General features: G+C 71.2%; 81 protein-coding genes and 10 pseudogenes (1 of these 91 cut by a window edge). 45 read left to right on the top strand and 46 right to left on the bottom strand.

All coding sequences use genetic code 11. The features are described from left to right. From brxD to ACGF8A_RS05070, 3 genes are all read left to right on the top strand, one after another. Window positions 1–575: the 3' end of a BREX system ATP-binding protein BrxD gene (brxD, locus tag ACGF8A_RS05060; protein WP_393104516.1), read on the top strand. Its footprint begins 757 nt before the window's first position; the window shows 575 of its 1,332 coding nt (coding positions 758–1,332); its start codon lies off the left edge, out of view; its stop codon occupies window positions 573–575. Continuing rightward, window positions 572–2,701 (top strand): DEAD/DEAH box helicase, encoded by a 2,130-nt coding sequence (locus ACGF8A_RS05065; RefSeq protein WP_393104322.1) that lies wholly within the window; start codon window positions 572–574, stop codon window positions 2,699–2,701. The genes brxD and ACGF8A_RS05065 overlap by 4 nt, the downstream gene beginning before the upstream one ends. A gap of 499 nt (window positions 2,702–3,200) precedes the next feature. Beyond that, on the top strand, window positions 3,201–4,106 hold the full coding sequence (locus tag ACGF8A_RS05070) for an esterase/lipase family protein (protein WP_393104324.1): 906 nt from the start codon (window positions 3,201–3,203) through the stop codon (window positions 4,104–4,106). A gap of 40 nt (window positions 4,107–4,146) precedes the next feature. Here the strand turns inward: ACGF8A_RS05070 and ACGF8A_RS05075 are convergent, their stop codons facing one another. The 4 genes from ACGF8A_RS05075 to ACGF8A_RS05090 all read right to left on the bottom strand — a co-directional run bounded on the left by ACGF8A_RS05075 (window position 4,147) and on the right by ACGF8A_RS05090 (window position 9,520). Then, window positions 4,147–5,364: a hypothetical protein gene (locus ACGF8A_RS05075; protein ID WP_393104326.1), complete on the bottom strand. Its 1,218-nt coding sequence runs from the start codon at window positions 5,362–5,364 to the stop codon at window positions 4,147–4,149. Further along, the gene (locus ACGF8A_RS05080; protein ID WP_393104328.1) at window positions 5,361–6,920 is read right to left on the bottom strand and encodes a hypothetical protein; all 1,560 of its coding nucleotides are present in this window, start codon (window positions 6,918–6,920) and stop codon (window positions 5,361–5,363) included. The genes ACGF8A_RS05075 and ACGF8A_RS05080 overlap by 4 nt, the downstream gene beginning before the upstream one ends. A 114-nt stretch (window positions 6,921–7,034) precedes the next feature. Further along, complete coding sequence (locus tag ACGF8A_RS05085; RefSeq protein ID WP_393104330.1) at window positions 7,035–9,113, bottom strand: NB-ARC domain-containing protein; 2,079 nt, start codon at window positions 9,111–9,113, stop codon at window positions 7,035–7,037. A gap of 80 nt (window positions 9,114–9,193) precedes the next feature. After that, window positions 9,194–9,520, bottom strand: coding sequence for a hypothetical protein (locus ACGF8A_RS05090; protein ID WP_393104332.1), 327 nt, complete (start codon window positions 9,518–9,520; stop codon window positions 9,194–9,196). A 419-nt stretch (window positions 9,521–9,939) separates the two neighbouring features. On the opposite strand from ACGF8A_RS05090, the gene ACGF8A_RS05095 reads away from it, so the two are divergent. Then, window positions 9,940–10,179: a hypothetical protein gene (locus ACGF8A_RS05095; protein ID WP_393104334.1), complete on the top strand. Its 240-nt coding sequence runs from the start codon at window positions 9,940–9,942 to the stop codon at window positions 10,177–10,179. A gap of 35 nt (window positions 10,180–10,214) precedes the next feature. Further along, a complete protein-coding gene (locus tag ACGF8A_RS05100; protein WP_393104336.1) occupies window positions 10,215–10,562 on the top strand; it encodes a hypothetical protein in 348 nt (115 codons plus the stop codon). Between the two features lie 195 nt (window positions 10,563–10,757). Here ACGF8A_RS05100 and ACGF8A_RS05105 read toward each other — a convergent pair whose 3' ends face one another. The 3 genes and pseudogenes from ACGF8A_RS05105 to ACGF8A_RS05115 all read right to left on the bottom strand — a co-directional run bounded on the left by ACGF8A_RS05105 (window position 10,758) and on the right by ACGF8A_RS05115 (window position 12,481). Beyond that, window positions 10,758–11,210, bottom strand: coding sequence for an Asp23/Gls24 family envelope stress response protein (locus ACGF8A_RS05105; RefSeq protein ID WP_393104338.1), 453 nt, complete (start codon window positions 11,208–11,210; stop codon window positions 10,758–10,760). Window positions 11,211–11,417: 207 nt separating this feature from the next. Next, a pseudogene (locus ACGF8A_RS05110) lies at window positions 11,418–11,885 on the bottom strand (YceI family protein); the annotation flags it as partial. Window positions 11,886–11,932: 47 nt separating this feature from the next. Beyond that, complete coding sequence (locus ACGF8A_RS05115) at window positions 11,933–12,481, bottom strand: DoxX family protein (protein ID WP_393104340.1); 549 nt, start codon at window positions 12,479–12,481, stop codon at window positions 11,933–11,935. Between the two features lie 117 nt (window positions 12,482–12,598). Between ACGF8A_RS05115 and ACGF8A_RS05120 the strand changes: the two genes are divergently transcribed. Further along, complete coding sequence (locus ACGF8A_RS05120; RefSeq protein ID WP_393104342.1) at window positions 12,599–12,925, top strand: nuclear transport factor 2 family protein; 327 nt, start codon at window positions 12,599–12,601, stop codon at window positions 12,923–12,925. Between the two features lie 287 nt (window positions 12,926–13,212). Here the strand turns inward: ACGF8A_RS05120 and ACGF8A_RS05125 are convergent, their stop codons facing one another. Further along, entirely contained in the window at window positions 13,213–13,986 is a 774-nt protein-coding gene (locus tag ACGF8A_RS05125; protein WP_393104344.1) for an SDR family oxidoreductase, read from the bottom strand. Between the two features lie 94 nt (window positions 13,987–14,080). On the opposite strand from ACGF8A_RS05125, the pseudogene ACGF8A_RS05130 reads away from it, so the two are divergent. Continuing rightward, a pseudogene (locus ACGF8A_RS05130) lies at window positions 14,081–14,317 on the top strand (alkaline phosphatase); the annotation flags it as partial. On the opposite strand, the gene ACGF8A_RS05135 reads toward ACGF8A_RS05130, so the two are convergent. Continuing rightward, on the bottom strand, window positions 14,304–15,341 hold the full coding sequence (locus tag ACGF8A_RS05135) for a Gfo/Idh/MocA family protein (protein ID WP_393104346.1): 1,038 nt from the start codon (window positions 15,339–15,341) through the stop codon (window positions 14,304–14,306). The pseudogene ACGF8A_RS05130 and the gene ACGF8A_RS05135 overlap by 14 nt on opposite strands. A 106-nt stretch (window positions 15,342–15,447) precedes the next feature. On the opposite strand from ACGF8A_RS05135, the gene ACGF8A_RS05140 reads away from it, so the two are divergent. The 3 genes from ACGF8A_RS05140 (at window position 15,448) to ACGF8A_RS05150 (ending at window position 18,993) form a co-directional block, all read left to right on the top strand. Continuing rightward, window positions 15,448–16,743: a multidrug effflux MFS transporter gene (locus tag ACGF8A_RS05140; protein WP_393104348.1), complete on the top strand. Its 1,296-nt coding sequence runs from the start codon at window positions 15,448–15,450 to the stop codon at window positions 16,741–16,743. Then, a complete protein-coding gene (locus tag ACGF8A_RS05145) occupies window positions 16,692–17,870 on the top strand; it encodes a serine hydrolase domain-containing protein (RefSeq protein ID WP_393104350.1) in 1,179 nt (392 codons plus the stop codon). Before ACGF8A_RS05140 ends, ACGF8A_RS05145 begins: the two co-directional genes overlap by 52 nt. Before the next feature lie 130 nt (window positions 17,871–18,000). Then, complete coding sequence (locus tag ACGF8A_RS05150) at window positions 18,001–18,993, top strand: small ribosomal subunit Rsm22 family protein (protein ID WP_393104352.1); 993 nt, start codon at window positions 18,001–18,003, stop codon at window positions 18,991–18,993. A gap of 15 nt (window positions 18,994–19,008) precedes the next feature. On the opposite strand, the gene ACGF8A_RS05155 is transcribed toward ACGF8A_RS05150, so the two are convergent. Beyond that, window positions 19,009–19,179: a DUF6243 family protein gene (locus ACGF8A_RS05155; RefSeq protein WP_393104354.1), complete on the bottom strand. Its 171-nt coding sequence runs from the start codon at window positions 19,177–19,179 to the stop codon at window positions 19,009–19,011. A 125-nt stretch (window positions 19,180–19,304) separates the two neighbouring features. On the opposite strand from ACGF8A_RS05155, the gene ACGF8A_RS05160 reads away from it, so the two are divergent. Together ACGF8A_RS05160 and ACGF8A_RS05165 are read left to right on the top strand one after the other, a co-directional pair. Further along, window positions 19,305–19,949 carry a TetR/AcrR family transcriptional regulator gene (locus ACGF8A_RS05160; RefSeq protein ID WP_393104356.1) on the top strand — a complete coding sequence of 215 codons (645 nt, stop codon included), beginning with the start codon at window positions 19,305–19,307 and terminating at the stop codon, window positions 19,947–19,949. Between the two features lie 150 nt (window positions 19,950–20,099). Next, window positions 20,100–20,834 (top strand): bifunctional DNA primase/polymerase, encoded by a 735-nt coding sequence (locus ACGF8A_RS05165; RefSeq protein WP_393104359.1) that lies wholly within the window; start codon window positions 20,100–20,102, stop codon window positions 20,832–20,834. A 245-nt stretch (window positions 20,835–21,079) separates the two neighbouring features. Here ACGF8A_RS05165 and ACGF8A_RS05170 read toward each other — a convergent pair whose 3' ends face one another. Both ACGF8A_RS05170 and ACGF8A_RS05175 read right to left on the bottom strand, forming a co-directional pair. Further along, complete coding sequence (locus ACGF8A_RS05170) at window positions 21,080–22,087, bottom strand: hypothetical protein (protein WP_393104361.1); 1,008 nt, start codon at window positions 22,085–22,087, stop codon at window positions 21,080–21,082. A gap of 101 nt (window positions 22,088–22,188) precedes the next feature. Next, a pseudogene (locus ACGF8A_RS05175) lies at window positions 22,189–22,413 on the bottom strand (hemin ABC transporter ATP-binding protein); the annotation flags it as partial. A gap of 117 nt (window positions 22,414–22,530) precedes the next feature. On the opposite strand from ACGF8A_RS05175, the pseudogene ACGF8A_RS05180 reads away from it, so the two are divergent. Then, a pseudogene (locus tag ACGF8A_RS05180) lies at window positions 22,531–22,824 on the top strand (PhzF family phenazine biosynthesis protein); the annotation flags it as partial. 97 nt (window positions 22,825–22,921) lie between these two features. After that, window positions 22,922–23,125: a hypothetical protein gene (locus tag ACGF8A_RS05185; RefSeq protein ID WP_393104363.1), complete on the top strand. Its 204-nt coding sequence runs from the start codon at window positions 22,922–22,924 to the stop codon at window positions 23,123–23,125. Window positions 23,126–23,299: 174 nt separating this feature from the next. Here the strand turns inward: ACGF8A_RS05185 and ACGF8A_RS05190 are convergent, their stop codons facing one another. Next, entirely contained in the window at window positions 23,300–23,947 is a 648-nt protein-coding gene (locus tag ACGF8A_RS05190) for a heme oxygenase (biliverdin-producing) (protein ID WP_393104365.1), read from the bottom strand. A 152-nt stretch (window positions 23,948–24,099) separates the two neighbouring features. Beyond that, window positions 24,100–24,957: a type I methionyl aminopeptidase gene (gene map, locus ACGF8A_RS05195; protein ID WP_393104367.1), complete on the bottom strand. Its 858-nt coding sequence runs from the start codon at window positions 24,955–24,957 to the stop codon at window positions 24,100–24,102. Between the two features lie 59 nt (window positions 24,958–25,016). Here map and ACGF8A_RS05200 point away from each other — a divergent pair, with 59 nt between their 5' ends. Then, complete coding sequence (locus ACGF8A_RS05200; protein ID WP_393104369.1) at window positions 25,017–25,250, top strand: hypothetical protein; 234 nt, start codon at window positions 25,017–25,019, stop codon at window positions 25,248–25,250. Here ACGF8A_RS05200 and ACGF8A_RS05205 read toward each other — a convergent pair whose 3' ends face one another. Both ACGF8A_RS05205 and ACGF8A_RS05210 read right to left on the bottom strand, forming a co-directional pair. After that, on the bottom strand, window positions 25,251–26,558 hold the full coding sequence (locus ACGF8A_RS05205) for an MFS transporter (protein WP_393104372.1): 1,308 nt from the start codon (window positions 26,556–26,558) through the stop codon (window positions 25,251–25,253). Window positions 26,559–27,089: 531 nt separating this feature from the next. Then, complete coding sequence (locus ACGF8A_RS05210; protein WP_393104374.1) at window positions 27,090–27,692, bottom strand: hypothetical protein; 603 nt, start codon at window positions 27,690–27,692, stop codon at window positions 27,090–27,092. Between the two features lie 225 nt (window positions 27,693–27,917). Here ACGF8A_RS05210 and ACGF8A_RS05215 point away from each other — a divergent pair, with 225 nt between their 5' ends. The 3 genes from ACGF8A_RS05215 (at window position 27,918) to ACGF8A_RS05225 (ending at window position 30,012) form a co-directional block, all read left to right on the top strand. Next, window positions 27,918–28,991 carry an exo-alpha-sialidase gene (locus tag ACGF8A_RS05215; protein ID WP_393104376.1) on the top strand — a complete coding sequence of 358 codons (1,074 nt, stop codon included), beginning with the start codon at window positions 27,918–27,920 and terminating at the stop codon, window positions 28,989–28,991. A 37-nt stretch (window positions 28,992–29,028) separates the two neighbouring features. Then, complete coding sequence (gene npdG / locus ACGF8A_RS05220; protein ID WP_393104378.1) at window positions 29,029–29,751, top strand: NADPH-dependent F420 reductase; 723 nt, start codon at window positions 29,029–29,031, stop codon at window positions 29,749–29,751. A 72-nt stretch (window positions 29,752–29,823) separates the two neighbouring features. After that, window positions 29,824–30,012, top strand: a complete 189-nt coding sequence (locus ACGF8A_RS05225; protein ID WP_393104380.1) for a hypothetical protein — start codon at window positions 29,824–29,826, stop codon at window positions 30,010–30,012. Here ACGF8A_RS05225 and ACGF8A_RS05230 read toward each other — a convergent pair. Next, window positions 30,002–30,802: a site-2 protease family protein gene (locus ACGF8A_RS05230; protein ID WP_393104382.1), complete on the bottom strand. Its 801-nt coding sequence runs from the start codon at window positions 30,800–30,802 to the stop codon at window positions 30,002–30,004. The two genes, ACGF8A_RS05225 and ACGF8A_RS05230, sit on opposite strands and share 11 nt — an antisense overlap. A 165-nt stretch (window positions 30,803–30,967) precedes the next feature. Between ACGF8A_RS05230 and ACGF8A_RS05235 the strand changes: the two genes are divergently transcribed. Next, entirely contained in the window at window positions 30,968–34,372 is a 3,405-nt protein-coding gene (locus ACGF8A_RS05235; protein ID WP_393104384.1) for a BTAD domain-containing putative transcriptional regulator, read from the top strand. Between the two features lie 6 nt (window positions 34,373–34,378). Here ACGF8A_RS05235 and ACGF8A_RS05240 read toward each other — a convergent pair whose 3' ends face one another. The 3 genes from ACGF8A_RS05240 to ACGF8A_RS05250 form a co-directional block, all read right to left on the bottom strand. Further along, window positions 34,379–35,233: an ABC transporter permease gene (locus tag ACGF8A_RS05240; RefSeq protein WP_393104386.1), complete on the bottom strand. Its 855-nt coding sequence runs from the start codon at window positions 35,231–35,233 to the stop codon at window positions 34,379–34,381. Then, entirely contained in the window at window positions 35,230–36,246 is a 1,017-nt protein-coding gene (locus ACGF8A_RS05245; protein WP_393104388.1) for an ATP-binding cassette domain-containing protein, read from the bottom strand. The genes ACGF8A_RS05240 and ACGF8A_RS05245 overlap by 4 nt, the downstream gene beginning before the upstream one ends. Before the next feature lie 115 nt (window positions 36,247–36,361). Next, window positions 36,362–37,723, bottom strand: a complete 1,362-nt coding sequence (locus ACGF8A_RS05250) for a glutamine synthetase family protein (RefSeq protein WP_393104390.1) — start codon at window positions 37,721–37,723, stop codon at window positions 36,362–36,364. Between the two features lie 295 nt (window positions 37,724–38,018). Here ACGF8A_RS05250 and ACGF8A_RS05255 point away from each other — a divergent pair, with 295 nt between their 5' ends. The 3 genes from ACGF8A_RS05255 (at window position 38,019) to ACGF8A_RS05265 (ending at window position 41,224) form a co-directional block, all read left to right on the top strand. Next, a complete protein-coding gene (locus ACGF8A_RS05255; protein WP_393104392.1) occupies window positions 38,019–38,684 on the top strand; it encodes a DUF3105 domain-containing protein in 666 nt (221 codons plus the stop codon). Window positions 38,685–38,739: 55 nt separating this feature from the next. Continuing rightward, window positions 38,740–39,366 (top strand): DUF305 domain-containing protein, encoded by a 627-nt coding sequence (locus tag ACGF8A_RS05260; RefSeq protein ID WP_393104394.1) that lies wholly within the window; start codon window positions 38,740–38,742, stop codon window positions 39,364–39,366. 109 nt (window positions 39,367–39,475) lie between these two features. Continuing rightward, a complete protein-coding gene (locus tag ACGF8A_RS05265; RefSeq protein WP_393104396.1) occupies window positions 39,476–41,224 on the top strand; it encodes an NAD+ synthase in 1,749 nt (582 codons plus the stop codon). Between the two features lie 181 nt (window positions 41,225–41,405). Here the strand turns inward: ACGF8A_RS05265 and ACGF8A_RS05270 are convergent. The 4 genes and pseudogenes from ACGF8A_RS05270 to ACGF8A_RS05285 all read right to left on the bottom strand — a co-directional run. Next, a pseudogene (locus ACGF8A_RS05270) lies at window positions 41,406–41,792 on the bottom strand (MFS transporter); the annotation flags it as partial. Window positions 41,793–42,218: 426 nt separating this feature from the next. Then, window positions 42,219–43,271 carry an endonuclease/exonuclease/phosphatase family protein gene (locus tag ACGF8A_RS05275; protein ID WP_393104398.1) on the bottom strand — a complete coding sequence of 351 codons (1,053 nt, stop codon included), beginning with the start codon at window positions 43,269–43,271 and terminating at the stop codon, window positions 42,219–42,221. Between the two features lie 186 nt (window positions 43,272–43,457). Beyond that, window positions 43,458–43,992: pseudogene (locus ACGF8A_RS05280) on the bottom strand (TetR/AcrR family transcriptional regulator). Then, window positions 43,981–44,854, bottom strand: a pseudogene (locus ACGF8A_RS05285) (MFS transporter); the annotation flags it as partial. The pseudogenes ACGF8A_RS05280 and ACGF8A_RS05285, both read right to left, overlap by 12 nt. 206 nt (window positions 44,855–45,060) lie before the next feature. Here ACGF8A_RS05285 and panB point away from each other — a divergent pair. Next, the gene (panB, locus tag ACGF8A_RS05290) at window positions 45,061–45,936 is read left to right on the top strand and encodes a 3-methyl-2-oxobutanoate hydroxymethyltransferase (protein WP_393104400.1); all 876 of its coding nucleotides are present in this window, start codon (window positions 45,061–45,063) and stop codon (window positions 45,934–45,936) included. Between the two features lie 76 nt (window positions 45,937–46,012). Here panB and ACGF8A_RS05295 read toward each other — a convergent pair whose 3' ends face one another. Next, entirely contained in the window at window positions 46,013–46,462 is a 450-nt protein-coding gene (locus ACGF8A_RS05295) for a VOC family protein (protein WP_393104402.1), read from the bottom strand. Then, complete coding sequence (locus tag ACGF8A_RS05300) at window positions 46,462–46,986, bottom strand: pyridoxamine 5'-phosphate oxidase family protein (RefSeq protein WP_393104404.1); 525 nt, start codon at window positions 46,984–46,986, stop codon at window positions 46,462–46,464. The genes ACGF8A_RS05295 and ACGF8A_RS05300 overlap by 1 nt, the downstream gene beginning before the upstream one ends. Before the next feature lie 130 nt (window positions 46,987–47,116). Between ACGF8A_RS05300 and ACGF8A_RS05305 the strand changes: the two genes are divergently transcribed. After that, window positions 47,117–50,110: a bifunctional [glutamine synthetase] adenylyltransferase/[glutamine synthetase]-adenylyl-L-tyrosine phosphorylase gene (locus ACGF8A_RS05305; protein WP_393104406.1), complete on the top strand. Its 2,994-nt coding sequence runs from the start codon at window positions 47,117–47,119 to the stop codon at window positions 50,108–50,110. A 50-nt stretch (window positions 50,111–50,160) separates the two neighbouring features. Here ACGF8A_RS05305 and ACGF8A_RS05310 read toward each other — a convergent pair whose 3' ends face one another. After that, on the bottom strand, window positions 50,161–51,012 hold the full coding sequence (locus ACGF8A_RS05310) for a phosphatase PAP2 family protein (RefSeq protein ID WP_393104408.1): 852 nt from the start codon (window positions 51,010–51,012) through the stop codon (window positions 50,161–50,163). A gap of 130 nt (window positions 51,013–51,142) precedes the next feature. Beyond that, window positions 51,143–52,177, bottom strand: coding sequence for a LacI family DNA-binding transcriptional regulator (locus tag ACGF8A_RS05315; protein ID WP_393104410.1), 1,035 nt, complete (start codon window positions 52,175–52,177; stop codon window positions 51,143–51,145). Window positions 52,178–52,557: 380 nt separating this feature from the next. On the opposite strand from ACGF8A_RS05315, the gene ACGF8A_RS05320 reads away from it, so the two are divergent. The 9 genes and pseudogenes from ACGF8A_RS05320 to ACGF8A_RS05360 all read left to right on the top strand — a co-directional run bounded on the left by ACGF8A_RS05320 (window position 52,558) and on the right by ACGF8A_RS05360 (window position 65,947). Beyond that, a complete protein-coding gene (locus ACGF8A_RS05320) occupies window positions 52,558–53,826 on the top strand; it encodes an extracellular solute-binding protein (protein WP_393104412.1) in 1,269 nt (422 codons plus the stop codon). A gap of 109 nt (window positions 53,827–53,935) precedes the next feature. Then, a complete protein-coding gene (locus ACGF8A_RS05325) occupies window positions 53,936–54,886 on the top strand; it encodes a carbohydrate ABC transporter permease (RefSeq protein ID WP_393104414.1) in 951 nt (316 codons plus the stop codon). Window positions 54,887–54,899: 13 nt separating this feature from the next. Then, the gene (locus ACGF8A_RS05330; RefSeq protein WP_393104417.1) at window positions 54,900–55,808 is read left to right on the top strand and encodes a sugar ABC transporter permease; all 909 of its coding nucleotides are present in this window, start codon (window positions 54,900–54,902) and stop codon (window positions 55,806–55,808) included. A 162-nt stretch (window positions 55,809–55,970) separates the two neighbouring features. Continuing rightward, a complete protein-coding gene (locus tag ACGF8A_RS05335) occupies window positions 55,971–57,650 on the top strand; it encodes a glycoside hydrolase family 13 protein (RefSeq protein ID WP_393104419.1) in 1,680 nt (559 codons plus the stop codon). A 137-nt stretch (window positions 57,651–57,787) separates the two neighbouring features. Beyond that, on the top strand, window positions 57,788–59,173 hold the full coding sequence (locus tag ACGF8A_RS05340) for an alpha-amylase family protein (protein WP_393104421.1): 1,386 nt from the start codon (window positions 57,788–57,790) through the stop codon (window positions 59,171–59,173). 130 nt (window positions 59,174–59,303) lie between these two features. Next, window positions 59,304–59,582, top strand: coding sequence for a polyprenyl synthetase (locus ACGF8A_RS05345; protein ID WP_393104423.1), 279 nt, complete (start codon window positions 59,304–59,306; stop codon window positions 59,580–59,582). Further along, window positions 59,572–59,970, top strand: a pseudogene (locus ACGF8A_RS05350) (polyprenyl synthetase family protein); the annotation flags it as partial. The gene ACGF8A_RS05345 and the pseudogene ACGF8A_RS05350, both read left to right, overlap by 11 nt. 162 nt (window positions 59,971–60,132) lie before the next feature. Then, window positions 60,133–65,532: a pullulanase-type alpha-1,6-glucosidase gene (gene pulA, locus ACGF8A_RS05355; protein ID WP_393104426.1), complete on the top strand. Its 5,400-nt coding sequence runs from the start codon at window positions 60,133–60,135 to the stop codon at window positions 65,530–65,532. Window positions 65,533–65,590: 58 nt separating this feature from the next. Beyond that, entirely contained in the window at window positions 65,591–65,947 is a 357-nt protein-coding gene (locus ACGF8A_RS05360) for a 5-carboxymethyl-2-hydroxymuconate Delta-isomerase (RefSeq protein ID WP_393104429.1), read from the top strand. A gap of 17 nt (window positions 65,948–65,964) precedes the next feature. Here the strand turns inward: ACGF8A_RS05360 and ACGF8A_RS05365 are convergent, their stop codons facing one another. The 3 genes and pseudogenes from ACGF8A_RS05365 to ACGF8A_RS05375 form a co-directional block, all read right to left on the bottom strand. After that, window positions 65,965–66,654: a TetR/AcrR family transcriptional regulator gene (locus ACGF8A_RS05365; RefSeq protein WP_393104431.1), complete on the bottom strand. Its 690-nt coding sequence runs from the start codon at window positions 66,652–66,654 to the stop codon at window positions 65,965–65,967. A 67-nt stretch (window positions 66,655–66,721) separates the two neighbouring features. Further along, window positions 66,722–66,847 (bottom strand): annotated as a pseudogene (locus ACGF8A_RS05370) (oxidoreductase); the annotation flags it as partial. A gap of 42 nt (window positions 66,848–66,889) precedes the next feature. Then, window positions 66,890–68,809, bottom strand: a complete 1,920-nt coding sequence (locus ACGF8A_RS05375) for a hypothetical protein (RefSeq protein WP_393104433.1) — start codon at window positions 68,807–68,809, stop codon at window positions 66,890–66,892. Window positions 68,810–68,983: 174 nt separating this feature from the next. Between ACGF8A_RS05375 and ACGF8A_RS05380 the strand changes: the two genes are divergently transcribed. Further along, a complete protein-coding gene (locus ACGF8A_RS05380) occupies window positions 68,984–69,475 on the top strand; it encodes a hypothetical protein (protein WP_393104435.1) in 492 nt (163 codons plus the stop codon). A 90-nt stretch (window positions 69,476–69,565) separates the two neighbouring features. On the opposite strand, the gene ACGF8A_RS05385 is transcribed toward ACGF8A_RS05380, so the two are convergent. From ACGF8A_RS05385 to ACGF8A_RS05410, 6 genes and pseudogenes are all read right to left on the bottom strand, one after another. Continuing rightward, window positions 69,566–71,155, bottom strand: coding sequence for a DUF1996 domain-containing protein (locus tag ACGF8A_RS05385; protein ID WP_393104438.1), 1,590 nt, complete (start codon window positions 71,153–71,155; stop codon window positions 69,566–69,568). A gap of 308 nt (window positions 71,156–71,463) precedes the next feature. Continuing rightward, window positions 71,464–72,522 (bottom strand): SDR family oxidoreductase, encoded by a 1,059-nt coding sequence (locus ACGF8A_RS05390; protein ID WP_393104440.1) that lies wholly within the window; start codon window positions 72,520–72,522, stop codon window positions 71,464–71,466. A gap of 76 nt (window positions 72,523–72,598) precedes the next feature. Next, a pseudogene (locus tag ACGF8A_RS05395) lies at window positions 72,599–73,141 on the bottom strand (winged helix-turn-helix domain-containing protein). A gap of 371 nt (window positions 73,142–73,512) precedes the next feature. Further along, window positions 73,513–74,544, bottom strand: coding sequence for a glutamine synthetase (glnII, locus tag ACGF8A_RS05400; protein WP_393104442.1), 1,032 nt, complete (start codon window positions 74,542–74,544; stop codon window positions 73,513–73,515). A 427-nt stretch (window positions 74,545–74,971) separates the two neighbouring features. Next, window positions 74,972–75,661 carry a hypothetical protein gene (locus tag ACGF8A_RS05405; protein ID WP_393104444.1) on the bottom strand — a complete coding sequence of 230 codons (690 nt, stop codon included), beginning with the start codon at window positions 75,659–75,661 and terminating at the stop codon, window positions 74,972–74,974. Window positions 75,662–75,787: 126 nt separating this feature from the next. Next, window positions 75,788–76,147 carry an arsenate reductase family protein gene (locus ACGF8A_RS05410; RefSeq protein WP_393104447.1) on the bottom strand — a complete coding sequence of 120 codons (360 nt, stop codon included), beginning with the start codon at window positions 76,145–76,147 and terminating at the stop codon, window positions 75,788–75,790. A 177-nt stretch (window positions 76,148–76,324) separates the two neighbouring features. On the opposite strand from ACGF8A_RS05410, the gene ACGF8A_RS05415 reads away from it, so the two are divergent. Next, window positions 76,325–76,639 carry a hypothetical protein gene (locus ACGF8A_RS05415; RefSeq protein WP_393104450.1) on the top strand — a complete coding sequence of 105 codons (315 nt, stop codon included), beginning with the start codon at window positions 76,325–76,327 and terminating at the stop codon, window positions 76,637–76,639. Beyond that, window positions 76,636–76,899, top strand: coding sequence for a hypothetical protein (locus ACGF8A_RS05420; RefSeq protein WP_393104452.1), 264 nt, complete (start codon window positions 76,636–76,638; stop codon window positions 76,897–76,899). Before ACGF8A_RS05415 ends, ACGF8A_RS05420 begins: the two co-directional genes overlap by 4 nt. 16 nt (window positions 76,900–76,915) lie before the next feature. On the opposite strand, the gene ACGF8A_RS05425 is transcribed toward ACGF8A_RS05420, so the two are convergent. The 3 genes from ACGF8A_RS05425 to ACGF8A_RS05435 all read right to left on the bottom strand — a co-directional run bounded on the left by ACGF8A_RS05425 (window position 76,916) and on the right by ACGF8A_RS05435 (window position 79,021). Further along, a complete protein-coding gene (locus ACGF8A_RS05425; protein WP_393104455.1) occupies window positions 76,916–77,500 on the bottom strand; it encodes a hypothetical protein in 585 nt (194 codons plus the stop codon). Window positions 77,501–77,502: 2 nt separating this feature from the next. Next, window positions 77,503–78,420 carry a zinc metalloprotease HtpX gene (gene htpX, locus ACGF8A_RS05430; RefSeq protein WP_393104458.1) on the bottom strand — a complete coding sequence of 306 codons (918 nt, stop codon included), beginning with the start codon at window positions 78,418–78,420 and terminating at the stop codon, window positions 77,503–77,505. A 343-nt stretch (window positions 78,421–78,763) separates the two neighbouring features. After that, window positions 78,764–79,021, bottom strand: coding sequence for a hypothetical protein (locus ACGF8A_RS05435; RefSeq protein WP_393104460.1), 258 nt, complete (start codon window positions 79,019–79,021; stop codon window positions 78,764–78,766). A 359-nt stretch (window positions 79,022–79,380) separates the two neighbouring features. Here ACGF8A_RS05435 and ACGF8A_RS05440 point away from each other — a divergent pair, with 359 nt between their 5' ends. Beyond that, the gene (locus ACGF8A_RS05440) at window positions 79,381–79,659 is read left to right on the top strand and encodes a hypothetical protein (RefSeq protein WP_393104463.1); all 279 of its coding nucleotides are present in this window, start codon (window positions 79,381–79,383) and stop codon (window positions 79,657–79,659) included. A 146-nt stretch (window positions 79,660–79,805) separates the two neighbouring features. On the opposite strand, the gene glnA is transcribed toward ACGF8A_RS05440, so the two are convergent. Continuing rightward, the gene (gene glnA, locus ACGF8A_RS05445) at window positions 79,806–81,215 is read right to left on the bottom strand and encodes a type I glutamate--ammonia ligase (RefSeq protein ID WP_393104466.1); all 1,410 of its coding nucleotides are present in this window, start codon (window positions 81,213–81,215) and stop codon (window positions 79,806–79,808) included. Window positions 81,216–81,423: 208 nt separating this feature from the next. On the opposite strand from glnA, the gene ACGF8A_RS05450 reads away from it, so the two are divergent. After that, window positions 81,424–81,891, top strand: coding sequence for an RDD family protein (locus ACGF8A_RS05450; protein WP_393104469.1), 468 nt, complete (start codon window positions 81,424–81,426; stop codon window positions 81,889–81,891). Between the two features lie 957 nt (window positions 81,892–82,848). On the opposite strand, the gene ACGF8A_RS05455 is transcribed toward ACGF8A_RS05450, so the two are convergent. Further along, a complete protein-coding gene (locus ACGF8A_RS05455; RefSeq protein WP_393104471.1) occupies window positions 82,849–84,495 on the bottom strand; it encodes an FAD-dependent oxidoreductase in 1,647 nt (548 codons plus the stop codon). 202 nt (window positions 84,496–84,697) lie between these two features. On the opposite strand from ACGF8A_RS05455, the gene ACGF8A_RS05460 reads away from it, so the two are divergent. The 7 genes from ACGF8A_RS05460 to ACGF8A_RS05490 are packed head-to-tail and all read left to right on the top strand — an operon-like array spanning window position 84,698 to window position 89,925. Beyond that, window positions 84,698–85,783, top strand: coding sequence for a TcmI family type II polyketide cyclase (locus ACGF8A_RS05460; protein ID WP_393104474.1), 1,086 nt, complete (start codon window positions 84,698–84,700; stop codon window positions 85,781–85,783). Between the two features lie 35 nt (window positions 85,784–85,818). Next, on the top strand, window positions 85,819–86,283 hold the full coding sequence (locus ACGF8A_RS05465; protein ID WP_393104477.1) for a cupin domain-containing protein: 465 nt from the start codon (window positions 85,819–85,821) through the stop codon (window positions 86,281–86,283). Then, window positions 86,280–87,539: a beta-ketoacyl-[acyl-carrier-protein] synthase family protein gene (locus ACGF8A_RS05470; protein ID WP_393104479.1), complete on the top strand. Its 1,260-nt coding sequence runs from the start codon at window positions 86,280–86,282 to the stop codon at window positions 87,537–87,539. The genes ACGF8A_RS05465 and ACGF8A_RS05470 overlap by 4 nt, the downstream gene beginning before the upstream one ends. 7 nt (window positions 87,540–87,546) lie before the next feature. Continuing rightward, window positions 87,547–88,788, top strand: coding sequence for a ketosynthase chain-length factor (locus ACGF8A_RS05475; protein WP_393104481.1), 1,242 nt, complete (start codon window positions 87,547–87,549; stop codon window positions 88,786–88,788). A gap of 44 nt (window positions 88,789–88,832) precedes the next feature. Next, window positions 88,833–89,090, top strand: a complete 258-nt coding sequence (locus ACGF8A_RS05480) for an acyl carrier protein (RefSeq protein WP_393104483.1) — start codon at window positions 88,833–88,835, stop codon at window positions 89,088–89,090. A gap of 1 nt (window position 89,091) precedes the next feature. Continuing rightward, on the top strand, window positions 89,092–89,571 hold the full coding sequence (locus ACGF8A_RS05485) for an SRPBCC family protein (RefSeq protein ID WP_393104485.1): 480 nt from the start codon (window positions 89,092–89,094) through the stop codon (window positions 89,569–89,571). Window positions 89,572–89,592: 21 nt separating this feature from the next. Continuing rightward, window positions 89,593–89,925: a TcmI family type II polyketide cyclase gene (locus tag ACGF8A_RS05490; RefSeq protein ID WP_393104487.1), complete on the top strand. Its 333-nt coding sequence runs from the start codon at window positions 89,593–89,595 to the stop codon at window positions 89,923–89,925. A gap of 79 nt (window positions 89,926–90,004) precedes the next feature. Here the strand turns inward: ACGF8A_RS05490 and ACGF8A_RS05495 are convergent, their stop codons facing one another. From ACGF8A_RS05495 to ACGF8A_RS05510, 4 genes are all read right to left on the bottom strand, one after another. After that, entirely contained in the window at window positions 90,005–91,051 is a 1,047-nt protein-coding gene (locus ACGF8A_RS05495; RefSeq protein WP_393104489.1) for a methyltransferase, read from the bottom strand. A 43-nt stretch (window positions 91,052–91,094) separates the two neighbouring features. Further along, window positions 91,095–92,165: a nitrous oxide reductase family maturation protein NosD gene (locus tag ACGF8A_RS05500; RefSeq protein WP_393104491.1), complete on the bottom strand. Its 1,071-nt coding sequence runs from the start codon at window positions 92,163–92,165 to the stop codon at window positions 91,095–91,097. Window positions 92,166–92,310: 145 nt separating this feature from the next. Next, the gene (locus ACGF8A_RS05505; RefSeq protein ID WP_393104493.1) at window positions 92,311–93,012 is read right to left on the bottom strand and encodes a DUF4191 domain-containing protein; all 702 of its coding nucleotides are present in this window, start codon (window positions 93,010–93,012) and stop codon (window positions 92,311–92,313) included. 49 nt (window positions 93,013–93,061) lie between these two features. After that, entirely contained in the window at window positions 93,062–93,262 is a 201-nt protein-coding gene (locus ACGF8A_RS05510) for a hypothetical protein (RefSeq protein ID WP_393104495.1), read from the bottom strand. Window positions 93,263–93,624 lie beyond the last annotated feature (362 nt).

Raw genomic sequence — 93,624 nt, forward strand, 5'->3', positions numbered from 1 at the left:
TCCAGCGGGTACGTGGTGATGTGCGGGAGAAGGGCCTCAACGCTCTGCGGCAACTTCTCGACGAGATCGACGCGGGGCGCTTTCCCGGGCTGTTTCTCGTCATCACCGGGACTCCGGCATTCTTCGACGGTCAGCAGGGAGTGCAGCGGCTTCCTCCGCTCGCGCAGCGGCTGGCGACCGACTTCAGCACCGACCCGCGCTTCGACTCTCCGCGAGCGGTCCAACTGCGGCTCGCGGGCTTCGACCTGGAGCGGCTCGGCGAGTTGGGCAGGCGGGTACGCGACCTGTACGCGGGTGCCGCCCGGTATCCGCAGCGAGTCGAGCAGCAGGTGGACGACGCTTATCTCATGGAACTCGCCACTGCCGTCACCGGCGGACTCGGGGGCAAGGTCGGGGTGGCGCCCCGCGTCTTCCTGCGCAAGCTCGTCGCGGATGTGCTCGACCGGGTGGACGAGTTCGAGGACTTCGATCCGCGCAGGCACTACGCGCTCACCATCGCGGACGGCGAGCTGACCGAAGTGGAACGCAACGCGGCGGCCGCACGCGCGGACGACATCGACCTGGAGATGCCGTGAGCGGCATCGACGATCTTGAACCCGCGCTGGTCCACCACATCGTCAACACGCTCGGCTGGCCCGGACTGCGCCCTCTGCAGGAGGAGGCCATCGGACCGCTGCTCGCGGGCGACGACGCGATCCTTCTGGCACCCACCGCCGGAGGCAAGACGGAGGCCGCTTCGTTTCCGCTGCTGTCGAAGATGGTGCAGCGGAAGTGGTCGGGGACGTCCGTCCTCTACGTGTGTCCGCTCAAGGCGCTGCTGAACAACCTGCTGCCCCGGCTGGAGACGTACAGCTCGTGGCTCGGACGCACGGCCGCTCTGTGGCACGGGGACGTCACCTCCGGCGCGCGGAAGCGGATCCTGGCCGCGCGGCCCGACATCCTGCTCACCACGCCGGAGTCGCTGGAGGCGATGCTGGTGAGCGCGAATGTCGATCACACGTCCTTCTTCTCCGGACTGCGCACCGTGGTCGTCGACGAGGTGCACGCCTTCGCCGGGGACGACCGGGGCTGGCATCTGCTCGCGGTCCTGGAGCGGCTGCAGCGCGTCGTCGGGCGCCCCGTCCAGCGCGTCGGGCTTTCCGCCACGGTCGGCAACCCTGAGGAGCTGTTGCTGTGGCTGCAGGGATCCGGAGCGGGGAAGCAGCCGTCCGTCGTGGTGGCACCGCATCTGGCCGACCCGCAGCCGGAGGCACAGGGAGCGGTGCCGCCGGGGGCGGCGGACATCCAGCTCGACTATGTGGGTTCCGTCGACAACGCCGCCACCGTGATCGCGGCCCTGCACCGCGGCGAGAAACGGCTCGTCTTCTGCGAGTCCCGTCGGCTCGTCGAGGAGCTGGGCGAGAAGCTGCGAGCCAAGGGCGTGACGACCTTCCTCTCCCACGCCTCCCTTTCGGTCGACGAACGCCGTCGCGCGGAACAGGCATTCGCCGAGGCCCGCGACTGTGTCATCGTCTCCACGAGCACCCTCGAACTCGGCATCGACGTCGGGGATCTGGACCGGGTCATCCAGATCGACGCTCCGCTCACCGTCGCCTCCTTCCTGCAACGACTCGGCCGCACCGGACGCAGGCCCGGGACATCACGCAACTGCCTGTTCCTCGCGCTGGACCGCGATGGACTCCTCGGCGCCGCGGCCCTTCTCCTGCAGTGGTCGCGCGGCTGGGTGGAGCCTGTCGTCGCCCCGCCGGAGCCGCGGCACATCGTGGCCCAACAACTTCTCGCGCTGTGCCTGCAGGAACCGCAGGTAGGGGACCGCCTCTGGCAGGAGTGGTGGAACGGCCTCGGCCCGTTCGGCCAGAACGCCGAGCCGATCGTCCGGCACCTGGTCGACCACGGCTACCTGAACCAGGACGGCGGACTCCTGTTCATCGGCCCCGAGGCGGAACGGCGCTTCGGGCACCGGCACTTCATGAGCCTCACGGCGGTCTTCACCGCGCCTCCCCAGTTCACCGTGCTGCAAGGCCGCCGGGAGATCGGCAGGACCGATCCGAGCCTGCTCACCGAACGGATCGACGGGCCACGGCGGTTGCTCCTGGCCGGACGGAGCTGGCAGGTCACGTACATCGACTGGAAGCGCAAACGGTGCTTCGTCGAACCCGTCGACGGCGGCGGCAGAGCAAAGTGGAGCGGTGCCGGGCTCGACTTCGGCATCTCCTTCGAACTCACCCGCGCGGTACGAGAAGCGCTCCTCGGGGCGAACCCGCCGGTGGACCTCACGGCGCGAGCGGAGAAGTACCTGACCGAAGCGCGGGAGCACTTCACGGAAGAGGTGCATCCCGGAGGCACGGTGATCACCCGCGGTTCCGGAGGACGCGTGAGGTGGTGGACATGGGCCGGCCATCGGGCGAACGCCACACTCGCGGCGACGCTCGCTGAGGTCGCCGTACCCGCCCAGCAGATCAACGACTGCTGGATCCGGCTGCGTGAGGACCTCAGCCCTGACGCCTGGAAACAGGTTTCGGTCGCAGCCTCGGACCATCCGTGCCTGCCGGAGGTCGACGAGCGGGCGGTCAAAGGACTGAAGTTCGCGGATGCACTGCCGCCCAGGCTCGCCGAATCGACGCTGGCAAGGCGGCTGGCGGACCTGGAGTCGGTAGCGCGAGTGCTGTCCGAACCCGTGCGGTTCGTTGCACGGCCATGATGAGTACTTGGGCCAAGCCGGGAGTTGCGTCAGTCTTCGGGCAAACACGCTTTGGCACCTCGGCCGTTGAACAGGAGCCGCCCTTGCCATCCGCAGCGAATCCTCTGCGAACCACTCGTCCGCGAAGCCGGTCCTCGCCGTCCGCCGTACGACGACGATCAGACATTTGACCACAGCCATGAGGCGTTCCCTGTGCGCCACTGCCAGGAGCCCCTCGCGCTCCGCGTCGGCCCCGTACGTAGATGGCACCCCGCGCGGCTCGGTCTCGCGAGGCCGGGACACGTCGGCCGTCGAAATCCGATTCGGCAGGCGTAGTGACGCCACCGACCGCAGCACCTCGCGGACGATCGCCGACCCTTTGAGCCCGCCGAGGTCACCCTCAAGCCGTCCGACGAGCCGACCACCGTCCCGTCCGAGCCTGGCACCACGGCCCGCCTTCGCCCGTGCCGGCCGCAACCGGTGCGGCATCCCCGGGATGCCAGAGCGTGGAGTAGATATCGTGTATACCCATCAACACCGAGCGAAAGGTGCAACGTTGAGCGACGGTCGGCTTGGTGTGGTGATGATCCACGGGATCAGGTCCGGGCCCAAGGTGTGGCGACCCCTCGAGCAGCTCATTGCGAACGACGAGGAACTGGGCTTCGTTGAAACGCTGCAGTTCCAGTACGCAACCGGAGTGAAGCGACTCCATCCCCTGCGCGTCTTTCCGTCGATCGATACCGTCGCCGACAGCCTCAAGGAGTTCCTGGCCACGGAGGCTGGTGACTTCGAGAGGCTGATGCTCGTGACCCATAGCCAGGGCGGCCTGGTGGGTCAGCGGCATCTGGCTCGCATGCTGGCCGACGGAGCGGGCCAGGAACTCGTCCGCATCAAAAGGGTGGTGATGCTGGCCTGCCCCAACAATGGTTCAGAGTTGTTGCTGTCGCTGCGCCGCAACATACTGGGCCTGGGCCATCCTCAGGAGAAGGACTTGCGGCCGCTCAACCGCGAGGTATCCGCGACGCTGCGCACGATCCTGCGTGATGTCGTGCACGCCACTGCTGTCAGCGACCGTACGTGCCCGATCGACTTCCGCGTCTACGCCGGGGAGAGTGACCGTGTCGTTCCGGCCGCGTCCGCGCAGTCAGTATTCCCCGACACCGCCGCCCTGCCCGGTGACCATTCCACGATCCTCAAAGCGGACTCGGCCGACCATCGCACCTTCACCACCCTGCGCCGTCTCATCCTCACCCTCCCCGAAGGTGAAGATGACCGGCTACCGTCCGCGGCACAAGCGGTGCCGCCGAATCCGCGAGGCTCAGTGACCAACATCATCAGTGGCGGCACGGCCCACGGCCCCGTCATCCAGGGCGGCACGGTAGAGGTCTCCTTCCCCCATCCGCCTGCAGACGAGAACGGGCCCTGATCAACGACGGGGCAGGGCCCGGGTCGGGTCGGACATGTTCTTATGAAAGACGGTCGAAGTAATAGGGGAGCCATTCTTCGAGGAATTCTGAGAAGGGCACGGCGGCGGGACACACACGCCGGCTGAAGCCGGACAGCACCACCATGCCAGGGGGAAGAGTGTCTGTTCGGTTGAAGAGCGCGATCGTTATCTCGTAGATGTGGCGTCGTCTCGCTGCGATGACTCCGGCCTGGATGGAGTCTGAGTCCAGGTCGGCGGCCCGAGCTTCTCGGCGCAGGAGTTCGCCGGCGATGGCAGGTACGACGTTGTTGCAGAGAACCGTGATCAGCTTGGGGTTTGGGCGCAAGTCGATCCGTTCCGCTGAGCTGTAACGAAAGCGGTCGACGAAGGCTTCGGTGAACGGCAGCAGGACTCGCGGTGTCCCGGACCCCGCCACGAGCCTGGCCAGTGGCTCCGCAGAGGAGGCGGTGAGGTGCAGTTGGACCGCCAGCAGAGCTGATTGCAGTCGGGGCATGGCTGCCAGCTTCGCGGCCAGGCGGTATTCACGGTCCGTGAACGGGAGTCGGCCGAGCATGTACGACGTTGCCATCTCTCGAGCCTCGACCTCCGTGAGCAGTACCGGTGGACCATGGCCTGGCGAGCCGTGTGGCGTGTACTTGGGACCGTTCCTCGACGGGTCCCCTCTTGCGGTAGAGCGGTAGAACTCGCGCAGTACGCGGGACGCAGGCAGTACGGAGTCCGGCGGTGCCTGGCACGCGAGGACAAGGCGGGGCCAGTCCCGCGCCAGCATGCGCATGCTCTTCCGGCAGGCCGCTGCCGGATCGGCGTCGGTCGCTGCGGCAAGCCGGTCGATGCTACGTAGCAAGTAGTCCGCTGGTGTGGATCGGGCCACGGTCCGTCGTGCCCGTCCGCGTGCAGCTTCGCCGCTTCGTCCGGCGTCGAGTGTGAAGTACTCGTTGAGGGATGCGTGGTCGGCCGCCCCGAAGTGGACAGCGACGTCTCGCGTTCGCGTGGCCTGAGCCCAGTACCTACTGCGCACTGCACTGAGGCGGTGCTCTGCCTGTTCGGCCGCAGAGATGGCGGGCGATGCCGAAGGTGCCAGCCCTTCGCTCATGAGCGACCGCACGAACTGGTCATTTGCGCGGATCTGATGCGGGGGAGGGCTTCGAAACCACAGTTCCGATGACATTTTCGTCGTTTGGATCTGTTCATTGACCGACTGCAGGTAGACGTCGAGTTTGTGGCGGTCCGGTGTCATGATTGCGTGTCCACAGTGTCGTTCACCAGGGCCGCGTACCCATGAAGCAGCCGTTTTGAGATGTGGTGGCCTTCCTCTCCCAGGCTGAACCGTCTTGAGCTCAGAGCGGAGGCGAGGAGAGCGAACGCCGTCGCTGTGGTCAGTGAGTCCCTGTCTCCCTCCTCCAGCCAACTCGCTGTGACGGTGAGGTCCCGGATGAAAGACGGCAAGGAACGAACAGCCCACGCGTCGGTCGGTCCCCGCACGGCACCGGCTTCGGCTGCCAGTGGTGACTGGGACAGCAGTTGGCCGAGGTTCAGTAGGAGGCCCCGGAGGGCGGTGGCGGAACAGTGGGCGGCTTTCTGTCCGGCCTGGCTGAGTGCATGCGGGGATCTCATGCACTCTGCCTCGATGATCTCGTGGATGTCCTCGGCGGACATTTCCCGAAGCCAGATCCGCGCGCGCTTGCGCCGTGTCTCCCTCATATCGGCGAAGAAGGGCATATTGAGGGGGCCTTGCAGGTCGTACTGGAGTCTCTCAACGAGTCGGCCGACGAGAGACGCACGGACAGCAGTGTTCTGGGACATTTGCCGTGTGCGTAGGTTGTTGAGTGTGACCCCAGCGCATTGACGTGAGTACCACTGGGTGAAGGCTCTTCCAGTGAGCGCGTGCCGCCGTGGGTCCACCATGAGATCCGGCCTTGCGGAGATTCGATCCAAGGCTGCTTCGATGGCGGGTTTTTCATGGCGCACGGCGGAAAGGAACTGCTCTTGTGATCCGCCGGCAATGAGGAATCGCTTCAGAGGCGTGTGGCCGGGCTCCTTGGAGCCCAGCTGTTCCTCGCTGTCATCAGTGCGGTGGAAGGACGCCATGACAGCGCTACGGGCCGCTCCGATCGAGGTGCGGTACCGATGGTGGACCAGTCTGCTCGCCGCGAAGATCGTATGACACGGCGCGTCCAGATCGGTCAAGTGGACCACGAGCGGGTCAGGTGTTTGAAGGAAGTCCGCCTGTGCCGCCAGCACTTCATTGACTCGGCTCTCGAATGGAAAGATGCAGGCGTCTTCGTCGCTCCAGACGCTGCCGTCCGCTTCCACGAAGCACTGTCTGAAGAGGCGGTTCGTGCGGGGCAGATAGGTCAGTCCCTGGCCCGAGGGGCCCTTCGTGCTGCCCAGACTCCAGGTGACAACTACTTTGTACTCGTCTATGAAAGGACTGTTGTCCAGGTGCAGGGTGTTGTCCCGGGCGACGACGTCGACGGGATAGGTGTCCTTGGCCCGCATGTCGATGATCTTTATCGGGCCGCCCAGTGCATGGGCGATGAGGACGGCGAAAAGCGGGTGCGCGACGGCGTCCCACAAGCCGGCGTTTGTCAGCAGCGGTGTCGACGAGGCGATGTTCAGGTAGCTGTGCAGCGTGCCGCGGCTGCCGCCTGCCTGTATCTCGGCGTCGTAGGTTTGCCGGAAGTCGTCGAACTGGACTGCCGAGAGTATTCCGGTCGTGCTGACGGCTCCCTCGTCAGTGAGCGCTCGGCTCAGGGGGCCGAGCGCTTGTGTCCCGATGAGATTGTCCAGCATGGCGCGGAAGCGGGCGTCCTCTGTCCGGCGCGAGAGCTGACGGTAGGAGGACGGGCTGGCCAGTTGATCGGAGGGGACGAGGGGTGTGTGACGCAGAGCCATGTGGTTGCCGTTTCACCTGGGCTCGTCTGTGCTGACGAAGCGGTCGAGATCCCTCAGGACGCGATGGACCTCGGCCACCGCGTTGTCATTCCCGACTTGGGTGTAGGCATATTCGAGCTGTCGCAGAATCGCTCGAACGGAACGAGAGTTGCCGAGTGCTTCTTCGGCTCGCCATGCACGTTCCAACCAAGTGCAGCCTTTCTCCAGGTCTCCGGATTTGACTCCGACTGTTCCCAGGACTCGCAGGGCGAGCGCGCGGCCGTACGCGTTCGCCCTTTCCTCACAGATCGCCAGGCTGCGCAGGCCCAGGTCTTCGGCCCAGGTGTAGCGTCCCAGCTCGATGAGGGCGCGTGCGGCGTCGTACAAGCCTCGTGCTTCACGCACAGCGTTATTGTTGCGCCGCGATTCTCTGGCGGCACGCAGCCCCCAGCGCAGGGCTTGGGCATAGGAGCCGGAGCGGAGTGAGAGTTCCGCCATGGCGTGCTGGGTGGAGGCTGTCTGGCTGCTGTCTCCGCGGGCACTTTCAATACTGAGGGCCGCCAGGAGCTGTTCCTTTGCGAAGCTGAGCCGGCCGGCGTCGGCGAGCGCCCTTCCCAGGCCGCGCCGGCAGTGAGCCTCCATCGGGTGGTCGCCGGCCAGGGCTGCTTGGAGAGCGCGTTCTTGAACCTCGAGGGTCTTGGGAATGTCCTGTCGCCAGTAGAGGTAGGTGTTGACGCACCAGGCGAAGCGGGTGACGAACTCGTAGTCGTGGGTGTCCGACGCCTCGTCCATCAGGCGGACCATGGACGGCGTGATGGCACTGAACCAGGTGAGTGCCTCGGGAACGGTGAATCGGACCTCGCCGGCGATCCGTTGGGCGTCCTCTCCCAGTGTGATCGCAGACCGGTTGGGGTCGATCGCTTGGTCGGCTGCGAAGCTGAGCGCAAGGTAGGTGATGCGGATTCGACGGGCGATGTCGATCTGCTGTTCCGCATTCAGTACTTGGGTGCGCGTCTCTGACAAGTACGCCCGGATGATGTCGTGCATACGGTAGTGTCCTCGGCTGATCTCGTCTATCAGGGAGGCGAGACTCAGCGCGCGCAGGGTCCGGTCGCATCTGGATTCGTCCTGGTCGAGTACGAGCCGCAACACGGCGCTGGAGAGCTCGGTATTGGGCAGCATCGATGCCGCGTACAGGACGTACTTGGTTTCAGGGTCGAGGTCTTCGACGGACCAGGAGACAACTCTTCCGACCTCTATTCCGAGATCGGCGTCGTCGAGGAACCGTAGGGGCGTGTCTCCGGACTGAATTCCCGCGAGTGCGTCCTGGAGGTCCCAGGTGGTGTGGACAGCCAGTTTGGCGGCGACGATGGCAAGCGCCAGAGGGTGTCCCTCCAGCAGTTCGACGATGCGGGTCGCGCTGTGGTTGTCCTTGCCGACGCGGACGAAGCCCACGCGTTCCGCAAGCAGTTCAATGCCTTCTTCGATACTGAGCAGAGGCAATTTGAGGACCTGAGCCTGGTGTCGAATGATCAATTCTGGGACAGCGCGTCGACTTGTGACGATCAGGCTGGAGCCCACGCCGGGTACCAACTCTCTGACATCGTCGTAGGTCGACACGTTGTCAATGATCACCAGGCACCTTTTTCCCGCTGTCGCCGAGAGAAACGCGTTGCCCCATCCTGTGTCGTCATGTAGATCAGAGCGGCTTACACCAAGTGCGGCCAGGAAGGTGCGTAGGGCGTCACGGGGTTCCACCCTCGGTGCATTCGAATATGCTTGCATGTCGACGAAGAACTGTCCGTCGGGGTAATTTTCCAGCCGTGATCCAGACCAGGCGAGCGCCAAGGTGGTCTTGCCTGCTCCAGCCAGACCCCACAGCACACAGCACCGTGAGCCTGAAGATCCCATGGCGTCGTCCATGGCTTTCAGGAGGTGCGACCGACCGATGACCCGGCCCACGCCGCCGGGCAGCATGTGGGGCACTTCCGCGCGATTCATCGAAGGTGACCGCTGGACGTATATCGGCCCCGACGACCCAACCTGCAGCAGTTGATTCGCCGACAGGCGTTCCGCAATATTACGCGGGACGCCTTCCTGCTCGGGATTCACTGAGCCTTTCCTCCAGTCCTTGTCCACCGGCGCGGAAGGGGGCTGCCCCAAGCGTTTCATGTCCCCGGTGCGTCATGCAGTCACATCGAGACGTTACCGATGTTCTGGGCCTGAATGAGCTTCTGCACATTGCTGGATGTTACGGAGTTGTTGGCGCCGGCGGACATCGAAAACCTGTGCAGATGGTCCCGAAACGTCGGATCCTGACTCGCGTGCGTGAACAGCAGAGCCTGAAGTTCACGCCTGTCGTCTGCGGAGAGAGTTCCGCGTTCCGCCCGGTTCAGGAATTCCGGCTCCTGTGGAGGGGTCTGAATCCCGGAAAGGTGGCGGCGGATGAGGTCGATGATCGCAGCGCCAGATCCTTCGGATATCCTGGCGAGCGCAGCAGTCACAATGGCCTCTGTCACGCGTCACTCTCCCTGATTGTTTGGCAGGGCCGGAAAGGCCAGGGTGGGCCGGCATGCTCGACGGACGTCACCGAGGTGCGCGGACGTAACGATAGAAGAGGATCTTCAGGTGGCGCTCGGGCAAGGACACAGGTATAGGTAACGGTACCCTCTGCCCTGGAGGTTGGAAGCACAACTTGCGAGAAGAAACCATTCTCCTTACGGCCGTCCAGGCGGAGTCAGCGCACTTTCAGGTTCCGGGTACTACGCGCCTGGCCGGCGGGCAGGGATCCGTGTGTCATGGCCGTGTGTCATGGCAGGGGGAGCGGTACAGCGTGGCCGCCGCGGGGCAGGCAGGTGGGCGGGCGTCACCGGCCCCTGTCCGCAGGGCCGCCCCCGTTCCCAGGCCCCGCTACCCCGGAACGGGGTAGTCGGAGCGTATGAGTGATGCCGGGGTTTCCGGGCGGCTTCGGCGGACCGCCGCCGACGTGTTCGGCTGGCGGGAGCTGCGGCCGGGGCAGTCGGACGCGATGGAAGCGGTCATGGCGGGGCAGGACACGCTGGAGGTCATGCCCACCGGCGGGGCGCGCGGAGAGTGCGGACTGATCGGCCGGGGGGCGGCGAACCCGGCGTTCGGCGGGCGGGAGCGCGGGAAGACGAAGGAGGGAGACGCGGGGTGAGGTGCCCGGTGCCGCCGACGAGCGAGGAGGACGCGATGGGGCAGGTGACCGGAACGACGCGGCCGGAGCAGCGGATCGGCATCCGCACGTACGGCGAGGTCGACTCGGTGCTCAGCGGGCTGGTGGCCCGGCACGGGGGCAGCGCGCAGTTCTCCGCGGGGGAGGCGGTGGCCCTGGAGTGGGCGCTGGGACGTACCGACCGCTCGCCGATCACCGGCGTGGGCGCCCGCGACATACCGGACCTGCAACTGCTGACGGCGGAGGTCGACGCCACCGTCGTACGGCTGGAGGACCCCACTGCGCCGGCGGGCAACCGCGACTACTTCCGGGGTGTGTACGACGCCCTCGCCTGGATCTGCGGTCTACGGGGCCGGCCCGTGTGAGGGTTCTGCGGTTCGCGGGGCGGGCCTGTGTGCCGGGTCTGCGGTTCGCGGGGCGGGCCTGTGTGCCGGGTCTGCGGTTCGCGGGGCGGGCCTGTGTGCCGGGTCTGGGGTCTGCGTTGCCGGGCCGGGGCAGGGGTATGCCGGGGCGGCCCGGGTGCGTGCCGGTGCTCTGAGCCGGTGCGCCGGCGCGGGCGGCTACTGCACCCGCCCCGCCGCGGGCTGCTCTTCCTCGTCGTCGGGGAGATGGACGTCGTCGACCGCGATGTTGACCTCGACGACCTCCAGGCCGGTCATCCGCTCGATCGACGTGATGACGTTCTCCCGGACGTCGGCGGCGACGTCGGTGATGGCCAGCCCGTACTCGACGACGAGGTCGAGGTCGACGGCGCTCTGCCGTTCCCCGACCTCCACCTTGACGCCTCGTGTGACGCCGCGCCCACGCCCGGGAACCCGTTCGCTCACCGCGCCCATGGTGCGGGCGAGGCCGCCGCCCAGGGCGTGCACGCCGGGTACCTCACGCGCGGCCATCCCGGCGATCTTCGCCACGACGTCGTCCGCGATGGTGGTCCTGCCCCGGGCCCCGGGCTCCGTCTCGCCGCCGCGCTTGCCCTCGCCCGCGCGTGCCGCCGTACCGGTCGTCTCCGTCATGTCCAACCCGCCTCCTCGGCGTGCGCGGGGACCCGCCGTACGGGAGGCCGCCGCGACGCTCACGACTCCTTTCCAGGGTGCCCCGGGGCCACCGGGCCCGCCACCGCTGGCCGGGGCCGCGCGTCGTACGGCAGAGGGAACCACCGGGCGGGGTGGGCGCCGGCGTCCCCGCGAGGAACCACCGGGCGGGCGGCGGCCTCCGGCCGGTCAACCGCCCACACACCGTGGGGCGTTCCGGTCGGCGCGTGCACACGTGGCCTCCAGCGTGAGGTCCAGGACCCGCCCGGCCAGCAGCCGGGATCCGGTGACACCGGACTCGGTGCGGTCGACCGAGGGGGTGGCGCGCACGGTGAACGCGTCGCCGGGAAGCTCGGAGCGCACGACCGTCGGCCGCAGCGGGCCGGTCACCGCGCGGACGGTGAGCCGCCCGGAGATGACGGTGGGGCTCACGTGCTCGGAGACGAACGTGATCAGGGGGTTGCGTCCGGCATGGGGGAACCGCTCCGACCGCACGGCGGCGTCCCGGACCGTGTCGCCGGTGCGGAAGCCGGCCGCGTCGATCTCGGCGCGCACGCTCGACTCGGCGCGCACGCTCGACTCGGCGAGCGGTTCGGCGACGTCGGACGTGCCGGCGCGGATGGCGAAGGTGCCGCGTACCGGCGCGAGGTTGAAGAGATGCCTGGTGCTGTGGCCGCCCGGTTGTGCCTCCGGGCTCTCCGGGGCTACTCCTCGAACAGCGGTTCCTGACCGTCCAGTTGCGCCTCCTGCCGGACCCGCTTGTTCCGGGTGCCCACCACCACCGCCGTGCCGGCCGCCACCACGCCGAGGGCCGCGGGGACCATCCAGCCGCGGTTCAGGCGGTCGCCGAGCACATGGTCGAGGGAGAGGCGGCCGGGGCCGGCGAGGGCGAGGCTCGTCGCGGCCAGGCCGAGGGCGGCGGGGTGTTCGTAGCCGCCCTCCTGGTTGAAGAAGCCGTTCGGGGCGTGCACCGCGCAGGCGCCAGCCATCCCGCCGGCCGCCGCGGCGCCCGCCGCCGGGGTGGCCAGCCCCAGCGCCAGCAGGGTGCCGCCACCCCACTCCGCCAGCCCCGACATGGTGGCGCTCAGTTTGCCGGGCCGGTACCCGACGGACTCCATGAACTGGCCGGTGCCCTCGAGCCCGGCCCCGCCGAACCAGCCGAAGAGCTTCTGCGCGCCGTGTGCGGCCAGCACCCCGCCGGTGCCCAGCCGGAGCAGGAGCAGACCCAGATCACTTCGTTCGTAGCACGTCACGATGTCTCCCGGTGCAGAAGTGGACTCCACCTCAGCGTCGCAGCCCGCCACCCACCCGGCCCTCCCTGGCAGCCGTTCGGGTGGCGGGGTGCCGGGGGCGGTGTGAGGGTGGCGTGCATGACGATTCAGACGGCCAAACTGAGCGATCCGGCGGTCCGCGCCTTCGTCGCCGCTGTCAACTCCCATGACCGCGAGGGCTTCATGACCCTCCTCGCACCCGGCGCCACCATGGCCGACGACGGCACGGACCGTGACCTCGCCGAGTGGGTCGAGCGGGAGATCTTCTCCTCCAACGGCCACATGGAGGTCGACAACGAGTCCAACGGCGGCCGTTCCCTCATCGCCCGCTACCGCAACGACACCTGGGGCGAGATGCGCACGCGGTGGACCTTCAGCGTCGGCGACGACGGCAGGATCACCCGCTTCGAGACCGGACAGGCCTGAGCGACCCGGGGACGGGGCGGCCGGGCGGCGCCGTGCACGCGGCAGCCGTTCCTCGCCGGCCGGTCCGTACCCCGCGGTCCCGCGCGAGGTCCCCCCTCCGGTCGACGTGGAACGGCTGCCGCCCTCCCCCTGGGTGTGGCTGAAGGGAGCCGGCTGCTCCAAGTGTGAAGCCCTTGTGCGGAGTTCCTGTGGAGGAGAGTCGAGCATAGGCTCCCCACCGGCGGCTATGGGGCGGACGGTCATACTCCGCTTGTGCAGGTTGACCGTTCACCTTTCCTCCCCGGCGTTCAGCCGCGCCCGACGTACGGCATCGTCGTCGCCAGTACCGTCGCGAACTGCACGTTCGCCTCGAGCGGCAGCTCCGCCATGTGCCGCACCGTGCGCGCCACGTCGGTGACGTCCATCACCGGCTCCGGCACCACCTCGCCGTTCGCCTGCAGGGCGCCGCTCTTCATGGCCTTCGTCATGTCGGTCGCCGCGTTGCCGATGTCGATCTGCCCGACCGCGATCCGGTACGGCCGCCCGTCCAGGGACAGCGCCTTGGTCAGGCCGGTCAGGGCGTGCTTGGTGGCGGTGTAGGCGGCGGAGTGCGGGCGCGGCGCGTGCGCCGAGATCGAGCCGTTGTTGATGATCCGGCCGCCCTGCGGGTCCTGCTCCTTCATCTGCCGGTACGCCGCGCGGGCGCACAGGAACGCCCCGTTGAGGTTGGTGTCCACCACGTGCCGCCAGGCGTCGTAGGCCAGTTCCTCGACCGGCACCCCGCCGGGCCCGAAGGTCCCCGCGTTGTTGAACAGCAGGTCCACCCGCCCGAACCGCTCGACGGCCGCCGAGAACAGCGCGTTCACGTCCTGCTCCCGCGACACGTCCGTGGGCACGGCCACCCAGGAGCCTTCGGGCACCAGGGCTCCCGTCTCCCGGAGCGTCTCCTCCCGGCGGCCGGCCAGCGCGACCGACCAGCCGGCGCGCAGCAGTTCCTCCGTGACCGCGCGGCCGACCCCGGAGCCCGCACCGGTCACGACCGCGATCCTCGACCGCCGTTCGGCGGTTTGCTTGGCACTCATAGCCCTGAAGGGTAGGAGACGGTCCGCCATCCGGAACTCATGAGTCCGCCATGCGGGTGTTGTGTACGCGCCAAGCCGTCGTCGTCCCGGACCGATCGCCAGCGGCCGCGACGGCGCCGACAAGCCGGCCAACTGGGACGCGTACATGACCGCCAACCCGCACATGAGGTTCTACAACGGGCGGCGCGGCTGCGTGACGGGTCGCGCTGGGCCGGGAGCAGGCCCGGGCCGACTTCCGGACCGTGCCGTACGTGACCACCCCCGGGCGCCGGTCACGACGGCCGCGTCCTTCGTGTCCGAGGTGGGGGAGCAGGGGCTCAGGCCCGTGTGAGTTCCGCCGTGGGGTCCGCCTCGGGGGCCTCGCCCGGGTAGCGGACGCCGACGCGGTCCCGGATCGCGTCGAGCGTCCGCATCACGGCGAGGGTGCCGTCGAGCGGGACGAGCGGCGACTCCGTCTCACCGGCGCGCAGGGCACGCATCACCTCGCGGGCCTCGTGCTTGAGGCTGTCGTGCGCGGCGCCGGAGGCCGGGTCGTGGGCGAACTCCTCGGGGTCCCGGCCGTCGCGGTGCAGGACGAAACGCTCGGGGTTGAAGAAGCCGTACGGGATGTCGATCCGGCCGCGGCTGCCGGCGACCGACGCCGCCACGGGCGTACCGCCGACGATGGAGCAGTGCACCGACGCCAGAGCGCCGCTCTCCCAGGAGAGCAGCGCTCCCGTCTGGAGATCGACGCCCTCGTCGGAGAGCACCGCTCTCGCCACGATGTCCGACGGCTCCCCGAGCAGCAGATGCGCGAACGACACCGGATACACACCGAGGTCCAGCAACGCACCCCCGCCCTGCCGCGGGTCCCGCAGCCGGTGCGCGGTTGGGAAGGGCCCGGACAGCCCGAAATCCGCCTGCACACTGCGGACCTCACCGATCGCCCCGTCGTCCACCAGCGCCTTCAGCCGCAGCATCAGCGGACTGCAGTACATCCACATCGCCTCCATCAGGAAGCGGCCCCGCTCGCGCGCCAGCGCGACCAGCTCCTGCGCCTGACGCACGTTCAGCGTGAACGGCTTCTCCAGCAGCACGTTCCGGCCCGCCGCCAGACACAGGCCGGCCGCCGTCCGGTGCGCCACGTGCGGAGTGGCGACGTACACCACGTCCACATCCTCGTCCTGCGCCAGCGCCTCCCAGTCCCCGTACGCCCGGGGAATCCCGAACCGTTCCGCGAACGCCTTCGCCGACGCCGAGGTCCGCGACGCCACCGCCACCACCTCGGCGTCCGGCAGGTCCACCAGATCGGCCGTGAAGGCCGCCGCGATCCCGCCCGTCGCCAGAATCCCCCACCGCACGCCGTCCGCGCCCATTCCCGCCCCGCCCTCGTTCGCTCTCGTTCGTTCTCGTTCGATGTCAGCAGGCACCGTGTTCGAACTGAGAGCATAGGGACCGGACTGCTCGAAGAGGGAGGGGCACATGCCCGAAGGGGCACCGATACCGGACCTGGCACAGGCGGCCGCGGCGGACACGCGGCCGCCCGTCCGTGCGCTGCGCCGCACCGGTCTGCTCGTCACACTCGTCCTCGGCGGCCTGACAGCCACCCCGCCGCTGGCCATGGACATGTACCTCCCGGCGCTGCCCGACGTCACCCGGGCGCTGCACGCGCCCGCCGCGACCGTGCAGCTGACGCTCACCGCCTGCCTGGCCGGCATGGCCTTCGGGCAGCTGGTCGTCGGCCCGATGAGCGACCGCTGGGGCCGCCGCCGTCCACTGCTCGCCGGACTGGCCGTGTACGTCGTCGCCACCGTGCTGTGCGCGCTCGCGCCCACCGTCGAGACACTCGTCGCCTTCCGGCTGGCGCAGGGGCTCGCGGGCGCGGCGGGGATCGTGATCGCCCGGGCGGTCGTCCGTGATCTGTACGACGGCATCGCGATGGCCCGGTTCTTCTCCACCCTGATGCTGGTCTCCGGTGCCGCGCCGGTCGTGGCGCCGCTGATCGGCGGGCAGATGCTGCGGGTGACGGACTGGCGGGGGGTGTTCGTGCTGCTCGCGGCGCTCGGGGTGGTGCTCGCGGCGGTCGTGTGGTTCCGGCTGCCGGAGACCCTGCCGGCCGGTCAGCGGCACGGCGGCGGCATCGGCGAGACCCTGCACGCCATGCGCCGCCTCCTCGCCGACCTGCCCTTCACCGGCTTCGTGCTCGCCGGAGGCTTCGCCTTCGCCGCGCTGTTCGCGTACATCTCGGCCTCGCCCTTCGTCGTCCAGGAGATCTACGGCGCCTCCCCGCAGACGTTCAGCCTGCTGTTCGGCCTGAACTCCGTGGGGCTGGTCGTCGCCGGGCAGATCAACGGCAGGGTGCTGGTCGGCCGGGTCCGTCTGGACAAGGTCCTCGCCGTCGGTCTCGGCATCGTCGTGCTGGCCGCGACCGCGCTGCTGCTGATGTCGCTGGGAGCCTTCGGCGAGGTGGGGCTCGCGCCGGTGGCCGGCGCGCTGTTCGTGCTGATGAGCGCGATGGGCATCACCCTGCCCAACACCCAGGCGCTGGCCCTGATGCGGGTACGGCACGCGGCCGGGTCCGCGTCCGCGCTGCTCGGTACGTCGTCCTTCCTGATCGGCGCGATCGCCTCCCCGCTCGTCGGGGTCGCCGGTGAGCACACCGCCGTCCCGATGGCCGTCGTCCAACTGGCCGCCGCGCTGGTGGCGGTCGGCTGCTTCGTGGGAATGTGCCGTCCCTGGAACACCCGCGCGACCGAGAGCCTGGGGGAGGAGAGCTGAGCGCACCCAGACTGCGCACCGGCGCCCCGGAACGGGCCGGCCTCGACCCCGGCGAACTCCGTGCCCTGGTCCGCGAGGTCCGGCAGCTGACGACCGGGGAACGCCCGTGGGCGCCGGGCGTGGTGGTGGCCGCCGGGCGGGGTCCGGTGCTCGCGGTGCAGGAGGCGGCGGGCCACGCGGTGCGGTACGCGGCGTACGACCCGGAGGCGGACGCGGGCGTGGAACTGCCGCCCTCCGCGCGCGTGCCGGTGACCGTCGACACCGTCTTCGACCTGGCCTCGCTCACCAAGCTCTTCACGGCCGTCGCAGCGGTGCAGCAGATCGAACGCGGCACGCTGGGCATCGACGGGCAGGTCGGCGCGTACCTCCCCGAGTTCCGGGCCGCCGCCAGGTACGGCATCACGGTCCGCGCCCTGCTCACCCACACGTCGGGCCTGCGCCCCGAACTGCCGCTGTACGACTGCGCGACGGACGCGGAACGCCTGGCCCGGCTGCGCGCGGAGGCCCCGTCCGGCCCGCCGGGCGGGTACCGCTACTCCGACCTGAACCTGCTCCTGCTGCAGCACGTCCTCGAACGTGTCACCGGCCGTCCCCTGGACGTACTGATCCGCGACGGCGTCACCCGGCCCCTGGGGATGACGTCGACCCGCTTCGGCCCGTGCCCGGACGCGGCCGCTACGGAGGACCAGCGCCGCCCGTGGGCGAAGGCGGACCGGGGGATGCTGCGGGGCGAGGTCCACGACGAGAACGCGTGGGCGCTGGGCGGGGTCGCCGGTCACGCGGGTCTGTTCTCGACCGCCCGGGACCTGGCGGTGTTCTGCCGGGCGCTGCTGGCGGGCGGCTCGTACGGGCCGGCGCGCATCCTGGGCCCGGACTTCGTCGACCTGATGCTGACGCCGCCCGGGCTGGGGTTCGCGCTGGACCAGTCGTGGTTCATGGGGGAGCTGGCGGGCAGGGGAGCGGCCGGCCACACCGGCTTCACGGGCACGTCCCTGGTCGTGGACCGGGCGACGGACACCTTCCTGGTCCTGCTGGCCAACACGGTCCACCCGCGACGCCGGCCGCCCGACAGCAGGCCGCGGGCCCGGGCGGGGTCGCGGATGGCACGGGCGGTACGGGGGGTATGAGCGGGGCGGCGACGTGAGCGGTGAGAGGGGGGGGAAGCGGCGCCTGGGCGGCTTGAGGGAGGGACAGCGGCGCGTGGGCGGCTTGAGAGAGGGGGGTAAGGGCGCCCCGGCGAGCTGAGAGAATCGCACGGTGAACGTCCCCCTGCCCGCCTCCGAAACGCTCCGCGCCGCCCTCGCCGGCCTCCTCGACGGGCTGCCGCCCAGACAGGCCGCGCAGGCCGTGGAGCGGCTGATCGCGAGCTATCGGGGGACCACCCCGACCGACGCGCCGATCCTGCGGGACCGGGCGGACGTGGCCGCGTACGCGGCCTACCGGATGCCGGCCACCTTCGAGGCGGTGTCGGCGGCGCTGGGCGCGCTCGCCGACGCCACGCCGGACTGGGTGCCCGGCGGGCACGTGGACGTCGGCGGCGGCACAGGGGCGGCCACCTGGGCGGTCACCGCCACCTGGGAGGGCACGCGCCCGGTCACCGTGCTCGACTGGGCCGAGCCCGCGCTGGCGCTGGGCCGGGAGATCGCGGCGGCCAACCCGGCCTTGCGCGACGCCCGCTGGCAGCGCTCCCGTATCGGAGCGGCGCTCACCGTGGAGAGCACCGATCTCGTCACCGTCTCCTACGTGCTGAACGAGCTCACCGCCCCCGACCGCACCGCCCTCGTCGACGCCGCCGCCACCGCCGCCCAGGCCGTCGTGATCGTCGAACCGGGCACCCCCGACGGCTACGCCCGTGTCATCGAGGCCCGGGACCGTCTGATCGGCGCCGGCTTCCACATCGCCGCGCCCTGCCCGCACAGCGCCGCCTGCCCCATCGCCCCGGGCACGGACTGGTGCCACTTCTCGGCCCGGGTCAGCCGTTCCTCCCTGCACCGGCAGGTCAAGGGTGGCTCCCTGCCCTACGAGGACGAGAAGTTCAGCTACGTCGCCGCGACCCGCTTCCGCCCCGCGCCTGCCCCTTCCCGTGTCGTGCGGAAGCCGCAGACCCGCAAGGGCCAGGTGCTGCTGGACCTGTGCGAGGGCTTCGAGGCGACCGGGCCGGCGCTGCGCCGCACGACGGTCACCAAGCGGCACGGGGACCTCTACAAGGCCGCCCGTGACGCCGGCTGGGGCGACCCCTGGCCGCCGTGACGCCGCGCTGATCCCCTACCGTCCCGCGCTCTTCTCCTGGAACTTGCGCAGCAGCTCCCGTTTCTGGTCCTGGGCGCCCGGGCCGCCGACGCGGCCGCCCTGGTTGCCGCCGCGCAGTGCCTTGCGGCCGAGCTTCTGGCGCGTGCCGCCGACTCCCAGCATGTTTCCGGCTCCGCCTCGGGTCATGCCCGCCTCCCCTGTCCGTGGCTGTCATGCCTGCTCGCCAAGTGCAACGATACGTAGCGTCTCGCTGCTGACCCGGTCAGGGTGCGGCGAGACGCTCCGTCTTGTCAAGCTGGTAGATTCGCCGCATGGTGAAGAAGCCCGCTCCCGACTCCGCCCGCCGCAGTGAGAAGTCACGCCGCGCGATCTACGACGCGGCCCTCGCCCTCGTCGCGGAGGCCGGCTACCCGAAGACCACGATCGAGGGCATCGCCGCCCGCGCCGGCGTGGGCAAGCAGACGATCTACCGGTGGTGGTCGTCCAAGGCGGACGTACTCCTGGAGGCCTTCCTCGACCTCGGCGCGCAGGCGGCGGAGCAGGCCGCCGAACAGGCGGGCGGGCCGGGCGGGCGACCGGACGACGAGTACACCATCCCGGACACCGGCGACCTCGCCGCCGACCTCAAGTACGTCCTGCGTGCCACCGTCGACGAACTCCTCGACCCCAAGTTCGAAGCCCCGTCCCGCGCTCTGGCCGCCGAGGGCGTCGTCAACGAGCAGCTCGGCCGGGAGTTCGTCGCCAAGCTCCTCGAACCGCAGCTCCAGTTGTACGTGCGGCGGCTGCGCGCGGCGCAGGCCGCCGGGCAGGTCAGCTCCGGCGTCGACCCGCGAATCGCCCTGGAACTCTTCGTCTCCCCGCTGGCGCAGCGCTGGTTGCAGCGCACGGGTCCGATCTCCTACGAGTACACCGACACCCTCGTCGACTACGCGCTGTACGGCCTCGCACCCCGGTAACGGCAGGTGATCCACCGTGGCTTTGCGTGATTCCCGGTGTGGAGTATGTCTCCTCCCCCCGGCTCCGGTTGGGGACTGCGGCACCTTGGGGCGCAGGATGGTGGGACCATGGGGCATGGTGACCGTTCAACAGGCGAGGCGAGGGGATAGATGAGCGCGGAGTTCGGCGGCCGCTCCGGCCGGCAGGGCAAACTCTCCCAGTGGCTGCGCGGACGCCGCCCGAAGGACGCCGCCGACGAGGGCGGCCGTGAGGCCCAGCTGCTGGCCACCGCCGAGGCGGGGCTGCCCTTGGCGCCCGCCGCGTATCCGGCACCCGGCTACCGCTGTTCCTGCGACCGCGTCGGCTGTCCGACCCCCGCCCGGCACCCGGTGTCGTTCGCCTGGCAGACGCAGTCCACCACCGACCGCGCCCAGATCGAGCGCTGGGCCCGCCACCAGCCGCAGGCCAACTTCATCACCGCCACCGGCATGACGCACGACGTCCTCGACGTGCCGCTGGAGGCCGGCCGCGAGGCCCTGGACCGGCTGCTCGCCTCCGGCGTCGCGGTCGGCCCGGTCGCCACCAGCGACGACGGGCGCATGCTGTTCTTCACCCTCACCCGCGGCACGCCCGAGGAGGAGGACGAGTGGTGGCCGTGCGAACTGGACTGCCACCCCGAGACGATGGACGAGCATCCCGGCCTGCGCTGGCACTGCCGCGGCTCCTACGTACTCGTCCCCCCGGCCCGGCTCCCCGGCGACGACCAGTCCGTGCGCTGGCTGCGCGGCCCCGAGCATCCGCTGCCCGAGCCGCTGACCCTGCTGGAGGCGCTCACGGACGCCTGCGCCCGGCACGCGGGCACGGAACCCGACCACGCGAACACGGCCTGGCCCCTGCGCCACTGAGCGCCGCCGGCCTACGCGGCTGGGTGACCCCTGGCTCGCACGCCATCGAAGCCCCCCCACGCCCACACCACCGAACCCCCGACGCTCACGCCACCGAACCCCGACGCACACGCCACCGAACCCCGGCTCGCACGCCACCGAACCCCGACGCACACACAACCCAGCACCCGCTGTTCGGGCCACTCGACGCCCGGTGTCCGCAACCGCGCGGCGCGGCCCACGTGGGCGAGGCCTGCCGGCCGGGGCTACTCGCCCTTCGCCGACGTCAGGCCCTGGATGCGGCCCAGCACGGTGACCTCGTCCTTGGTGGTGCCGGATCCCTTTCTCGGGTCCAGTGCCACCTGGTTGGAGACGAACTCCATCGTCAGCGACTGCTTGACCTCGCCGGTCGTCAGCGCCTCCACGTCCTCGCCGGGCGACGGAACCGACGTGCCCGCCGCGGCGGTCTGCTTCTCGTAGTGGTGCGTGGTGAAGAACACCAGCGCCCCACCGTCCGCGGTGCGCAGCGCGACCGGGGCGTAGTCGCCCTCGGTCAGCGGCGCGTCGAGGTACTGGGTGACCAGACCCGGCCGCTCCCCGTTCTTCTCCCGCTCCTGGCGCCACCCGCTGGTGTGCGAGCCCGAGGCGAAGCCGTCCCCGCCGTCCTGGAGGTAGGTGACGTACTTCTCGCTCAACTCGGCCGGCGGCACCGCGAATTCGGCGGAGCCGACGGGCAGGGCCTCCGCCCAGCCGTCCTTGTCCTTCCTGAACTCCGGCACCTTCCCGGGCGCCACGAGGGTCAGGTAGGACACCTCCCACTCGTCGTCCAGCCCGTCCCGGGTGAACACCATCAGCCAGCGCGCGTCGCCGCCCCGGTTCGCCCTGGCGTCCGCGAGGAACCAGCGGGGCCAGCCCGCCTTCTTCGGGATCGTGTACGCGACGTCGCTGAACTCCAGCGGGGAGTGGTTCGGGTTGCCGCCCGGGTTGATGACGTGGCCCGCCTTCAGCCGCGCCTCGTCGATGGCGGCCAGCGGCCCGGTGACATGGTCGGCGTCGAGCGAACTGTCGTACGACTTGTCCGCCTTGTTGTACGCGCTCGTGAAGTCCTGGAGCGCCTTGACCGCCTCGTCCTGGGTCGCGCCCGGCAGCACCTCCCGCTCCCCGTGCACCACCACGCACCCGCTCGCCGTCAACGACAAAGCGGTCACCGAAGCGGCCATGAGCACACTCCGGTCCAGCCTGCGAAGCCTTCGAGGGCCGCGATCCCTGCTCATCGGGTCCTTTCACCGTCCCCTTCCCGGAGGCGAACCCTACCGGGGCGCCCCGGCGCGCGGGCGGCCGGACCGGGTACAGCGGCCACACCGTGACCTGGACCTCACAGGTCCCGGCGCGGAGCCACCGGAACCGCTCCGGTGCGGGGGCGCGGGAGCACCTCGACGGGCTGGTCGTGGACCCCGGAGAGCAGCCGCTCGCCGAACACCTCCGCCGGTGGCCAGTCGGCCGCGACCCGGCCCGCGTGCGGCACGGCGACGCGGTGCGCGTGTGCGGCGGCGAGCCCCAGGTCGTGCAGCACGACCACGACGGCGTCCCCGGCGCGCGCCGACGCCCAGATGCCGGGCCGGCCGGTCGCCGAGGGGCCGCGACCGGCTCCGAGGTCCCCCGGGCGCGCTGGGAGCGGCGGCCGCCGGGACCGTCGCGGCGGGGGCGGGCGTGGCGCCGGCGGTACGCCACCGCCGCCGAGGTCGACGACCTGCCCGTACCGCCGCCGGGGGAGTGGATCTACGCCTGGGCGTGGGAGGACGAGGCCGCGGGGCGCGTTCGGGCCCGGGGCTTCCCCGGCCGGGGCGACGGCGTCGACGAGGACGAGGCGACCGGTGCCGCCGCCCTGCTGCTCACGGCCCGGCTGGGCCGGGCCCTGAACATCGCGCAGGGCGGCGGCTCGCAGATCCTGACGGCGCCTCAGCCTCAGGGGTGGGTGGAGGTCGGGGGCAGGGTCCTGCTGGAGCGCTGACCGGCGGTGGAGCGCCCGTACGGGTGGAACAGCGTGTGCGTGCCGTGGTGAACGGGGACCGATGGGCGTGACCACTCAGCATCGCGAGAGGAGCCCCATGCGCATCCGATCTGCCCTGGCCGCGACCGTCCTGGCCGCCGCCCTGACCGCCACCGGCGCCGCGACGGCCACCGCCCTCGACCACCGGGCCGCGTCCGACGACGCCGTTCCGTGCAGCCCGTACGAGGGCTCCATCGAAGCGGAGACCGCCGAGCTCGAGTGGTCGGGCGCGGTCTGCCACACCGGAGTCTTCGACTTCTGAATCGGAACACGCCGGGCACCGGCGCCCGGGCCGGCCACCGGTCCCCCTCTCGCCCGGCGTGAGGGGGACCCGCGGCGTTGGTGCGGCCCCTCTCACGCCGTGAGGGGGACCCGCGGCGTTGGTGCGGCCCCTCTCACGCCGTGAGGGGGACCCGCGGCGTTGGTGCGGCCCCTCTCACGCCGTGAGCGGGAACTCCTCGCCCAGGGCCCGGAACACGGCGGTGTTCAGCGCGAACGCCTTCTTGCACTCCGTCACGATCCGCTGCTGCTCCAGCTCGTCCGCGTCGATCGCGTCCAGCAGTTCCCGGTAACCGCGCTTGAACGCCGCCGGGTTGCCGATCTCCTCGAAGACGTAGAACCGGACGCCGTCGCCCTTCTTCGCGAACCCCCACGTCCGCTCGGCCTTGTCGCGGATGATCTGACCGCCGGACAGGTCGCCGAGATACCGGGTGTAGTGGTGGGCCACATAGCCCGTCGGCCACTCGCGTGCGCACCACGCGACCCGGTCCGCGTACGTCCGGGTCGCGGGCAGCGCGGTGAGGGTCGCCCGCCAGTGGGGGCCCCGCAGGTGTGCGAGGTCCCGCTCCAGTGCGGGCAGCCGGAACAGCCGCGGCTGGATGAAGGGGCCCGCCACCGGGTTCGGGGCCAGCCGGTCCGCGCCGGCCTCCAGGGCCTCGTACACGAACCACAGTTGCTCGGTGTAGCGCGCGTACGCGTCCACCCCCAGCCGGCCGCCCAGCAGATCGCTCATGAACGTCGAGGTCTCCGCCTCCACGTGCTGTTCGTGGGAAGCGGTGCGGATGAGGGTCGAGAAGGAGTCCATGAGGCCAGTTTCTGTGGTTAGGCTTACCTAAGTCAACAGTTTTCCGACAGCCTGTCGGTAACTTTGTACCCCTCCTTCGCGTCCCCCGCACCCGGCCGCACAGGAAAAGGCCCGCCCTCGAAAGGAGGGCGGGCCCGCGTCGGACCGGGGACCTACGGCAGCGTGAGGATCTCCGCGCCGGTGTCCGTCACGACCAGCGTGTGCTCGAACTGAGCCGTCCGCCTGCGGTCCTTGGTGACGACCGTCCAGCCGTCGTCCCACATGTCGTACTCGTGCGTCCCGAGCGTGAGCATCGGCTCGATGGTGAAGGTCATGCCCGGCTGCATCACGGTGGTCGCGTGCGGGGCGTCGTAGTGCGGGACGATCAGGCCCGAGTGGAACGACGTGCTGATGCCGTGCCCGGTGAAGTCACGGACCACGCCGTAGCCGAAGCGCTTGGCGTACGACTCGATGACCCGCCCGATGACGTTGATCTGCCGGCCCGGCCGGACCGCCTTGATCGCCCGGTTCAGCGACTCCCGCGTGCGCTCGACCAGCAGCCGGCTCTCCTCGTCCACCTCGCCGACCAGGTAGGTGGCGTTGTTGTCGCCGTGCACCCCGCCGATGTAGGCGGTCACGTCGAGGTTGACGATGTCGCCGTCCCGCAGGACCGTCGAGTCGGGGATGCCGTGGCAGATCACCTCGTTGACGGAGGCGCACAGGGACTTCGGAAAGCCCCGGTAGCCGAGCGTGGAAGGGTAGGCGCCGTGGTCGCAGAGGAACTCGTGGGCGACCCGGTCCAGCTCGTCCGTCGTCACACCCGGCGCGATCGCCTTCGCCGCCTCGGCCATCGCCTGCGCGGCGATCCGCCCCGCGCTCCGCATCGCCTCGACGGTCTCGGGCGTCTGCACCTCCGGCCCCGTGTACGGCGCGGGCGCGGGCCTGCCGACGTACTCGGGCCGGCGGATGTTTCCGGGCACGGAACGGGTGGGAGACAGCTCCCCTGGTACGAGCAGCGACTGGCCAGACATGCCAGCGAGTCTAACCAGCGGGCATACGAGACCATGTCCCCTGGCGAAAGGAGCCGGTCATGGCCCTGTTCAAGAAGCGCACCGTCGGCAAAGCGGGCGAGTGGTACTACTGCCTGGAACACAAGAAGGTCGAGGAGGGGCCGGAGTGCCCCAACAAGGACCGCTTCGGCCCGTACTCCAGCCGCGAGGAGGCCACCCGCGCGATGGAGACCGCCCGCGAGCGGAACCTCGAATGGGAGAACGACCCGCGCTGGCACGACACCGTCGGGCGGGGGGAGCGCGACGAGGACTGATCAGGCCGCCGTCGACGCGGCCGCGCGCTGGGCGCGCAGCCGCGTCGCGTGCTCGTTCGTCCGTACGTCGTACGTCATCAGCTTCGGCAGGCACAGCGCCAGCAGCCCCACCGCGCCCGCGCACAGCAGCCCGCCGGACCAGATCGACGCCCGCACCCCGGCCCACGCGGCCATGCCGCCCGCGCGGACCTGGCCGAGCTGCGGACCCACCGAGTACGACAGCAGCTCGATCCCGGCCAGCCGGCCGCGCAGTTCGTCGGGGATCGTCTGGTTCCACATCGCCGCCCGGAAGATGCCGCTGACCATGTCGAAGGCACCGCCGAGCGCCAGGCACAGCAGCACCAGCCACACGTTGCCGGCGATGCCCGCCGCGGCCATGGCCACACCCCAGCCGGCCGCCGCCAGCACCACCATCCGCCCGTGCCGGTGCACCCGCGACGTCCAGCCGCTGGTCAGGCTCACCAGCAGGGCCCCCGCGGGAATCGCCGCGTACATCAGCCCCAGCGACCACGCCGCGTGCAACTCGTCCGCGAGGAACGGCAGCACGGCGAGCGGCATCGCCAGGAACATCGCCGCGAGGTCGACGGTGTAGGTACCCAGCAGCTCCTTGCGGCTCCACGCGTACCGGGCGCCCTCCGCGATCGCCGTCCAGGAAGGCTTCGCCGCCTCGTGGGACGCGGGGGAGGCGGCGAGGCCGGCCGCAAGCGCCACGGAGACGGCGAAGGTGGCCAGGTCCAGCGCGTAGGCCCAGCCCAGCCCGGCGTACGCCACCACGACACCCGCCAGCGCCGGGCCCGCGATGCCGCCGACCTGCCAGCGCAGCGCGTTCAGCGACGCGGCGGCCGGCAGGTGCTCATGGGCCACGATCCGGGGCGTCAGCGCGTCCAGCGCGGGCCGCTGGACCGAGATCAGCGCGGAGGACAGGGCGGCGACCACGTAGAGCGGCCAGATCGCGGGGTCCGGAAGCAGCGCGTTCACCAGCAGCGCCGCGCAGAGCACGCCGAGCCCGGCCTCCGTCCACAGGATCAGCCTGCGCTTGTCCCAGGCGTCGGCGAGCGCCCCGCCGTACAGCCCGAACACGACGAGCGGGACCAGCTCCACGGCCCCGATCGCGCCCACGGCGACGGCCGACCCGGTGAGCTCCTTGATCTGCACCGGCAGCGCGACGAAGGTCAGAAAACTCCCGAAGTTGGTGATCAGGCCCGCGATCCACAGCCTGCGGAAGTCGGCGGACGTCCGCCAGGGAGCGAGGTCGGGGAGGAGGGCGCGCAGGCCGGTGGGGGGCCGGGGCGGGACTTCGTCGTTCACGAGAGGCCATGTTCGGACCGGGTGGGGGCCCGGGGCAATCGCTTTTCCGCAGGCCCGCCGCCGCGGCCTACGGGGGCGGTCCGGGGGGTCCGTGGTGGGGCGTGACCCGGGGGGGGCGGGGCGTGGTCAGGGGGCGGTCCGGGGGGTCTGTGGTGGGGCGTGGTCAAGGGGTGGGTTGGTGAAGGCCGTGCCGGGGCCGGTGAGCCGGTCGCCGTCGGGGGTGGGCGGGTCCGGCTGCGCGCGTGTGCCGGTGGTGGTCCGGGGCGGTCCGGGGGGTCTGTGGTGGGGTGGGTCGGTGAAGGGCGTGCCGGGGCCGGTGAGCCGGTCGCCGTCGGGGGTGGGCGGGTCCGGGTACGCGTGTGTGCCGGTGGTGGTCCGGGGCGTGGGTGGTGGGCGTGGTCAGGGGGCGGTCCGGGGCGTCGGTGGTGGGGGCGGTCGTCAGGGGGTGGGGCGGCGGAGCCGTGTCGGGGCCGGCGAGCCGGGCGCGCCTTCCAGGGCGGCCCCTCCCACGTGCCCGGTGGCGGGCCCGGGTCACCAGCGGGGCGGCGGCGGGGACGTCAGTGTGTCGGCCAGGCGGGACAGGCGGTCCCGCAGGCGGCGCCGGCCCCGGGCCGTGGGCAGCGCGGTCTCGCCCGCCGCAGCACTCACCAGGTGCTGCACGGTGTCCAGGTCCAGCTCCGACTCCGCGCCGACGGCCAGCACGTCGTGCGCCATCGTCGCGAGGTCCCCTTCGGCGGTGCCCAGCGCCAGCACCGTCGCCCCGGCCCGCCGCGCGTCGTGCACCCGCTCCAGCAGCGTCTTCCCGGGTCCCTGCGGCGACACCACCAGCAGCGTCTCGCCCCGCCGGGCCGCCTCGATCCGGCCGAGCCCGACCGCCAGGTGCGCCGGATCCGAGGGGCGCGCGTCATGGCGTACCAGCGTCGGCGCCAGCTCCGGCGTACCGGACCAGGCCGCCTCGTCCACGAGGTGCGCCGCCAGATGCCACGGCTCGTACTCCCGGGTGCCGACCAGCAGCAACCCGCCGCCGTGCGAGACCACGGACCCCCGCAGCACCCCGGCGAACCGCCGCGTGGCCCCCAACCACTCGGTTCCGGCGAGCACTTCGCGCAGCAGCGCGACCCGTACGGCGTCCATGCCACCGCATCCTGCCGTAACCGGCCACTCTTGGCCCCGAGTTCACCGCGAATTCGCCCACACCGGGCACGGGGCCGCATGACCGCCGTCCAGCGGAGATCACCGGCGGGCGGACGGGGAAGCAGTAGGGCGAAGCACACCGGCGAGCCACGCCGGCGCCCCGCACCGGTGAAACGCACCGGCCGGGCAGGGCCAAAGCGAGGCTAAGCAGAAGGAGAGCCGTCCATGTCCGCAGCCACCGTCCCCTTCCGGGCCGGCCATGAGGGATACGCCAGTTACCGGATCCCGGCCGTCGTCCGCACGCACGAGGGCACGCTCCTCGCCTTCTGCGAGGGCAGGGCCGACTCCGCGAAGGACTGGGGTCACATCGACATCGTGCTGAAGCGCTCCACGGACGGCGGCCGCACCTGGGGCCCGCTCCAGGTCGCCGCCGCCAACGGCACCGACCTCGCGGGGAACCCGGCCCCCGTCGTCCTCGACACCGGCCGCGTCCTCCTCGTCCACGTCCGCTCCGCCGCGTCCGCCTCCGAACACCGCATCCTGCGCGGCGAGGTGAGCGAGGCCGACGGCAGGAGGGTCTGGGTGCAGCACAGCGACGACGACGGGCAGAGCTGGTCCGCGCCCCGTGAGATCACCGGGCAGGTCAAGCACCCCGGCTGGCGCTGGTACGCCACCACCCCCGGCCACGGCCTGCAGCTCCGCACCGGCCGGGTCGTCGTCCCCGGCAACCACACCCTCCCGCCCACCGGCACCGACGTCGGTGACGAGGCGAAGTACAACAGCGGCCACTGCCTGCTCAGCGACGACCGCGGCGAGAGCTGGTACCTGGGCTACCTGGAGCAGGACACCAGCGGCTACATCAACGCCAACGAGACCACCGCCGCCGAACTCCCCGACGGCCGCGTCTACTTCAACACCCGCAACGACTCCCCCTCCCCCGGCAACCGGGCCGACGCCCACTCCGGGGACGGCGGGAAGACCCTTCAGCAGTCCTTCCGGCCGCAGGCGGGCCTCGCCGGCCCCGTCTGCCAGGGCAGTCTCCTGCACCTCGGCGAGCCCGACGTGCTGCTGTTCTCCGGCCCCGCCTTCCCCGGCGGTCGCGGCCTGATGACCGTCCGTGCCTCCACCGACCACGGCACCACCTGGCGTGAAGCCCATACGGCCGACGGGCTCCCCGCCGCCTACTCGGACCTCGTCCGCGTCGACGACGACACGATCGGACTCCTGCACGAAACAGGGGACTTCGGGCCGTACGAGCGGATCGCCTTCCGCCGGCTGCCGGTGACGCGCCTCACCTGAGCCCGCCGGGCGGCGGGGCGGACGTAGAGTCAGGCCCATGACCTCTACGGACAGTGCCGCTGCTGAGAAGCAGCCCGCGAAGGCCCCCGCCAAGGACCCCTGGGACCTGCCCGACGTCTCCGGGCTGGTCGTCGGTGTGCTCGGCGGGACCGGGCCGCAGGGCAAGGGCCTCGCCTACCGGCTCGCCCGGGCCGGCCAGCAGGTGATCATCGGCTCACGCGCCGCCGAGCGCGCCCAGGCCGCCGCCGGGGAACTGGGCCACGGCGTCGAGGGCGCCGACAACGCCGAGTGCGCCCGGCGCAGCGACGTCGTGATCGTCGCGGTGCCGTGGGAGGGCCACGGCAAGACGCTTCAGGCGCTGCGCGAGGAACTGGCGGGCAAGCTGGTCGTCGACTGCGTCAACCCGCTCGGCTTCGACAAGAAGGGCGCCTACGCGCTGAAGCCGGAGGAGGGCAGCGCCGCCGAGCAGGCCGCCGCCCTGCTGCCGGACTCCCGGGTCGCCGCCGCCTTCCACCACCTGTCGGCCGTACTGCTCCAGGACCCGGAGATCGCGGAGATCGACACCGACGTCATGGTCCTCGGCGAGGAGCGGGCGGACGTGGAGATCGTGCAGGCGCTGGCCGGCCGGATCCCCGGCATGCGCGGCATCTTCGCCGGACGGCTGCGCAACGCCCACCAGGTCGAGTCCCTGGTCGCCAACCTGATCTCCGTGAACCGCCGCTACAAGGCGCACGCGGGCCTGCGCGTCACCGACGTCTGACCCGATGGGGGACACTGGTGGTCAGCACCACCCAGCCATCCCAGCAGTGTCCCCCGACAGGAGCCGACCACCATGCCCCGCCTGGCCCTCTACGCCCTCGTCGTCTGCGTCCTCGCGGTCGCCGCCGCCGTCCTGTCCGTCGTCCGGGGCAGTTGGCTGGGCGTCGTCTGGGTGCTGCTGGCGGGACTGTCGTCGAACATGGCCTGGTACTACCTGAAGCGCGGCCGTGCCGCGCGGCACGGCGACTCGGTCACGGGCTGACCGCGCAGTACTCGTTCGTCCCGAGCCAGAACCGGTACAGCTCGTACCCGCAGTAGGTCTCCGGCTCGTCGACGCCGAGGCCGTGCAGCACGGCGTCGACGACGTCGAAGAACGCGCCGTTCAGCGCCGGGATCCACAGCAGCGCGAAGACGAACAGCAGCCCGAAGGGCGCGAACGGCTCCACCTGCCGGCGGACGCCGTACGACAGCCAGGGCTCGACCACGCCGTAGCCGTCCAGGCCCGGCACCGGCAGGAAGTTCAGGATCGCCGCCGTCACCTGGAGCAGCGCGAGGAACGCCAGCGCGTACCGGAAGTCCCGCGGCACCCCGTCCAGCGCGTCCAGCCAGAACGGCGCCGTGCACACGATCGCGAAGAGCACGTTCGTCAGCGGGCCGGCCGCCGAGACCAGACTGTGCTTCCAGCGCCCCCGGATTCGGCCCCGCTCGATGAACACCGCGCCGCCCGGCAGCCCGATCCCGCCCATGATCACGAACAGCACGGGCAGCACGATGCTCAGCAGCGCGTGCGTGTACTTCAGCGGGTTGAGCGTGAGGTACCCCTTCGCGCCCACCGAGATGTCCCCGCCGTGCAGCGCGGTCCGGGCGTGCGCGTACTCGTGCAGGCACAGCGAGACGATCCACGCGCCGGTCACGAACAGGAACACGGCCACACCGGGCTGGGCCGCGAACCCGGTCCACGTGGCCCACCCGGTCACCGCCGTGACGGCCAGTATCCCGAGGAAGACGGGACTGATCCGCCGGTCGGCGCGACGGGAGGCGGCGGTCGTCATGAAAAGGCTCCTGAAGGCGTGTCGGGGCGGTGCGGGGTCGACCGTACCGGTGGCGCCGGGGGAACGTCAGCGGGCGGTGGGAGGTTCCCGCGCGGCTCCCGGCCGCCGGGCGCGCGGTCATGCCCGCCTAAACCTGGAGGCGGTGCTGTGGCCGGAGCGGTGACAATGGGTTCCGTGCGCTATCGCATCCTCGGCACCACACAGGCGGTTCGCCCCGACGGTTCGGTCCTCCCGATCGGCGGGGCGCGTTTGCGCGCGCTGCTCACCGTGCTGGCGCTCAGGGCCGGGCGGGCCGTGCCCGCGGGGCTGCTGGTGGACGAGGTGTGGGACGGGGACCCGCCCGCCGACGCGGCCGGGGCCCTCCAGGCGCTGGTCGGACGGCTGCGGCGGGTGCTGGGGCCGGAGGCCATCGCCTCGGCCGAGGGCGGGTACCGGCTGGCAGCCGCACCCGACGACGTCGACCTGCACCGGTTCGAGCGGCTCGCCGACGAGGGCGCGCGGGCGCTGGCCGACGGCGACCCCGGCAAGGCCGCCGCCCTCCTCGACGACGCCCTCGCCCTGTGGCACGGCCCCGCCCTCGCCGACCTCCCGGACCGTGCCGTCGAGGCGGCCCGCTGCGCCGCCCGCCGGCTGGACGCCCGCCGCGCCCGGCTCGCCACCGCCCTCGCCCTCGGCCATGCCGAGCAGGCGCTGCCCGAGCTGACCGCGTTGTGCGGGAGCCATCCTCTCGACGAGCCCCTCCAGGCCCTGCGCCTGCGCGCCCTGCGCGACGCCGGCCGCACGGCGCAGGCGCTGGCCGCCTACGAGGACGTACGACGGCTGCTCGCCGAGCGGCTGGGCGCCGACCCGGGACCCGCACTGCGCGCCCTGCACGCGGAGCTGCTGAGCCAGGGCGGACCGCCCGCCGGCCGGGCCGCCGCGGCCCGGGAGCCCGGCGCCGGCGCCTCCCCGCCGGCGCCCGCCACCGGCGGGGAGGCGCCGGCCCGCGTCCCCGCGTCCGGCACGGCGGCGGCGGACGACCCCGCGGTCCGCGGACCCGCAGGGCCCCGCGATCGCGCCGCGGCCCCGGGCAACCTGCGCGCCCGCCTCACCTCCTTCGTCGGACGGGCCGTCGACATCGAGGCCATCCGCGGCGACCTCGCCACTGCCCGGCTCGTCACGCTGCTCGGGCCCGGCGGGGCGGGCAAGACCCGGCTGTCGCAGGAGGCCGCCGAGAACGTACGGGACGCGGCCCCCGACGGTGTGTGGCTGGCTGAGCTGGCGCCGGTCGACGACCCCGCCGCCGTCCCCGAGGCGGTGCTCACCGCGATCGGCGCCCGGGAGACCGTGCTGCACGGCGCCGGCGCCGAGGAACTGCGCGCCGCCGTCGCCGACCGGCACGACGACCCCGTCGCCCGCCTCGTCGAGCACTGCGCCCGGCGCCGGATGCTGCTCGTCCTCGACAACTGCGAGCACGTCGTGGAGGCCGCCGCCCGCCTGGCGGAGGAGCTGCTGGCGCGGTGCCCGTACCTCACCGTCCTCGCGACCAGCAGGGAACCCCTCGGGGTGCCGGGGGAGGTGCTGCGGCCCGTGGAGCCGCTGCCGCAGCCCTACGCCCTGCGGCTGCTCGCCGACCGCGGCGCCGCCGCCCGGCCCGGGTTCCGCGTCGACGACGACCCCGAGGCCTGCGCCGAGATCTGCCGGCGCCTGGACGGTCTGCCCCTGGGCATCGAGCTCGCCGCCGCCCGGCTGCGGATGCTGACGCCCCGCCAGATCGCCGACCGGCTCGACGACCGCTTCCGCCTCCTCACCTCCGGCAGCCGGACCGTGCTGCCCCGCCAGCAGACCCTGCGCGCCGTCGTCGACTGGTCCTGGGACCTGCTGGACGAGGGTGAACGGGACGTGCTGCGGCGCCTGTCCGTCTTCGCCGGCGGCTGCGACCTCGCCGCCGCCGAGGCCGTCTGCGGACCCGCGGCCCTGGACGCCCTCGGTTCCCTTGTCGACAAGTCGCTGGTCGTGGCCACCCCGTCCACCGACGGCGAGATGCGCTACCGGCTCCTGGAGACCGTCGCCGAGTACGCGGGCGAACGGCTCGACGAAGCCGGGGACCGCGCCGGGAGCGCCCGCGCCCATCTGACCCACTACCGCGAACTCGCGCGCACCACGGACCCGCTGCTGCGCGGCTCCGGCCAGCTCGCGGCCGTCGAACGGCTGGAGCTCGAGTACGAGAACCTGCGCATCGCCCTGCGGCACGCCGTCGCCGAACGCGACGAGCAGGAGGCCCTGTGCCTGGTGCTGTCGCTGGTCTGGTACTGGCAGATGCGCGACCTGCGCATCGAGGCCCGCAACTGGTCCCGCGGGGTCATGGACCTCGGCCCCGACCCCTTCCGTGAGCCGGTCCGCAAGGCCGCCCCCGTGTGGCAGCGCTGCACCGCCGAACCGCCCCCCATGCGCGGCGAGGTCCTGGCGGAGGCCCGGCGCGGGGTCCACCTCGCGCATCTCGCCTGCATGGACACCGAGCTGGACGCCTGGCAGACGCCCGAGGCCCAGCGCAAGCTGCGGGCCATCGCCGACGCCTACGAGCCCGGCCTGCCGCAGGCCTGCCGCAGCCCCGGCATGATGTCGTTCTACGCCGTGATGCTCACCGGCGGCATGGACCGGCTGGCCGGACTGCTGGACGCCGCCGTCGACACCTGCCGCGCGACCCCCGGCTACGACTGGGAGCTGGCCGCCAGCCTCCAGATCCGCGCCAACATCCTCGCCAACCGGCCAGACCGGGCGGCCGACGCCGGCCGGGACGCCGACGAGTCACTGGCGATCTACGACCGTCTCGGCGACGCCTGGGGCAGCGCGGAGGCGCTGGCCGCGCGGGCCGAGTCGCTGGAGCGCAAAGGGCGCCACCTGGAGGCCGCCGCCGACTACGAGGCCGCGATGGAACACGCCCAGCGGCTCGGCGCCCGCGCCCAGCACGCCATCCTCACCGCCCGGCTGGGCAGCGCGCTTCTGGAGGCCGGTCGGGCCGAGCGGGGCGAGCGGCTGCTGCGCGAGGTGCTCGCGGCCACCGAGGGCGGGCACAACGAGGCGATGCCCTTCGCCCGGCTCGTCCTCGCCGGGTGGCTCGGCATCACCGGCAGGACCGCCGAGGCGCGCGAGCAACTGCGGTTGGTGCGCGAGGAGTTCGTCATCGCCCACTTCGTCGTCTTCGACGCCTTCATCCTCGGCCAGGAGGCGTGGGTGGACGCGGCCGAGGGCCACTACGAGGCGGCCAGGGAGAAGATCCGGCGCGGCCTCGCGCAGGCCGACGACCCGCTGTCGAAGGCGATGGCCCCGCAGCTGTTCTCCGGATACCTCGTCATCGCCGCGCTGGCGCTCGCCCACTGCGACGGCGGCCGCGCCGCCCGGGACGCCGCCCGCTGCCTGGGCGCGGCCGACGCGCTGCTGCCCGCCGGACATGTGAGCTCCTCGCTGGAGCGCAGGTCACGGGAGTGCGCCACGGCCGCCGTCCGGGCCGCGCTGCCCGCCGCCGAGTACGCGGCGGCGTACGCCGAAGGCGGCGGCCTCACCGGGAAGGAGGCCGCCGCCCTGGTGTGACCCCGGTCAGCTCTTGGTCTTGAACTTGTGGATCGCGACCGGCGCCATCACCGCGGTGATCGCCGCCGACCAGGCCAGGGTCACCCACAGGTCGTGCGCGACCGGGCCGCCCACCATCAGGCCGCGGGCCGCGTCCGCGAGCGTGGACAGCGGGTTGTAGTCGGTGAACGCCTGGAGCCAGCCCGGCATCGACGCCGTCGGCGCGAAGATCGACGAGCCGAACTGGAGCGGGAACAGCACCAGGAAGCCCATCGCCTGCACGGACTGCGCGTTCTTCAGGACCACGCCCAGGGTGAGGAACACCCACATGATCGACGAGGCGAACACGGTGGAGAGCCCGACGGCCGCGAACACGCCGAGCCAGTCGGTGATGTCGAAGCCGACCAGAACGGCGACGATCATCAGCACGGTCGTCGCGAACAGCATCCGGACCAGCTCGACCGAGATCTTCGCGAACAGCACCGACCCGCGCCCGATCGGCAGGGACCGGAAACGGTCCATGACGCCGGAGTTGAAGTCCTGGCTGAATCCGGTCCCGACGCCCTGGGAGAGGGTCATGCTCATCATCGCGATCATGCCGGGGATCACGTACTGCACGTAACCGTCCTGCCCGCCGCCCAGGGCCTGCCCGATCGAGCCGCCGAAGACGTACACGAACAGCAGGGTGAAGACGACCGGCATCAGCAGCGCGTCGAACATCGACTCGGGGTCCTGCCGGATCCACAGCAGATTGCGGCGGACCAGCGCCCCGGTGTGACGCAGATGCCCGCGCAGCGTGATCCGCGCGTCGGCCTGGAGGCCGGCGACGGCGGTGCTTGCGGTGCTCGCGGTGGTGTCGGTGGCGGCTGTGGCGGCGCTCATGCGGCGACCTCCTCGCGGTCGTCGGTCGGCACGGGCTCCTGCGGGGCACTGGCGCGGTGGCCGGTGAGGGACAGGAAAACCTCGTCGAGGCTGGGCAGTTCGGTACTGATGCCGGCGAGCGTGATGCCGCGCGCCGTGACGGCGCCGACCACCGCGGTCAGCTGCTCGTCGCTCAGGACCGGCACCAGCACGGTGCCGCCCTCGGTGTCCACGGTGGTCGTGGCGAGCCCGGTGATGCCCAGCTCGTCCAGGGCGTGGGCCAGCGGCCGCAGGTGCGCCGGATCGGCCGGCCGCACCCGCAGGGTGCGCCCGCCGACCCTGGCCTTCAGCTCCTCGATACCGCCGTTGGCGATGACCTTGCCCCGGTCGACGACGGTCAGCTCGGAGGCCAGCTGCTCGGCCTCCTCCATGTACTGGGTGGTCAGCAGGACGGTGACCCCGTCCCCGACCATGGCCTTCACCTCGTCCCACACCTCGTTGCGGGTGCGCGGGTCGAGGCCGGTGGTGGGCTCGTCGAGGAAGAGCACGGCCGGCCGGCCGATCATCGAGGCGGCCAGGTCGAGCCGCCGCCGCATGCCCCCGGAGTACGTCGAAGCGGGCCGCTTGGCCGCGTCGGTCAGCGAGAACCGCTCCAGCAGCTCGTCGGCGCGGACACGGGCCTCCTTGCGGGGCAGGTCCAGCAGCCGTCCGATCATGTACAGGTTCTCCCAGCCGGGGAGCTTCTCGTCGACCGAGGCGTACTGACCGGTGAGTCCGATCACCCGGCGCAGCTGCCGGGGCTGCCGTACGACGTCGTATCCGGCGACGGTCGCCTGGCCGGAGTCCGGAGCCAGCAGTGTGGACAGGATCCGCACGAGGGTCGTCTTACCGGCCCCGTTCGGCCCCAGCACCCCCATCACGGTGCCCTCACGCACCTGCAGGTCGACACCGTCCAGCGCCCTGGTCTCGCCGTAGTGCTTGACCAGCCCCTGCACGGTGACGGCCGCGCTGGGCTTCTCGTCGATTCGTGTCATGCCGAGGACGGTTCCAGCCCGCACCGACAAAAGCCCGACAGACGACCGACAGCAGGCCGACGAACGGCCGACGCGCACCCGGACGCGGCCCGGAAGCCGCCGTCCGGGGCCCGCCCTACAGCACCGGCAGGTTCTTCCGCAGCTCGAACGCGGTCACCTCGGACCGGTACTCGTACCACTCCTGCCGCTTGTTGCGCAGGAAGAAGTCGAACACGTGCTCGCCCAAGGTCTCGGCCACCAGGTCGCTGCGCTCCATGAGGGACAGCGCCTCGCCCAGGTTCTGCGGCAGCGGCTCGATGCCCATCGCCCGCCGCTCCGCGTCCGACAGCGCCCAGACGTCGTCCTCGGCGCCCGGCGGCAGCTCGTACCCCTCCTCGATGCCCTTCAGGCCCGCGGCCAGCAGCAAGGCGTAGGAGAGGTAAGGATTCGCCCCGGAGTCCAGCGACCGGACCTCGACCCGTGCGGAGCCCGTCTTGCCCGGCTTGTACATCGGGACGCGGACCAGCGCGGAGCGGTTGTTGTGCCCCCAGCAGATGTACGACGGCGCCTCGCCGCCCGCGCCGGCCGTGCGCTCCGAGCCGCCCCAGATGCGCTTGTACGAGTTCACCCACTGGTTGGTGACCGCCGAGATCTCGCCCGCGTGCCTCAGCAGCCCGGCGATGAAGGACCGGCCGACCTTCGACAGCTGGAACTCGGCACCCGACTCGTAGAACGCGTTCCGGTCGCCCTCGAACAGCGACAGGTGCGTGTGCATGCCCGAGCCGGGGTGCTCGGAGAACGGCTTCGGCATGAACGTCGCCTGGAGGTTCTGCTCCAGCGCCACCTGCTTCATGACCAGGCGGAACGTCATGACGTTGTCCGCGGTGGACAGCGCGTCGGCGTACCGCAGGTCGATCTCCTGCTGGCCGGGGGCGCCCTCGTGGTGGGAGAACTCGACCGAGATGCCCATCGACTCCAGCATGGTGATCGCCTGGCGGCGGAAGTCCATGCCGACGTTGGTCGGCGTGTGGTCGAAATAGCCGGAGTTGTCGGCGGGGACGGGCACCGTGCCGTCGACGGGCTTGTTCTTCAGCAGGAAGAACTCGATCTCGGGGTGGGTGTAGAAGGTGAAGCCCTGGTCGGAGGCGCGGGCGAGGGCGCGCTTGAGGACATAGCGCGGGTCGGCGAAGGAGGGGGAGCCGTCCGGCATCAGGATGTCGCAGAACATACGGGCCGTGCCCGGTGTCTCCGCGCGCCACGGCAGGACCTGGAAGGTGGACGGGTCCGGCTTGGCGATCATGTCGGACTCGTAGACCCGGGCGAAGCCCTCGATCGCGGAGCCGTCGAAGCCGATGCCCTCGTCGAAGGCCTGCTCCAGCTCGGCCGGGGCCACGGCCACGGACTTCAGGAAGCCCAGCACGTCCGTGAACCACAGGCGTACGAACCGGATGTCGCGCTCCTCCAAGGTCCGGAGCACGAACTCCTGCTGCTTGTCCATCTTCCGATTCCCCATCCTTGCTGGTCAGCCGCCCGTCTCCCGCGCACGGGACGCAGGGCACCTGAGCATCCCACCACAACCGCGTTTCGTGCGCGTTGCGCACCTTGATCACCGGGCCGATCCCCGCCCTGAACGCCTCGGACACGGCAGGTGTACGGCCTCTGAGCCCATCTTGCCTGCTCGGCCGGGCATCCGTAACGCCCTGCCATTTCTGTGCCCTCCCTACGAGATCACCGGCCCCGCCCACTACGATCGGCGCACCGTCCGTCCTCCGCTTCCCAGAAGGGCCGGCCCCATGGGTTCCGCCAAGAACAAGAGCAGTGCGGCGCGCACGGCGCGCATAGAGGAGATGCGGCGCGCGGAGCGTGCCCGCGACCGCCGCAACCGCGTCCTCACCGTCGCGGTCGGTGTCGTGGTCGTCGCCGGTCTCGTCGTCGGTGGTGTGGTGCTGCTCCGGTCGCAGTCCGAGGACTCCGGCTCCGCCGCGAGCGACTCCAGGAACCCGGGCAAGTTCGTCGCCGGCGCGGACGGGGTGCGGACGTGGCAGGGCGAGCTGGCCCGGAACCACGTCACCAAGAGCGTGAGCTACCCGGTGGAGCCGCCGGTCGGGGGCGACCACAACCAGGTGTGGATGAACTGCAACGGCGACGTCTACGCCGAGGAGATCCCCGACGAGAACGCCGTGCACTCCCTGGAGCACGGCGCCGTCTGGGTGACGTACACGAGCAAGGCGGACAAGGCCGACGTGGACGCCCTGGCGGCGAAGGTGAAGAAGACGCCGTACACGCTGATGAGCCCGGTCGAGGACCAGAAGGACCCCATCATGCTGTCGGCATGGGGCCACCAGCGCACGGTGACCGGCGCGGACGACGCCGGCGTCGACAAGTTCTTCCAGACCTACGTCCAGGGCAAGCAGACCCCCGAGCCGGGCGCCGCCTGCACGGGCGGACTCGCGAAGTGACGGCGCCAGTCACGAGCCGCAGGACCAGCCGTAGAGGCACTACGAGGCGGGAACCGTGAGGCACGCGCAGGCCGGACGGATCGCGGGGGCCGCGGCGGCGCTGCTCGTCGCGGTCGGCGGGATCACCTACGCGGTCGCCCAGGACGGAGCCTTCGGGTCCGGGGTGCCCACGGCCGGCTCCGCGGACGCCGGCTTCGCGCGTGACATGGCGGTGCACCACCAGCAGGCCGTGGAGATGTCGTACATCGTGCGGGACCGCACCGAGGACGAGGAGGTGCGGCGGCTCGCGTACGACATCGCGCAGACGCAGGCCAACCAGCGCGGCATGCTGCTGGGCTGGCTGGATTTGTGGGAGCTGCCGAAGGTGTCGCCGGACCCGATGGACTGGATGGGCATGGGCGCCATGCCCCCCGGCGAGGACGGCGCGCTGATGCCGGGGATGGCGACCGACGCGGAGATGGAGCGGCTCGGCCGGCTGAACGGCAGGCAGGCGGAGGTCTTCTACCTCCAGCTCATGACGGACCATCACAAGGGCGGTGTCCACATGGCCGAGGGCTGTGCGGACAGGTGCTCGGTGGACGTGGAGAAGCGGCTCGCCCAGGGCATGGTCGAGGGGCAGCACTCGGAGATCCGGCTGATGGCCGACATGCTGAGGGAACGGGGCGCGGCGGCCAGGCGGTAGCCGGGGGCCGTCCGGGGCCGCCGGGGCCCGAGGCGGTACGGCGTCGCGTGGGGCGGCCCACACCCCCGCGACCCCCCATCGCGTCGCTCTGACGATTACACTGGGCCCCGTGCCTCAACTACGTCTCGCCCTGAACCAGATCGACTCGCGCGTCGGCGACCTCGCCGGGAACTCCGAGACGATCCTCACCCGGACCCGGCACTGCGCCGAGCGCGGAGCGCATCTCGTGGCGTTCCCGGAGATGGCGCTGACCGGATACCCCGTCGAGGACCTGGCCCTGCGTTCCTCCTTCGTCGAGGCCTCCCGCGCGGCCCTGCGCTCGCTCGCCGCGCGGCTGGCCGAGGACGGTCTCGGACAGCTGCCCGTGATCGTCGGCTACCTCGACCGCAGCGAGACCGCCCAGCCGAGATACGGCCAGCCGGCCGGCGCCCCGCAGAACGCGGCGGCGGTGCTGTACGGCGGCGAGGTGGCCCTCGCCTTCGCCAAGCACCACCTGCCCAACTACGGCGTCTTCGACGAGTTCCGCTACTTCGTGCCCGGCGACACCATGCCGGTCGTGCGGGTGCACGGCGTCGACGTGGCGCTGGCCATCTGCGAGGACCTCTGGCAGGACGGCGGCCGGGTGCCGGCGGCGCGGTCGGCCAAGGCGGGGCTGCTGCTGTCGGTCAACGCCTCGCCGTACGAGCGCGACAAGGACGACACCCGGCTGGAGCTGGTCCGCAAGCGCGCCCAGGAGGCCGGCTGCACCACCGCCTACCTCGCCATGATCGGCGGCCAGGACGAGCTGGTGTTCGACGGCGACTCGATCGTGGTCGACGGGGACGGGGAGGTCGTGGCCCGGGCGCCGCAGTTCGCGCAGGAGTGCCTGGTCCTCGACCTCGACCTGCCCGCGGCCCTCCCGGACGCTCCGACGGGCGTGGTGGACGACGGGCTGCGCATCGACCGGCTGGTGCTCTCCGAGGACCCGCTGCCGGCGTACGAGCCGGAGCTGACGGGCGGGTACGCCGAGCGTCTGGACGACGACGAGGAGGTGTACTCGGCGCTGGTCACGGGCCTGCGGGCGTACGTGCGCAAGAACGGCTTCCGGTCCGTGCTCATCGGACTGTCCGGCGGCATCGACTCCGCCCTGGTGGCGGCGATCGCCTGCGACGCGGTGGGCCCGGAGAACGTGTACGGGGTGTCCATGCCGTCGAAGTACTCCTCCGAGCACTCCAAGGATGACGCGGCGGAACTGGCGCGGCGTACGGGGCTGAACTTCCGCACCGTCGCGATCGAGCCGATGTTCGACGCCTACATGGGGTCGCTGGGGCTGACCGGACTGGCCGAGGAGAACCTCCAGTCCCGGCTGCGCGGCACGCTCCTGATGGCCGTCTCCAACCAGGAGGGGCACATCGTGCTGGCACCCGGCAACAAGTCCGAGCTGGCGGTGGGGTATTCGACGCTGTACGGCGACTCGGTGGGCGCGTACGGGCCGATCAAGGACGTGTACAAGACGTCGGTCTTCCGGCTGGCCAGGTGGCGCAACCGGGCGGCGGAGGAGCGGGGCGAGACGCCGCCGATCCCGGAGAACTCGATCAGCAAGCCGCCGAGCGCGGAGCTGCGGCCGGGACAGGTCGACACGGACTCCCTGCCGGACTATCCCGTCCTGGACGCGATCCTGGAGCGGTACGTGGACCGGGACGAGGGGGCGGACGTGATCGTGGCCGCCGGGTTCGATCCGGAGCTGGTGACGAAGACGCTGCGGATGGTGGACACCGCCGAGTACAAGCGGCGGCAGTACCCGCCGGGTACGAAGATCTCGCCCAAGGGCTTCGGGAAGGACCGGCGGCTGCCGATCACGAACGGGTGGCGCGAGTAGGCGCGCGGCGGGGCGGTCGGTGTCGGCGGTCGGTGTGCTGCGCCGGATCGCCGTGGGGTCTGAGGTTGTGGGCGCGGGTGCGGCCCGGTGGTGGCTGGTCGCGCAGTTCCCCGCGCCCCTTCAGGCGTTGCCGGCCGGCCCGGTCCTTGACCGCCGACCCGCCCGGGTCGGCGGTCGGCGGTCAGCGGTGCAGGGGTTCCGTGGTCCCGGGCACGTGGGAGGCCACCAGGCGTTCGCGGGTCGGGGCGGTGCCGCGGCGGTCCACGGCGTACGCCGCCGCCGCGACCGCGAGGCCCAGTACCGCGAGCGCCGCGCCGGCCGTCGCCGGAGACGTCGTGCCGAAGCCCGCCGCCAGGGCGAGGCCGCCGATCCAGGCGCCGCCGGCGTTGGCCAGGTTGAATGCGGCCTGGTTGGCGGAGGACGCCAGGGACGGGGCCGCCGACGCCTTCTTTATGACCATCAGCTGCAGCGGCGAGCCGGTGACGAAGGCCGCCGTGCCGAGCAGGGCCACGCCGAGGGCGGCGCTCCACGGCGCCGACATGAGCGCCGGGAACAGCGCCGGCACCGCGAAGAGGGGCGGTGCGCCGGGACATCCGGGCCGTGACCGCGGCGAGCAGCCGATGACGACGCAACGTGCAGGTCGTCCGCGACGTCGGGCAGGAGCCCCATCATCACCGACGGCGTCTGCGTCGATCACCGAGCAGGAGCAGACGGAGGCGCCCGGACAAGCGGGCTCCTTGCCCTTGCAGCGGTAGTAGCGGGCGGTCTTGCTCTTCCGGGTCACCCATGTGGCGGCATGATGCCGCCCGGTCGTCCGGCCTCGGGGCGAAAAGAGTGTCCAACACCCACGCGAGTGCGGCCGGGTTGGGCCTGTCGCTCACGGTCCATGTGATCTCGACCCGGGGCGCCGGGTCGTCCTTGAAGTGCTCTCTGAGCCATGCGCCGGCCGCGTCGGCCGGTGACCTCGCGCACAGCGTGAGCCCGCCCACACCGGTCAGGAGCCGGAGGAATCCATCCGCACCCGCGCCGCGACCGGCAGATGGTCGCTGCCCGTCTCCGGCAGGGTCCACGAACTCATCGGCTCGACGCCCTTGACCATGATCTGGTCGATCCGGGCCATCGGGAACGACGCCGGCCAGCTGAAACCGAAGCCGCTGCCCGCCGCGCCCTGGGTGGAGCGCATCTGGGCGGTCACGGCGTTGAGCGCGCGGTCGTTCATGGTGCCGTTGAGGTCGCCCAGCAGCACGACCCGGCTCACCCGCTCGTCGGCGATGGCCTCGCCGAGCGCGTCGGCGCTGGTGTCGCGCTGCCGGGCCGTGAAACCGGCCTCCAGCTTGACCCGCACCGAGGGCAGATGGGCGACGTAGACGGCCAGTTGCCCGCCGGGCGCGGACACCGTCGCGCGCATGGCGCGGGTCCAGCCGAGCTTGATGTCGACGGGCCGGACGTCACTGAGCGGGTACTTGCTCCAGACCCCCACCGTGCCCTGCACCGAGTGGTACCTGTACGTCGGCGCCATGGCCGCCTCGTACGTCGGTACGGCAGCCGCGGTCAGCTCCTCGAGCGCCACCACGTCCGCGCCGGACGCGGCGACGTCCCGGGCGGTGCCGGACGGGTCGGCGTTGTCGGCGTTGACGTTGTGCGTGGCGACGGTGAGGTCGCCGCCGCTGCCGGCCTTGTCGGTGAGCAGCCCGCCGAAGAGGTTGAGCCAGACGACCGCCGGGAGCAGTACCGTGATCAGCGCGACGGCGGACCTGCGGACCAGGGCCAGCGCGAGCAGCACCGGGACGGCCAGGCCGAGCCAGGGCAGGAACGTCTCTGTGAGACTGCCGAGGTTGCCCACGCTGTTCGGGATGTGCGCGTGGACCACCATCACGCCGGCGAGCAGCACCGCGAGCACGGCCACGACCAGGCCGCGCCGCCAGATGTGGGGGTCGCCGCGCCGGCCGCCGGCCACACGGGCCGCCACGCGCCGGAGCCGAGTTCCGGGGTGCTCGGGTTCCGGGCCACCGCCCGCCGTCTCCGTCACGTACGCCTGCTGCGCCATACCGTCGCCTCGCTACCTGCCGTGCACACCGTCGTCCCCCGCGCATACGACCCTAGGGGATGTCCGGCTCCGATCCTGCCGTCACATGACGGCCGTACAGGCACTTAGGACGAACAAGTCCGCGCCGGGGGTTCCGCTTTCGGGGGCCTGGAGCGGCGTCTGTGACGAAACGCGCACATTCTCGGGTTACCCCGTGGGTGAGCTGACGGGCCGTAGTCCTTCGAGCACGGTGTCGACGAGCTGTTCCGCGAGGCCTTCGGGGAGTTCGGCGTCGGGGTGCAGCAGCGCGCGGACGAGCATGGGTCCGACGACGATGCCGTGGACGAGTTCCAGGTCGACGTCGGCGCGGAGTTCGCCGCCCTGCTGCCCCGGCGCAGGACGTCCAGGCCGAGGCGGCGGCGGGGTGCGATGACGGCGGTGTGGTACGCGGCCCAGACGCGGGACTCGTCTTCATCTGCGCGTACGCGTTGTGGAGGATCGCCGAGGTGCGATTGGCCGGACCGCGCCGGCGCAGGGCTTCGAGGAGGACCACGAGGTCGTCGCGCAGGGAGGTGCCGGGCAGTTCGGGGTCGGGGGGTTCGGCGGAGCGTACGACGTCGACGAAGAGCTCCTCCTTGCCGCGCCAGCGCCGGTAGATGGTGGCCTTGCCCGCGCCGGCGGTACGGGCGATGCGCTCGACGGACAGCTCGGCCAGGGGGGCGCCGTCCTCGGTCGTCGTCACCTTGTCGCCGGAGCGGTCGACGAGGAGCCGGGCGCGCGGGGCGAAGATTATCTCGATGGAGGGGTGGTCGCTGCGCTTCTCGAAGATCACGAACGCCGTCAGCGCCGCGAGCCCCGCCCCGATGGCCGCCAGCACCGCCGGGTCCGTGAAGTCGGCGAGCCGGCCGCCCTCGATGATGCCGTAGACCAGCAGGACCAGGCCGACGACGGACAGGATCACGCCGACAGGGTCGATCCGGCCGGGGCTGGGGTCGCGGGAGTCGGGACGAGCCACAGCATCAGGCCGACGGCGAGGATCACGATCGGCACGTTGACCAGGAAGACCGAGCCCCACCAGAAGTGGTCGAGCAGCAGCCCGCCGGTGACCGGGCCGATGGCTATGGCGAGGCCGACGCCGCCCGCCCAGACGCCGATCGCCTTGGGCCGCTCGTCCCGCTCGAAGACGTTCATGAGGACGGCGAGCGTGGCCGGCATGACGAAGGCAGCGCCGAGGCCCATCACCGCGCGGAAGGCGACGAGTTCCCCCGGTGAACCGGAGAAGGCGGCGAGCGCGGAGCCGATGCCGAACATCACGAGCCCGCCGAGCGGCACCTTCTTGCGGCCCAGCCGGTCACCGAGCAGGCCGGCGCTGAACAGCAGGCCGGCGAAGACGAGGGTGCAGGCGTTGATCGCCCACTCCAGTTCGCTCCGGGTGGCGCCCAGGCCGGTCGGCGCGGGAGTGGAGATCGTCTTGACGGCGACGCTGAGGATCGAGTTGTCGAGCACACGATCAGCAGCCTCAGCATGAGCACGCCGAGTATGGCCCAGCGGCGCCGGTGCACCGCTTCCGGGACGCGGGTGCCGGAGTCGGCGGGAGTGGTCATGTCCGCGAGCCTAGGGACATACGATACGAGACGGTACCGTATCGGAAAGTCCTTACCTGCCGCCGGGGCACTTCTCACGTGCCCGCGTGCCCCCGGGTGCGCCACGTGACGAGGCCCCCCTAGCCGTGCCTGGCACGAGGTGCCACCATGGAAGCGGTCCGGGGACGCCGTCAGGGCGCCTCGAGATGACGTAAGGAGCCGTTGCAATGACGCAGCTTTCGGCTGCCCAGACTGCGCCGCAGAAGTCCTCCGACGGCAGCAGGGCGCTGTACGGGGGCAAGGGCACCCGCCGTATCACGGTTCGTGACATCACCTCCGCCAAGGAGCGCGGCGAGAAGTGGCCCATGCTCACCGCGTACGACGCGATGACCGCGTCCGTGTTCGACGAGGCGGGCATCCCGGTGATCCTCGTCGGCGACTCGGCGGGCAACTGCCACCTCGGGTACGAGACCACTGTGCCGGTCACCCTCGACGAGATGACCATGCTGTCCGCGGCGGTCGTACGGGGCACCAGCCGCTCCCTGATCGTCGGCGACCTGCCGTTCGGGTCCTACCAGGAGGGGCCGGTGCAGGCGCTGCGCTCGGCGACCCGGCTGGTGAAGGAGGCCGGTGTGCAGGCCGTGAAGCTGGAGGGCGGTGAACGGTCGCACGAGCAGATCCGGCTGCTGGTCGAGTCCGGCATCCCGGTCATGGCCCACATCGGGCTCACCCCCCAGTCCGTCAACGCCATGGGCTACCGGGTGCAGGGGCGCGGCGAGGAGGCGGCGCAGCAGTTGCTGCGGGACGCCAAGGCCGTGCAGGACGCCGGGGCGTTCGCGGTGGTGCTGGAGCTGGTACCGGCGGAGCTCGCGGCCGAGGTGACGCGCACGCTGCACATCCCGACGGTCGGGATCGGCGCGGGCGCCCAGACCGACGCGCAGGTGCTGGTGTGGACCGACATGCTCGGGCTGACCCCCGGACGGGTGCCGAAGTTCGTGAAGCAGTACGCCGACCTGCGCGAGGTCATGGGGGGCGCGGCGAAGGCGTTCGCCGAGGACGTCGTCGGCGGGACGTTCCCCCAGGAGGAGCACTCCGTCCACTGAGCCGTCGCCGCACCACGGGCAGCCCGCCGATCACCCCCCGTCGGCGGGCTGCCGTCGTCCGTGCCGGGCCCGGGCGTTACCGCTGCCGGCCCGCCAGGTCCCGCAGCACCTGGTGCAAGGGGTCCGTGGCGCGCCGGCGGTACTCCTGGACGGACCAGCCGTTGCCGTCGGGGTCCTTGAAGTACATGAAGGTGGCGCCGTCGTCGGGGGCGTACTGGACGGGCTCGGAGACCTCAAGGCCCCGCTCGACCAGTTCCGCGCGGGCCGCCTTGATGTCGGCGACGCAGAGCTGCAGGCCCTGGTAGGAGCCGGGCTCGGGTTTCGTCTCGCCCTGGGCCATGTCCCAGATGCTGTCGCCCAGGGCGATCGAGCAGCCGGATCCCGGGGGAGTGAGCTGGACGATCCGCATGCCCGGCATGACCTCCTGGTCGATGTCGACGTGGAAGCCGACCTTGTCCCGGTAGAAGTCGCGGGCCCGGTCGATGTCGCTCACCGGCAGCGGAATCACTTCGAGAGTGAAGTCCATCAATGCTCCTCCAGGTCGAAACGCCAACGCGTCTGGCTGAACGGCTCCCCCTTACCGAAGCCGAAAACGGTGCGCGGCGCCACCGAAAAGACATAAGCGGGCCCCGCCCCGTGGTGGAAGCATCCGTCCCGTACCGCGAAGCGCCAGAACTCGCCGTACTTCGCCTCCCAGGCCGCCGCCAGTTCGCGCAGCCGGCCGTCGTCGGTCACCCGGGCCGCCTCGCCCTCCACGACCAGGTCGTAGCCCTTGTCCCAGGTGCTGGTGCCGGTGGTCAGGACCACGTGCGCGTTCCGGGCGAGGTTGCGGGCCTTGCGCTCCTGCGGGCCGGTGCAGAAGTGCAGCGCCCCGGCCGACCAGACCGCGGGCAGCGGCGTCACATGCGGCCGTCCGTCCGGACGTACCGTCGAGATCCAGAACAGCTCGGCCGTCTCGAGCAGCGCCTCGGCCTCGGGCCAGGGCGTCGCGGTGGCCGTCTCGTCGCTGTAGCGCGCGTCCAGCCGGGTCTGGGGTCGCTTGCCGGTCATGAGCTGCCTCCTGCCACGGTCTGCGTCGAAGGTGCAGACCCCGCTCGACGCCGGAACTCATCGGCGCCCCGCACCGGCGGGCCGGTTAGGCTCGGCTCGTACCACGCTGATCCGGACGGGAGGGCGCAGGATGACGCCGGGGCGCAGAAGCAGTACCTTCACGCGGCTGCTGCGGCACGGCTTCACCGACCCGTCCGGCGCCGAGCACCTGCTGGAGAGCACCGGGCTCGGCGCCGTCCGTGACGATCCCGTGCTGCTGGACGCGCTGGGCGCCACCGCCGACCCCGACCTCGCGCTGCACGGCCTGGTACGACTGCTGGAGGCGCAGCCCGACGCCACCGCGCGCCGCGAACTGCTCGACACCCTCACGGCCTCCAAGCCCCTGCGCGACCGGCTCCTCGGAGTGCTCGGCGCCTCCGACGCCCTCGCCGACCACCTGGCGCGGCACTCGGGCGACTGGCAGGCGCTGGTCACGTACGAGCCGCGGGACCTGCACCGGGGGGTCGCGGAGTTCGAGCGGGGGCTGGCCGAGGCGGCCGACCCGGTCGCGCTGCGCGTCGCCTACCGGCGCTGTCTGCTGTCCATCGCCGCCCGTGACGTGTGCGGCACGATCGACGTCGAGGAGAGCGCGGCCGAGCTCGCGGACCTGGCCACCGCGACCCTGCGCCGCGCCCTCGCCCTGGCGTCGCAAGCCGCGCCCGCGGACGCCGCGGTGAGCCGGCTCGCGGTGATCGCGATGGGCAAGTGCGGTGGTCACGAGCTCAATTACGTCTCCGACGTGGACGTGATCTTCGTCGGGGAGGCCGCCGAGGGCGCCGACGAGGGCAAGGCCCTGCAGGCCGCCACCCGGCTCGCCTCGCACATGATGCGGATCTGCTCGGAGACGACCGTCGAGGGCTCCATCTGGCCGGTGGACGCCAACCTCCGCCCGGAGGGCAGAAACGGCCCGCTGGTGCGCACGCTCAGCAGCCACCTCGCCTACTACCAGCGCTGGGCCAAGACCTGGGAGTTCCAGGCCCTGCTCAAGGCCCGGCCGGTCGCCGGCGACCTCGAGCTCGGCGCGCAGTACGTCGCCGCCGTGGGCCCCCTGGTGTGGCAGGCCGCCGAACGCGAGAACTTCGTCGCCGATGTGCAGAAGATGCGGCGCCGGGTGGTCGAGAACATCCCCGTCGCCGAGATCGAGCGCGAGCTCAAGCTCGGGCCGGGCGGTCTGCGTGACGTCGAGTTCGCCGTGCAGCTGCTGCAGTTGGTGCACGGACGGGCGGACGCCTCGCTGCACAGCGGTTCCACCCTGAAGGCCCTGCGGGCGCTGGCCGCGGGTGGCTACGTGGGCCGCGCCGACGCCACGCAGCTGGAGGACGCCTACCGCTTCCTGCGCTCCATGGAACACCGCATCCAGCTCTCCCGGCTGCGCCGCACCCACCTCGTCCCCGAGGCCGAGGCCGACCAGCGGCGCCTGGGCCGCTCGCTGGGCCTGCGCGCCGATCCGGTCGCCGAGCTGAACCGCGAGTGGAAGCGGCACGCCACCGTCGTACGCCGCCTGCACGAGAAGCTCTTCTACCGGCCACTGCTCGACGCGGTCGCCCAACTCGCCCCCGGTGAGGCGCGGCTGAGTCCCGAGGCGGCACGCGAGCGGTTCGTCGCACTCGGGTACGCCGACCCCGCCGCGGCGCTGCGGCATCTGGAGGCGCTGGCGTCCGGCGTCAGCCGCAAGGCGGCGATCCAGCGGACCCTGCTGCCGGTGCTGCTCGGCTGGTTCGCGGACTCCGCCGACCCGGACGCCGGACTGCTCAACTTCCGCAACGTGTCCGACGCGTTGGGCAAGACGCCGTGGTATCTGCGCCTGCTGCGCGACGAGGGCGCGGCGGCGGAGAACCTCGCCCGCGTGCTGTCCGCCGGGCGGCTCGCCCCCGACCTGCTGATGCGCGCCCCCGAGGCGGTGGCGCTGCTGGGCGACGGGGACGGCGGGGGACTTGAGCCACGCCCGCGGGCCCAGCTGGAGCAGGAGATCCTCGCGGCGGTCGGCCGGGCCGACGGCGGCGAGCAGGCGGTCGCCGCGGCCCGTGGCGTTCGCCGGCGTGAGCTGTTCCGTACGGCCGCCGCGGACATCGTCGGCTCCTACGGCACCGAGGCCCAGCCCGCCGAGGCGGACCAGGGCGAGCTGGTCGACCTCGTCGGCGGCGCCGTGTCCGACCTGACGGCGGCGACCCTGGCGGGGACGCTGCGGGCGGTGGTGCGGGACGGCTGGGGGGACACCCTGCCGACCCGGTTCACCGTGATCGGGATGGGCCGGTTCGGCGGGCACGAGCTGGGCTACGGCTCCGACGCGGACGTGCTGTTCGTGCACGAGCCGCGAGAGGGCGCCGACGAGCGGGAGGCGTCCGACGCGGCGAACCGGGTCGTGTCCGAGATGCGCCGGCTGCTGCAGCTGCCGAGCGCCGATCCGCCGCTGCTGATCGACGCCGACCTGCGGCCGGAGGGCAAGACGGGACCGCTGGTGCGCACCCTGAAGTCGTACGAGGCCTACTACCGCCGCTGGTCGCTGGTCTGGGAATCGCAGGCCCTGCTCCGCGCCGAGCCGGTCGCCGGCGACGAGGACCTGGGCCGCCGCTACGTCGAGCTGATCGACCCGCTGCGCTACCCGGAGCACGGGCTCGCGGACGAGGCCGTGCGGGAGATCCGGCGGCTGAAGGCCCGTATGGAGTCGGAGCGGCTGCCCCGGGGCGCCGACCCCAAGCTGCACACCAAGATCGGACCGGGCGGGCTGTCCGACGTGGAGTGGACCGTGCAGCTGCTGCAACTGCGGCACGGGTACGAGCTGCCGGGGCTGCGCACCACCCGGACCCGCGAGGCCCTGGCGGCGGCGCGGGAGGCCGGGCTGATCTCCCCCGAGGACGCCGGGACCCTGGACGAGGCGTGGGTGCTCGCCACGCGCGTGCGCAACGCCGTGATGCTGGTGCGCGGACGTGCCGGGGACACCTTCCCCTCGCATGCGCGGGAGCTCGCGGCGGTGGGGCGCTACCTGGGGTACGGGCCGGGCCACGTGGGCGACATGCTCGACGCGTACCGGCGCACGGCACGGCGGGCCCGGACAGTGGTGGACTCGCTGTTCTACGAGGGATAGGCAGGGCCCGGTCGCCGGGCGGGCCCCCGCACCCACGGGCCTGAAGAACCCTAGGCCTGCTTCGGCACCAGCGGCCTGCCCTGCGGGACCACCCGGGGCAGGGCGTGCGGCAGCGCGCCGTACCACGCGCGTGCCACGCCGTAGCCGAAGGCGAGGCAGAGCATGCCGCCCAGGGCGTCCAGCCAGAAGTGGTTGGCGGTGGCCACGATGACCACGAGCGTGAGCGTCGGGTAGAGCAGGCCCAGCATCCGGGCCCACGGCACCGTCGCCAGTGCGAAGATCGTCAGCCCGCACCACAGGGACCAGCCGATGTGCATGGACGGCATCGCGGCGTACTGGTTGGACATGCTCTTCAGGTCGCCGGAAGCCATCGAACCCCACGTCTGGTGCACCATGACCGTGTCGACGAAGTGTCCGCCGTTCATCAGCCGGGGCGGGGCGAGCGGATACAGGTAGTAACCGACGAGCGCCACGCCCGTCGTCGCGAACAGCACCATGCGGGTCGCCGCGTAGCGGCCGGGATGACCACGGTAGAGCCATACGAGGACACCGAGCGTGACCACGAAGTGCAGTGTCGCGTAGTAGTAGTTCATGCCGACGATGAGCCAAGTCACCGAGTTCGCGGCATGGTTGACGGACTGCTCGACGGCGATGCCCAGGACCTGCTCGGCCTTCCAGATCCAGTCCGCGTTGCGCAGCGCCTCGGCCTTCTGCTCCGGAACCGCGTTGCGGATCAAGGAGTAGGTCCAGTAACTCACCGCGATCAACAGGATCTCGAACCACAGCCGAGGCCGGCGCGGAGTCCGCAGCCGGCGCAGGAAACCCGCCCCCATGTCGTCCGCGACGGGGTACGGAACGGCCTCTGCCCGGCCCTCCGGTGTCGTCACGGTCGTCTCACCCATGGGCACAGAGTCTGCCAGAAAAGCGAACGCGGTCCGATCATCCCCAGGTGGGGTTCAGCACGTACGTTCTACGACTCAGCCAGGCGCCCGCCTCGTCCCCGCGTATCAGGTGGGGCGGCGGCCGTCCGCCTCAGGGACGATTCCGGTCACCGGGGGCGGAAGCGGTGGAACCGCGCACCACCAGCTCGGGCATGAACACGAACTCGCTGTGCGGCGCCGGCGTCCCGCCGACCTCCTCGAGCAGCGTACGCACCGCCGCCTGGCCCATCGCCGGGACCGGCTTGCGGACGGTGGTCAGGGGTGGGTCGGTGAAGGCGATCAGCGGGGAGTCGTCGAAGCCCACGACCGAGATGTCCGTCGGGACCTGAAGGCCCTGCTGCCGGGCCGCCCGTATGGCGCCGAGGGCCATCATGTCGCTGGCGCACACCACCGCCGTGCAGTCCCGGGCGATGAGGGCCGTGGCGGCGGCCTGGCCGCCCTCCAGGGTGTACAGCGAGTGCTGCACGAGCTCCGCCTCGACGGTCTCCGGGTTCAGGCCCAGCTGGTCCTGCACGGCACGGACGAACCCCTCGATCTTGCGCTGCACCGGGACGAACCGTTTCGGGCCCAGGGCCAGGCCGATCCGGGTGTGGCCGAGGGAGGCGAGATGGGTGACCGCCAGCGTCATCGCCGCCCGGTCGTCGGGCGAGATGAAGGGCGCCTGCACCTTCGGGGAGAACCCGTCCACCAGCACGAAGGGCACGCCCTGGGCGCGCAGCTGCTCGTAGCGCTGCATGTCGGCGGTGGTGTCGGCGTGCAGTCCGGAGACGTAGATGATGCCGGCCACGCCGCGGTCGACCAGCATCTCGGTCAGCTCGTCCTCGGTGGAGCCGCCGGGGGTCTGGGTGGCCAGCACCGGTGTGTAGCCCTGCCGGGTCAGTGCCTGGCCGATGACCTGCGCCAGGGCCGGGAATATCGGGTTCTCCAGCTCCGGCGTGATCAGGCCGACCAGGCCCGCGCTGCGCTGGCGCAGCCGCACCGGGCGCTCGTAGCCGAGCACGTCGAGCGCGGCCAGCACGGACTGGCGGGTGGTGGAGGCGACGCCGGGCTTCCCGTTGAGGACGCGGCTGACGGTCGCTTCGCTCACCCCCGCCTGAGCAGCGATGTCGGCAAGCCGTGTGGTCACGGCACTGGACTGTACCGGCCGTATGTCGCCTTGCACACCAATCGGACGCCGGGTACGGGCGGTTGACCGGCGCGCTGCGGGTTGCTGCGGCATGGCGTCCCTTCGTGACGTGGATGGCAAGAGCTTGCAGAGTCTTGCACAACACGGTCCGTGCCCGCTCAACCCCGTAGAACAACGGTTTCACAGCGGTCGACGAGAGGTCACGCGCGGATAACTTCGGTGATGCCTTGCACTTTTTTGCTGCAAGGTCTTTCGCAACGCTTACATCGCTGTTACGTTCACGGTCGCCCGGCGGCGGCAACGGCGCAGTCGGTAAGTCGACAGGGGCGGTAGACGGGACCTTCCCCTGCAACACGGGCTTTCACCCTCAAGGAGAACTCATGCGGCGTGGCATAGCGGCCACCGCGCTGGTGGCGTCCCTCGCCCTCGCGGCGACGGCCTGCGGCGGAGACGACAGCGGCGACTCGGCCGACGGCCCGGTCACCCTCACCTGGTGGGACACCTCCAACGCGACCAACGAGGCGCCGACGTACCAGGCCTTGGTCAAGGAGTTCGAGGCCGCCAACAAGGACATCAAGGTCAAGTACGTCAACGTCCCCTTCGACCAGGCGCAGAACAAGTTCGACACGGCGGCCGGCTCCAAGGGCGCCCCGGACATCCTGCGCTCCGAGGTCGGCTGGACGCCCGCCTTCGCGAAGAAGGGCTACTTCCTGCCGCTGGACGGCACCGAGGCCCTCGCCGACCAGGACAAGTTCCAGTCCAGCCTGATCGAGCAGGCCAAGTACGAGGGCAAGACCTACGGCGTGCCCTTCACCACCGACACGCTCGCGCTGGTCTACAACAAGGAGCTCTTCGCCGAGGCCGGCGTCGAGGCCCCCAAGACCTGGGACGACCTGAAGAAGGCCGCGGCCACCATCAAGACCAAGACCGGGGTGGACGGCTACTGGGGCTCCACCCAGGCCTACTACGCCCAGTCCTTCCTCTACGGCGAGGGCACCGACACCGTCGACGCCGAGGCCAAGAAGATCACGGTGAAGTCGCCCGAGGCCAGGAAGGCCTACGCGACCTGGCAGAGCCTGTTCGAGGGCAAGGGCCTGCACAAGGCCGACACCACCGCCGACGCCTACGCCCACATCCAGGACGCGTTCGTCAACGGCAAGGTCGCCGCGATCATCCAGGGCCCCTGGGAGATCACCAACTTCTACAAGGGCTCCGCGTTCAAGGACAAGGAGAACCTGGGCATCGCCTCCGTCCCGGCCGGCTCCACCGGCAAGGCGGGCGCCCCGACCGGCGGCCACAACCTCTCCGTGTACGCCGGCTCCGACGAGGCCCACCAGAAGGCCGCGCTGAAGTTCGTCAACTTCATGACCTCGGCGAAGGCCCAGGAGACCATCGCCCTGAAGAACAACACGCTGCCCACCCGCGACGACGCCTACACCGCCGAGGTCAAGGCCGACCCGGGCATCGCCGGCTACCAGGGCGTCCTCGCCGCGGCCCAGCCGCGCCCCGCGCTGCCGGAGTACAGCTCGCTGTGGGGGCCGCTCGACGACGAGCTGCTCGCCGTCGCCGGCGGCAAGAAGTCCCTGGACGAGGGGTTGAGCAGCGCCGAGACCTCCATCGCCAAGCTGGTGCCGGACTTCAGCAAGTGACCGCCGGGTGGCCGCCGGGTCCGCCGTCCCTGGGGGGGACGGACCCGGCGGCCACCGGCCTGTGCGTCATGCCCCTCGATCCGCAGACCCACACGAAGGTTGTCGAACCATGACAGTCGCCGTCCAGCGCCTGAGGCGCAGCTACCAGCGGTACTGGTACGCCTACGCGATGATCACCCCCGTGGTCGTCGTGCTCGGCGTCCTGGTGCTGTATCCGCTCGCGTACGGGTTCTACCTGACGCTCACGGACGCCAACAGCCTCAACACGGCGCGCACGATCGGCGTCAACGAGATCGCGGCCACCTACAAGTTCATCGGTTTCGACAACTACGCCGACATCCTGTGGGGAGAAACCGCGTACGACCGCTTCTGGTCGCACTTCATCTGGACGATCGTGTGGACGGCCGCCTGTGTCGGCCTGCACTACTCCATCGGACTGGGTCTTGCCCTGCTGCTCAACCAGAAGCTGCGCGGGCGCACCTTCTACCGGCTGATCCTGGTCCTGCCGTGGGCCGTGCCCACGTTCGTCACCGTCTTCGGCTGGCGTTTCATGCTCGCCGACGGCGGCGTCATCAACTCGGCGCTGGAATTCCTGCACCTGCCGACGCCGCTGTGGCTGGAGGACACCTTCTGGCAGCGGTTCGCCGCGATCATGGTCAACACCTGGTGCGGTGTGCCGTTCATGATGGTCTCGCTGCTCGGCGGACTCCAGTCGATCGACCGCACGCTGTACGAGGCGGCCGAGATGGACGGCGCGAACGCCTGGCAGCGCTTCCGGTACGTCACCCTGCCCGGCCTCAGGTCGGTCAGCTCCACCGTCGTCCTGCTCGGCGTGATCTGGACCTTCAACCAGTTCGCGGTGATCTTCCTGCTGTTCGGCACCACTGCGCCGGATGCCCAGATTCTCGTCACCTGGGCGTACTACCTCGGCTTCGGTCAGCAGCCGCGCGACTTCGCACAGTCCGCCGCCTACGGCATCCTGCTGCTGGCCATCCTGATCGTCTTCACCTCCGTCTACCGCCGCTGGCTGAACCGCAATGACCAGCAGCTCGCGATCTGAGGCAGGAGTCCCCATGAGCACCACGACCGTCCAGAAGTCCGCCACCGCGGACCAGGCCCCCGCCTCCGCCCCGCGGCGCGCCACGCGCCGGCGCGGCGGGCGCGGCCTCGCCGGGACCCTCGCCTCGCACGGCATCCTGACCGTCGCAAGCCTGATCGCGCTCTTCCCGATCGCCTGGCTGGTCTTCCTGTCCCTCGGTCCGGACAAGGACGACTATCTGCACCCCGGGCGCATCTGGGGGAAGATGACGTTCGAGAACTACTCGTACGTCCTGACCGAGACGAACTTCTTCGACTGGCTGAAGAGTTCGCTGGTCGTCTCCCTGGGCACCACGTTCATCGGCGTGATCATCGCCGCCACCACGGGCTACGCGGTGTCCCGGATGCGCTTCCCGGGCTACCGGAAGTTCATGTGGGTGCTGCTGGTGACCCAGATGTTCCCGATCGCCGTGCTGATCGTGCCGATGTACCAGATCCTGTCGGAGCTCCAGCTCATCGACACCTACCTCGGTCTGATCCTCGTCTACTGCTCCACCGCCGTGCCGTACTGCGCCTGGCTGCTCAAGGGGTACTTCGACACCATCCCCTTCGAGATCGACGAGGCGGGACGCGTCGACGGGCTGTCGCCGTTCGGCACCTTCCTGCGGCTGATCCTGCCGCTGGCCCGGCCGGGCCTGGCGGTGGCGGCGTTCTACAGCTTCATCACCGCCTTCGGCGAGGTCGCCTTCGCCACCACGTTCCTGCTGGACGACGAGAAGTACACGTTCGCCGTCGGCCTGCAGAGCTTCGTGAGCGAGCACGACGCCCAGCGGAACCTGATGGCCGCCACCGCGGTGCTCATCGCGATACCGGTGTCCGCGTTCTTCTACCTCGTGCAGAAGAACCTGGTGACCGGACTCACCGCCGGTGGCACCAAGGGCTGACGCCCCTCACCCGAGACCCCCGCGCCCGGTTCGGTGCGGGTGGCGGCCGCGGTGCCTCTCCGACCCCGCCGGCACCGCGGCCGCCTCGTCACCCCGGCCCACCCCGCCCTCCGCCGTACCCACGCCTGAACGACCTCAAGTCGGTTACACATCAAGGACGCCATGAGCCAGCACACTGCCGACCCGGCACCGAACTCCGCCGTCGCCACCGTCGCCAAGCGCCGCGACTGGTGGCGGGACGCGGTGATCTACCAGGTCTATCCGCGCAGCTTCGCCGACAGCAACGGCGACGGCATGGGTGACCTGGAAGGCGTACGCTCCCGCCTCCCCTATCTGCGCGACCTCGGCGTGGACGCCGTGTGGCTGAGTCCCTTCTACGCCTCCCCGCAGGCCGACGCCGGATACGACGTCGCCGACTACCGCGCCGTCGACCCCATGTTCGGCAGCCTCCTGGACGCCGACGCGCTGATCCGCGACGCGCACGCGCTGGGCCTGCGGATCATCGTCGACCTGGTGCCCAACCACTCCTCCGACCAGCACGAGTGGTTCCGGCGCGCCGTCGCCGAGGGCCCCGGCTCCCCGCTGCGCGAGCGCTACCACTTCCGCCCCGGCAAGGGGACGGAGGGCGAACTGCCGCCCAACGACTGGGAGTCGATCTTCGGTGGCCCCGCCTGGACGCGGGTGACCGAGCCGGACGGCACGCCCGGCGAGTGGTACCTGCACCTCTTCGCGCCTGAGCAGCCCGACTTCAACTGGGAGCACCCGGCCGTCGGCGACGAGTTCCGCTCCATCCTGCGCTTCTGGCTGGACATGGGCGTGGACGGCTTCCGCATCGACGTCGCCCACGGCCTGGTGAAGGCCGAGGGCCTGCCCGACCTGGGATCCCACGAGCAGCTGAAGCTGCTGGGCAACGATGTCATGCCGTTCTTCGACCAGGACGGTGTGCACGAGGTCTACCGGCAGTGGCGGCTGGTCCTCGACGAGTATGCCGGCGAGCGCATCTTCGTCGCCGAGGCGTGGACCCCGACCGTCGAGCGCACCGCCAACTACGTCCGCCCCGACGAGCTGCACCAGGCCTTCAACTTCCAGTACCTCAGCACGTCCTGGGACGCCGAGGAGCTGCGCACGGTCATCGACCGCACCCTGGAGGCGATGCGCCCGGTCGGCGCCCCCGCCACCTGGGTGCTGTCGAACCACGACGTCACCCGGCACGCCACCCGCTTCGCCAACCCGCCGGGCCTCGGCACCCAGATCCGCGAGGCCGGCGACCGTGAGCTGGGTCTGAAGCGGGCGCGGGCGGCCACGCTGCTGATGCTGGCGCTGCCCGGCTCGGCGTACATCTACCAGGGCGAGGAACTGGGCCTGCCGGACGTCGTGGACCTGCCGGACGAGGTGCGCCAGGACCCGGCGTACTTCCGTGGCGCGGGGCAGGACGGCTTCCGTGACGGCTGCCGGGTGCCGATCCCCTGGACGCGCACCGGATCCTCGTACGGCTTCGGCAGCGGGGGCAGCTGGCTCCCGCAGCCCCGGGAGTGGGGCGAGCTGAGCGTGGCGGCGCAGGACGGGGTGGCCGGTTCGACGCTGGAGCTGTACCGGGCGGCGCTGGCCGTCCGGCGGCGGCAGGCCGACCTGGGCGCGGGGGAGGCGGTCGAGTGGCTCAAGGCGCCCGAGGGTGTGCTCGCCTTCCGGCGGGGGGAGTTCGTCTGCGTCGCGAACACGGGCGGGGAGTCGGTGACGACCCCGGCGTACGGCCGGCTGCTGCTCACCAGCGGTGAGGTGTGCGAGGCGGACGGCGAGGTGAAGGTGCCGGCCGACACCACGGTGTGGTGGACGGCTTCCTGAAAGCCGTCCCGCAAGATTTTGCATTGAACTTCGTACGGCCCGCTGCCCTTTCGGGCGGCGGGCCTTTAACATTCCCGTCACCGCAAGATGGCTGAAAGTTTTCAGCAAGAGCCTTCAACGGTGAAGGAACCCCACACATGGCACGCAGAACCCTTCCCTGGGCGGCCGCCCTGGCAGCCGCCGCCACCGCGTCCGCCCTTGTCATGCACCCGACTGAGGCGCAGGCCTCGCCGCCCGGCACCAAGGACGTCACCGCCGTCCTGTTCGAGTGGAACTTCGCCTCGGTCGCCCGCGAGTGCACCAGCACCCTCGGCCCCGCAGGCTACGGCTACGTACAGGTCTCCCCGCCCGCCGAGCACATACAGGGCGCCCAGTGGTGGACCTCGTACCAGCCGGTCAGCTACAAGATCGCCGGGCGCCTGGGCGACCGTACGGCCTTCCAGAACATGGTCAACACCTGCCACGCGGCGGGCGTCAAGGTGGTCGTCGACACGGTCATCAACCACATGTCGGCCGGCAGCGGCACCGGCACCGGCGGCTCGTCGTACACGAAGTACGACTACCCCGGCCTGTACTCGTCCTTCGACTTCGACAACTGCACGGCCCAGATCACCAACTACCAGGACCGCTGGAACGTCCAGCACTGCGAACTGGTCGGCCTCGCCGACCTGGACACGGGAGAGGAGTACGTCCGCGGGGCCATCGCCAAGTACATGAACGACCTGCTCTCCCTCGGCGTCGACGGCTTCCGCGTCGACGCCGCCAAGCACATGCCGGCGGCCGACCTGGCGAACATCAAGTCCCGCCTGAGCAACCCGTCGGCCTACTGGAAGCAGGAGGTCATCTTCGGCAGCGGAGAGGCCGTCCAGCCGACGGAGTACACCGGCAACGGAGACGTCCAGGAGTTCCGCTACGCCTACGACCTCAAGCGCGTCTTCAACAACGAGAACCTCGCCTACCTCAAGAACTTCGGCGAGGGCTGGGGGTACATGAGCAGCGGCGTCTCCGGTGTCTTCGTCGACAACCACGACACCGAGCGCAACGGCTCCACGCTGAGCTACAAGGACAACGCCAACTACACGCTGGCCAACGTCTTCATGCTGGCCTGGCCCTACGGTGCGCCCGACATCAACTCCGGCTACGAGTTCACCGACCACGACGCCGGGCCGCCGAACGGCGGACGGGTGGACGCCTGCTGGCAGAACGGCTGGAAGTGCCAGCACGCCTGGCCGGAGATCCAGCGCATGGTCGCCTTCCGCAACGCCACGCGGGGCCAGTCGGTGACCAACTGGTGGGACAACGGCGGCGACGCGATCGCCTTCGGCCGGGGCAACAAGGGCTTCGTGGCGATCAACCACGAGTCCGGATCCCTGACCCGGACGTACCAGACGTCGCTGCCGGCGGGGTCGTACTGCAACGTCCAGAACAACACCACGGTGACGGTGAACGGCTCCGGCCAGCTCACCGCGACCCTGGGCGCCAACACCGCGCTGGCGGTGCACACGGGCAGGCGGAGCTGCTGAGCACGATCCGTACGGACATACGGCTCTTCACCCGGTCGGGAGTTCCTCCACTCCCATGACCGGGGTGTCCTGATGCTGGTACGGGCGGCGTACGACCGGCGCCGCCCGTACCTGCTGGGTGGGGAGTGGCATGACGAGGGAAGCGGGACGCGGCGGGGGACCGGAGGATCGGGCGGTACTGCTGGTGGCAGGCCTGGCCGATCTGGCGGTGAGCACCATGAGCTCGGCCCTGGGGACGGTCCGGGGGCTGTTGCGCCGCTCGGACACCGCCGCACTGGCGGCCGACACCGAGCACGACCTGCTGGCGCGGGGACGCCTGGTCCTGGACCGGTACACGGCCGTCCCCCCGGCCCATCTGGAGATCCTGGCCCGGCACGCCCAGGCGCGACGGACCGCCGATGACAGCTGACCGGTGGGAACCGGCCGCCTTCCGGTCCCGCGTCGACGAGGCCCTGCGTCTCTTCGTCGCCCGGGAGGCCGAGCAGTTCGCCGCGATCGATCCGGCCCTCGGCCCGGTGGCCGACCAGCTGGAGGCGGCGGTCGCGGACGGCAAGCGGCTGCGGGCGGCCTTCTGCTACTGGGGCTGGCGCGCGGCGGGACAGCCCGACAGCGACGCACTGGTACGGGCGGCGGCCTCCATGGAGCTGGTGCATGCCGCCGCGGTCGTGCACGACGACCTCATCGACGACAGTCCGCTGCGGCACGGCCGGCCCACCGCGCACATCGCGCTGCGCGGTGCCGTACGCCGTCGCCCCCGCGGCGCCGCCGCCGCGAGGTCGCTGGCGATGCTGGTGGGGCAGGCCCGCGCTGAAACTTCTTGCTAAGCGTTTCAACACTCTTGCTGTAAACCTTTCGTCGGCGATACGGTCGCGCCGGGCGCCCGGCGAAGGAGCCGTGCCGCGGCGCAGGGGTCGGACCCGAGGACTCAAGAGAGCCGCAACCGCAAGGAGTTCACGCTCGTGATACCGAGTTGGCCGGCGCCCCGCAGGCGCCGTACCGCCCATGCCCGACGGGTCGCGGCCGTCACCGTGGCCGCGCTCGCCGCGGCGCTGGTGCAGCCCCTAGCCGCCCGGGCGGCCGCCCCGCCCCCGCCGCCGCCGGACGCGAAGCTCGCCGCTGAGCCCGCACGGCACGACCTGACCCGTGAGCAGTTCTACTTCGTTCTGCCGGACCGCTTCGCCAACGGCGACAAGCGCAACGACCGGGGCGGACTGACCGGTTCACGGCTCGCGACCGGTTACGACCCGACCGACAAGGGCTTCTACCAGGGCGGCGATCTGAAGGGCCTGACCCGGAAGCTCGACTACATCAAGGGCCTCGGCACCACCGCCATCTGGCTCGCCCCGATCTTCAAGAACCAGCCGGTGCAGGGCGAGGGCGACAACGCCTCGGCCGGCTACCACGGTTACTGGATCACCGACTTCACCCAGGTCGACCCGCACTTCGGCACCAACGAGGACCTGGAGACCCTCATCGACAAGGCCCACGCCAAGGGCATGAAGGTCTTCTTCGACGTCATCACCAACCACACCGCCGACGTCGTCGACTACGAGGAGAAGTCCTACGACTACCTCTCCAAGGGTGCCTTCCCGTACCTGACCGAGGACGGCGAGCCCTTCGACGACGCCGGCCACGCGGACGGCGGGCGGGACTTCCCCGAGGTCGGCAAGGGCTCGTTCCCGCGCACGCCCGTCGTCCCCGACGCCAAGCGGAACCTCAAGGTCCCTTCCTGGCTCAACGACCCGTCGATGTACCACAACCGCGGCGACTCCACCTGGGCCGGCGAGTCCGCCACGTACGGCGACTTCGTGGGTCTGGACGACCTGTGGACCGAGCGCCCCGAGGTCGTCGAGGGCATGGAGAAGATCTACCAGCGGTGGGTCAGGGACTTCGACATCGACGGCTTCCGGATCGACACCGTCAAGCACGTCAACATGGAGTTCTGGACCCAGTGGGCCACCGCCCTCGACTCCTACGCGGCGAAGCGGGGCCGGGACGACTTCTTCATGTTCGGCGAGGTGTACTCGGCGGACACGTCCGTCACGTCCCCGTACGTCACCCAGGGCCGCCTAGACTCCACGCTCGACTTCCCCTTCCAGGACGCGGCCCGCGCCTACGCCTCCCAGGGCGGCAGCGCCGAGCGGCTCGCCTCGGTATTCGGTGACGACTACAAGTACACGACCGGCACGGCCAACGCGTACGAGCAGGTCACCTTCCTCGGCAACCACGACATGGGCCGCATCGGGACCTTCCTGAAGCAGGACAACCCCGGAGCGAGCGACGCCGAGCTGGTCAGGAAGGCCGGGCTCGCCAACGAGCTGATGTTCCTCAGCCGTGGCAACCCGGTGGTCTACTACGGCGACGAGCAGGGCTTCACCGGCGCGGGCGGCGACAAGGACGCCCGCCAGACGATGTTCGCCTCGACCGCCGCCGACTACCTCGACGACGACCAGCTCGGCACCGACCGCACGCACGCGGTCGACGCCTACGACACCGGAGCACCGCTCTACCGCCAGATCAGTGCTCTGGCGAAGCTGCGCAAGGCCCATCCCGCCCTCGCCGACGGAGTCCAGACCGAGCGGTACGCCGCCGACGGCCCCGGCGTCTACGCCGTCACCCGCACCGACACCAGGACCGGCACCGAGTACGTCGTCGCCTTCAACAATGCCGGCGAGGCGAAGAGGACCACCTTCCCGACCGACTCCCCGGACACCACCTTCCGCGCACTCCACGGCACCGAGTCCGCGGCGAGGACGGCCGCCGACGGGAAGCTCACCGTCACCGTCCCGGCCGGTTCGGCGATCGTCCTGAAGGCGGCCGGTGCACCCGCCGCGCCCGCCACCAAGCCGGCGATCACCCTCGACGCCCCCGCCCCCGGCGCCACCGGCACGGTCGAAGTCACCGCCGATGTCGACGGCGGCGCCCGCAACCGCGTCGTCTTCGCCGCCCAGACCGGCACCGGCAAGTGGCGCACCCTCGGTTCCGCCGACCACGCCCCCTACAAGGTCACGCACACCATCGGCAAGGACGTGGAGCCCGGCACCGCCCTGCGCTACAAGGCGGTCGTCGTCGACTCCGGCGGCCGCACCGCGAGCGCCCTGGCGGCCTCCACCACCGGCACCCCGCCCGTCGAGCAGCCCCCCACCGCCACCTCCCGCGACTACGCGATCGTCCACTACCACCGCCCGGACGGGAACTACGCCGACTGGGGCCTGTACGCCTGGGGCGACCTCGCCGACGGCGAGTCGACCACCTGGCCCGACAGCCACCCCTTCACCGGCCGCGACGCCTACGGCGCCTTCGCCTACGTCAAGCTCAAGCCCGGCGCCTCGACCATCGGTTTCCTCGTCATCGACAAGGACGGCGACAAGGACGTCGCCGCCGACCGCACGATCGACCTGAGCGAGACCGGCGAGGTCTGGATCGAGCAGGGCAAGGAGACCGTCCGCACGGAACGCCCCGAGTACCCGGCTCAGGACAAGTCCAGGGCCGTGCTCCACTACCACCGCGCCGACGGCAGCTACGACGGCTGGGGGATGCACGTCTGGACGGGCGCCGAGCAGCCCACCGACTGGTCCAAGCCCCTGATGCCGGTGGAGACCGACTCCTATGGCGCGGTCTTCGAGGTACCGCTCACCGAGGGTGCCACCAGCCTCAGCTACATCGTCCACAAGGGCGACGAGAAGGATCTGGCCAACGACCAGAGCCTCGACCTCAAGGCGAACGGCCACGAGGTGTGGCTCTTGAGCGGCCAGGAGAAGTACCTGCTCCCGCAGCCGGCGGGCAGCGCGGCCGCGCTCGACCTGACGGCCTCCAAGGCGATCTGGATCGACGGGAACACGGTGGCCTGGAACGGTTCTGACGCGGCCGCGTCCACCCAGCTGCTGTACTCGCGCGACGGCGCGATCAAGGCCGAGAACGGCACGCTCACCGGCGACGCCAAGTGGCTGCGCCTGACCAGGAGCGCCCTGACCGAAGCCCAGAAGGCGAAGTTCCCCCACCTGAAGGACCACACCGCCTGGTCCGTCGACCCACGGGACCGCGACCGGGTCCGTGAGGCCCTGCGCGGCCAGCTCGTCGCCTCCCAGCGCGCCGCGAACGGCGCCGTGCTCGCCGCCACGGGCGTCCAGATCGCCGGCGTGCTCGACGACCTGTACGACGCGACCAAGGCGAAGCTCGGCCCGGCGTTCCACAAGGGCCGGCCGACGCTGTCCGTCTGGGCGCCCACGGCCCAGAGCGTCTCCCTGGAACTGGACGGCACCCTCAGGCCGATGCGGCGCGATCACACCACCGGCGTCTGGTCCGTCACCGGCCCCGCGTCCTGGAAGAACAAGCCCTACCGGTACGTCGTGAAGGTCTGGGCCCCCGGCGTCCGCGAAATCGTCACCAACAAGGTCACCGATCCCTACTCGCTCGCCCTCACCGCCGACTCCGAGCGCAGCCTGCTCACCGACCTCGGCGACCGCACCCTCGCCCCCGCCGGCTGGACGTCACTGCGCAAGCCCCGGGCCGTACCGCTGAGGGACGCGCAGATCCAGGAGCTGCACATCCGGGACTTCTCCGTAGAGGACCGCACCGCCCGGTATCCCGGGACCTACCTCGCCTTCACCGACAAGGCGAGCGACGGCAGCAGGCACCTGCGCAAGCTCGCCGAGTCCGGCACCTCGTACGTGCATCTGCTGCCGGCCTTCGACATCGCCACCATCCCCGAACGCCGCGAGGACCAGGCGGAGGCCGGCTGCGACCTCGCCTCCTTCCCGGCGGACTCGGAGCGCCAGCAGGAGTGCGTCTCGGCGATCGCCGCCCGTGACGCCTACAACTGGGGCTACGACCCGTACCACTACACCGTCCCGGAGGGTTCCTACGCCACGGACCCGGACGGCACCGCGCGCACCGTCGAGTTCCGCAGGATGGTCAAGGCCCTCAACGAGGACGGCCTGCGGGTCGTCATGGACGTCGTCTACAACCACACCGCGGCCAGTGGCCAGGCCCGCACCTCGGTCCTCGACCGGATCGTGCCCGGCTACTACCAGCGGCTGCTCGCGGACGGCTCGGTCGCGAACAGCACCTGCTGCGCCAACACCGCGCCCGAGAACGCCATGATGGGCAAGCTCGTCGTCGACTCGGTCGTCACCTGGGCCAGGCAGTACAAGGTGGACGGCTTCCGCTTCGACCTCATGGGCCACCACCCGAAGGCCAACATCCTCGCCGTCCGCAAGGCCCTCGACGCGCTCACCCTCGAGCGGGACGGCGTGAACGGCAAGGAGATCATCCTCTACGGCGAGGGCTGGAACTTCGGCGAGATCGCCGACGACGCCCGCTTCGAGCAGGCCACGCAGAAGAACATGGCCGGCACCGGGATCGCCACGTTCTCCGACCGGGCCCGTGACGCCGTGCGCGGCGGCGGTCCCTTCGACGAGGACCCCGGCGTCCAGGGCTTCGCGTCGGGCCTCTACACCGAGCCCAACTCCTCGGCGACGGGCGGCACCCCGGCCGAGCAGAGGGCCCGCCTGCTGCACTACCAGGACCTCATCAAGGTGGGGCTGTCCGGCAACCTCGCCGGATACCGCTTCACCGACACCAGCGGCAAGCAGGTCAAGGGCTCGGAGGTCGACTACAACGGTCAGCCGGCCGGATACGCGGCCGTCCCGGGCGACGCCCTCGCCTACGCGGACGCCCACGACAACGAAACCCTGTTCGACGCCCTCGCCTTCAAGCTGCCGGCCGGCACGAGCGCGGCCGACCGGGCCCGGATGCAGGTGCTCGCGATGGCCACGGCCACCCTCTCGCAGGGACCGTCGCTGTCCCAGGCCGGCACCGATCTGCTGCGCTCCAAGTCGCTGGACCGCAACTCCTACGACAGCGGTGACTGGTTCAACGCCGTCCACTGGAACTGCGCCGACGGCAACGGGTTCGGACGCGGGCTGCCGCCGGCCGCCGACAACCGCGCGAAGTGGCCGTACGCCAAGCCGCTGCTGGGCTCGGTCGGCGTCGGGTGCGCCCAGATCGAGGGGGCGTCGGCGGCCTACCGTGATCTGCTGAAGATCCGCACGACGGAGCAGGCCTTCTCCCTCGGCACGGCCGGGCAGGTCCAGGAGCAGCTCTCCTTCCCGCTGTCCGGCACCGGCGAGACGCCCGGCGTGATCACCATGCGCCTCGGTGACCTGGTCGTCGTGTTCAACGCGACGCCGGAGCGCCGCGAGCAGCGGGTCGCCGCGCTCGCCGGGAGCGGCTACCGGCTGCACCCGGTGCAGGCGGGGGGCGCCGACGCGGTGGTCAAGGGGGCGTCGTACGAGGCCGGCGGCGGCACGTTCGCCGTACCGGGGCGGACGGTCGCCGTGTTCACCCGGGCGGGCTGACCGCCGGCTGCGGTTAGGGTGCTCCTGTCCCCCGCACAGCAGGAGCACAGGAGCACCCATGCCGCAGATCACCGTCGACTACTCCGCGACGCTGGCGGGCGACTTCGACCGGCCCGCGTTCGCGCGGGCGCTGCACACCGCGGTCGTGGAGATCGCGGCCGCGAAGCCGCCGTCCTGCAAGACGCAGTTCCGCCGGGCCGAGGACACCGCGGTCGGGGACGAGACCGAGGGGCACGCGGTCGTGCACGTCACGCTCGGACTGCTGGCCGGCCGCAGCGAGGACACCAAGGCCCGGCTGACCGGGGCCGTACTCGAACTCCTGCGCCGGCACGTGAAGCCGGCCGGGGGCCTCGCCCTGCACGCTTCCGCCGAGGTGCGCGACCTCGACCCGTCGTACCGCAAGCTCGACGGCTGAGCAGGGGGCCAATACCCCTAGGAAGCCAGCGCGATCAGGCGGGCCGCCAGGTCGGTGAAGGGGCCGTCCATCGGTTCGTCCTTCAGCACCCGGCGGATCAGCGTGGCCGTCTCCTCGTCGTACGTCGCGCTCACCGCGGCCAGCGCGGCGAAGTCGTTGACGAGCTGGGCCTCCAGCTCGTCGCGCGGGATGCGCCGGCCGTCCAGCCAGATCAGCGCCGTGGACTCGGCCAGTGAGATCCAGGAGCGAACGACCAGTTCCAGCCGCGCGGGCGGGTCCGTGATGCCGAGATGCGACATGATCTGGTCGTACGCGGCCTGCCGTACCGCGTCGATGAGCGCGTTGGTCCGCGACGAGCCGACGGCCGGACCGCCCCGCATCAACGCCGAGAAACCGGGGCCGTGGTCGTCCACGAAGTCGAAGAAGCGGTGCATCACCCGCCGCAGCCGGGCCCCGAGGGGACCCTCGTGCGGTTCGACGAACCGGCCCGCCAGATCGTCCGCCGCCCGCTGCAACGCGGCTTCGTACAGGCTGAGTTTGCCCGGGAAGTAGTGATAGACGAGCGGGCGTGAGATGCCCGCCGCGGCGGCTATCTCGTCGATGGAGACCTCGTCGGGAGAGCGGCGGCTGAACAGTTCGAGGGCCACGCCGATCAACTGCTGCCGCCGCTCCTCGACACCCATTCTGCGGCGAACCCCGGTAGACATACGAACACCTTACCGATCGGATCCGGCCTCGAACGGACAGGACCGATCCAGGTACTCGTGGAGCCATTCACATATCCAGCACAAGTCTTTCACTTCGCGCCCGCGAGACACAGATCAGCATCGCCTCGCCCCGCTCCCCGTCGGTCAGCGACTCGTCCCGGTGGTCGACCTCGCCCTCCAGCACCGCCTGTCGGCGCGGAACCCTTGTGCGGCGACTTGTTGACGCCGGTGTCAGCTAGCGCAGGCCGTCGATCGTCCGCCCGTCCGTGAGGGTCGCCTTCAGCCCGGCCTGCGCGCCCTGCTTCGCCTTCGCGGCCAGGAGATTGCCCTGGGCGGTCTGCCGCACGCCGCCCGTGGCACTGATCGACGCGGTGTCCCGGCTGCCCGCCGCCAGCAGGTACCAGGACCCCGCGGCGGACTTCCACAGCACCCCGGCCAGCACCTGAGGATCGCGCGCCCCGCACGCCGCCACGTTCTCGGCCTTCGCGGCGACCGCCCCGTACTTCCCGCCCGGCGTGTGGAACTGCGCCTGCACCCGCTCGCCGCCGCCCCGCCAGGTCTCCCCGCGCGTGCACACCCACGCCGCCGTGCCGCTCGCGTCGGGCAGCGGCTGGTCGGCGTACTGCCAGGCGTTGACCGACCGCACTCCGTGCCCGCGCAGGTCTCCCAGGGAGCAGCCGAACGGAGCCCAGGTGCGCAGCGCCTCCGACCCCGCCGCGTCGTGCGCCGCGCCCGGCCGTCCCGTGGTGAGACGGGCGGGGACCAGCTCGCCGAGGTCCGTCATCAGCCGCGTACCGGCGTCGTCGGTGATCTGCAGGACGTTCCAGGACGTGCAGGCGCCGGTCTGGGTGGCGGGGCTGGCCAGCGCTGCGGTGATGCCGTCCTTCAGGGCGAGGTCCATGGCGCCGGAGCCCGGCTTCAGCAGGTCCCGCTCGGCCGCCTTCTTCACCCATGGCGCCGTCAGGTAGCGGACGTTGCCGTCGGTCCGGTTCAGCACCACCGCGTTCGACTCGATCCGGCTCGCGCCGTCGGCACGGGCGAAGTCGAGGGCGGCGCCCGCCGTGCCGTCCTTCGGCTCGGCGTAGCGGGCGATGCGCAGACCGTCGTAGAAGATCACCACGCGCGCGTTGTCGACCAGTCCGGCGAACAGCAGCTGCGGCGGCCCGGCCGGGCCGCCGGACGGGGTGCCGGGGGTCGCCGAGACCTGGACCGTCCCGCCCGGGCGTGCCCAGACGGCGAGGGCACGGCGCAGCAGCGCGCGATCGGTGGTGAGGTCGCCGCGTGCGGGCCAGACCGAGAAGTCGGTGCGCGTGGCGGACTGCCAGGCGACGGGGGAGACCTTCACCAGCCTGCCCGGGTCGAGTGCGGCCTCGGCCGCCGGGTTCTGCGCGTAGGGCGGTGCCGCGGCGCCGTCGGGACCCCAGCCGTCGCCGGGGAGGAGGAGCAGCGCCCCGCACACGGCGGCGGCCGCGGCGGCGGCGAGCGCGGCCTTCAGGTGCTGGCGGCGGCGCATCAGATCGGTGGGCCTGGCCTGCAACGAACAGGGGTCGAACTCGGGGGAGTCGAGCAGCGGGTACCGCGCGGGGACGCCGTCGGCCTCCTGGAGGGCGCCGTCCGGGTCGGCGACGCCGGCGGTGCGCAGGACATGGTGGACGTCGCTGTCGGGCAGCCGCTCCAGTCCCCGCAGGACGAAGGCGGCGCGGGCGGGCGCGGAGAGCGCGGACAGCTGCTGGTCCAGAGCGAGTTCGTCGGCGCCGCCCGAGCGCGGGAACAGCCGCAGGCCCCACACCTGGGGGAGCAGCGGCGGCAGCTGGGAGCGCTTGGGCCAGGCCTTGCGCCGCAGCGGCAGGCCCGCCTCCAGTGCCGTACGCAGCACCTGGAGGCGGACGAAGGCGTAGCCGGGATCGCCGTCGCGGCCGGTGGACTGGGCCGGGATGACGGACGCCGCGGCGCGGCCGCGGGGCAGCGCGCGCTGGGTGAGGGCGTGCGCCGTCAGCACCCGGCGGTTGCGGCCCAGGGCGGGCGGCAGGACCAGGTAGGCGAGGCGGACCAGCCGCGGATAGTGCTCGACGAGCGCGGCCTCGGCCTGCTCGACGTCGACGACCGGGGCGGAAGCGGAAGACGTGGGGCGCGGGGCGACATCCTGTGACTGCACGTTCAGCAGAACGAGCGAATGGGCGGTTGGTCACCGCACACGGGTGAGTGGCCTCCGGGGGTTGACGAAGGGCCGGCGAACAGGCGCAGCGGGCGGCATTGAGCACGGCGTCCGCCGGAGCCGTATCGAACTGAGGCGCAGGTGCGTCCGCTCCATGACCGACCGGAGGAACAGATGAGGCTGACCCGACCGATGCTCGCCCTGAGCGGTGCCGTGGCGGTGCTGGCGCTGGCGGGCTGCGGCTCCGACGGCGACCAGGCGGCCGTGCCGGAGACGGCGACCGGCAGCCTGGAGCACCTCGCCGCCGAGGTGAAGTGCGAGCCCGACATGCAGACCGACGAGGACGAGATCCGGCAGGCCATCTGCGAGCAGGGCAAGGAGAAGTACATCCTCGCCACCTTCGCCACCGACCGCGGTCAGCGGGAGTGGATCAACACGGCCAAGGACTACGGCGGCTACTACCTCGTCGGCCGCAAGTGGGTCGCCGTCGGCCACGAGAACGTGCTGACGGGGCTGCGCGACCGGCTCGGCGGGGATGTGGAGATCGGCACCGACCACTCCGCTCACGGCGGGAAGCAGGGGGCGCAGGGGGAACAGGGTGAACAGGGCACCTCGCGCTCCTCGCAGCCCGGCGACTCCTCGCACTCCGGTCACCACGACAGCTGACTCGCCGGTTCGGGAAAGCCGAAAGCCGGCGGCGGGTCTCCCCGCCGCCGGCTTTCGGCTTTCCCGTGGGTCAGTCGGCCCGCCCGTGGGTCACCGGCAGTTCTTGCCCCGGTTGATGCACTTCACGACCTTGTTCATCAGGTTCTCGTCCATGACGTTGATGAAGTCGTTGTGGTCGGTGATCGGCTTGTGGAGCTGCTCCGGGAAACCGTCCACCGCGAACGGGCTCCTGAGCTGCCCGTTCTCGATGACCGGGGCCGGCACGTCGTACACCAGACGGATCTGCAGCTGGGGGATCGCCACGAAACCGTTGGCGCAGGTGCCGTCCGCCTGGACGAAGTCGACGTGGTCGCGGTGGTTGGCGCTGTCGATGTTCTGGCCGTCCCAGCAGCTCTGGAAGTTGGCCGTCCGTACCAGCTGGCTGCCCTCGGGGCAGATCGGGTACTTGTCGGTCAGCTGCCGGTCCTCGAAGCCGGTGCAGCTCAGCGAGGCGTTGGCATTCGCGTCGCCGTTGGTGAACGCCTTGGCGTCGCCGGTGATGACCCGCAGGAACTTCGGCATCGCGACGACCTTGCCCGCCTTGTTGCCGACGAACTTGATCTCGGCCTGCTGCGCCTTCAGGATCTGCCCGACGTTGCCCTCGGCGCCGCCGCCCAGGTCGCCCGCGTCGAACTCCTGGGTGCCGTCCTGGAGCCGGAGCACCGGCCAGTAGTACGTGGACTTGTCACCCTGGTTCTGGCAGGAGGTCTCCGCGTTGGCCAGGTCCTCGTCGCTGGAGAAGGCGTCGTTGTCCTGGTTGCCGACGTAGTCGTGCGTGTGGTGAGCGCCGTTGTCGACACCGGGGGCGACGATCAGGTTGTCGCTGTTGAACAGGTCGTTCTCGTTGACACCGCAGGACGTGGTGAAGCTGCCCCGGGAACCGGAGTTCCCGTTCGCCTTCAGGCCGTTGCCGTTCGCCGGGGGCACGTTGGGCTGGACGGTCGTGATGTCGACGAAGTCCGCGGCCACCGGGCCCGCGGCCCCGTTTCCGTTGTCGCCCACGTTCTGGCCGTCGCCGTTGTCCTGGCCGTCACCGTTCTGGCCGTCACCGTTGTCCTGGCCGTCGCCGTTCTGGCCGTCACCGTTGTCCTGGCCGTCGCCGTTCTGCCCGTCACCGTTGTCCTGGCCGTCGCCGTTCTGGCCGTTCCCGCCGTCGTTGGTCTGCGGCTGCTCGACGGGCTTTCCGGTGCAGGGGGACAGGTTGTCGAGCTGCTCGGAGGCGTTGCCGCCGGCCCGGTTGATCTCCAGCTGGATACGGTCGATGATCACCTTCCGCCGGTCCTTGAGCGGGCCGAGGATGGCGTTCTGGACGTAGCTGCCGTCCCTCGCCTGTGCGTCCCGCGTGGTCGCGAGCCGCTGGTAGGCCTCGGTGATCTGCTGGTCGAGCGTCGCCAGTTCGCCGTCCACCTCCCCACGGGCCTGGTCCGGCACCTCGGAGATCTCCTGGCCGACGTCGGGACAGTCGATCGTGGCCACCTGGGCCGATGTCGACTTCGTCCGGTTCGACCAGCCGTTGTCCTCGTGCGCCGAGGCATAGAAGTTGGCCCAGACAAGCCCGCCCCCACCGAGCGCTAGGGCCGCCGATGCGGCAATGGCCTTGGTGGCCAGCGGCGTACGGCGTTTTCGTGTGTTGCGTCCCATGGAACTCCTCTGACTTCCTTGCGGGGCAGCATCGAGGCGCCCGACAGGAGTGAAGCGGCTCCCTCAGATACGGAGCGCGTCCCACGGGCGTTCAGCCGTCCCGGAAATCGTTGAGAAGTTCGTGCGGAGTCTGTGGAACCAACAGCCCCTGAAGTACCGGGAGTTGCTGATCGCCGACAGCGTGTGAACGAGAGCGTCCGCTTTCACCGGCCATGGCCGGCATCCGCCAGAACCGCCGGCACACGGTCAGCAGGGCGGTGACGAACCCCGCCGTCCGGTCCGCCGGAAGCCACAAGGTGGGCGGGTGGTCACCGCGCCGAGAGCCCCGGTCCGGTGGTGGTGCCGGGTGGACCCCCGTCGCCCGCGAGCACCTTCGCCTCCAGCTGCGGATCCAGGCCCACCGGTGGCCGGTCGGGCCGCTGCGGCGCCGTCCCGCCGATCTCCCGCAGCCAGCGCCAGGTGGCGGCCACGGTCTCGCCGGCCGGCCGGCAGCGCAGCCCGGCGGCCAGCGCGCGGGACACGTCCGCGCCGTGCAGGGCGTCGTGCAGCTCGCTGTCCGGCGGCACCCACACCGGCAGCCGGCTCCACGGCTCGATCCCCGCCCCCAGCACCACCTCGGGGTCGGTCCAGCGCAGCTCGGCCGTGGCCCCGGTCACCCGCACGCAGGCCTCCAGCAATGCGCCCATGGTGGTGTGCCCACGAGGACCGGTCAGGTTGAACGGTCCTCGACGCTCCCGCTCCACCGCGTCCAGGATCCACTCCGCCAGATCGCGGACGTCGACGAACTGCACCGGCAGCTCGCGCGGGCCCGGCGCCAGCACCGGCCCGCCACGGGCGATCCGGGTCAGCCACCACGGCAGGCGGCCGACGTTCTCGTACGGCCCGAGCAGCAGCCCGGCGCGCACCAGCAGCGAGCGCTCCGGCCCGAAGGACCCGACGACGGCCAGCTCGCCGCCCCGTTTGTCGCGGGCGTAGTCGGTGTGGTCCGCGCCCGGCTCGGCGCCCTCGACCAGCGGCGCGTCCTCGGTGTAACCGGCGGGTGGGGCCCAGGCGTACACCGAGCAGCTCGACACGTACACGTACCGCCCGGCGCGGTCCCGCAGCAGCCGCGCCGTGTCCCGCACCGCGCGGGGCGCCGCCGACCAGGTGTCGACGACGGCGTCCCAGTCACCGGCCGCCAGCGCGCCGAGCCCGCCGGGGCCGTCGGGTCCGTCCGGCGCGGTGCGGTCGCCCAGCACCTCGCGGACGCCGGCAGGGGCCGCGTGCGTCCCCCGGTGGAAGACGGTGACGTCCCAGCCCCGCCCGAGGGCGGCCTCGACGACGGCCCGGCCCGCGAACTCCGTGCCACCCAGCATCAGCAGTCTCATGGGAGTGACTCTGCCCGGGGGAGGGTCACGGGGGAAGCGGGATCTGCCGACGGCAGACGCGGACGGTGGCCCGGTGTCAGTCCCTGGCCGACGGCGCGTACTTGTAGCCCACCCGGCGGACCGTGAGGATCGCCTGCCGGTGTTCCGCGCCCAGTTTGCGGCGGAGGCGGGCGATGTGGACGTCGACCGTGCGTCCGTCGCCGACGTGCCCGTAGCCCCACACCGTTGTCACCAGCTGGTCGCGGGTGTGCACCCGGTGCGGGTGCGCGACCAGGTGGGCGAGCAGCTCGAACTCCAGCTAGGTGAGATCGAGTTGGCGCCCGGCGACCTCCGCGGTGCGGCGCTGGGGGTCCACCCGGATGAGAGGGCCGGCGGTGGTGTCCGTGCCGGTGGTGTCCGTGCCGGTGCGGACCTCCTCCGCCGCCGGGTCGCCGGTCGCCCCTACCGGCAGGAAGGGCGGCCGCAGGTCGGCCGGGACGAGCACCAGGTACCCGACCATCGGCGGCCGGCCCGGAAGGGAGGGCAGGCTGTCCTGCGGAGCCGGCAGCCAGGTGGTGCCCGGCCACGAGGGGGAGAGGGGCCGGGAGACGGAACGGGGCGGGGAACCAGGGTTCGCCATGAGAGGTCAGCTCTTTTCGCGCGAGAGGTCCGTCGGGCAGGTACTCGTGTCGCGCTGGCCGAGGCCGGTGTGTACGGCGTCAGAGGGCCGGCGCGGTCGTCGCGCGGCAACACACACGGTCGAAGCCGTCGTGCTGACGGGAGGGCCAGAAGGGCTCGAGGTCATGGCGACCCGTCGCGGGGAACCTCTGCAAGCCGGCCATGGCTCCCATTGAAGCAGACCCCGGCCGGGAACCCGGCCCTCCTCCCACGCCTCGGACCCCCACCATGACAGGCGCCACCGACAACGCAGGGAGGCGCCCGCCGATCCGGCGGGCGCCCCCTGACGAGCTGTGGCTGAGCCGCGGAGCTGGGTCGCGGCCCGGGAACGGATCAGATCTGTCCGGCCTTCTCCAGCGCGGAGCAGCAGGTGTCGACCAGCAGGCGGGTCACGACGTAGGGGTCGACGTTGGCGTTCGGGCGGCGGTCCTCGATGTAGCCCTTGCCGTCCTTCTCGACCTGCCACGGGATGCGGACCGAGGCGCCACGGTCGGAGACGCCGTAGGAGTACTTGTCCCACGGGGCGGTCTCGTGCAGGCCGGTCAGGCGGTCGTCGATGCCGGCGCCGTAGTTCTTGACGTGGTCGAGCGGCTTGGAGCCCTCGCCGAGCGACTCGCAGGCGGTGATGATGGCGTCGTAGCCCTCGCGCATCGCCTTGGTGGAGAAGTTGGTGTGCGCGCCCGCGCCGTTCCAGTCGCCCTTGACCGGCTTGGGGTCCAGGGTCGCGGAGACACCGAAGTCCTCGGCGGTGCGGTAGAGCAGCCAGCGGGCCACCCACAGCTGGTCGGAGACCTGGAGCGGGGACAGCGGGCCGACCTGGAACTCCCACTGGCCGGGCATGACCTCGGCGTTGATGCCGGACAGGCCCAGACCGGCCTTCAGGCAGTTCTCCAGGTGGGCCTCGACGATGTCCCGGCCGAAGATCTCGTCGGCGCCGACACCGCAGTAGTAGCCGCCCTGCGGAGCAGGGAAACCCCCCTCGGGGAAGCCGAGCGGGCGGGCGCCGTCGAAGAAGGTGTACTCCTGCTCGATGCCGAAGATCGGCTCCTGCGCGGCGAACTTCCCGGCGACCTCGGCCAGCGCGGCACGCGTGTTGGAGGGGTGCGGGGTCATGTCCGTGTTGAGGACCTCGCAGAGCACCAGGACGTCGTCGCCGCCGCGCATCGGGTCCGGGCAGGTGAAGACCGGCTTGAGCACACAGTCCGAGGCGTGGCCCTCGGCCTGGTTCGTGGAGGACCCGTCGAAGCCCCAGATCGGCAGCGCGTCCAGCCCGGCCGGGGAGCCCGCGACGATCTTCGTCTTGGAACGGAGCTTGGCCGTCGGCTCGGTGCCGTCGATCCAGATGTACTCAGCCTTGAAGGTCACGGGCCACATCCTTCGGGGGTGGGTCTGGGCGCGCTTGCGGGTGCTGCGGCGCTACGGCACCGGTGCGCCGCGTCTCTGCCTGCCCGCAAGCCTGTCAACAGGCCATTTCCCGATCATTGCCCGGTTGTGAACCCCGTGTTACCTGGCCGTGCCGCGGCTCACCTCATCGTGTGAGGACCCGTCGTGTGCCCGCGCGGTGCGCGTGCGGGTGACGGGAAAGCGCTGGTCGCGGCGGTGGACGCGGCGGCGGCGCGGTTGCTCGTATGCGATACGCCGCCCTCGCCGGGCGGCCGGCGCCCCTGCGCGCGGCGTCACCCGAACGCGCCGGTCCTGCCGCTCGTGGCCGCGAGCGGCAGGACCTGTGACACATACACGGTGGCCGCCCTGACCGGGCCGCCACCTCAGCGGTTGCCTGGGCTGTCGGACCTCACCCCACCTTCTCGATCACGGCCCGGCGGATCAGGAACTTGCCGGGCTCACGGACCTGTTCGAAGGCCGCGTTGTTGAGCAGGACACAGCTGCCGGAGACGGAAGTGACCTCCACCGTCGTGGACTTGTTGTTGTCCAGGTTGGTGACCTTCAGCTTCGTACCCGCCGGGAACTGGTTGCTCGACGCGGCCGGGGCGCCGGCCTCGCCGGAGAGCGTCACGGTCGAGCCGTTGCAGACCTGCTCCCCGGCCGCGGCGCCACCGCCGTCGCCCGGGGCGGCGGACCCGGCGGGCGGCGCGGACTCCTGGGCACCGCCGCCGGCCTGCTCGCCGGCCCCCTGGCCCGCGCCTTCGCCCTGCTGTCCGGGCTGTGCGGGCTGGGAGCCCTGAGCCGACTCCCCCACCTCGCACCCGGCCGCTTCCTGCTGACGCTGGATCTGGGCGATGACGGCCTCGCGGTTGGCGATCCGCGCGGCGGACTGCGCGTCCGGATTGGCCCGCTGGTCCGCGATGAACCGCTGGTTGTTGCCGAGGGCGGTGGCGAAGCCCTGGCAGGCCGTCGAGTCCGCCGCGGACTGCGAGGCGTTCGACGTGCTCGCCATGACGAACGCGCCACCGCCCGCCACCGACGCCGCGCTGAGCAGCAGCGCCAGCTTCTTCCTCTTGCTGAGAGTTCGCCTGCGCGACATGCGCGCCTCCTGGGAGGTAGGGGAACGTACGCCGCTATGTACGAGATGCCGAACGAGGTTACTCAGTGGTTACCGGAGGATGTTGAAGTAACCTGCGTCACAGGGGAGTTGTAGGGGTGAGGCGAGTCAGCGGGACAGCGCGTCCCGTACGGCCTCGTCGGTGCGGGCGACGACCGCCGTGCCGTCGTCCGCGGTGATGATGGGCCGCTGGATGAGCTTGGGGTGCCCGGCGAGCGCCGTCACCCAGCGGTCGCGCGCGGCGGCGTCGCGCGGCCACTCCTTCAGGCCGAGCTCCTTGGCGACGGCCTCCTGGGTCCGCGTGATGTCCCAGGGCTCCAGGCCCAGCCGCCCGAGTACGTCACGGATCTCGTCCTCGGTCGGTACGTCCTCCAGGTAGCGGCGGACGGTGTAGTCGGCGCCCTCGGCGTCGAGCAGGGTCACGGCGCTGCGGCACTTGGAGCAGGCGGGGTTGATCCAGATTTCCATGCGGCCACGGTACGCCGCCGAGCGGCCCCGGAAACCCGTCTTCCCCGTGTGTCACTGCACCCCGAAAGTGGCTGTGGCCAGGGGCTTTTGTCAGTGGTGGCCGGTAGAATAGAAGCAGTGTCCGAGGGTGTCGCCGGGGCGTCCGGCCGGCGCCCCGGCCGCGACAGGAGGATGTCCGTGCCCGCTGCCGCAGTGAAGCCGAAGCCGTTGCCGACCCAGTCCACCGCGAAGCGCCCCGTCCTGCTCGACCTTCCCTGCACTCCCGTGGCGAAGCGGCCGTTGCCGCCGGGGCGTCCGCGTGAGTGGTACATCTCGCACAACCGCCGGCTCAAGGCCATGCGCCTTGCGATAGCGCTGCTCGACTCGGGGGTGTACGTGCCGAACCAGGCGCGCGACGAGACGATCCGCAGCACCGCGGAGCTCATCGGCGTCCACCCGCCGTCGGATTCGACGTGCCACATGGTGCGGGCGCTGCTGCGGTACACGCGGTGACCCCAGGCGCCGGGCTCCGCCGGACCGACGGCGGCACCCTCCTCTACTGGCTCGCCGCCGTCGCCGTCCTCTTCCTCTACGTGCGCCACGGGCGCGACGCGCCCACGAAGCCCTCGGCCACCCCCTCGCCCGGGCCAGCCCCCACCACCTACAGGGCGTACCGCGACCGCCGTGACCAGCAGGCCAGGTGGGAGCGCCGGTACCGCCGCGAGCGGCCGCTGGAGTCCCGCCGCCAGCAGCGGGAGCGGAGCAGCAAGTAGTCCCGGTGCCCCGGGGTCAGAGCCCCGGGGCACCCCACACCGGGAACCACCGCGCGAGGTCCTCCTCGATCCGCAGATCACCGGCGAGCGCGGCCTTCACCTGGAGTTCCAGCGCGCTGTCGCGCCGCTGTCCCGCTCCGGGCAGCGGCGCGAACGGGTAGAAGGTGCCGCGCTTGTAGAGATAGACCAGCGCCAGCCGGCGCCCCTCCTCGTCGCGGAAGCCCGCCAGCGAGCAGAGCAGCTGCGGCCCGAAACCGTTGATCTCCAGGGAGTCGTTCACCGCGTGCAGGTCGTTGACGAGCAGCGGCAGCTCGCCGGGGGACCGGTGCGACACCAGCCAGGAGTACCCGTACGCGTCCCGCTCCAGCTCCACCGGTGGCCCGGTCCGCTCGGTGTCCGCGTCCAGCAGCGCCCGCACCTCCCGATGCGTCTGCTCGAACGCGGCCCCCTCCACCGTCGCGAAGCACACCGCGCCGCGCCCGGTGGGTGTGAAGGACGCCGCCGCCTCCAGCGTCACCGCCGCGGAAGGCAGCGCGAACAGCTCGTCGAGATCCGGCGCGACCGGCTTCGTACGACCGAGCAGGATGTCCAGCAGTCCCATGCTCACGCCTTTCCGGGGCCCGCCGCCGGCCCCAGCTCGGCGGAGATCCGTCCGAGCTGTTCGAGCCGCTGTTCCAGGCTCGGGTGGGTGGAGAACAGCCGTGCGATGTCCGGCCCGCGGCCCAGTGCCGGCGTGAAGTAGAACGCGTTGAAGGCCTGCGCCGTCCGCAGGTCCCTCGTCGGGATCCGCGCGATGTCACCGGTCACCTTGGTGAGCGCGGACGCCAGCGCCGAGGGCCGCCCGGTCAGCAGCGCCGCCGCCCGGTCGGCCGCCAGCTCCCGGTACCGGGACAGCGCCCGGATCAGCAGGAAGCTGATCGCGTACACGGCGGCGGAGACACCCATGACGCCCAGGAAGACCACGGCGGTGTTCTGGTCGCGCCGCCCGCCGCCGAAGAGCTGCGAGTAGAAGGCGAACCGCACGATCAGCCCCGCGATCACGCCGAGGAACGAGGCCACCGTGATCACGGCGACGTCCTTGTGCGCCACGTGCGACAGCTCGTGCGCCAGCACCCCCTCCAGCTCCGCCGGCTCCAGCCGGCGGAGCAGACCCGTGGTCACACAGACCACCGCGTTGTCCGGGTTCCGGCCGGTCGCGAACGCGTTCGGCATCTCCATGTCCGACACGGCGACCACCGGCTTGGGCATGTCCGCGACCGCGCACAGCCGGTCCACCACGCCGTGCAGCTGTGGGTACTCGTCGCGTTCCACGACCCGCCCCCGCATCGCGTAGAGGGCGATACGGTCGGAGAACCAGTACTGCGCGCCCAGCAGCGCCCCCGCGATCACCACGACCAGCACCCAGGACTTGAGCAGGGCGATCAGGGCGGCGACGAACGCCACGTACAACAGTCCGAGCAGGAACAACGTGACCGTCATCCGCACGGTCAGTCGCCGGTCGCTCCGAAAGCGGCTGTGCATGTCATCACCCCGCACTACGGCCGCAGCAATCGCTTGGGTCCACTGCCAGTGTGCACCCGCACACACCAAGAACCGGCCGCGACCGTCCCGGGGCCGGGCAAAGCCTCCGCTCGGACTCTCAGCACGTGATCACGGCCTCCACCGGCTCGCGCTCGCGAACGGGGGTGACCCGCGCCGCACCGCCGCCCCCGCACCGCAGGTCCGCCGCACCGGCGGCCGGTACGGCGCAGTGCCCGGGACCGGCCCCCGGCGGCCGGAGTGCAGGATCTCCCCCGGGACGCCCGGGCGGCCACGAGTCCGGTACCGGCCTCGGTCCGGATACCTCTCCCCGCCCCGCGGCGCTCTAGTACGGAGCCCGGAAGTTGATGTAGCCGAGCAGCACGATCACCGCCGCCACGCAGCCCAGCACCACGACCGTCGACACCCACGACGAGCGGCGCCGGCCCAGGCGCTCGGGCGCGGCACGGAAGGGCACGGGGCCGGGCGGATTGTCCTTCCACCGTGCGGCGAGCATCCGGGCCCGCGCCGACGGCTCCTTGTGCTCGGCGCTGTCCGCCCATCCGATGTCGAACTCCCGCTCCGTGCCGTCCTGTTCGGACATCCCCGTATACCTCTCTCGAACAGTTGTCTATGGACCGATCATCCCCCGTGGACAGGAATCACGGGAAGCCCGGAAAGCCACCCTCGTGGCGGTGCCCGGTCGGCTCGACACGTGTCGCGGCTGAGGATGCCGTGTGATCGGTGCCGGGCTTAGCCTGGAGGGGGAGCTGCTCTCCGGGACGCGCCTCATTCGGCGAGACCCTGTTCACAACCGACAGCCCACATGCCACACGGACCGCGGCAGACGTCCGCCTCGTAGTCAGGCGACGACACCACGACCGCGCCGAACCCTCTCCACGGCGGCTGCGGCCATCCGTCCGGCTCGTGCTCCGCACGATGGGATGGCAGGAAGGTCTATCCATGAAAGCACCACGCGCACGGCGTCTCATCGCGATGTCCGCGATCGGCGTGCTGATGGCCGGCGGCGCAGCGATCGGCGCAGCCGGCACTGCCTCGGCGGCCACTCCGGCGGCCACGCCCACCCATGTGCCCGCGAACTGGGGCGACGACGACTGGTGGGACCGCGGCGGCTGGGGTTACTACGACCGCCACGGCTACTACGGCTACTACGGCGGCTTCGGTGGTTTCGGCGGCTTCGGCGGCTTCGGCGGTGGGCCCGTCGTGGTCGTGGTCCGCTGAGGCGCGAGGGTCCGCCGGACCCAGGGCGAGAACGACATGAGGGCCGCCACCTGGAATGCTCCAGGTGGCGGCCCTCACCACGTCTCACGCGTCGGCGCGGCCGGCACATCCGTGCCGCATCACGCCGGCGTCCGTCGCGGCGCCTGTCACACGTCGAAGTAGAGCTCGAACTCGTGCGGGTGCGGACGCAGCTGCAGCGGGGCGATCTCGTTGGTGCGCTTGTAGTCGATCCACGTCTCGATCAGGTCGGACGTGAAGACGTCGCCCTGGAGGAGGAACTCGTGGTCGGCCTCCAGGCGGTCCAGGACGGCGCCCAGGGAGGTCGGGACCTGCGCGACGTTGGCGTGCTCCTCGGGCGCCAGCTCGTAGAGGTCCTTGTCGATCGGCTCGGCCGGCTCGATCTTGTTCTTGATGCCGTCCAGGCCCGCGAGCAGCAGCGCGGAGAAGGCCAGGTACGGGTTGCCGGAGGAGTCGGGGGCGCGGAACTCGACGCGCTTGGCCTTCGGGTTGGAGCCCGTGATCGGGATACGCATCGCGGCGGAGCGGTTGCGCTGCGAGTAGACCAGGTTGACCGGCGCCTCGAAGCCCGGGACCAGGCGGTGGTACGAGTTCACCGTCGGGTTGGTGAAGGCGAGCAGCGACGGGGCGTGACGCAGGATGCCGCCGATGTAGTAGCGGGCGGTGTCCGACAGGCCGGCGTAGCCCTGCTCGTCGTAGAACAGCGGGTCGCCGTTGCTCCACAGCGACTGGTGGACGTGCATGCCCGAGCCGTTGTCGCCGAAGATCGGCTTCGGCATGAAGGTGGCGGTCTTGCCGTTGCGCCAGGCGACGTTCTTCACGATGTACTTGAAGAGCATCAGGTCGTCGGCCGCGGCGAGCAGCGTGTTGAACTTGTAGTTGATCTCGGCCTGGCCGGCGGTGCCCACCTCGTGGTGCTGGCGCTCGACCTGCAGACCGGCCCGGTCCAGCTCAAGGGAGATCTCGGCACGCAGGTCGGCGAAGTGGTCGACCGGCGGGGCCGGGAAGTAGCCGCCCTTGTAGCGGACCTTGTACCCGCGGTTGTCCTCCAGCGCGCCGGTGTTCCAGGCGCCGGCCTCGGAGTCGATGTGGTAGAAGGACTCGTTCTCCGACGTCTTGAAGCGGACGCTGTCGAAGACGTAGAACTCGGCCTCCGGGCCGAAGAAGGCGGTGTCGGCGATGCCGGTGGAGGCGAGGTACGCCTCGGCCTTCTTCGCCACGTTCCGCGGGTCACGGGAGTACTGCTCGCCGGTGATCGGGTCGTGGATGAAGAAGTTGATGTTGACGGTCTTGTCCCGGCGGAACGGGTCCACACGAGCGGTGGAGAGGTCCGCGCGCAGCGCCATGTCGGACTCGTGGATGGCCTGGAACCCGCGGATCGAGGACCCGTCGAAGGCCAGCTCCTCGTCCGCGTCGAACGCCGCAGCCGGAATCGTGAAGTGCTGCATGACGCCCGGCAGGTCGCAGAAGCGGACGTCGATGAACTTGACGTCCTCGTCGGCGATGAACTTCTTGGCCTCGTCGGCGTTCTGGAACATCCAGCTCCTCCTACTCCCGACCGTCCCGCCGGGGTGGTAGTTCGTATCTGCGGCCAGTGCGGTGGCACATGCTGGCCTCGACCCTAGGGACGCGTCATTTCTCGGGCGTGACCCATTTGTTTCGCAGAAGTTAACCGGCTCTGTTCCACCGTAACGCGGACCGACCCCGGCGTACCTCGGTCAAATCTGGGCGCAGTACCTTTGTCGGGTGGACAAGAGGCAAGCAATCGGATCATGGCTCTCCGGCCCTCGCGCGGCCCTGGAGGACGTCGGTGCGGACTTCGGCTACCGGGGCGAGCAGCTCGGTCTGCCGGAGCGGGGGCCGGGATCGATCGCCCGGCCGGGCCGGCGGCTCGGCGCGCTGGCCCTCGACTGGGGCCTGTGCCTCATGATCGCATACAGCCTGATCACGGACGGCTACGGCCAGACGACCGGCAACTGGGCCCTGCTGATCTTCTTCGTCATGAGCGTGCTGACCGTCGGCACGATCGGCGTCACCCCTGGTAAGCGCATTTTCGGCGTGCGTGTGGTCGCCCTCGCCACGGGCACCGTCCACCCGGGCCGCGCCCTGCTCCGCACCGTCCTGCTCTGCCTCGCCGTCCCCGCCCTGATCTGGGACCGCGACGGCCGCGGCCTGCACGACCGGATCGCCAGGACGGTCGAAGTCCGCATCTGACGTCCGAACCGCCGGCTCCGCCCGCCGAAGATGCCGGGCCCTCCGGCCCGACCGCCGGAGGATCCGCACCCCCCACCCCCACCCCCCACCCCCGTCGGCAGCCGCCCACCGGGCCGCAGGTTCCGGCGCCACTCCGGCTGCGGCCGCCCACCGGGCCGCAGGTTCCCGCCACGGTGGGCGGCAGGTTCCCGCCTCACTCCGGCTTCGGCCGCCCACCGAGCCGCACGCCACCTGCGGCAGCCGCCGCCGCCGGGCGGCAGGTTCAGGCACCGGCCGCGCGGGGTCGCAGCTCAGCGCCTCAGCCACCTCACCAGCCGCAGCTGCCCGCACGGATGTCTGACGAACCGTAGGTTCCCCCTCCAGCCGTCCACGGGGAACGAAGGCCCCCGCCTCGGCGTCCGACGGGCCACGGGCCCCCGGCCGCCCGACGAACCGAAGCCCCGGCGCCTGCCGCCCGACGATCGGAAGCCCCCGCCCGGCCGCCCGACGATCGGAAGCTCCCGCCCGGCCGCCCGACGGACGGAGCCCCTGGCCTCAGTCGCCCGACGATCGGAAGCCTCTCGCCCCGGGCCGGCCGACGGGCGGAGCCTCTCGCGCCTGCCGCCCCACGGGCGGAGCCTCTCGCCCCGGCCTGGCCGACGATCGGAAGCCTCTCGCCCCGGCCCGGCCGACGGGCGGAAGCCCCTCGCGCCTGCCGCCCCACGGGCGGAGCCTCTCGCCCCGGCCCGGCCGACGATCGGAAGCCCCTCGCCCCGGCCGCCCCATGGGCGGAAGCCCCTCGCCCCGGCCCGGCCCACGGGCGGAGCCCCTCGCCCCGGCCCGGCCCACGGGCGGAGCCCCTCGCGTCGGCCGTCCGATGAACGGGAAGCCCCCGCACCCGCCGGTTCGGCGCACGTGGAAGGCCACCCGCACCGACCGGTGCGGGTGGCCTTCCACGTGCGTGTGCGGGGGAGAGGGTCAGCCCTTGCTGAGGACCGTCGCCAGGACCTTCCTCAGTTCGGCCTCCGGATCGGCCACGGAGCCGGACGCGCGCCAGGCGACGAATCCGTCGGGCCGCACCAGCACCGCCCCGTCGGGTGACGTGCCGTGCGTCTGCGCCCAGTCGTCGTCCTCCGCGTCGTGCGCCAGCCCGGCGTCCGCCCCGGCACCGATGCGGTAGGCGTCCAGGCGTACGCCGTCGGCGTCGGCGATGCGCCGGGCGGCGGCGTGCCAGGCCTCCCCCGCGCCGGATTCGGCGTCGCTGAGCAGCACCATCGAGCGCTCGTAGAGGTCGAGCGTGGAGACCCGCTCGCCCGCGCGGCGCAGCCACATGTGCGGGGCCCGGCTGCCAGGCTCCGCGGTCAGGCGCATCCCCTCGGGCACGACCGGCTCGGTCGGGTCGGCGCCGACGACGGCGCCCTCCGGGTAGCGGTAGGCGAGGACGATGTTGAGGATGCCGCCGCGCTTGCCGCCGCCGACGCCGGGCGCCGGGGCGAAGCCGGGGTGGCTGTGCTCCACGGAGCGGGTCGAGGCGCGCGCGCTGGTGGCCATGGCGACCGGCCGGCGCTCGGCGTCGTAGGTCTCCAGCAGCCCGGGGCCGGCCCAGCCCTCGAGGACGGCGGCCAGCTTCCAGGCCAGGTTGTGGGCGTCCTGGATACCGGTGTTGGATCCGAACGCCCCGGTCGGCGACATCTCGTGGGCGGAGTCGCCGGCGAGGAAGACCCGGTCGGACGCGTACCGGTCGGCGACCCGTTCGGCGGCACGCCAGGACGCCCTGCCGGTGATCTCGACGTCGAGGTCGGGAACGCCGACCGCCGTCCGGATGTGCCGCTCGAGCCGCTCCTCGGTGAACTCCTCCAGCGTCTCGCCGTGTTCCGGGTGCCAGGGGGCGTGGAAGACCCAGTTCTCCTTGTTGTCGATGGGCAGCAGCGCGCCGTCGGCCTCGGGGTTGGTGAGGTAGCAGCAGATGAAGCGCCGGTCTCCGACGTAGTCGGCGAGGACCTTGGACCGGAAGGTGACGCTCACGTTGGCGAAGAGGTCGCCCGGGCCGCTCTGCCCGATGCCGAGCCGGTTCCTGACGGGGCTGCGGGGGCCGTCGGCCGCCACCAGGTAGTCGGCGCGGACGGTGTAGAGCTCGTCGCTGTCACGGTCTCGGACGTACGCCGTCACTCCTTCGGCATCCTGCTCGAACGACTCCAGCTCGTGGAAGTACCGCAGGTCGCCCCCGAGTGCGTCGGCGCCCTTCCTGAGCTGCGGCTCCAGGTCGTTCTGGCTGCACAGGCACCACCCCGAGGGGCTGAACTTCGCGAGGCCGCCGCCCGGGTCGATCTCCTTGAACAGCCATTCGCCGGCGTCCCCGGCGAGGGTCGGGGTCTGCATGATGCCGTGGTTCTCCGCGAGGAGGGACGCCGCCTTCCGGATGTCCGGCTCGACGCCGGCCACCCGGTAAAGCTCCATCGTCCGCACGTTGTTGCCGCGGCCACGGGGGTGGATCGAGGTCCCGGCGTGCCGCTCGACGAGCATGTGGCGGACGCCCAGACGGCCCAGGAACAGGGAGAGGGACAGGCCCACCAGAGAGCCGCCCACGACGAGGACGGGAACCTGGTGATCGGCTTTCTGCTGCATCAAGGACTCCTGAGGCAGTGGTGGGGGTGGGGGAGGTGTTGCTGTTTCTCATGCCCTCTCGGAGGGGCTCCGCGTGATCTATCACCCGCGTGGTTCACGCGAGTCGCGCACTCCGGAGGACCGGCAGAGGATCAAGAGGCGCTGACGTCGCGTCATCGGCGGCGGCGTTCGCCTCTGCCTCCAGAGAAGGAGATTGCGCAGCATGACCACTACGTCGGAAAAGGTTTCGCAGCAGCTGACGCGACAGGTGTCGAAACGGGTCTCCCAGTCCGTCTTCGACGGCTCCCCCCTCCGGGTCGTCCTGCTGGTCGACGTATACGACGGTGCCCAGCAGCAGTTCCTGGAGGCATACGAGCAACTGTGCAACCAGGTGGCCAAGGTGCCCGGTCACGTCAGCGACCAGCTGTGCCAGTCCATCGAGAATCCCTCCCAATGGCTCATCACCAGTGAGTGGGAGAGCGCCCCGCCGTTCCTCGCCTGGGTGAACAGCGAGGAGCACGTGCAGATGGTGCAGCCGATGCACAGCTGCATCCGGGACACCCGCTCGCTGCGCTTCCACGTGGTGCGCGAGATGGGCCGCGGGCTGGCGAAGGTCGACCCGGCACAGCGCAAGCTGCAGGTGTCCCCCCGGATCGGCGACGGCGTGATCCGCCACGCCCTGACCTTCACGGTCAAGCCGGGCAGCGAGCCGGAGGTCGCGAAGATCCTCGCGAACTACGACTCCCCCGAGACGCATGTGGACGAGACCACGCGTCTGGTCCGCACCTCTCTGTTCATGATCGGCAACCGGGTCGTACGGGCCATCGAGGTCCGCGGCGACCTGCTCCAGGCACTGCGCCACGTCGCCCGGCAGCCCGAGGTCAGGGCGGTCGAAGAGGCCATCAACCCGTATCTGGAGCAGGAGCGGGACCTCAGCTGCGACGAGTCCGCGCGCGTGTTCTTCACCCGGGCGGCCCTGCCCGCCGTGCACCACGTCAGCGTCGACGAACGGCACGAGGGTGAGCGGCACGCCCTGTACATCCCCGCCCGGCCGGGCTGCGGGATGCGGCTCGCCGAGGCGCTCGCCCGGCTGGACGAGGACGCGGCGGAGGACCCGGGCGCCCAGGTCCTGCGCAGCACGGTCTTCCAGCGCGACGACGTCGTCGTCCGTCTGGTCGACGTACGACCCGGCGCGGGCGTCGAAGCGGCCCTGCCCGAGCCCGGGGCCCTGGCCCCGCTGAAGTCCCTGCTGGACGGCGACGCCGCCCGCATGGAGCTCATCACCGACCGCCGCTCGCCGGACGCCTGAGTCCATCAGACGCAGCACAACCACGGAGGAACGTCGTGATCAAACCCCTTCCGAAGATCGTGGACCTCAGCGAGGTCGAGCCCAACACCCGGCGCGGCGGCGATCTGCGCGCCATGCTCACCCCCACCACGGTCGGCTCCACCAGCGGTTTCATGGGCGTGGCCATCGTGCAGCCCGGCGACCGCATCGGTGAGCACTACCACCCGTACTCCGAGGAGTTCGTGTACGTCGTCTGCGGTCAGCTGGAAGTGGACCTGGACGGCGAGCCGCACCCGCTCCGCCCGGAGCAGGGGCTGATGATCCCCGCCCACATGCGTCACCGCTTCCGGAACACGGGCAACGTGGAGGCCCGCATCGTCTTCCACCTGGGTCCGCTGGCCCCGCGCCCGAGCATGGGGCACGTCGACACGGAGGAGACGGATGTCATCGGGGCCGCCGCGGTGGTCACGGAGCCCGCTTCCGCGGGTGCCGCCCACGACCGAGGTGAGGTCCGGTCATGAGCCGCCGCGTGGCGGTGACCGGCATAGGCATCGTCGCCCCGGGCGGCATCGGGGTGCCGGCCTTCTGGGATCTGCTGGCCAACGGCCGGACAGCCACCCGGGGCATCACCTTCTTCGACCCCTCGGGACTGCGCTCGCGGATAGCCGCCGAATGCGACTTCGACCCGTCCGCGCACGGCCTGGACGAGGAACAGGTCGCGCGCGCGGACCGGTACATACAGTTCGCCCTGGTCGCCGGCGCGGAGGCGGTGCGGGACTCCGGTCTCGACCTGGACCGCGAGAACCCGTGGAAGATCGGGGTGTCCGTGGGCACCGCGGTCGGGGGCACCACCCGGCTGGAGCACGACTACGTCCTGGTCAGCAACCGGGGCGAGCGGTGGGACGTCGACCACCGTGAGGCGGAGCCGCACCTGCACCGGGCGTTCTCGCCCAGCACGGTCGCCTCCGCGGTGGCGGAGCGTTTCGGCGCCCAGGGTCCCGTGCAGACCGTCTCCACCGGCTGCACCTCCGGCCTGGACGCCGTCGGGTACGCCTTCCACACCGTCGAGGAGGGCCGGGCCGACATCTGCATAGCGGGTGCCTCGGACTCCCCGATCTCGCCGATCACCATGGCCTGCTTCGACGCGATCAAGGCCACGTCACCCAACAACGACGATCCCGCCCACGCCTCCCGCCCCTTCGACAACAACCGTGACGGCTTCGTCATGGGCGAGGGCGGCGCCGTGCTCGTCCTGGAGGAACTGGAGCACGCACGGGCCCGCGGCGCGCACGTCTACTGCGAGCTGGGCGGCTACGCCACCTTCGGCAACGCCTACCACATGACCGGCCTGACCAGCGAGGGTCTGGAGATGGCCCGGGCGATAGATCTGGCACTCGACCACGCCCGGCTGGACCCGACCGCGATCGACTACGTCAACGCACACGGCTCCGGCACCCGGCAGAACGACCGCCACGAGACGGCGGCCGTGAAGCGGGCGCTCGGCCGGCACGCCTACGACACCCCCATGAGCTCCATCAAGTCGATGGTGGGGCACTCACTCGGGGCGATCGGGGCGATCGAGGTGGTCGCCTGTGTGCTGGCCCTCGCCAAGCAGGTCGTACCTCCGACCGCCAACTACGAGACCCCCGACCCCGAGTGCGACCTGGACTACGTCCCGCGTGTCGCCCGCGAACGGAAGCTGAACAGCGTCCTGTCCGTGGGCAGCGGCTTCGGGGGATTCCAGTCGGCGGTGGTCCTGACCCGAACGAGGGAGTGAGGACACGATGAGCGAACCGCACGATCGGCGCGCGGCCGTCACCGGCATCGGGGTGGTCGCGCCCAACGGCACCACCATTGACACCTTCTGGAAGGCCACCAAGGAGGGCCTCAGCGTTCTCGACCGGGTCACCCGTGAGGGCTGCGAGCACCTTCCGCTGAAGGTGGCGGGCGAGGTCCGCGGCTTCGAGCCGGCGGCGACGATCGAGGAGCGGTTCCTCGTCCAGACCGACCGGTTCACGCACTTCGCCATGGCAGCGGCGGACTTCGCCCTGGAGGACGCGCGGCTCGGGCAGGCCGACACCTCCGAGGAGCCCTACTCCATCGGGGTGGTCACGGCCGCCGGGTCCGGCGGTGGTGAGTTCGGCCAGCGCGAGCTGCAGCAGCTGTGGGGCAAGGGCAGCCGGTTCGTCGGCCCGTACCAGTCCATCGCCTGGTTCTACGCCGCGAGCACGGGCCAGATCTCCATCCGCCGCAAGTTCAAGGGCCCCTGCTCGGTCGTCGCCTCCGACGAGGCCGGCGGTCTGGACGCCCTGGCGCACGCGGCACGGGCGGTGCGACGCGGCACCGACGTGATCGTGGCCGGTTCCACCGAGGCGCCGCTGGCGCCGTACTCGGTGGTCTGCCAGGTCGGATACCAGGAGCTGAGCACGGTCGCCGACCCGGCCCGGGCGTACCGCCCGTTCACGGATGCCGCCTGCGGGTTCGTGCCGGCCGAGGGCGGCGCGATGCTCGTGGTGGAGTCGGAGGAAGCGGCCCGCGAGCGCGGCGCCGGCGTCCGGGCCTTCGTCGCCGGGCATGCGGCGACGTTCACCGGCGCCTCCCGCTGGGCGGAGTCCGGAGCCGGGCTCGCCCAGGCGATCCGGGGTGCCCTGGACGAGGCGGGCTGCGCGCCGGAGGAGGTCGACGTGGTCTTCGCCGACGCCCTGGGGGTGCCGGAGGCCGACCGTGCGGAGGCCCTGGCCATCGCGGACGCCCTCGGTGCGCACGGACGGCGCGTGCCCGTCACGGCGCCCAAGACCGGGATCGGCCGCGGCTACTGCGCGGCGCCGGTGCTGGACACCGCGGCCGCGGTGCTCGCGCTGGAGCACGGCCTGGTTCCGCCCACCCCCGGCGTCTTCGACATCTGCCACGACCTCGACCTGGTGTCCGGCCGCGCCCGCGCCGCCGAACTGCGTACGGCGCTGGTCCTCAGCCGGGGCCTCATGGGGTCGAACTCGGCACTCGTGCTGCGACGCGGCGCCGAGTGAGCCGTACACACCAGCTGCCCTGCAGCAAAGGAGGAGGAATCACCATGAATCACCGCATCACAGTGGAAGAGCTGTCCGAGCTCATGAAGAAGGCCGCCGGAGTCTCCGTCTCGCCCGAGGAACTCCAGCAGCGGTACGACGCCGGCTTCGACGCCCTCGGCATCGACTCGCTCGGCCTGCTCGGCATCGTCGGCGAGCTGGAGAACCGGCACGGGGCGCCGATGCCCAACGACGCGGAGCGTTCCAAGACGCCCCGCCAGTTCCTCGACCTCGTCAACAGCGCACTGCCCGCGGGAGCCTGACATGGCCGGACACACCCAGAACGAGATCACCATCGCCGCGCCCGTCGACCTGGTCTGGGACATGACCAACGACGTGGCGAACTGGCCGCAGCTGTTCAGCGAGTACGCGAGCGCCGACATCCTCTCCCAGGAGGGGAACACGACCACCTTCCGGCTCACCATGCACCCCGACGAGAACGGCAAGGTGTGGAGCTGGGTCTCGGAGCGGGAGGCCGACCGCGACCAGCTCAGCGTCGAGGCGCGGCGCGTGGAGACCGGCCCGTTCGCCTACATGAACATCCGGTGGGAGTACGAGGAGGTCCCCGACGGCACCCGGATGGTCTGGACGCAGGACTTCTCGATGAAGCCGGACGCCCCGTGCGACGACGCCTGGATGACCGACAACATCAACAAGAACTCCAAGGTCCAGATGGCCCTGATCCGGGACAAGATCGAGAAGGCGGCCTCCGGTCACCGGTCCGCCCCCGCCCTGGCCGACTGAGCCGGACGACAGGAGAAGAACGTGCACCAGGCCCTGATCGTCGCCAAGATGGCGCCCGGCTCCGCCCCCGACATCGCCAAGGTGTTCGCGGAGTCCGACCGGGGAGAGCTGCCGCACCTCATCGGTGTCGTCCGGCGCAGCCTCTTCCAGTTCGGCGACGTGTACATGCACCTCGTCGAGTCGGACCGCGAGCCGGGACCGGCCATCGCCAAGGTCACCTCGCACCCCGAGTTCGTGGGCATCAGCGAGCGCCTTTCGGCGTACGTCAGCGCGTACGACCCGGAGACCTGGCGGTCCCCGAAGGACGCGATGGCACAGCGCTTCTACCTCTGGGAGCGCGACGCGCGCGCCTGAACCCCGCCCGTCAGGCCACCGGTGCCGGGCCCGCGTCCGCCGCGGGCCCGGCACCGGCGTTCTTCCAGGAGCGGTCCGCTCACCCGGGGACCGTGCACTCGAAGGCGTGCAGGTAGGGGTTGACCGGCCGGATCTCGCCGACGGCCAGGCCCGCCGCCGTCAGCCGTCCGGTCATGCTGGCGGTGGTGTGCTTGGCGCCGCCGACGTTGAGGAGCAGCAGCAGGTCCATGGCGGTGCTGAAGCGCATCGACGGGGTGTCGTCGACGAGGTTCTCGATGACCACGACCCGGGTGCCGGGACCGCCGGCCTCGACGACGTTGCGCAGCAGCCTTGCGGTGGATTCGTCGTCCCACTCCAGGATGTTCTTGATGATGTAGACGTCCGCCTCGACCGGTACGGACTCCCGGACGTCGCCGGGCACGATGCGCGTCCGCCCGGCCAGGTCACCGCCCTGGCGCAAGCGCGGCACGGCGTTCTCCACGACCCGCGGCAGATCGAGCAGGTAGCCCCGCATCGACGGGTACTTGTCCAGCAGGCTCGCCACCACGTGCCCCTGGCCGCCGCCGAGGTCCGCGACGGACGAGGCACCGGACAGGTCCAGGAGCGCGGCGACGTCGCGCGCCGACTGCTCGCTCGAGGTGGTCATCGCGCGGTTGAAGACGTCGGCCGACTCGGGGGCGTCCTCGTTGAGGTAGACGAAGAACTCCTTGCCGTACAGGTCCTCGATGACGTTCCGGCCGGTGCGCACGGCCTCGTCCAGCTTCGGCCAGGCGTCCCAGGTCCATGGTTCGGTGCACCACAGGGAGATGTCACGCAGGCTGCTGGGGTCGTCCTCGCGCAGCAGCCGGGACATCTCGGTGTGGGTGAACGTGCCGTCGGGTCCCTCGGCGAAGACGCCGTGGCAGGACAGGGCGCGCAGCAGCCTGCGCAGCGGCTTCGGCTCGGTCTTCACCGCGGCCGCGAGGTCCTCCGCGGTCATGGGGGCGTCCGCGAGGACGTCTGCGACGCCCAGCCGGGCGGCCGCGCGGACGGCGGCGGCACACGCCGCCCCGAACACGAGCTCTCTCAGCCGCATCGACGGCGGTGGTGGCGGAGGAGCCGAGAGCCCGGGGGATGCAGCGGTCATGTGCCGCCTTCCTTCCTTGCGTGAGTGGGGCGGATCCGTGCGGTCAGCACAGCCCCGAGGGCTTGGAGGACCCGCAGGTGTTGGCGTCGAAGGCGTTGGCGCTCGCGGTGGCCTCCTGGTTGACCAGGTCCGCCGGCGAGTTGCTCTCCAGCCGGTTGCCGGTGATCCGGTTCCGCTCGCTGGTGACGCCCACCATGCTCTTGAACAGCACGATGCCGCCCGACAGCGGGGACGTGCCCTGGTGGCCGGCGACCGTGTTCCGGGTGACCAGGGTGTTCTCGGCACCGGTCAGGACGATCCCGGAGCCCTGGAGGAAGGGCAGCCGGGCGGTCTTCGCGCAGTACTTGTTGTTCTGCTCGACGCGGTTGTCGCTGACGGTCAGGGCGCCCGCCTTCGGCTTGTTCTCGTCGCCGACGACGAACATGCCGGCGCAGTTGCCGGTGGCGTAGTTGTGCGCCACGGTGAGGTTCCGCAGCCGGCGGACGGTCAGGCCGATGCGGTTGCCCTCCAGGTGGTTGCGCTCGATCACCGTGCCCTTGGTGTCGCTGGCGCCCACCTCGGCCTTCACGTTGTTGGCGAGGAACATCCCCGCGTCGCCGTTGCCCCGGGCGGTGTTCTCGCGGAACACGCCGCGTGTGGAGTGCTCCTGGGAGATGCCCCACTGGCCGTTGTTGTCGGCGGTCACCCGCTGCACGGTCAGCCGGTCGGTCCCCAGCGCGTACACGCCGACCTTGGGGAACTCGGTCACCTTCAGATCGGCGATGGTGACGTCCGTGACGGGCTTGGTCTTCGCCCCGATCACGCAGATGCCGTTTCCGGCCGCGTCACAGCCGATGGGGGCCTTCTTGGCGCCCGGCGCGGCCGGCTTGATCACCGTGCGCTGGCCCATGCCCCGCAGGGTCAGTCCGGGCTTTCGCACGGTGATGCTCTCGTGGTAGGTGCCGGGAAGCACGAGCACCGTGTCGCCGGCCTGGGCGGCGTCGACCACCTTCTGGATCGACTCGCCCGGCAGCACCACGTGGATGCGGTGGCTGGCGGAGGCGGGGGCGGTGCCGATGAGCGCGCCGAAGAGCGTGGTCGCGCATGCGAGATACGTGATATGGCGTTTTGTCACATTCCGAAGGCTAAGAGTGCATCAGGCCGTTACCGGCCGGATGCTCCGTTCGGTGGCGTGTCAAACGGACCGGGCAAACGGCTGAGCCGGCGGCACCCCAGGTGCCGCCGGCTCAGTGATCCCGTATCGCCCCGCCGCGAGCGACTCAGCGAGCCCTCGGCCCGCCCTTCGGCATCCGCATGCCCTTGGGCATCGGCCCCTTCGGCAGCGGCATGTTGCTCATCAGGTCGCCCATCGCCCGCAGGCGGTCGGTGGTGGCGGTCACCTGCGGCCCGGTCAGCACACGAGGCAGCTTCAGCATGGTCGTGCGCAGCTTCTTCAGCTCGACCGTGCCCTCGCCGGTGCCGACGATCAGGTCGTGCACCGGCACGTCCGCGACCACCCGGTTCATCTTCTTCTTCTCGGCGGCGAGCAGGGACTTCACCCGGTTGGGGTTGCCCTCGGCGACCAGCACGATGCCGGCCTTGCCGACCGCCCGGTGCACCACGTCCTGGCTGCGGTTCATCGCCACCGCCGGCGTCGTCGACCAGCCGCGGCCGATGTTGTCGAGCACGGCCGCGGCGGCGCCGGGCTGGCCCTCCATCTGCCCGAAGGCGGCCCGCTCGGCGCGGCGCCCGAAGACGATCGCCGTCGCGAGGAAGGCGAGCAGCAGGCCCAGGATGCCGAGATAGATGGGGTGACCGATCAAGAAACCGATCGCGAGGAAGACACCGAAGGTGACAATTCCAACTGCCGCGAGCACAAGACCGATCTTCTTGTCGGCCTTGCGGGTCATCTTGTAGGTCAGAGCGATCTGCTTCAGTCGCCCGGGGTTCGCAGCGTCCGCTGCGGTTTCCTTCCTCGCCATGCCACGAGTCTACGTGGCCCGCGAAGCGCCTTCGACGGCGGTGCGCAACTCAGGAGCGACGGGCGAATGCCTGCTCCACGATCTGCTGCGCCTCGATCCTGTCCTTGGCCCGGCGGCGGTCCTCCAGCACGGAGGTCCAGGCGTTGCGCCGGGCCGTGCGCTGACCGCTGCTCATCAGCAGCGACTCAACGGCGCGCAGGGCGGTGGCGAAGGACGGAATGGCGGTGGCGCGAACGGGCGCGGCCTGCATGGCGGAGGTCCCCCCTCGAAAGGGCTGCGGATGTGGGTGTACGTGGTGTGAGTCCAGCGTCACTGACTGGTGTTACCAGGGCGTGACCGACCGGTCAAACACCAATGAAGCCTTGATGCGGAGCCCCCGCATGCCGACGCGGCCCTGACATACGTCCTCATCTGCGAGGACGGTCAGGACCGCGTCGTATCGGTCACTACTGGCGGGTAGTCGCTTGTGCGAGAATTCACACGCTTGCCGCACGCCGTGGGGGGGGGGGGGGGGGGGGGGGGTGGGGGGGGGGGGGCGGGGGGGCGCGGGGGGGGGGGCCCCGCCCGCGCCCCCCCCCGCCCGCCACAACACCCCCCCCCGCCCTCCCCCCA

Origin of the sequence: Streptomyces sp. NPDC047706, assembly GCF_043204795.1 — a bacterium.
GTDB lineage: Bacteria > Actinomycetota > Actinomycetes > Streptomycetales > Streptomycetaceae > Streptomyces.

What these genes read in the sequence shown, in the direction of transcription:
- ACGF8A_RS05075 (WP_393104326.1), bottom strand. Translation starts at nt 5,364, where the DNA reads ATGACACCGGACCGCCACAAACTCGACGTCTACCTGCAGTCGGTCAAT.
- ACGF8A_RS05080 (WP_393104328.1), bottom strand. Translation starts at nt 6,920, where the DNA reads ATGCTGGACAATCTCATCGGGACACAAGCGCTCGGCCCCCTGAGCCGA.
- ACGF8A_RS05095 (WP_393104334.1), top strand. Translation starts at nt 9,940, where the DNA reads ATGAGTGATGCCGGGGTTTCCGGGCGGCTTCGGCGGACCGCCGCCGAC.
- ACGF8A_RS05100 (WP_393104336.1), top strand. Translation starts at nt 10,215, where the DNA reads ATGGGGCAGGTGACCGGAACGACGCGGCCGGAGCAGCGGATCGGCATC.
- ACGF8A_RS05105 (WP_393104338.1), bottom strand. Translation starts at nt 11,210, where the DNA reads ATGACGGAGACGACCGGTACGGCGGCACGCGCGGGCGAGGGCAAGCGC.
- ACGF8A_RS05120 (WP_393104342.1), top strand. Translation starts at nt 12,599, where the DNA reads ATGACGATTCAGACGGCCAAACTGAGCGATCCGGCGGTCCGCGCCTTC.
- ACGF8A_RS05125 (WP_393104344.1), bottom strand. Translation starts at nt 13,986, where the DNA reads ATGAGTGCCAAGCAAACCGCCGAACGGCGGTCGAGGATCGCGGTCGTG.
- ACGF8A_RS05135 (WP_393104346.1), bottom strand. Translation starts at nt 15,341, where the DNA reads ATGGGCGCGGACGGCGTGCGGTGGGGGATTCTGGCGACGGGCGGGATC.
- ACGF8A_RS05140 (WP_393104348.1), top strand. Translation starts at nt 15,448, where the DNA reads ATGCCCGAAGGGGCACCGATACCGGACCTGGCACAGGCGGCCGCGGCG.
- ACGF8A_RS05155 (WP_393104354.1), bottom strand. Translation starts at nt 19,179, where the DNA reads ATGACCCGAGGCGGAGCCGGAAACATGCTGGGAGTCGGCGGCACGCGC.
- ACGF8A_RS05160 (WP_393104356.1), top strand. Translation starts at nt 19,305, where the DNA reads ATGGTGAAGAAGCCCGCTCCCGACTCCGCCCGCCGCAGTGAGAAGTCA.
- ACGF8A_RS05165 (WP_393104359.1), top strand. Translation starts at nt 20,100, where the DNA reads ATGAGCGCGGAGTTCGGCGGCCGCTCCGGCCGGCAGGGCAAACTCTCC.
- ACGF8A_RS05170 (WP_393104361.1), bottom strand. Translation starts at nt 22,087, where the DNA reads ATGAGCAGGGATCGCGGCCCTCGAAGGCTTCGCAGGCTGGACCGGAGT.
- ACGF8A_RS05185 (WP_393104363.1), top strand. Translation starts at nt 22,922, where the DNA reads ATGCGCATCCGATCTGCCCTGGCCGCGACCGTCCTGGCCGCCGCCCTG.
- ACGF8A_RS05190 (WP_393104365.1), bottom strand. Translation starts at nt 23,947, where the DNA reads ATGGACTCCTTCTCGACCCTCATCCGCACCGCTTCCCACGAACAGCAC.
- map (WP_393104367.1), bottom strand. Translation starts at nt 24,957, where the DNA reads ATGTCTGGCCAGTCGCTGCTCGTACCAGGGGAGCTGTCTCCCACCCGT.
- ACGF8A_RS05200 (WP_393104369.1), top strand. Translation starts at nt 25,017, where the DNA reads ATGGCCCTGTTCAAGAAGCGCACCGTCGGCAAAGCGGGCGAGTGGTAC.
- ACGF8A_RS05210 (WP_393104374.1), bottom strand. Translation starts at nt 27,692, where the DNA reads ATGGACGCCGTACGGGTCGCGCTGCTGCGCGAAGTGCTCGCCGGAACC.
- ACGF8A_RS05215 (WP_393104376.1), top strand. Translation starts at nt 27,918, where the DNA reads ATGTCCGCAGCCACCGTCCCCTTCCGGGCCGGCCATGAGGGATACGCC.
- npdG (WP_393104378.1), top strand. Translation starts at nt 29,029, where the DNA reads ATGACCTCTACGGACAGTGCCGCTGCTGAGAAGCAGCCCGCGAAGGCC.
- ACGF8A_RS05225 (WP_393104380.1), top strand. Translation starts at nt 29,824, where the DNA reads ATGCCCCGCCTGGCCCTCTACGCCCTCGTCGTCTGCGTCCTCGCGGTC.
- ACGF8A_RS05230 (WP_393104382.1), bottom strand. Translation starts at nt 30,802, where the DNA reads ATGACGACCGCCGCCTCCCGTCGCGCCGACCGGCGGATCAGTCCCGTC.
- ACGF8A_RS05235 (WP_393104384.1), top strand. Translation starts at nt 30,968, where the DNA reads ATGGGTTCCGTGCGCTATCGCATCCTCGGCACCACACAGGCGGTTCGC.
- ACGF8A_RS05240 (WP_393104386.1), bottom strand. Translation starts at nt 35,233, where the DNA reads ATGAGCGCCGCCACAGCCGCCACCGACACCACCGCGAGCACCGCAAGC.
- ACGF8A_RS05245 (WP_393104388.1), bottom strand. Translation starts at nt 36,246, where the DNA reads ATGACACGAATCGACGAGAAGCCCAGCGCGGCCGTCACCGTGCAGGGG.
- ACGF8A_RS05250 (WP_393104390.1), bottom strand. Translation starts at nt 37,723, where the DNA reads ATGGACAAGCAGCAGGAGTTCGTGCTCCGGACCTTGGAGGAGCGCGAC.
- ACGF8A_RS05255 (WP_393104392.1), top strand. Translation starts at nt 38,019, where the DNA reads ATGGGTTCCGCCAAGAACAAGAGCAGTGCGGCGCGCACGGCGCGCATA.
- ACGF8A_RS05275 (WP_393104398.1), bottom strand. Translation starts at nt 43,271, where the DNA reads ATGGCGCAGCAGGCGTACGTGACGGAGACGGCGGGCGGTGGCCCGGAA.
- panB (WP_393104400.1), top strand. Translation starts at nt 45,061, where the DNA reads ATGACGCAGCTTTCGGCTGCCCAGACTGCGCCGCAGAAGTCCTCCGAC.
- ACGF8A_RS05295 (WP_393104402.1), bottom strand. Translation starts at nt 46,462, where the DNA reads ATGGACTTCACTCTCGAAGTGATTCCGCTGCCGGTGAGCGACATCGAC.
- ACGF8A_RS05300 (WP_393104404.1), bottom strand. Translation starts at nt 46,986, where the DNA reads ATGACCGGCAAGCGACCCCAGACCCGGCTGGACGCGCGCTACAGCGAC.
- ACGF8A_RS05305 (WP_393104406.1), top strand. Translation starts at nt 47,117, where the DNA reads ATGACGCCGGGGCGCAGAAGCAGTACCTTCACGCGGCTGCTGCGGCAC.
- ACGF8A_RS05310 (WP_393104408.1), bottom strand. Translation starts at nt 51,012, where the DNA reads ATGGGTGAGACGACCGTGACGACACCGGAGGGCCGGGCAGAGGCCGTT.
- ACGF8A_RS05320 (WP_393104412.1), top strand. Translation starts at nt 52,558, where the DNA reads ATGCGGCGTGGCATAGCGGCCACCGCGCTGGTGGCGTCCCTCGCCCTC.
- ACGF8A_RS05325 (WP_393104414.1), top strand. Translation starts at nt 53,936, where the DNA reads ATGACAGTCGCCGTCCAGCGCCTGAGGCGCAGCTACCAGCGGTACTGG.
- ACGF8A_RS05330 (WP_393104417.1), top strand. Translation starts at nt 54,900, where the DNA reads ATGAGCACCACGACCGTCCAGAAGTCCGCCACCGCGGACCAGGCCCCC.
- ACGF8A_RS05335 (WP_393104419.1), top strand. Translation starts at nt 55,971, where the DNA reads ATGAGCCAGCACACTGCCGACCCGGCACCGAACTCCGCCGTCGCCACC.
- ACGF8A_RS05340 (WP_393104421.1), top strand. Translation starts at nt 57,788, where the DNA reads ATGGCACGCAGAACCCTTCCCTGGGCGGCCGCCCTGGCAGCCGCCGCC.
- ACGF8A_RS05345 (WP_393104423.1), top strand. Translation starts at nt 59,304, where the DNA reads ATGACGAGGGAAGCGGGACGCGGCGGGGGACCGGAGGATCGGGCGGTA.
- ACGF8A_RS05360 (WP_393104429.1), top strand. Translation starts at nt 65,591, where the DNA reads ATGCCGCAGATCACCGTCGACTACTCCGCGACGCTGGCGGGCGACTTC.
- ACGF8A_RS05365 (WP_393104431.1), bottom strand. Translation starts at nt 66,654, where the DNA reads ATGTCTACCGGGGTTCGCCGCAGAATGGGTGTCGAGGAGCGGCGGCAG.
- ACGF8A_RS05380 (WP_393104435.1), top strand. Translation starts at nt 68,984, where the DNA reads ATGAGGCTGACCCGACCGATGCTCGCCCTGAGCGGTGCCGTGGCGGTG.
- ACGF8A_RS05385 (WP_393104438.1), bottom strand. Translation starts at nt 71,155, where the DNA reads ATGGGACGCAACACACGAAAACGCCGTACGCCGCTGGCCACCAAGGCC.
- ACGF8A_RS05390 (WP_393104440.1), bottom strand. Translation starts at nt 72,522, where the DNA reads ATGAGACTGCTGATGCTGGGTGGCACGGAGTTCGCGGGCCGGGCCGTC.
- ACGF8A_RS05405 (WP_393104444.1), bottom strand. Translation starts at nt 75,661, where the DNA reads ATGTCGCGCAGGCGAACTCTCAGCAAGAGGAAGAAGCTGGCGCTGCTG.
- ACGF8A_RS05410 (WP_393104447.1), bottom strand. Translation starts at nt 76,147, where the DNA reads ATGGAAATCTGGATCAACCCCGCCTGCTCCAAGTGCCGCAGCGCCGTG.
- ACGF8A_RS05425 (WP_393104455.1), bottom strand. Translation starts at nt 77,500, where the DNA reads ATGGGACTGCTGGACATCCTGCTCGGTCGTACGAAGCCGGTCGCGCCG.
- htpX (WP_393104458.1), bottom strand. Translation starts at nt 78,420, where the DNA reads ATGCACAGCCGCTTTCGGAGCGACCGGCGACTGACCGTGCGGATGACG.
- ACGF8A_RS05435 (WP_393104460.1), bottom strand. Translation starts at nt 79,021, where the DNA reads ATGTCCGAACAGGACGGCACGGAGCGGGAGTTCGACATCGGATGGGCG.
- ACGF8A_RS05440 (WP_393104463.1), top strand. Translation starts at nt 79,381, where the DNA reads ATGAAAGCACCACGCGCACGGCGTCTCATCGCGATGTCCGCGATCGGC.
- glnA (WP_393104466.1), bottom strand. Translation starts at nt 81,215, where the DNA reads ATGTTCCAGAACGCCGACGAGGCCAAGAAGTTCATCGCCGACGAGGAC.
- ACGF8A_RS05455 (WP_393104471.1), bottom strand. Translation starts at nt 84,495, where the DNA reads ATGCAGCAGAAAGCCGATCACCAGGTTCCCGTCCTCGTCGTGGGCGGC.
- ACGF8A_RS05460 (WP_393104474.1), top strand. Translation starts at nt 84,698, where the DNA reads ATGACCACTACGTCGGAAAAGGTTTCGCAGCAGCTGACGCGACAGGTG.
- ACGF8A_RS05470 (WP_393104479.1), top strand. Translation starts at nt 86,280, where the DNA reads ATGAGCCGCCGCGTGGCGGTGACCGGCATAGGCATCGTCGCCCCGGGC.
- ACGF8A_RS05475 (WP_393104481.1), top strand. Translation starts at nt 87,547, where the DNA reads ATGAGCGAACCGCACGATCGGCGCGCGGCCGTCACCGGCATCGGGGTG.
- ACGF8A_RS05480 (WP_393104483.1), top strand. Translation starts at nt 88,833, where the DNA reads ATGAATCACCGCATCACAGTGGAAGAGCTGTCCGAGCTCATGAAGAAG.
- ACGF8A_RS05485 (WP_393104485.1), top strand. Translation starts at nt 89,092, where the DNA reads ATGGCCGGACACACCCAGAACGAGATCACCATCGCCGCGCCCGTCGAC.
- ACGF8A_RS05495 (WP_393104489.1), bottom strand. Translation starts at nt 91,051, where the DNA reads ATGACCGCTGCATCCCCCGGGCTCTCGGCTCCTCCGCCACCACCGCCG.
- ACGF8A_RS05505 (WP_393104493.1), bottom strand. Translation starts at nt 93,012, where the DNA reads ATGGCGAGGAAGGAAACCGCAGCGGACGCTGCGAACCCCGGGCGACTG.
- ACGF8A_RS05510 (WP_393104495.1), bottom strand. Translation starts at nt 93,262, where the DNA reads ATGCAGGCCGCGCCCGTTCGCGCCACCGCCATTCCGTCCTTCGCCACC.